We start from the raw sequence: 101,772 nt of genomic DNA, 5'->3' as shown, positions 1-101,772 counted from the left end.
GAGGACGACCCTCCGCCTTGCGATCGCACGCACCAGACACCGTCTGCCCCGCCCTCCGGGCGGACGACGGGACTTTGCGGACACGCCCTAGGGCGCGTGCCGAGCCGTGACCCATGGGTGGTCCGGGTGAGGTCTGCGATCCGGATCGTCGGGGCCGCGCCGGTGAGGACCGGCGAGGTGGCTGTCCGCGGTCCTCTCGTCCGAGGGGCGGTGCCTCGCCGCGTACGCGCCGGGTGTGCACGCGGCGCCTGGCGCGGGCGCTGCCGGATAAGGTCGGTGGGGCGGTCGGGCCGGCGGGCGGGGAGGCGGAGGCGGTGTCGGAGGCGGACGAGCGGCGGGTCCGGGAGCTGCGCGCCCGCGCGCAGGCGGTGGGCGGCGGGGTGCGCGAGGGCAGCCCGGCCGGCGTCGTACGGCGGGTGTTCGCCGTGCAGGCGCAGGACGCCGTGGCCGCCGCCCTGGGCATCCGCGTGCGCGGCCGCGGCATCACCGCGGAGGCGGTACGGGCCGCGTACGAGGACGAACGCAGCATCGTCCGGGGCTGGTTCCTGCGCGGGACCCTGCACACCGTGCCCGCCGCCGACGCCCGCTGGCTGCTGCGGCTGCTCGCCCCCGGCATCCTCGCCGCGACCGCCGGCCGCTACCGCCGGCTCGGCCTGGACGAAGCGCTGCTCGCCGCCTCCGACGACCTGCTGGGCCGGGAGGCCGCCGAGCACGGCCCGCGCACCCGGGCGGAACTGACGGCGGCACTCGCCCCCCTCGGTATCCCCGCGGACGGCCAGGAGTCCTTCCACCTCATCCGGCACGCCGCCCTCACCGGCGTGCTCTGCCACGGCCCGCAGCGTGACGGCGAGGCCGCGTACGTCCCCCTCGACGACTGGCTCCCGCCCGCCGCCGGACCCGAGGGCGACGCCGCCGTCGCCGAGCTCGCCCGCCGCTACCTCGCCGCCCACGCGCCCGCCGCCGCCGAGGACTTCGCCGCCTGGTCCGGCCTGCCCCTCACCCGCGCCCGCCGCGCCTGGCACACGCTGGCCGCGGAGGGCGCCACCGCCCCGTACGACGCGGCCCTCACCACGCTCGCCGCCGCACCCGCCGCCCCGCACCGCCCGGGCCCCCCGGACGTGCGCCTCCTGCCCGCCTACGACGGCTACTTCCTCGGCCACCGCACCCGGGACACCTCCGTCCCCGCCGCCCACCGGTCGCGCGTCCGGCCCGGCGGCGGTGTCATCCGCCCCACCGTCCTCGCCGACGGCCTGGCCCTCGCCACCTGGACCCGGGCCCCCTTCCGCCTTGCCCCCTTCGCCCCCCTCCCGCCCGGGGTCGTCGAGGGCCTCGACCGCGAGGCGGCGGCGGTGACGGCCTTCCTGCGGCCGTCCGGGTCCTGACGCGGCCGCCGCCCCCGGCAGGCGCGCGGCCGCCCCCGCGGGCGGGGCCGACTGGTGATTACCGGCCCAATTCACTACGGTGCACACCTCGTCCAGGGCTCGCAGGGGGAAGCGGTGGCCGTGCGGCAACAGCACAAGACCTTCCGGGCGATCGAGGTCGGCGACGGCGGCGACGGGCGGTGGGCCGCCTACTCCCGCCCCCTGTGGCGGGAGATGGAGGGCCTGCTGACCGCGGAGGGCCGGACCCCGCAGGGCGCGGAGCGCGTCCGGGCGCTGTTCCGTGCGCACATGCCGGAACTCGTCCCTGTCCTGGAGCGCCTGGCCGGCCGGCTCGACCGGCCCGGGGCGGAAGCCTTCCTCACCCACGCGGCACTGCGGCCGTTCTCCCAGGCCTGCACCCAGATCGGCCGGAACGGCACTCTGCTGCGCAATTACGACCTGCGGCCCGAGCAGTGCGAGGGGACCGTCGTCTCCTCGTGCTTCCTGCGGCCCGTGATCGGCATGCAGGACATGCTCTGGGGGCTGCTGGACGGGATGAACGACGCCGGTCTCGCGGTCTCGCTCACCTGGGGCGGCCGTACCGCCTACGGACGGGGTTTCTCCGTTCTCGTCGTGGTGCGCTACCTGCTGGAGACGTGCGGCACCGTCGACGAGGCGGTCGCCAGGCTGCGGTCCCTGCCCGTCGCCGTCCCCCAGAACCTCACCCTCGTCGATCCCGCGAAGGAGGTGACGGTGTTCGTGGGGCCGGACATACCGGTGACGGTGGCGCCGGACGCCTGCGCCGCCAACCACCAGCACCTTCCGGTGACCGGCGAGCAGGAGCGGGCGCTGGGGACGCAGGAGCGGCTGCGCGCCGTCCGCGCCGCGGGCACGGACGTGGCGGCGATGCTGAGGCCGCCGCTGTACCGGTCCGTCGACGAGCAGGGGTCGAGGACGCTCTACACGGCCCACTACCGGCCCGCCGAGGGCCGCGTGACGTACTACTGGCCCGGTGAGTCCTGGCAGCAGTCCTTCGGGGACTTCGCACCCGGATCCCGCACCGTGACCCTGGGCGGGGCGGGCTGAAGGGCCCGTCCGGGCGGGGCCGGGCCCGCGGCGCTCACGGTGCCTGCGCGGGGCCGGTCTGCTGGTGGGCTGCCGTGTCCAGGGAGAAGAGGGAGAGCAGCGCGGCGACGGTCTGGCCGGCGTCGGCGGGGTGGCGCAGCGACATGCCGGCGGCGACCTCGTAGGTGTTGGTGCGGCCCACGCGCGTGTGGCTGAGGTAGCCGTCCGACTCCAGGTCGGAGATGATCTTCTGGACGGCGCGCTGGGTCAGCATGCAGTTCGCGGCGATGTCGCGCACACGGATCTGCGGGTTGCGGGCGATCGTGGCCAGGACGCGCGCGTGGTTGGTCAGGAAGGTCCATCCGGTCCGGGGGCGGGCGGCGTCATCCATGCACGTCATCGTACGACACACAATTCAGGTCGGCTGAAACACGAATAGTGTTTCGCGCAAAACTTGACAGGCGTCGCCCGCGCCCAACAGGGTGGTGCATGACGCAGCATGCCCGCCCTCGCCGCCCGGAGCCCCGGTGGCCGCCCATCGCGGCGGGCCCGACGCAGGAATGACCAGTGGAGGTCGTAGCCGATGGCAGGTGCCGAGCAGCACCGGCGCGAAGGCGCGCAGCACGGCGATGACGGGCTCGCGCCGACGGCCCCGGCGGCTCCACGAGTGATCCGCCACCTGCGGTCCGGCCTGTCGATCCGGATGACCGACGTCCTCGGCCGCACCCGGATGACGGTCCGCGGGGAGATCGACCTCGACTGCGCCGAGACGCTCCACCAGGCGCTCACCAGCTGCCTCGCCGACACCCCCGCGGGCGTCGACGTCGACCTGGGCGCGGTGGACTTCTTCGACTGCGCCGGGCTGAACGTGCTGCTGCGGGCCCGCTCCGCGGCCCGGGCCGCGGGCGCGCAGCTGTGCCTGACGGCGATGTCGCCCGCGGTCGCCCGCCTGCTCGACCTCACCCGCTGCCGCGAGGCCTTCCCCCTCACCGCGCCGCAGCCCGCGGCCGCCGACGCGGCGGCCTGGCCCGAGGCCCGGCCGGCCTGACCGCCGCGTGAGCGGCGTCCGTCCCCCGGGAGCGGCGCCGCCACGACCCCGCGGGTGTGCGGCGGCGGCGCCGCGGAGGAGCTCCGCCGCGAAGGGCGGGCGGGGCACGCCGCCAGGCGGGCGAATCCGGTGAGCAGCGGGCGTGACCGGGCCGAGGAGGGGAACGCGCACAGCATGCCGACCGATGCCGCGCTGCCCGGCGCCGCCGAGTCCTACTGGATGAGCAGCACCGACGCGACGCGCTTCGCGCCCCTGACCGACGACGTCACCGTGGACGCCGTGGTGGTCGGCGGCGGCATCGCGGGTCTGAGCGCGGCCTGGGAACTGGCCGCGTCGGGACGCTCGGTCGCCGTCGTCGAGGCCGACCGGATCGCCGCCGGCGTCAGCGGCCACACCACGGCGAAGCTGACCGCCCAGCACGGCCTCGTCTACGGGCGGCTGCGCCGTACCCGCGGCGAGGACGGAGCGCGGCTGTACGCACGGTCGCAGCAGGACGCGGTCGAGCGGGTCGCCGAACTGGCGGGCACCCTGGGGATCGACTGCGCCTTCGAGCGGGCGTCCGCCTTCGCCTACACGCTGGACCCCGGCGCGCTCGCGGCCGTCAGGGACGAGGCGGCCGCGGCACGCGAGGCGGGCTTGGCCGCGGAGTACACCGGGCAGTGCGATCTTCCGTTCCCGGTGGCGGGCGCGGTACGGGTCGACGGGCAGGCGCAGTTCCACCCGCGTGCCTACCTGCTCGGCCTGGCGGCCGCCCTGACCGCCCGCGGCGGGACCGTCTACGAGCGCTCCAGGGTCACCGGCCTCACCGAGGGCGAACCCTGCCGGGTGACCACCGAGTCCGGCGCCACGGTGACGGCCCGGGACGTCGTCGTCGCCACCGGCTACCCCGTCTTCGACCGCGCCCTGCTCTTCACCAGGCTCTCCCCCCGCCGGGAACTCGTCGTGGCCGCGCCGCTCGACGCCGCTGCGGCCCCGCGGGGGATGTACATCACCGAGGACGGGGGCAAGCGCTCCGTGCGCACCGCGCCCCTGCCCGACGGGCGCCGCCTGCTCATCGTCACCGGGGAGGGCTTCACCCCCGGCGCCGGCCGGGTGGCGGAGCGCTTCCGGCGTCTGGACTCCTGGATGCACGAGCGCTTCCCTGTCGCGGGCACCGCCTACCGGTGGGCGGCGCAGGACAACGACCCGACCGACACCGTCGCCCTGGTCGGCCCCCTGCACCCCGGCGCGCGGCACACGTTCGTCGCCACCGGATTCGGCGGCTGGGGCATGAGCGGCGGCGTCATGGCCGGGCGGCTGCTGAGCGAGCTGATCGGCGGACGCCGCCCCGCGTGGGCCGGCCTCTACGACCCCGCCCGGATCGGCCCCGTCATCAGGGAGGCGCCGGCGCTGCTGCGCCAGCAGGCCGACGTGGCCCGGCACTTCCTCGGCGACCGCCTCCGCCCCGCCTCCGGCACCCTCGACGGCATCGCGCCCGGCGAGGGCGCGATCGTCCGCGTGGGCGGCCACCGGTGCGCCGTCCACCGCGCCGAGGACGGCACCCTGCACGCCGTGTCCGCGCGGTGCTCCCACCTCGGCTGCCTGGTGGCGTTCAACGCCGCGGAGTCCACCTGGGAGTGCCCCTGCCACGGCTCCCGTTTCGCCGTGGACGGCACCGTCCTGCAGGGCCCGGCCGTCCATCCCCTGGAGCCGCGCCCCGTCGACCCCGAACGGCCCTGACGGCCCGCCCGCGCGGCGAGGGCCCGTTCGCCCGCGCCGGACTGCGCATTGTGCGCACCGGGCGAATAATGGTGCGCAGTCCGGCAAAGCGGACCGCTCGTCCGTGATGCGTCCGCCGCTCGTGAGCGGAGGAGTTCTCCCGAACCACGGCAGCGCCCGGCCCGCCTGAGCGGAATCCGGTCGGTCGGTGAGGAGCTTTCTATGGCACAGGCGAACCGTGCGACGGAAACGCTGCGCAGTCAGGCCTGGTGGGACAACTCGGAGAACCCGGAGATGACCGCCCTGTACCTGGAGCGGTTCCTGAACTACGGTCTCACGGCGGGAGAACTCCAGTCGGGGCGGCCGATCATCGGCATCGCCCAGACGGGAAACGACCTCGTTCCCTGCAACCGGCACCATCTCGCCCTGGCCGACCGGGTCAGGGACGGCGTGCGCGACGGCGGCGGAATTCCCTTCGAATTCCCGGTCCACCCGCTGCAGGAGACGGGGAAGCGCCCCACCGCGGCGCTGGACCGCAACCTCGCCTACCTCGGGCTGGTCGAGGTGCTCTACGGATATCCGCTCGACGGCGTCGTCCTGACGACCGGCTGCGACAAGACGACGCCCGCGTGCCTGATGGCGGCGGCCACGGTGAACATTCCGGCGATCGTCCTGTCCGGAGGGCCGATGCTCAACGGCTACCACAAGGGCATGCGGACGGGCTCCGGACTGGTGATCTGGCAGTCGAAGCGGCTGCTCGCCCGCGGGCAGATCGACCACGAGGAGTACATGGCCCGCGTGGCCGCCTCCGCGCCCAGCACCGGGCACTGCAACACGATGGGCACCGCGCTGTCGATGAACAGCCTCGCCGAGGCCCTGGGCATGTCCCTGCCGGGCTGCGCGGCGATCCCGGCGCCGTACAACGAGCGGGCCCAGATGGCCTACGAGACGGGCCGCCGGGCGGTGGACCTCGTCCGGGAGGACCTGACCCCCCGCAAGGTCATGACCCGGCAGGCCTTCGAGAACGCGATCGTCGTGGCCTCCGCCGTCGCCGCGTCGACCAACGTGCCCATCCACGTCAACGCCATCGCGCGCCACGTGGGGGTGGACCTGTCCAACGAGGACTGGCACCGCGTCGGGGTGGACATCCCCGTCCTGGTGAACATGGCTCCGGCCGGGGAGTACCTCGGCGAGGACTTCTTCCGCGCCGGCGGCGTCCCGGCGGTCATGCGGTCGCTGCTGGACGCGGGGCACCTGCACGGCGACGTGCCCACCGTCTCGGGACGCACCGTGGCCGCGAACCTCGAAGCCGTCCCGCCCGCCGACCCCGAGGTCATCCGCCCCTTCGACGACCCCGTCACCCCGAGGGGCGGGCTCCTGGTGATGACGGGAAACCTGTTCGACTCCGCGATCATGAAGACGTCGGTGATCACCGACGGCTTCGGCGCCGGGCGCCGGGCGGGCGACGGCAGCGAGCCGGTCTTCGACCTCCGCGCCGTCGTCTTCGACGGACCCGAGGACTACCACGCGCGGATCGAGGACCCGGAACTGGGCATCGACGAGGACTGCATCCTCGTCATCCGCTACACCGGCCCGGTCGGATACCCGGGCTCGGCCGAAGTGGTCAACATGGAGCTCCCCGCCTCGCTGAGCCGCCGGGGCCTGGTCGCGCTGCCCACACTCGGTGACGGCCGCCAGAGCGGCACGTCCGACGCCCCCTCGATCCTCAACGCCAGCCCCGAGGCCGCCGTCGGCGGCAACCTCGCGATCCTGCGCACCGGCGACGGAATCCGGGTCGACCTGGGAAGGGCGCGGGTCGACGTCCTCCTGACGGACGAGGAGATCGCCGAGCGCTGGGCGCGGTACACGCCCCCGGCGCTGGAGCACCAGACGCCGTGGCAGGAGATCTACCGTTCCACGGTCGGCCAGCTGGACAGCGGGGGCTGCCTGGAACTCGCCGTGCCCTACCAGGACCTCGTCCACACGAAGGGGATTCCCCGTGACTCGCACTGACTCCGGCGACGTGATCCTGATCGCCGACTCCGACTTCGGCGACGTGGACATCGAACGCGCGATCATCGAGGGCGCCGGATTCCGGCTCTCCGCCGCGCAGTGCAAGAGCGAGGACGAGGTGATCGAGGCAGGCCGGGAGGCCGTCGGCGTCCTCACCCAGTACGCGCAGGTCGGCTCCCGCGCCGTCGACGCGCTGACCCGCTGCCGGGTGATCGCCCGCTACGGCACCGGCGTGGACATCGTCGACGTCGACGCCGCGACCCGGCGCGGCATCCAGGTCACGAACGCGCCGAACGAGTGGTGCGCCGAGGAGGTCGCCGACCACGCCGTGGCGCTCTGGCTCGCGGCGGCCCGCAAGATCTGCCGGTACGACCGGGCGACACGGGCGGGCGAATGGCACTGGAAGACGGGCCGGCCCGTGCGGAGGCTGCGGGGGCAGGTGCTGGGACTGCTGTCCTACGGCGCGATCGCCCGGCTCGTCGCCGAACGCGCGAAGGCCTTCGGCGTCGAGGTGTGGGCGCACGACCCCTTCGTCGACGCGTCCCGGATCCGGGCGGGCGGGGACCGGCCGGTCTCCTTCGACGAACTCGTGGAAGGCGCCGACCACCTGGTGATCCAGGCCCCGCTCACCCCGCAGACGCACCACACCTTCGACCGTGCGACACTCCGGCGGATGAAGCCGACCGCGGTCCTCGTCAACACCGCCCGCGGGCCCATCGTGCAGGACGCGGCGCTCCACGAGGCGCTGACCGAAGGGTGGATCGCCGGCGCGGCGCTGGACGACCTCGAGGAGGAGCCCGCGAAGCAGCGCGACTGGCGGCCGGCCAACCCCCTCTTCGACCTGCCCAACGTGATCGTCACCCCGCACGCGGCCTACTACTCCGAGGAAGCCGTCGCCACGGTACGGACCATCGCCGCCGAGGAGGCCGTGCGGGTCCTGACCGGGAAACCCGCCCGCCACCCCGTGAACGAGCCGGCGGGGTCCTGACGGGCTCCCGCCCGCACCCGCGGCGGTGACCGCGGGCGCGGCGCCCGTCAGGACCCCGCGGGTGCCGGGCCGCCGTCCGTCGCCTACCCGTCGCCGCGGATCACCACCACCGGGCACTCCGCACGCTGCACACAGTGCTGGGCGACCGAGCCGAGCAGCAGCCCCGAGACGCCTCCGAGCCCCCGGCTGCCGACGACCAGCAGTGACGCCCCCTCCGACGCGTCGAGCAGGACCCTGGCGGGGGTGCCGTAGCGGACCTCGGCCTCGATCTCCACCGGGCCCGGCGCCCCCTGGACCTCGGCGACCGCCTCCGTCAGCCTCCTGCGCGACCGCTCCTCCAGGGCGGCCGCGTCGCTGCTGCTCGGGGGCATCCACCGCGCGCCGTGCATCGCCGGGAAGTCCCAGGCGGTGACCGCCGTCACCACGCCACCGGTGAGCCCGGCGTAGTGCACACCCCAGCGAAGGGCCCGCTTCGCCACATCCGATCCGTCCACCCCGACCACGATGCGGCCGGTCTTCGGGGGCTGGTCCGCCATGCTGCTTCCTCCTCGTCGTGCGACGGGACGAGCTCGGCGGCGGGACTGCGTGCCCCGCCGTGCGCGCCACCGTCAGGTCTCCAGCGTCCCGCCCCCCGCCCGGGTCCGCAGGTGTGCCGCGGCCGGACGAGGGACGCGCGGTCCGCCTACGGGGTGTCCTCGGTGACCGGCGGAGCCGGGTCGTGGAGCAGGGCCTCCCGGCGCCGCCGGGTGTCGGCGGCGTCGATGCGGGCGGGCGGGCCGTCGGAGCCGGCCGGGTACTCCTCCAGCGGCACGAGGTCCTGCTCCCAGGCGGCGAGGACAGGCGCCACCACCCGCCAGGCCTCCTCGGCCTCGTCGCCGCGGAGGGAGAGGGCGGGGTCGCCGCGGAGGACGTCCAGCAGGAGCCGGCCGTAGGCGGGCAGCCCCGGCGGCTCCATCTGCGCGGTCAGCGACAGCGGCGCCAGCTCGTAGGCGTGGGCGCCGATGCCCGTCAGGTCCAGGGCCAGCCCCTCGGGTTCGAGGGTGAAGCGCAGCACGTTGGGCAGCTCCTCCCCGCCGTGCCCGAACGGCAGGTGCGGCACGGCGCGGAAGCGCACCGCGACCTCCTTGCGGTCCGCCCCCATCGCCTTGCCGCTGCGCAGCCGGAACCTCGTGCCCGCCCAGCGCCAGCTGTCCAGCTCCAGTTCCACCTCCGCGAAGGTCTCGGTACGGCGCCGCGGGTCGACCCCCTCCTCGTCGGCGTAGGCCGGGACGTCCCGGTCGCCGATCCGGCCGGCCAGGTACCGCGCGCGGCGCGTGCGCCGCACGACGCTGTCCTCGGTCAGCAGCCGCACCGACCGCAGGACGTCGACCTTCCGGTCGCGCAGGTCCCGCTCCCCGAGAGTGAGCGGCGGTTCCATCGCGACCAGGCAGAGCAGCTGCAGCAGGTGGTTCTGGAGCATGTCCTTCAGGGCCCCGACGTGGTCGTAGTACCCGGCCCGGCCCTCCAGCGCCAGGCTCTCGTCCCAGACGATGTCCACCTCGGCGATGTGCGTGCTGTTCCACAGCGGCTCCAGCACCCGGTTGGCCAGGCGGCTGCCCAGCACGTTCTGGACGGTCGTCATGGCCAGGAAGTGGTCGACCCGGAACACCGCCTCCTCCGGCACCACCTCGGCCAGCAGCCGGTTCAGCTGCCGGGCGCTGTCCAGGTCCTCACCGAAGGGCTTCTCCAGCACGATGCCGCTGCCCGCCGGAAGACCCGCCTCGTGCAGCGCCGTGACCGCGCGCGGGAAGAGCGCCGGCGGCAGGGCGAGGTACACGGCGACGGGGGTGTCCCCGGCGATGACGGCGGCGACGTCCGCCGGGTCCGCGGCGTCGGCCCGCACATACCGCGCCGACGCCGTGACCGCGTCCCTGACCCCCGCCGGGCACGACCCGGCGTGCCGGTCGAGCTGAGCCGCGATCCACTCCCGGAACTCCTCGCTGCTGAGCTCCTCCCGGCTCGCGCCGATCAGCTCGAAGTCGTCCCCGAGGTCGCCGGACTCGCGCAACGCGGCCAGTGCGGGCAGGAGGTACCGCGCGGTCAGGTCGCCCGTCGCGCCGAAGACGGCGAGCCGGCCGATCACCGTGCCCCTCCCGCCCTCGCGCGGGCGAGGTTCACGCCGCTGGCGATGACCCCGATGTGGCTGAACGCCTGGGGGAAGTTGCCCATGAACTCTCCTGTGGACGGATGGATCTGCTCCGACAGCAGCCCCAGCGGGCTCGCCCGGGCGCACAGCGACGCGTACAGCTCCTCGGCCTCCTCCAGGCGCCCCTGGGCGATCAGGTTGTCCACCAGCCAGAAACTGCACAGGAGGAACGCGCCCTCGTCGCCGGGCAGCCCGTCGGGCGCGTCGGTGTGCAGGTAGCGGTAGAGCAGCCCGCCGCCCGCGTCCAGGCGCTCGGCGACCGCCGTCGCCGTGGCCACCATCCGCGGGTGGCCGGCGGGGACGACCCGGCGCAGCGGCAGGGCGAGCAGGCTCGCGTCCAGGACGCCCCCGCCGTCCAGGTGCGCGCTGAGGGTCTTCGCGTCCTCGTCCCAGGACTGTTCGAGGATGAGCTCGCGCAGCCTGTCCGCCCCGGCACGCCAGCGCCCGATCGGGGCGGGCAGGCCGAGCCGCTCGCCGATGCCCGCCGCGCGGTCCAGCGCCACCTGGCACAGGCCGGCCGAGTAGGTGAAGACCCGGCCCTCGCTGCGGACCTCCCAGATGCCCTGGTCCGGCTGCTGCCAGGCACGCCCCGCGGTGTCGGCCAGCCGCGCCAGGTCCGCCCACAGGGCGGGCTGGATCTCGCCGCCGGAACGCAGCCACTGGTCGGCGCAGTCCAGGATCTCGCCGTACACGTCGTGCTGGCGCTGGTCCGTGGCGCCGTTGCCCCAGCGCACGGGGGCGGAGCGCCGGTAGCCCTCCAGCTCGCCGTCCTCGATCTCGTCCGGCACCGGACCGCCCGCGACGTCGTACATGATGCGCGGCCGCCCGCTGCTCTCGAAGGCGTCGAGCACCCACCCGAGGAAGGCGTCGGCCTCACCGCGGAACCCGATGCGCCGCAGCGCGAAGACGGCGAAGGCCGCGTCACGGACCCAGGCGTAGCGGTAGTCCCAGTTGCGGACCCCGCCGATCGGCGCCGGCAGCGACGAGGTGGGTGCCGCGACGAGCGAGCCGTTCGCCCAGTCGTCGCACATCTTCAGGGTGACCGCCGCCCGCCGGACCAGCGGCTCCTGCGGCCCCGCGTGGTCGAAGTGCTCCATCCAGCGCCGCCACGCCTGCGCGGTCGTCCGCAGCATCGCCTCCGTGTCGAACCGGTGGTGGCGGTGGAAGCGGCCCCAGGACAGCACGAGGTCCAGCTGCTCCCCCTGCCGCAGCTCGTGGGTGCCGTCCAGACCCGCCAGCGGGCGGTTGGACAGCAGGTGGAGCCGCACGTCCCGCCGCCGCGACGGCCGCACCTCCAGTCCGCTGAAGAGCGAGCGCACCTCCGCACCACCACGCGGCCGCAACTCCACCCGCAGGCGCACGGTCCCGTCCAGCACGACCGCGGAGCGCACGAGCTGCGCCCGCCCGGCCGGAGCGTCGTCGGTGAGGTCGGCACCGGAACGCAGCACCAGCGCGTCGGTGACACGCACCGTCCCGGTGCGGCCGCGCAGCTCCGTGACCAGCACCCCGGTGTCCGGAACGTAGTACTGCCGGGCTTCCACCGTGTCCTCGGGGGCCACGGAGAAGTGCCCGCCGCGCGCATGGTCCAGCAGGCCGACGAACAGCGGTTCGGAGTCGAACCGGGGCAGGCACAGCCACGAGATCGACCCGTCGAGACCGACCAGCGCGGCCGTCGCGCCGTCCCCGATCAGGCCGTGGTCCTCCAGCGGGAGACAGCCGTCCCGGCGCCGGACCGGCCGGAACGGTGGATCCGGGTCGTACATGCGTTTCCCCTTCCGAAGGCGCCCTTGTCGCGCTGTCCTGTTCCATGCGCCGGAAGCGGGATGTGCGCCGTGGAGGGCGACGCGTGGACGTCCGGCCGCGGCCCCGGCACGGTCACCCGCCCGGCGCCACGACCCCGGGCCCCTCGCGGGCCACCCGCGGCCGGTGCCGGGCCGCCCTGCCTGAAACCGTTACAGAGGTCGCACCGTGTCGCAATCCGGACGCGGCTCCCGTGGTACGCGCCGGACCCGGCCGGCCGTGGCCAGGACGTCGACGGGCTCGCCGCGAGCGGCGCCGTACGCCCCGCCGGCCGACCCCGGCGACGCCCAGGTGAAGCCTCGCCCCCTCCGGCGACCCGGGCAGCCCCCGCGCCATGGCCACCGGCCCCCTCCGGCCCCGCGCGGCGGCGAACCCAGCGAGCCGTCCGAGGATTCCGCGTCGGCCCCGACGGCGACCGGCACCCTGTGGGCCGCCGCCCGGTTCGTCACCGCACCGCCGCGGAACCGGAGCAGCCGTCTCCCTGGTGATCGAGTCGCCGCAGCAGCCGGCGGCCCCGCGCAGGGCACGGTGGCCTGACCGCGATGTGAGAATTGCGGCATGGACATGGGGCGCGAGTCGCGGTGGGAAAAGGACGCAATGACGGTGGAGATCGTTTTCGCCCTGGTGACCGCCGCCGTGCTGGCAGGGGTGATCTTCGCGGTCGCCTGGACACTCGCCCTGGCCCTCGGCCTCTCCGGCCCGGCCCGCCACAACGTGTCGGCGGGAGGCGCACTGCTCGGAGCGGCGGCCGGAGTGTGGCGACTGGTACGGGTGCTGCGCCGGTTCGACGCGCAGCGCCGGATGGGCCACTGACCACCCCTTCCCTGCGAGGCACTGGGAGAGGACGCGTTCAGGGCCGGGAGCACGTCGAGGTGTTCGGGCTGGCGGACGACGGGCGGGCGTTCCAGAGCGAGTACGGCAACGTCGTGGCGGCCTCCTCGTACTCGCGGATCTGGAAGCGGGCCCGGGAACTGGCCCTGTGCCGGGGCAGGTGACCTCGGTCATGGCTGCTCCGCCTTATGACCTGCGTCACGTCGGTGTCTCACAGTGGCTGAACTCCGGCGTGCCCGCGCCGGAAGTCGCCGCTCGCGCCGGCCATTCCGTGGATGTACTGCTGAGGATCTACGCGAAGTGCATCGACGGCCAGGAGGCGGAGATGAACGATCGCACCATGCGGGGGCTTGGCGAAGAGGAAGCGGACACCTGACGGGTTGGCCCATCATCTGGCGAACGACGAGGGCCCCTGGACGTGTCCGGGGCTCTCGTCGTGCCGTGAGAAATCGGTTCGTCGAACGACGTGCTGTGAGCATCATGGTCACCGGTGACGACGAATAGCCGGGAGGAGCGGTGTCCGTGAGCGGGGACTCGGCCTTGACCACGCTGTGGCAGCAGCAGTGGCCGTACTGCCTTCCGGTCGGGTACAAGCTTCGGGGCCCTTATCGGGACGTCTGGGTGCGCTTTCACAGCCTGCCCGAGTCGAAGAGGTATGCAGAGGACGAGGCCGAGTACGCCATCGTCCTGGACCGCTACAACACCGTTCTCGACGAACTGTTCGCAGGTGCGGACGTGTACGTGATCATCCCGGTGTGGACGGCCGGACCCGAGGTCCCGCCTTCCCGGCCGGGTGCCGACTACTGGTGCGGTCTGCTGGCGGAGGACGACCCCGACCCGGACTTCCGCACGTACTCCCACCTCTTCGTTGAACGTCGCCTCTGGCAGCGCGGCTGCATCGATGAGCTGCTGCGCGACGTGGCCGACGACAAGGTAGGGGGCGTCATGATCACCGACATCGGTATGCGGCGCATTTATCACCCCTACGACGGTGGCGCCGATGTCTTTGGCGCTACATCCCGAGAACGGGACAGTATCCGGGATCGTCATGTCGACTGGCTCTCCAGCCACCCGTCCGGACTCTGAACCACTCGATCTGTGTTCTCACCAGCCCCGTGAAGTGCGCGAACGAGCCCAAGATCCACGCTCTATTACAACGTGATCGCTGACATCGGGCTGCGTTCGGCCGCTCTCGGCTGCGCACGGGCCGAGAAAGCAAAAACCTCGCGGTCAGCGTTTCGGCTGGTCGCGAGGCGGATGTTCAACTGTCTGAATCGCCACCTGGGTGCCACCGGCAGGATTCGAACCTGCGCACACGGCTCCGGAGGCTGCGACGCCTGCCGCTGGGCCCGGGGTGCTGAGCTGGGCGCTCGGCGGTTCGGGTGACCCGGAACGGCTTGATCATTACGCCCCTATGACGTGAGGCCCGGTCACTGGAGAGTGACGCGGTCCGCGAGGCCGACGGTAGGGCGAGGGGCGGTCAGCGCACGGACGAGTGAGGTGCGGCTTGGGTCCAACGCCGTGCACCTGCTCGCTGACCGTCACGCGTTCACTTGCTACGGCTCTGGTGCCTCATAATCCGCCCGTGGACGTATCTGATGGTGGGCAGGAGCTGGATCCCCAGTGGAGCGATGTCGGCAACAACGTCTGCGGTGTTGTCGACGACTGCCGGGTCGCCTACGCCGCTGCCGGCGCCTTCGTCAGCGCTGGCTGGTCACGCCGCTCGTCGTCCTGGCACGGGTGGGAGGTGGAGATCAGTTGGGGACAGATCGAGCTTGACCCGATCGAGGGGCGGAAAGTCCTCCTGAACGGCGTCATCGACCCTCAGCGCGTGGATGACCTCGCCAGCCTGCTCAGCTCCTTCGGCCTGCGGTTCACCCTGGAGCTGTACAGCGACACCGACTTGGTGCGGGAGATACGAGTATGAGCCGCGAGGCGCGAACGAGGGCCCTGGATCCGTCCAGGGCCTCGACGTGGTGCGATTCGAAGCTGCGCACACGGTGCGGAAGGCGGGAAGGCCCACGTTCCGTTCGGGTGGCTGAGCTGGGTGCTTGGCCGTTCGGGTGGCCCGGAACGGCTTGATCATTACGCCCCTATGACGTGAAGCCGATCCCGGGGGAGAGGAGCGGCCCGTAGGGTCGATGGCATGGCGAGCGGCGGTGCGGGTGCGAACGTGACGGGCACGGACGGATCGGGCTTCACGGTCGAGGCGGCGAAGCTCGCGCTGGAAGCGGCGTGCGGGGAGGTGGGTCTCGACGCCGCCGGGGCGCGGTTGATCCGGCTGGGATCCAACACCGTGTACGCGCTCGCCGGCGGCCACGTCATCGTTCGCATCGCTGCGCCGGAGGTGGATCTGGCCGAGGTGGAACGGGCCGTCGCCGTAGCCAGGTGGCTCGCAGATGCCGACGTTCCGGCCAACCGCCTAGTGCCGGGCATCGCTCAGCCGCGCGTCGTCCAGGGGCACGCCGCGACGTACTGGGAGAGCGTCCAGGACGAGGAGGAGTACGCCACGCTCCCTGAGCTGGCGGACCTGCTCAAACAGCTGCACTGGCTGGAGGAACCGGAGTCGCTGTGGCTGCCGTACTTCGACCCGCTGCCGAAGGTGCGTTCCGGCCTGGCGGGGCTGGGCGCCGGCGTGCGGCCGGATGACGCGGACTTCCTCCGCGAGCGCGCGGACCAGCTGGAGGCGGAGTACGCCCGGCTCGACTTCGTCCTGCCCTTCGGCCTGATCCACGGAGACGCGAACATCGGCAATGTGCTCCGCGACCGCGCGGGCCGGGCCGTCCTCATCGACCTCGACGGCTTCGCGCTCGCCCCGCGCGAGTGGGACCTGATCCAGACGGCGCTCTTCTACGACCGCTTCGGCTGGCACACCGCCGACGAGTACGAGTCGTTCGTCGACCACTACGGCTTCGACGTCATGAACTGGCCCGGCTACGAGGTGCTGGCCGACCTGCGCGAGCTGATGATGACGCTCTGGCTGGGCGGCAAGGCCGGAGCGGAGCGCAAGGCGGCGGAGGAGTTCGCGCGCCGTGTCGAGTCCATCCGTACCGATGGCGACCGGCGGCTCTGGCAACCGTTCTGACCGTGCGTCCTTACACGTCGGGCGTGCTCTCGGCCGCTGTCCACAACCGGTGCTCGGCCGCTTGCTCGTGCAGGTCCCGTACGTGTGCGTTCGTCCGCACGGCTGCGAGCGCGGTGCGGAACTCCGCGAGGTAGCTGATGGCTCGGGCCGAGCGGAGCTGCCCGCCCAGGTCGAGAGCGTCCAGCGCGACGCGGCACGCCTCCTCGACGTCTCCGGCGCGAAGGTGCGCGTCTGCCAGGACCATTGTCGCGAAGAAGTCGCTGCGGACATGGCTCCCGCTCATGGCGTTCCCCGCGTGCTCCACGGACCGCTGAGCGCTGTTGATGTCGCGGAAGCAGTGGGCGGCCTCGGCGGACAGCTCGGCGTCGTCGAAGTAGGTGATCCACTCCGGCTCGTCGGCGTGGTTGCGACGGTCCAGGGACCGTTCGGATTCGCTGAGCGCCTGCTGAGCCCCGCGATGGTCGGAGGTACGCGCGAGGGCCCGCGCCTCCATCGCCCAGAACTGAGCCGTCAGCGTCGGCGTGGCCACTCCGGAAATGCCCATCCGGGCGGCTCGGGCAAGCGTCGCGGCATCGTTGAACCGGCCTACGAAGGTTGCCTGGTGGCTCATCGCTGAGAGGACGCTTCCCGCCAGCCGCCGGTCATTCGCGTCCTGTGCGAGCCGGAGGGCGGGGAGGTAGTAGTGCTGGGCCAGGGCATGGTGGCCGGCGTCGTACGACATCCAACCGGCGAAGCGCAGCGCTTCCGCGACCGTGGCGAAGAGGGCCCGGCCGACCGACTCCGTGTAGGTGCCGTGCAGCAGGGGCGCCACGTCGTGGCTGAGGTATTGGATCACCGCTCTGCGGGCGTGACCACCGCCAAAGCGGTCGTCGAGTGCGGCGAAGGTATCCGCCGTGGCCTTCACCACGGCGACGTCGGCCATCCCGACCCGCACCCCGCCTCGGTCGCCGGTCGCCGGGGCGTTCTGCTGCTCCGGGGTTACCAGCCACCGTAATGAAGCGTCGGCCCACGCTCGATCCGAGACCTGCCCAGAAGGCGGGGCGTCAGCGAGATCTGCACGCCACAGTTCCGTCACGGCGGTGAGGGCGGCCTCGGAGCTGTCCGGATACCGTGGCTCGGCGGGGGCGTTCGAGTCCGGCTGTCTCAGCCCGAGTTCGGCTGGTGGAATTCCCAATGCGTCTTCCAGGAGCGCACCGTAGAACTCATCGGGTTGGCTGTGCCCGTTCTCCCAACTCGCGATGCGGCGTTTCACGCTGGCGTCCGACGGAAGTACCTGCACACGCCGCGCTGCTGCGCGCCGCATTTCGCTGACAAGCCGAAGCTGTCCCCAGCCATGCGAAAGACGGGCGCTCCGGATCACGTCGGCGACTCGGATACTCAGGTCCTCCACCGCGTCCTTCCCGCTAGCCGCGCGAGTGGCTTGGGCCATCACTGTACGCGCGTGCACGGCTACATCTCCGCTGGTCAACCATGTCCCGCCCTTCGAGGGATGACGTGGGGACGTGTGTAGACCGGCACGTCATCCGGGCGTCACCCCTGACGTCACCCGTCGTCATCTGCCCTGCTCAGGGCAACCGCCTGACGCTGGATGGCAGCGGCGGAAGGACCGTCGCCGGGTGGCATGGGGTGATGGCGCGTGCAGATGGTGACGCGGCGGAGCATCGACTGGCTCTGCGAGGCTTCCGACGATCCGCAGCAGTTCCGCATGGTCTGGTCGGACGATCCGCGCCAGCCTCAAGTGGTAGCGACGGGAGCGCTGTTCGACGTCGTGGCGACGGACCAGCAGCTCGGCATCGAGGCGCTGGACCAGCTCCGGCGGCGGGGGATGCCGGTCAGCGCGGTGCTGATCGACCGCGCGGCCCGCCGCACCGGCTTCATGGTGCCGCCCGACACCCAGGGCGTCTTCGAGCGGACACTGGCCCGCGAAACGTCGGAACCCTTGCCCTACCGCTACCTCGGCGACGGCTCGTACGTCGTCCTGCCGGGCCCCGTCCCCCTGCCCGGCGACCGCTTCGAGTGGCTGAACCCGTTGAAGCGCCGCCAGCACTGCTCGCCACTCCAGACGGTCGCCCTCGCCGTGATGCTGGCGGCCTCCGCCGACTTGATCGCGCGGGCCGAGCAGTACGGGCTGGAGCCGGCCAGTGGGTAGAGGACGACTCGGCGGCGAGGGGCGAGAGCGTGACCGCCCCGGTGATCGACAGCGAGCAATGGAGGGAGGCCCGCAAGCTGCCACCACCTTGCGGGAATCTCTCAGGCTGGCTGGCTTGGAGAGGGATGTTCCGTACCTGCGCGCCGATCTGAACGCCTTCGGCCAGGGATACGTGGAGCTGGGCCGCGTGGCCCCGCACACCGCTGAACGCCTTGCGGAACTCCTGCGTCGTGGCCTCGCGTTCCTCGGTGCTGCCCCCGCCAAGGAGGGAGAGCCGACATGACCGACCCTCGCGGCGCCTGCGCCCCACCCGCGGGCACCCTCGCCCCCGGCGTCCCCGACGTTCGCGGCTGGGTGGAGGTACCGAGACCCTAGCCGAACAACTGGTCCTCGCCGACCTGGCGGACGGCATCGCATCCTTGCGTGCGGACGTCAACACCCTCGGCGACGGCGTGGTGAGCCTGGGCAGATCCTCCCGGAAACCGCCCTCCGCCTCTCGGTCCGGGCTCCTCGCTGAAAAGTTGGACGAGTGGTCCAAGGAGGACGCGGCGGCCGTGGCGGCCAGCCCCTGACTATCGCAAGCAAGTAGCGCTTCGGCCTCCCGGCCGGGACCGGCGCCCCAGCGCCGCAGCCCGGACGGGAGGCCGAACCCTGCCGCCATCTGGATGTATGCAATCCCTGGCTGAAGACAAAAGCGGGTTGATCACGCTACGCCGAATGGTCCTCTTAAAACAACCGGGCCTTTCGGGGTCCCTGGTCAACGCCTAGCCTTTCTTGGCACCATGCTTCGCAGCCACGAAGCCAGGACGTCCACGTGGTTGTAAAACATGGAAACGGTCCGAGTTGACTTCCCCTGGATCTGCAGGGAACTAGGAGCTGTTCGAAATTCACCGCAGGGAGCAGCAACGGGAAATCGTTTGCTGAAGGACGGTGGATATGCATTCCGCGACATCTTTGAGGAAAATTAGATAGCCTTCCACTTCGAACCTTGTTGGCTTCTCGGACCTATCGCCGTGCGCTATCTTGTTTCGCCTGTTTACGATTTCTTCGAGTTTTACTCCTACTTTGATTCGTGTTGCGTCATCCCCGCGGTCGGAAATTGCCTGGTTTACGTGAGTTTCCATCTTGTTCACAATGTCCTGAACATCAAGAAGAGAGAAAACGCTGTCCAGAACTTCGGGGCGAGCATTGGTGAATTGTCGAGTTAGCACTCGAGAAGAGAGAATCCGTGGGTTGATTGTCCGATCTGAATCCCAGAGAGGTGCGTAGGCGGAGAATAGTCTGCGGGTTTTGTGAATTCGGTCAGGTCCTGTTGTGCCAAAAATTTCTTGTATCCGCTCACGGGTGTGCAGCTCGAGCAAGCCCTCCGGGATACGGCGAGTCGGGGGTTGCGCTGCGCAAATTTCGTCAATCAATTCTGTAAGGGCCGATTTAACGAATCCCTCGAAATGTGAGACCAGCATCACCATGGCCGAGCGATTGACTGCGTTCACTAGATCGCGATGCTGCGATTGAACGGAGACGCCACCCCCAGCCAATGGTTGCGACGGTGCTGCGGCAAGTAGGGTTTCAACTTCGCCCAGACTGTCAAGGAACTCGGAAAGGGCCCCGAGAGGGATATCGGCCATGCCCGTCCGCCTAGTCCGGAAGCTTAGGAAGATTGCAGCGTACGCCGAGCTTTACCAATCCTCTGGCGAAGGCTGAGATGCGGCCGTGCATTCGGGTCCGGTCAGCCGTCGCACGACCGATGGCGGTCTGGAAACTTTCCCGATCCAGTAGCTCTGTTCGTAGCTCCATGACCTCATCAGCCTTACTTACAGCAGCACGTCTATCCGCGTACGCAAGAGGTAGCATGATGGAGTCAAACAGCGCTTTATTGAAGGCGCCGAGCTTTTCGTCCTTGACTAGCCTGAATCCTTCGGACCCGAAGATCTGGTAAACCGTCTCACATGTCTCGATGAAGACACGTACGGCGTCGCCGTCCGGAGTCCCCGTGCGATGCTTCCGCATGTACTTATTCAGCAGCTGGCGCAGTGGGGGGCGATATCCCTCCAGGTCCTCGTACAAAGAAAAAAAGCGCAGCGCGAGTTCTTCGTAGGCCATTCGGCTATTCTTGAGCCCGCCGAGGATTCGGAAGAATCGTGGGTTTTCTGCTAGCTCCTTGAGGAAGGTATTGAGCTCCCCGCGGTAGATGCAGTTTCTGAGTTCTTGGGCAGCCAGCATTGCTGACCCCGTGTTTAGGCGTTCAAAAACGTCAAATTTAATGTCTGGATGGGAGTCATCAGTGATGACGATGCAACGAACAGTCCTGTTGCTGAGTCTCCGCTGCTCTTTCAGCGGAAGCTCTTCGTAATGGAGGCCCTCGAATTCACTAACGACCGAGACGCCACGCAGTGGAAATTTTCCGGTAAGGAAATCTTTGATTGTCTGGATTCGCTGGAGTCCATCAATTACCTCATAGGTTCCGTCTTCATTTTCTGCGAAATAACAGACGGGGACGGGGATATTCAGGAGGAAACTCTCAATTAGCCTACTGGCTTTCGATCTGTCCCATACGTATTTCCTCTGATATTCGATGCTCAAGAGGAGCCGTTTCCTCTCGATGTCATCGACCAGAGTGGAGAGCGACAAGTCGTATGGTTGGGTCACGAGCCGCCGCTCCTCTAGCGGCACGGAAAGAGGCTCTGACTGCTCCGCAGTCACATCCTCTTCTTCTGCGTCCTCGAACAGGGGGGTCTGGTCAGGCTGCGTTGCCACTACGCGGGTTCACCTCATCGTCGGTTCTTTTCGGTGCTGACGAGAGAACTGTAGATCGCATCAGCGTGCTCGAGCACGGGTTCGTCCGAACTCGCAGTGTTAGGCCAGGACGTTTCCCTTCTCCGAGGACATGTAGCTGATCTCTGTGTGCGCGGCACGCGCGCTGGCTGGGCTGGAGCGGCGAGCGGAGCGAGCCGGCTTGATGGAGTAGTGAAAATTTGGACCGCGGGGCGGGTCAGAGGGGGTAGGAGAGTTCGAGGTCGTTGCCGGGGAGGCGGAGCTCTTCCAGGGCTAGGGGCTTGTCCGCCAGGGTGTAGGTGACGCGGAGGATGGTCAGGAGGGGGACGCCTTCGGGGAGGCGGAGGGCCTGGGCCTGGTCGGGGAGGGGCATTCGGGGGCGCAGGTACTGGGTGAAGCGGAGTTCGTGGCCTAGATCGCTCAAGGCGGCGTAGAGCTGGGGCGCCGGTGGGGGTGCTTCCGTCTCGTACTTGGTGTCGACCAGTACGGAGAACGGCACGTACGTGCGGTGGAGTTGGCGGAGGCCGGGGGCTGCCGTCGATCCACCTCGCCGGTGGGGCGTCGCTCGTCGACCTGGCGACCGGTGAAGAACTGCACACGTACGGGGGACGTTTGCTCGTCCGCTGCGGCAACCGGCGGGCTGCCGTCTGCCCGACCTGCGCGCGGACGTATCGGGCCGACATGTTCCAGCTCATCCGAGCCGGGCTCGTCGGCGGCAAGTCGGCTCCCGCCTCGGTCGGGGGTCACCCTCGGGTGTTCGTCACGTTGACGGCGCCCGGGTTCGGGGCCGTGCACGGACGCGGGGAACGCGACTGGCGGGCGCGCGTCTGCCGGCCTCGTCGTGCGGGGGAGTGCTGCCCGCATGGGGTGCCGCTCGGGTGCCGTGAGCGGCATGCGGTCGGTGACGCTCGGCTCGGTGAGCCGTTGTGCCTGCGCTGCTACGACTATGCCGGGGCGGTGGTCTGGCAGGCGTCGGCCGGTCGGCTCTGGCACCGCTTCGTGCTGGAGCTGCGGCGGGAGCTGGCCCGGCGGGCGGGCGTCCCTCGGGCGGCGCTGGGCGAGTCGGTACGGCTGTCGTACGCGAAAGTCGCGGAGTACCAGCGGCGCGGGCTCGTCCACTTCCACGCGGTGGTGCGGCTCGACGGTCCGGAGGGGCCGGGGTCGGCTCCGCCGGACTGGGCGTCGACTGGGCTGCTCTCCGATGCCGTGCGGGAGGCGGTGGCTCGGGTGCGGCTGACGGCTCCGGGGCGAGCGGTGATCGGGGCGCGGGTGTTGCGCTTCGGGTCGCAGATCGACGTTCGGCCGGTCATGGAGTTCGGTGAGGGTGCCGTGACGTCGGCGGCGGTGGCCGGCTACATCGCCAAGTACGCCACGAAGGGTGCGGAGGCGGCCGGGGCTGTCGACGGGCGTATCCGGCACGCCCGTGAGCTGGTGCTGTTGCCGGTGCGGCGGCACGTGCTGCGGATGGCCGGTACGTGCTGGTGGCTCGGCGGGCTGCCGCAGTTCGAGCCGCTGGGGCTGCGGCGGTGGGCGCACATGCTCGGGTACGGCGGGCACTTCTCGACGAAGTCCCGGCTGTACTCGACGACGTTGACGGCGTTACGCCAAGCCCGTATCGATCACCGGGCGGCGGAGCAGCGGGCCTACTTCGGTCTGGCCAATCGGCCCGCGGCCATGGTCGGGCGCTGGCGCTACGCCGGGCGCGGCTACTCGCCGGAGGCGGCTCTCCTCGCCGCCTCGGTAGGGCCGGGCGGTGGTTCCGATGGCGCGTGAGCGCGCGACGGGCCTACTCACCGTCCGCGAGGTGCTGGAAGAGCTAGGCGGAATCTCCCGGCGCACCTTTCACCGCTGGCGCGAGCTGGGGCCGGCCCCGGCCTGCATCCGGCTGCCGAATGGTGAGCTGCGGGTGCGGCGGTCAGTGCTGAACGCCTGGCTGGACGAGCGGGCGGAGGGCGCGGCATGAAGTCGTACAAGGTCTCCGTCTGGAAGATCAGCGTCAACCAGTCGGCGAAGAAGCCGACGTACCTCGTCCGCTGGTCGGTGGAGAAGGTGCCGTTCCATGAGGTCTTCAAGACCAAGGCGCTCGCGGACCGCTTCCGGGCGAAGCTGCTCGGTGCGGTGGAGAAGGGCGAGCCGTTCGACACCGTGGCCGGCCTGCCCGACTCGATGCGGGGCGGCAAGGCTGCGCTCTCGTTCTTCGACCTGGCCGTGAAGTACGTCGATCACCGGTGGGTGGACGCGTCGGCCAAGCACCGCGACAGCATGACGGACGCGTTGGCGTTGGTCGTGCCGGTGCTCGTCAAGCCACTGCGGGGCCGTCCCTCGAACGCAACGCTTCGGCGGGCGCTCCGGTCGTACGTGCTGCCCGTGCCGCGCAGAGAGCGGGAGCGTCCGGAGGACGTGGTGGCGGCCGTGCGGTGGATGGAGCGGGCGTCGCTGCCGGTCGGCGAGTTGAACGAGCTGGCTCGGGTTCACGAGCTTGTGGAAGCGCTCGGGCGCAAGCTCGACGGCACCCCGGCGGCGACGCAGACGTACCGGCGTCGCCGGGCGGTCGTCTTCAACGCCCTGGAGTACGCGGTGGAGCTGGAGTTGCTGTCGGCGAATCCGCTGACGCGGGTCCGGCGGAAGCGGGGCAAGCGGGCCTTGCAGGAGGTCGACCGCCGGGTGGTGGTCAACCCGCGGCAGGTGCGGGAGCTGCTGACGGCGGTCACGTACGTCGGTCGCTTCGACCGCGCCAGCGGGCGCCGGCTGCGGGCGTTCTTCGCCTGTCTCTACTACGCGGCGTTGCGGCCGGGGGAGGCGCTGGGCCTGCGGTTGACGGACTGCACGTTGCCGGAGGCCGGGTGGGGCCGGATCGAACTCGCCGAGACGCGTCCCTCGGCGGGGAGGACATGGACGGACTCGGGGGAGGCGCACGACCGGCGGGGCCTGAAGCAGCGGGAGAAGGGTGAGGTGCGGCTCGTGCCGATTCCGCCACCGCTCGTCCGGCTCCTCGTGGAGCACGTAGAGGAGTTCGGCACGGCGGACGATGGGCGGCTGTTCCAGAGTGAGTACGGGAACGTTGTGGCGGCCTCGTCCTACTCCCGGATCTGGAAGCAAGCACGGGAGTTGGGCCTCTTGCCCGCCCAAGCTGCGTCTGTCATGGCGGCTCGTCCCTATGACCTCCGTCACGCGGGAGTCTCCCAGTGGCTTAACTCCGGTGTTCCGGCTCCGGAAGTTGCTGCCCGTGCCGGCCACTCGGTGGACGTGCTACTCAGGATCTACGCAAAGTGCATCGACGGCCAGGAAGCGGAGATGAACGACCGGATCATGCAGGGGCTTGCTGAAGATGGCTAGGTGATCCGTGGATGAAGGATCCAGGACGGGTCCTGGGGCCTTCATCGTTGCGATCACGCGCCTCGCGTGAGATGAGGCATGATGTCGGGTCATCTAGTCTTATCAGTCCCGCGCTTCGCAGCGGCTCGTCACGTACCACTCCCCGCTGATGACGAGTTGGTGGTGCGCCCGGGGCAAGTGAGCCGCGCTTGGGATTGGAAGTGGAATGACGGGCAGCACGGCAAGGCATGATGAGGCTTACCACTGGCCGCCGGAGCTGCTGGAGTTGCTGATCCAGGTCGTGCCGCTCCTCTGCCGGAGCAAGATTGCTGTGGTCGACTTCTTTCGTAGCGCTGGGGTCAGCGAAGCGCTACTGATGGGCTTCCGGCGTCAACTGGATCAAGACCGCGATTCCATCACCAAGTACGCCATCGCCAGATCTGTCCTCCGGCAGGTGAACGAACAAGGGGACCGAGGTCTTCCGGTGCGCAGGAGTCTCCTCCGGAACGTCACCGAGTTCGAAGACTTCGCGCTCTGCTGGCCCGATGATCAACTCAAGGCGGAGGGTCTTGTCGCGAAGATCCGGAAGTTGGTGCATGTGAAGGACTCCTTCACGCGCCTTCAAGAACGACAGGAGGCCGAGCGAGAGCAGCGCCGAGCTGAGCAGGAGGAGCGGCGGCTGAAGATCGAATCCCGACGTAGGAAGCTTGCTGGGCTGCGAGCCGAGTTGTCGGCGCTCTTCTCTATGGCCGACGTGCGCAAGCGCGGGCTGGCTTTGGAGGGACTGCTGAACAGGGTGTTTGCGGTGGAGGGAATCTCTGTCAGAGAAGCATTTGCCCTGCGAAGCGAAGACGGCCAGGTTGCGGAGCAGATCGATGGAGCCATCGAGCTCGACGGCTCCGTCTATGTGGTGGAAGTGAAGTGGTGGAAAGAGCCTCTCGGGATTGACCCCGTGTCCCGGCATCTCGTTCGCGTGTACAACAGGGCTGAGGTCCGTGGTCTGATGATCTCAGCTTCCGGCTTCACGAAACCCGCCATCGCGGAGTGCGAGCTGGCACTTACGCAGCGGGTCATGGTCCTGGCCGAACTGCGAGAGCTGGTGATGCTGCTTGAGGGCGAGGGCGACCTGTCGGGATGGCTGCGCGAGAAGGTTCGTCGCGCAGCTTTGGAGCGAACGCCGCTCGCAGTGTTCGGCGTCGACTTCTAGTACGGCACTTGACCCGTCTGACCAGCACTAAGTCAGAGAAAGATCATTACGTCGTCATTACGTGATCACTGGCAAACGGCTGCCGTGAGCCGCATTTGGCTGCGTACATGCGAAGACCCCGCTGCCAGCGTTAGGGCTGGTGGCGGGGTCTGTTGGCACCTACTGCGAGGTGCCCCCGGCAGGATTCGAACCTGCGCACACGGCTCCGGAGGCCGTTGCTCTATCCCCTGAGCTACGGGGGCGACGGGAAGAACACTACCAGGGTGGAGGGGGTGGGTCGGACAGGGTTTGTGGGGTGGTGGGGGTGGGGTCGGGAGGGGTGGGGGAGGCCGGGAGGGGGAGAAATGGGCAAAACGCGGACGCATCAGGAGTCGTCCGCCTACGCTTCGGGGTGTGGCGGGAGCGACCGGCCGGGTGCTTGTTGTGGATGACAACAAGGTGATCCGGCAGCTGATCAGGGTCAACCTGGAGCTGGAGGGCTTCGAGGTCGTGACCGCGGCTGATGGTGCCGAGTGCCTGGAGATAGTGCACAGCGTGCGTCCGGACGTCGTGACGCTGGACGTCGTCATGCCGCGGCTGGACGGGGTGCGGACCGCCGCGCGATTGCGGGCGGATACCGATCCGTGGACGCGGGGGGTCGGGATCGTCATGGTCAGCGGCGGCACCGCGCCGGAGGGTGTGGGCGGGCCGGGCGGGGTGGACGCCTTCGTGGCCAAGCCCTTCGAGCCCGCCGAGCTCGTCGAGACGGTACGGCGGCTGGTGCGGCGCAGCCGGGGGGCTTCGGGCGGGGCCGGCGGCGGTGCGGGCGGTACGGGGGAGGCCGGGGAGCCGCGGGGGCAGGCCGCTGCCGCGCCCGGTGGCGGGTGAGCGGCACCGGGGGAGGTGCGCGCTGTTCCGCGGCGGGCGTGACGGCCGGGCTGCGCGGGCCGGTGGTGGATGCGGGTGTTCCTGTGGGGGTTGGTGCGTGAGTGGTGCGGGGCGGCCGGTCTTCCGGGGTGGAGCCGGGGCGGGGGAGGTGACCTGGGGGAAAAGGGCTCGGCGTACGCGGGGGGTTCTCGCCTACGCTGTCCTTCGTGACCCCCGCTGAGCTGTCCTGGACCGTGCTGACCACGGTCAGGCGTGCCGTCGCGGCGGACGAACTGCGGGTGGACGTTCCCGAGAAGGTCGTCGTGCAGCGGCCGCCGCGGCCGGGGTGCGGGGACTACGCCACCAACGTCGCCCTCCAGCTCGCCGGTGCCGCCGGTCGCAGCCCGTACGAGGTCGCCGCCATCCTCGCGCCGCGCCTCGCCCGCGAACCGGGCATCGCCCAGGTCGAGATCGCCGGTGCGGGCTTCCTCAACATCACGCTCAGCGCGCGGGCGTACGCCGACGTCGTGCGGCAGGTGCGCGAGCAGGGGGCGTCCTACGGGCGGGGGGACGGCCTGGCCGGGCAGCACGTCACCGTCGTCCCGGACGTGTCGTCGCAGGGCGCGCCTCCGCTGCGGGCCGGTGTCGTGGCGGAGGCCGTCAACGCCCTCCTGCGCGCCGCCGGCGCTGAGCCCGGCCCCCCGGAGCCCCTCCGCGTCACCGAGCCGCACGGCATCGACCCGGCCCTCGCCCCCGGCACCCCCGCCCCCCTCGGCACCGCGCCCCGCGAAACCGCGCCCGGCGGCGCCCCCGGCGGCACCGCCCCCGGCGGCGTCCCCGGCGCCCCCGCCCCCCGCGAAACCGCGCCCGGCGGAGGCACCCCCGCCCCCGGCGCCCCCGCCCCCCGCGACACCGCGCCCGGCGGAGGCACCCCAGCCCCCCGCACCCCCACCCCCCGGGGGAGCCGCCTCGGGCCCGACGAGGTGCGCTGGGCCCTGTTGCGGCCGCCCGGTGAGGACGTGCCGCGGCTCGACGCGGGGGCCCTGCTCGCCCAGCGCGAAGCCAATCCCCTCTTCCGTGTGCGCTACGCGCACGCCCGTACCCGCGCACTGCTGCGCAACGCCCAGGACCTGGGCGTACGCATCGAGGACCCGGCCGGCGGCGACCCGTACCGGCACCCCGCCGAGACGGAGCTGCTCGGGCTCGTCGCCGACTTCCCGCGGGTCGTCGAGACCGCCGCCCGCCGCCGTGCGCCCGATCGGCTCGCCCGGCATCTGGAGCGGCTGGCCGACGCCTTCCTGCGCTTCCAGGACGAGTGCCCCGTGCTGCCGAAGGGGGACGAGAAACCCTCGGCCGTCCACGCTGCCCGGACCCGCCTCGCCGACGCGACCGGCATCGTGCTCGCCGACGGCCTGCACCTGCTCGGCATCAGCGCACCCGACCACCTCTGAGATCCTCCGAGATCCTCCGAGTCACAGGAAACCGAGAGACCAGTGAGCCGTTCCGCACATCCCGCCGGGCCCCGCCACGCCGACGTGCTGCCCGAGGGGCACTACACCGCGCCGCCCGCGGATCTGAACCACCTCGAACCGCAGGTGTGGTCCCGCACCGTCACCCGCAACGGCGACGGGGCCGTCGAGGTCGGCGGCCTCGACGTGCGCGACCTCGCCGCCGAGTTCGGCACGCCCGCGTACATCCTCGACGAGGCGGACTTCCGGGCCCGCTGCCGCGCCTGGCGGGCCGCCTTCGGGACGGAGGCCGACGTCTTCTACGCGGGCAAGGCGTTCCTCTCCCGCGCCGTCGTGCGCTGGCTGCACGAGGAGGGGCTGAACCTCGACGTGTGCTCCGGCGGTGAGCTGGCCGTCGCCCTCGACGCCGGGATGCCCGCCGACCGCATCGCGATGCACGGCAACAACAAGAGCAGCGCCGAGATCGACCGCGCGGTCGCCGCCGGGGTCGGGCGGATCGTCGTGGACTCCTTCCAGGAGATCGTCCGGGTCGCCGCCGCCGCGGAGCGGCACGGGCGGCGGCAGCGCGTGCAGATCCGCGTCACGGTCGGCGTCGAGGCGCACACCCACGAGTTCATCGCGACCGCGCACGAGGACCAGAAGTTCGGGCTGCCGCTGGCCGGCGGGCAGGCCGCGGAGGCGGTGCGCCGGGTGCTGAAGCTGGAGAGCCTGGAGCTCGTCGGCCTGCACAGCCACATCGGCTCGCAGATCTTCGACATGTCCGGCTTCGAGGTGGCCGCGCGCCGCGTCGTCGGGCTGCTCGCCGAGATCCGCGACGAGCACGGCGTGCAGCTCCCGGAGATCGACCTCGGCGGCGGCCTGGGCATCGCGTACACCCCCGACGACGACCCCGCGGAGCCGCACCAGATCGCGAAGTCGCTGGCCGACATCGTCAGCCGCGAGTGCGAGGCGGCCGGCCTGGAGCGCCCGCGGCTGTCGGTCGAGCCGGGCCGCGCGATCGTCGGCCCGACGGCCTTCACGCTGTACGAGGTCGGCACCGTCAAGCCGCTGGAGGCGCTGCGCACGTACGTCAGCGTGGACGGCGGCATGTCGGACAACATCCGTACCGCGCTCTACGACGCCGAGTACAGCGTGGCGCTCGCCTCGCGGCGCAGTGACGCGGCGCCGATGCTCAGCCGGGTCGTCGGCAAGCACTGCGAGAGCGGCGACATCGTCGTCAAGGACGCCTTCCTGCCCGCCGACCTCACGCCCGGCGACCTCCTGGCGGTGCCCGCGACCGGGGCCTACTGCCGCTCGATGGCCAGCAACTACAACCACGCGCTGCGCCCGCCGGTCGTCGCGGTCGCCGACGGGCGGGCACGGGTGATCGTCCGCCGTGAGACGGAGGAGGACCTGCTGCGCCTCGACGTCGGCTGAGGAAACGCAGCGCGGCGCCGCGAAGAGGATCTGCGGTCCGGGCGCGGCACGCGGGGTGAAAAGCCGCCCGCGTGTCCGTCCGTACCGCAAATCTCACGGTCCGCCCGGACGGTCTCGCATTCCGGACAGGGCGTGGCTTCTCCCTGGCGGTGGGTGAGACTGGATGCCTCCACGCCGTCCCCGTCCGGGCCCGGACCGGGACGGGCGCGGGGACGACACGGGAAACCCCCCGGGAAACCGTACGAGAGACGAGGTCGGATGATGCGTACGCGTCCGCTGAAGGTGGCGCTGCTGGGCTGCGGTGTGGTCGGCTCCGAGGTGACGCGCATCATCACGACGCAGACGGCGGACCTCGCCGCGCGCATCGGCGCGCCCGTGGAACTGGCCGGCATCGCGGTGCGCCGCCCCAACCGGGTCCGCGCGGGCGTGCCCGCCGAGCTGCTCACCACGGACGCCACGGCGCTCGTCAAACGCGGCGACCTCGATGTCGTCGTCGAGGTCATCGGCGGCATCGAGCCGGTCCGCACCCTCATCACCACCGCCTTCGAGCACGGCGCCTCCGTCGTCTCGGCCAACAAGGCGCTGCTCGCCGCGGACGGCGCGAACCTGCACGCCAAGGCCGCCGAGCACGGTGTGGACCTGTACTACGAGGCCGCCGTCGCCGGTGCCATCCCGCTGGTCCGGCCGCTGCGCGAGTCGCTGGCCGGCGACAAGGTCAACCGGGTGCTCGGCATCGTCAACGGCACCACGAACTTCATCCTCGACAAGATGGACAGCACCGGCGCCGGCTACAGCGAGGCGCTGGACGAGGCCACCGCGCTGGGATACGCGGAGGCCGACCCCACCGCCGACGTCGAGGGCTTCGACGCGGCGGCGAAGGCGGCGATCCTGGCCGGGATCGCCTTCCACACCCGGGTCACCATCGACGACGTCCACCGCGAGGGCCTGACCGAGGTCACCGCGGCCGACATCGCCTCGGCGAAGAAGATGGGCTGCACCGTCAAGCTGCTGGCCATCTGCGAGCGCGCCGCCGACGGCCGCTCGGTCACCGCCCGGGTGCACCCGGCGATGATCCCCCTCAGCCACCCGCTGGCGTCCGTCCGCGGCGCCTACAACGCCGTCTTCGTCGAGGCGGAGGCAGCGGGTCAGCTGATGTTCTACGGTCCCGGCGCCGGCGGTGCACCCACCGCCTCCGCCGTACTCGGCGACCTGGTGGCCGCCTGCCGCAACAAACTGGCAGGGACCACGGGAGCCGGCGAGTCCGCGTACACGCAACTGCCGGTGAGCCCGATGGGCGATGTGGTCACCCGCTACCACATCAGCCTTGACGTGGCGGACAAACCGGGCGTCCTCGCGCAGGTCGCCACGGTGTTCGCCGAGCACGACGTGTCGATCGACACGGTGCGGCAGCAGGGCAGGAGCCAGAGCGGCGGCGACACCAACGACGGTGCCGCGGCCGAGCAGACCGGTGCCGTACGGCGCGCGGGCGGCGAGGCGTCGCTCGTCGTCGTCACCCACCGGGCACCGGACGCCGCGCTGTCGGCGACGGTCGCAAGCCTGCGGAAACTCGACACCGTACGCGGCGTCGCCAGCATCATGCGTGTGGAAGGGGAGTAGCCCGCTATGAACGCAACCATCGACCAGCCCCGAATGTCCGGCACCCACCAGTGGCGCGGCATCATCGAGGAGTACCGCGACCGGCTCCCGGTCACCGCGGACACCCCGGTGGTGACGCTGCTGGAGGGTGGCACCCCGCTGGTCCCGGCCCAGCTGCTGTCGGAGCGGACCGGGTGTGACGTGTACCTCAAGGTCGAGGGCGCGAACCCGACCGGGTCCTTCAAGGACCGCGGCATGACCATGGCCATCTCCAAGGCCAAGGAGGACGGCGCCCAGGCCGTCATCTGCGCCTCCACCGGCAACACCTCCGCCTCCGCCGCCGCCTACGCCGTACGCGCCGGCATGGTGTGCGCGGTGCTCGTGCCGCAGGGCAAGATCGCGCTCGGCAAGATGGGCCAGGCGCTCGTCCACGGCAGCCGCATCCTCCAGGTCGACGGCAACTTCGACGACTGCCTCGACCTCGCCCGGGGCCTGAGCGAGAAGTACCCGGTCGCGCTCGTCAACTCCGTCAACCCGGTGCGCATCGAGGGCCAGAAGACCGCGGCCTTCGAGGTCGTCGACGCGCTCGGCGACGCCCCCGACCTGCACCTGCTGCCGGTCGGCAACGCCGGCAACATCACCGCCTACTGGCGCGGCTACAAGGAGTACGCGGCCGACGGCATGGCGACCCGCACCCCGCGCATGTGGGGTTTCCAGGCGGCCGGCTCGGCCCCGATCGTCAACGGTGCGCCGGTGCGCTCGCCGCAGACCATCGCGACCGCGATCCGGATCGGCAACCCCGCCTCCTGGCAGTACGCGGAGGCCGCGCGCGACGAGTCCGGCGGCGTCATCGAGGCGGTGACGGACCGGCAGATCCTCTCCGCGTACCGCCTGCTGGCGGCGAAGGAGGGCGTCTTCGTCGAGCCCGCCTCCGCGGCGTCGGTCGCGGGGCTGCTCAAGGCGGCCGAGGAGGGCCGGGTCGACCCGGGCCAGCGCATCGTCTGCACGGTCACCGGCAACGGCCTGAAGGACCCCGACTGGGCCGTCGCCGGGGCCCCCGCCCCGCTGACCGTCCCCGTCGACGCGGACGCCGCCGCCCAGAGCCTCGGGCTCGCGTAGGGGCACGCCCTCTGCGCAGGGCGGTGAGCGTTCTCCGGGGGCGCGGGGAGCCGCGCGACCGGCGCGTCGCCACCGGCCCGAAGGGGCTGTTGCTGCCGTCGCCGGACCGCCGGCCGGCGGTGGGTCGCCCGGGTGGTTCCCCGCCCCCTGGAACGCCCGCCCCGCGGGGCAGAAGCCGGCTCCCCCCGCGGGGGGAGACCCGGCGGGGCGCAGGGGGCGCCCGGGAAGCCCCGCCGGTGGGGCGACACGCATCGCGCGCTGTGCGTGCGCCCTATGTCGCAGGAGAACCTTCCTTCGATAAGCTGGGACCCAGCGGCACCTCAGCGTGCCCCGTATCCGGCGGATGCCAACCCCGCATCGCCACTCCCGCCCCGCCGCCCGGCAATGACGCCGCGCCCGGAGGGCGAACCGCACAAGGAGATTCGTCGAACGATGGCCGGTCCCGCGTTCCGCGCTGCCGCAGTACGAGTGCGCGTCCCCGCGACCAGCGCGAACCTGGGGCCCGGTTTCGACGCCTTCGGGCTGGCTCTCGGGCTCTACGACGACGTCGTGGTGCGGGTCGCCGACGCCGGGCTGCACGTCGACATCGCCGGTGAGGGCGCCGACACGCTCGCCCGCGACGAGAAGCACCTGGTCGTGCGGTCGCTGCGGACGGCTTTCGACCTGCTCGGCGGCCAGCCGCGCGGCCTGGAGGTGGTGTGCGCGAACCGCATTCCGCACGGCCGCGGGCTCGGCTCCTCCTCCGCGGCGATCTGCGCGGGCATCATCGCCGCCCGGGCGGTGACGATAGGCGGCGCGTCCGCGCTGGACGACACCGCCCTGCTGGAGCTGGCGACCGAGATCGAGGGGCACCCGGACAACGTCGCGGCGTGCCTGCTCGGCGGTTTCACCGTGGCCTGGAACGAGGGAGGGGCGGCGCGGGCGATCCGGATGGACCCGGCGCAGTCGCTGGTCCCGGTGGTGTTCGTGCCCGCCGACCCGGTGCTGACGGAGACCGCGCGCGGCCTGCTGCCGCGTACCGTCCCGCACGTGGACGCGGCGGCCAACGCCGGGCGCGCCGCGCTGCTCGTCGAGGCGCTGACCAGGCGCCCCGAGCTGCTGCTGCCCGCCACCGAGGACCGGCTGCACCAGGACTACCGGACACCGGCGATGCCGGAGACGCTGGCGCTGGTGAACCGTCTGCGCGGTGAGGGCGTCCCTGCTGTCGTGTCGGGTGCGGGGCCGACGGTCCTGGCGCTCACCGACGAGGGGGCCGCCGACAAGGTCTCCCGGCACGCGGGCGGGGGATGGGCGGCGCACCGCCTGTCGCTCGACGCTGCCGGGGCGTGTGTACTGCCACTCGCCGGGGGGCAGTGACACGATTGCCGGTCGTGAGAGGGGGAATGTTTGTTGGATCCGGTAGTGTTAATCTCAAGCCTGCATTCGGAGCCCGATGGGCAGGATGCACCGTGTCCCTTCCGTGGGACCGCTTTTCTTCCGGGAGCCTCCCACATCGCATAGGGCACGGTCCGAGTCTTCGGATTCCTGACCCGCGCGATGCTGAGCACGCTCCGGATATTCGGTACGAGTTCAATCCGTGCCGAAGGCCCGTACGTATTTCTGCCGCCATCAGGCGGACCACCGCCCCGGTTCTGGACAGCGGGAACGCCCAGATCCGGACAGCACGACCGGTCGCCGAGCCAGACAGGCCGACGTCCGCTCCAGGGAAGGACCCTTCGTGAGCGACACCACCGATCTGATGGGCGTGCGCGCAGATGACACTGTCGCCTCGTCCGATGCCGCTGCGTCCGCGGGCGGTGCTGCCACGGCCAGCCCGTCGCGCCGCCGCCGGACCGGGACCGGCCTGGACGGCATGGTGCTGGCCGAACTGCAGCAGCTCGCCTCCGGGCTCGGCATCAAGGGCACCGCGCGCATGCGCAAGAGCCAGCTGATCGAGACGATCAAGGAGCGCCAGGCCGGCGGCGGAGCCGCGCAGGCGACCGCCCCCGCGGCCGGTGACGGCGCCGCGGAGAAGCCCAAGCGGCGCGCGACGTCCAAGGCGCGCCTGGAGCAGGCCGGCGACGACACCGCCGCGGCGGCCGCGGGCACCCGTGCCGCGACCGCGACGGCCACCGCCGCGCCGGAGAAGCGCGAGCAGCGGCAGGAGTCCCAGCAGATCGAGATCCCCGGTCAGCCGGCCGGGGAGCAGGCCAAGGCCACGAAGAGCGAGCAGAAGGCCGACCAGCGGGCGGAGAAGGCCGAGCAGGCCGCCGACACCGCCGAGGGCCGCGCCGACACCAAGGGCGAGGCCAGGCAGGGCGACGGCAAGCAGGGCGGCGACGACCGCCAGGAGCGCCGCCGCGGCGACCGCCGGGAGCGCCAGCGCGACCGCCAGCGCAACCGCGAGGACGGCGGCCAGGGCGGCGGCCGGCAGCAGGGCCAGGGCGGCGGCGGCCAGAGCCAGGGCCAGCAGGGCCAGGGCGGCGGCGGGCAGGGCGGCGGCGGCCCCCAGGACGACGACGACTTCGGTGACGGCCGCGGCCGCCGCCGGGGCCGCTACCGCGACCGCAGAGGGCGTGGCAACCGCCGGGACGAGTTCGGCGGCGGCGGCGAGCCGCAGGTCGCCGACGACGACGTGCTGATCCCGGTGGCGGGCATCCTCGACATCCTCGACAACTACGCCTTCATCCGCACCTCCGGCTACCTGCCGGGCCCGAACGACGTCTACGTGTCGCTCGCCCAGGTCCGCAAGAACGGGCTGCGCAAGGGCGACCACGTCACCGGCGCGGTGCGGCAGCCCAAGGACGGCGAGCGGCGCGAGAAGTTCAACGCGCTGGTGCGCCTGGACTCGGCGAACGGCATGGCGGCGGACTCCGGCCGCGGCCGTCCGGAGTTCAACAAGCTCACCCCGCTGTACCCGCAGGACCGGCTGCGGCTGGAGACCGACCCGGGCGTGCTGACGACCCGGATCATCGACCTGGTCTCGCCGATCGGCAAGGGCCAGCGCGGTCTGATCGTGGCCCCGCCGAAGACCGGCAAGACCATGATCATGCAGGCCATCGCGAACGCGATCACCACCAACAGCCCCGAGTGCCACCTCATGGTGGTCCTGGTGGACGAGCGTCCCGAAGAGGTCACCGACATGCAGCGGTCGGTCAAGGGCGAGGTCATCTCCTCGACCTTCGACCGCCCGGCCGAGGACCACACCACCGTCGCCGAGCTGGCGATCGAGCGCGCCAAGCGCCTGGTGGAGCTGGGCCACGACGTCGTCGTGCTGCTGGACTCGATCACCCGTCTGGGCCGCGCCTACAACCTGGCCGCGCCCGCCTCCGGCCGCATCCTGTCCGGTGGTGTCGACTCCACCGCGCTCTACCCGCCGAAGCGGTTCTTCGGCGCCGCCCGCAACATCGAGGACGGCGGCTCGCTGACCATCCTGGCCACCGCGCTGGTCGAGACCGGCTCGCGCATGGACGAGGTGATCTTCGAGGAGTTCAAGGGCACCGGCAACATGGAGCTCAAGCTCGACCGCAAGCTCTCCGACAAGCGGATCTTCCCCGCGGTGGACGTCGACGCGTCCAGCACCCGCAAGGAGGAGATCCTGCTCGGCGGCGAGGAGCTCGCCATCGTCTGGAAGCTGCGCCGGGTGCTGCACGCCCTGGACCAGCAGCAGGCGATCGAGCTGCTGCTGGACAAGATGAAGCAGACGAAGTCCAACGCGGAGTTCCTCATGCAGATCGCGAAGACCACCCCGGGCCAGAACAACGACTGACCCGCGGCCGTCGCACCCACGGCCCCGCCCGCCGGTTCTCCGGCGGGCGGGGCCGTCCGCGTTCCCGGGGCGGGCGGAAAGGCCCGCGGATTCCCCGGTCGCGGACGCCCCCCTGGCTTTCGGCGCGCATTCCACGGGTGGGCGGCGGAAAGCCGAAGTCCGTGCGGTGGGCTGAGGGGCGGTCATATGCTCGGCGGGCGGGGGCGGATGGGCCCGTGGCGGCCCGGCCTGCTCCGTGGGGGGCCGGCTCGCTGTGCCCGTCGCTCCCGACGACGCTTCCCGAGGACAGGAGTCGCGGATGTTCCCCGCCCGTACGAGCACCGGCCGCCGTCTGCGCCGCCGCGCCCTGCCCGCTGCCCTGGCCGCGTTCGGCGCGCTCGGTGCCGGTGTGCTCGCCTCCGCCCCGGCCCGGGCCGACGCCGCCCTTCCGGCCGCCCCGGCAGCCCCGGCCGCCGCCGTACCGGCCAAGGCCCGGGCCGACGCGCTGCTCAGGCGCGCGATACGGGCCCGCGCCGCGGCCGCCGCCCCCGCCGGCCGGGCCGAGAAGGACGCCACGCCCGGCGCCGTCGGCCCGCACGTCATCGGTGGCACGCCCGCCGGGGACGGGGAGGCGCCCTGGATGGTCCAGATCTGGTACGACGACGACAGCGGCACGCCCGGCACCATCGTGGACGACAAGGCGTTCCTGTGCGGCGGCAGCGTGGTCTCGTCGTGGAAGGTCCTGACGGCCGCGCACTGCGTGCAGGGCCGGGACCTGCCCTCCTACGCCGTGCTGATCACCGGTACCGACCAGCTGCCCACGATCGACGCGGACGGCGTCCTCGACCTGCACGGCGGCACCGAGAACTTCGTGGCCCGCGCCTGGTCGTACCCGGCCTCCACCGGTGCCGCCCCCCGGAACGACGTCGGCGTGCTGACCCTCGAACAGCCGACGAACGCCACCGCGCTGCCGATCGCGACCGCGAACGACACCGCGCTGTACGCCCCCGGGACCCCCGCGACGCTCTACGGCTGGGGCCGGACCTCCTCGGCCTCCACCGACCCCGCCCCGGTGCTCCAGAAGGCCGATCTGCCGGTCACCCCCGACAGCGCCTGCGCGGCCGCCAACGGGAGCACCTTCGACCCCTCCGTGATGCTCTGCGCGGGCACCGCCTCCACCGGCGGCGACGCGGGGACGACGGCGGCGTGCTTCGGCGACTCGGGCGGCCCGCTGGTCGCCGCCGGGCGCATCATCGGGGTGGCCTCCTGGGTCGTCGGCAACTGCGTCATCGAGGGCTTCTACAGCGTCTACAGCCGCGTCTCCGCGCTGGCCGGGGGGATCCTCCCGCACATGGACGACGCCAACCTCTCCGGCGACGACCGGGCGGACCTGCTGGCCGTGGACAGCAGCGGCAACGGCTGGCTGTACGCGGGCCGGGGCGGCTCCGTCGCGCCCCGCCAGGCCTGGGGCAGCTACCCGGACACCACCCTCGTGCGGCAGTCCGACCTCGACGTGGACGGCCGCGAGGACCTGCTGACCCGCAGCAGCGGCGGCCAGCTCTACGTCACGTCCCCCGGCGAGGCCCCGCTGCTCGTCGGCACCGGGTGGAAATCGATGGCCTCCCTCGTCCTGCCCGGCGACCTCGACGGTGACGGACGGCCCGACCTCGTCGGCACGGACCCGTCCGGCTACGCGTACCTGTACCCCGGCCTCGGGCAGGGGCACTTCGGCACCAAGATCCTCATCGGCAGCGGCTGGCAGATCTACGGCGGCTCCCTCTACGGCAAGGGCGACCTGACCGGGGACGGCCTCCCCGACATCGTCGCCCGTGACAGCTCGGGCACCCTGTGGCTCTACAAGGGCACCGGCAAGGCCCCCGCGGTGTGGGCGGCCCGCACCAAGATCGGCACCGGCTGGGGCGTCTACAACGCCTTCGCGGCCGTCGGGGACATCACCGCCGACGGCCACGCCGACCTGCTGGCCCGGGACACCTCGGGCACCCTGTGGATCTACGACGGCACCGGGTCGGCCGCCTCGCCCTACGCCGCCCGTACGAAGCTGGGCCCCGGCTGGTCCGGCTACACCCTGTTCGGCTGAGGCCACGGACCGGGTACGGCGCAGCCGGACGGTCACCGCCCGTCACGAAAAAGTCGTCCGCGTGCCCCCTGACCTGGGGGTACGCGGGCAGCGTCGGATACTTGCGGATGCCGACCCCGGCAGGTGCGGCGCACGATGGAGGAATGTCCGGTACAGGCGGCCCCAGGCCTCCGGCCGGCGCCTCGCCCCTGGGGACGAGAAGGCGCCGGCGGCGCGGGCTGCGGATCACCGCGTGGGCCGCGGCGGGCGTGGTGCTCGCGGGGGCCGGCGGCGCCGGGTACGTCTACACGCGGCTCGACGGCAACATCCACAGCATCGACATCGACGCCGCCCTCGGCCGCGACCGGCCGGTCAAGCTCGGCAACGGCGCGATGGACATCCTCGTGCTCGGCTCGGACTCCCGCTCCGGCGCCAACCGCGCGTACGGCCACGACGGCGGCTCGGCCCGCTCGGACACCGCGATGGTCGTGCACCTGGCCAGGGGCCACAAGCGGGCGACCGTCGTCAGCATCCCGCGCGACACCCTGGTCCACCGCCCCGCGTGCGCCAGGCCCAGGGGCGGCACCGCCCCGGCGGCCGCGCAGGCGATGTTCAACAGCGCCTACGCGGTCGGCGGCCCGGCCTGCGCCGTCAAGACCGTGGAGAAGCTCACCGGGCTGCGCATGGACCACTACGTCGAGGTCGACTTCACCGGCTTCAAGAACCTGGTGAACGCCCTCGGCGGGGTGCCGCTCACCACCACGCAGGCCATCCGCGACCCCAAGAGCCACCTCGACCTCGACGCCGGCGCCCACACCCTGAACGGCGACCAGGCGCTCGGCCTGGTGCGCACCCGGCACGGCATAGCCGACGGCAGCGACCTGGGCCGCATCCAGCTCCAGCAGGCCTTCCTGAAGGCCCTCATGGACCGTGTACGGGGCCTGGGGCTGCTCAGCAGCCCCACCAAGCTGTTCTCGGTCGCCGACACCGCCACGAGCGCCGTGACGACCGACACGGGCCTCGGCTCGGTCGGCAGGCTCATGAGCCTGGCGCAGAGCGTGCGCGGCCTGAAGTCCGGGCAGATCCACATGGTCACCCTGCCCGTACGCTTCGCGCCCGCCGACCACAACCGGGTGCAGCCCATCCCCGCCAAGGCCGCCGCCGTGTGGGCCGCGCTGCGGGCCGACAGGCCCGTGCCGCCCTCCGCGCTCACGGGCTCGGCGGCCGACAAGGCGGACGCCGGCAAGGTCGTCGGGCCGGACGGCGGCGGCCCCGCGCCGGAAAAGCGCTGACCTGCGGAAAGAGCCGGCCGCCAGGGCCGGGAATGATCCGGCGGCCGACCTGGTTTTGGGAGATGCGGCCAGTGCTGGCAGACTGGTCCGCTGGCCCCGGTTCACGCTGACGCAAACCCGCCAAGCGACCCGGCGCCCTCCCGACACCAAGGAGCATCCCAGTGAAGCGCGACATCCACCCCGAGTATGTCGAGACCCAGGTGACCTGCACCTGCGGCGCCTCGTTCACCACCCGGAGCACCGAGACCAGCGGCCAGATCCGTGCCGAGGTCTGCTCCGAGTGCCACCCGTTCTACACGGGCAAGCAGAAGATCCTCGACACCGGTGGCCGGGTGGCCCGCTTCGAGGCCCGCTTCGGCAAGGCCGCCGCCGCCGGCAAGAAGAAGTAGCGACCCGCAAGCGCCGGTTTCCGGTTGCCCGAGCCAGGGCGACCGGACCGGCGCTTTTGTCGTCCCACTGACTCTTTCCGGCTCCTGTCCGGACTCTTCCACGCAGGGATTGATGATGTTCGAGGCGGTCGAGGATCTGATCGGCGAGCACGCCGACCTCGAGAAGCAGCTTGCCGACCCCGGGGTGCACGCCGACCAGGCGAACGCCCGCCGGCTCAACAGGCGCTACGCGGAGCTGACACCCATCGTCAGCACCTACCGCGGATGGCGGCAGCTGGGCGACGACATCGAGACCGCGCGGGAGCTGGGCGCCGACGACCCGGAGTTCGCCGCCGAGGTCAAGGATCTGGAGAAGGAGCGCGAGGAGCTCACCGAGCGGCTGCGGCTGCTGCTGGTGCCGCGCGACCCGAGCGACGACAAGGACGTCATCCTGGAGGTCAAGGCGGGCGAGGGCGGCGAGGAGTCCGCGCTGTTCGCCGGCGACCTGCTGCGGATGTACCTGCGCTACGCCGAGCGCGTCGGCTGGAAGACCGAGATCCTCGACTCCAACCCCTCCGACCTCGGCGGCTACAAGGACGTCCAGGTCGCCGTCAAGGCCAAGGCCTCGCACGAACCGGGCCAGGGCGTGTGGGCCCGCCTGAAGTACGAGGGCGGCGTGCACCGCGTGCAGCGGGTGCCGGCCACCGAGTCGCAGGGCCGTATCCACACCTCCGCCGCGGGCGTGCTCGTCACCCCGGAGGCCGAGGAGGTCGAGGTCGAGATCAACCCGGGCGACCTGCGGATCGACGTCTACCGCTCCTCCGGCCCCGGCGGGCAGTCCGTCAACACCACCGACTCCGCCGTGCGCATCACCCACCTGCCCTCGGGCCTGGTCGTCTCCTGCCAGAACGAGAAGAGCCAGCTGCAGAACAAGGAGTCGGCGATGCGCATCCTGCGCTCCCGGCTGCTGGCCGCCGCGCAGGAGGAGGCCGAGCGCGAGGCGTCCGACGCCCGCCGCAGCCAGGTGCGCACCGTCGACCGCTCCGAGCGCATCCGCACGTACAACTACCCGGAGAACCGCATCTCCGACCACCGCGTCGGCTTCAAGGCCTACAACCTCGACCAGGTCCTCGACGGCGACCTCGACGCGATCCTGCAGGCCTGCGTCGACGCCGACTCCGCCGCCAAGCTGGCCGCGGCCGGCGATACGAACTGAGGGGGCGGCACGGTGAATCTGCTGCTCGCCGAGGTGGCGCAGGCGGCCCAGCGGCTCGCCGACGCCGGGGTGCCCTCACCGCGCTTCGACGCCGAGGAGCTGGCCGCGTACATCCACGGCGTCAAGCGCGGGGAGCTGCACCGCGTCGCCGACGGCGACTTCGACGCGCGCTACTGGGAGGCCGTCGCCCGCCGTGAGGCCCGCGAGCCGCTCCAGCACATCACCGGCCGCGCCTTCTTCCGCTACCTGGAACTCCAGGTCGGCCCGGGGGTGTTCGTACCGCGCCCGGAGACCGAGTCGGTCGTCGGCTGGGCCATAGACGCGGTACGCGCCATGGACGTCGCCGAACCCCTCATCGTCGACCTGTGCACCGGCTCCGGGGCCATCGCGCTCGCCCTCGCCCAGGAGGTGCCCCGCTCCCGCGTGCACGCCGTGGAGCTGTCCGAGCAGGCCCTGGAGTACGCCCGCAGGAACACCGCGGGCAGCAAGGTCGACCTGCGGCACGGCGACGCGCTGAGCGCCTTCCCCGACCTCAACGGCCAGGCCGACCTGGTCATCTCCAACCCCCCCTACATCCCGCTCACCGAATGGGAGCACGTCGCGCCCGAGGCCCGCGACCACGACCCGGAGCTGGCGCTCTTCTCCGGCGAGGACGGCCTCGACACCATCCGCGGCATCGAGCGCACCGCGCACCGGCTGCTGCGCCCCGGCGGGGTCGTCGTCGTCGAGCACGCCGACTCGCAGGGCGGCCAGGTGCCGTGGATCTTCAAGGAGGACGCGGGCTGGGCGGACGCGGCCGACCACCCCGATCTCAACAACCGCCCGCGCTTCACCTCGGCACGCAAGGCCCGGCCGTGACCGGCCGCCCCGCCCCGCGTGCCGGCACCGCGGCGCGGGCCCGTACGGCAGCACAGCAATCCTCGGAGGTCACCTCATGGCACGGCGATACGACTGCGCGGACGCAACCGACCGGGCGACCGGCATGCGCGAAGCCATCTCGGCGGTCAAGCGCGGCGAGCTCGTCGTGCTGCCGACCGACACCGTCTACGGCATCGGCGCGGACGCCTTCGACGCCGAAGCGGTCGGTGACCTGCTGGAGGCCAAGGGCCGCGGCCGCAACATGCCCTCGCCGGTGCTCGTCGGCTCGCCCAACACCCTGCACGGCATCGTCACCGACTTCTCCGAGCAGGCCTGGGAGCTCGTCGACGCCTTCTGGCCCGGCGCGCTGACGATCGTCACCAAGCACCAGCCGTCGCTCAGCTGGGACCTCGGCGACACCCGCGGCACGGTCGGGGTGCGCATGCCGCTGCACCCGGTCGCGATCGAACTGCTCACCGCCACCGGCCCGATGGCCGTCTCCAGCGCCAACCTCACCGGCATGCCCTCGCCGCAGGACTGCGACGCGGCCCAGGGCATGCTCGGCGACTCCGTCGCCGTCTACCTCGACGCCGGTCCCACGCCCGCCGCCGTCCCGTCGTCGATCGTCGACGTCACCGGGCGCGTGCCGGTGCTGCTGCGGGCCGGGGCGATCAGCGCGGAGGAGCTGCGCAAGGTCGTACCCGACCTGGAGGAGCGCCGTTGACCACGCCGCCCGACGCCCGCGGCATACGCGGGCACCCGGGGCACGCGCCGGCCGCCGTCCCGGGCGCCGGGGCGGACGTCTTCCGCATCCTGCACGTCTGCACCGGCAACGTCTGCCGCTCCCCGATGGCCGAGCGGCTGACCCGGCTCGGCCTGGTCCGCCGCCTCGGTGACGGCGCCGCCGGGATGATCGTGGAGTCCGCGGGCACCTGGGGCCACGAGGGCGCCCCGATGGAGGCGCACGCCGCCGCCGTACTCGCCGAGTACGGGGCCGACCCGTCCGGTTTCACCGGCCGGGAGCTGCTCGACGACCACGTCATCGACGCCGACCTGGTGCTCACCGCGACCCGCGACCACCGCTCCCAGGTGATCTCCATGGGCCACGCGGCGGGCCTGCGCACCTTCACGCTCAAGGAGTTCACCCGCCTGGTGCGGGCGATAGACACCGCCACGCTCCCCGAGGGCAGCGTCACCGAACGGGCCAGGGCGCTCGTGCGGGCCGCCGCCGCGCTGCGCGGCTGGCTGCTCGCCCCGAGCCCGGACGCCGACGAGGTCAGCGACCCGTACGGCGCTCCCATCTCGTACTTCCGCAGCATCGGCGCGGAGATCCACGACGCCCTGGAGCCGACCGTGACCGCCCTGACCGGTGTCGCCGCCGCGACCGTGCAGACGTGAACCGGCCGGCCGCAACCGTGCGCGCCGCCTGTGAGTCTCAGCAGGTGTTCGCCGACCCGGCCCGGCCACCACTAGGGTGTGACGCTGTGAGGTACCACCCCCGGACGTGTGCGCAGCACCGCTACGCCCCCGAAACCGTCGGAGGCGGCTCGTGCGCGAGTATCTGCTGACCCTCTTCACCGCCGCGGCCGTCACGTATCTGCTGACCGGCCCGGTACGGAAGTTCGCCATCGCCGCCGGTGCGATGCCGCCCATCCGGGCGCGTGACGTGCACCGCGAGCCCACCCCGCGGCTCGGCGGCATCGCGATGTTCGGCGGCCTGTGCGCGGGCCTGCTCATGGCCGCCCACCTCACCAACATCGGCGACGTCTTCTCGCTGTCGAACGAGCCGCGCGCGCTGCTGTCCGGTGCCGGGCTGATCTGGCTGCTCGGCGTGCTCGACGACAAGTGGGGCGTGGACGCGCTCATCAAGCTCGGCGTGCAGATGATCGCCGCGGGCGTCATGGTCCTCCAGGGCCTGACCATCCTGTGGCTGCCGGTGCCGGGCATCGGCCCGGTCGCGCTGACGCCCGTGCAGTCCACGCTGCTCACCGTCGCGCTCGTGGTCATCACCATCAACGCGGTCAACTTCGTCGACGGCCTCGACGGCCTCGCGGCGGGCATGGTGTGCATCGCCTCGGTGGCCTTCTTCATGTACGCCTACCGCCTCTGGTACGGCTACGGAGTCGAGGCCGCGGCCCCGGCGACGCTCTTCAGCGCGGTGCTCATCGGGATGTGCCTGGGCTTCCTGCCGCACAACATCCACCCCGCGCGGATCTTCATGGGCGACTCCGGCTCGATGCTCATCGGCCTGGTCTTCGCCTCCGCCGCGATCTCCGTCACCGGCCAGGTCGACCCCGACGCGATCACGTCCTTCACCGGGTCGACCCGGCAGACCGTGCACTTCATGGTGCCGGTCTACATGCCGCTGCTGCTGCCGCTGACGATGATCGCGATCCCCGCCGCCGACCTGGTGCTCGCCGTCGTCCGGCGCACCTGGCGCGGCCAGTCGCCCTTCGCCGCCGACCGCGGCCACCTGCACCACCGGCTGCTGGAGATCGGCCACTCGCACAGCCGCGCCGTGCTCATCATGTACTTCTGGTCCGCGCTGTTCGCCTTCGGCGCGGTGGCCTTCTCCGTCAACGACTCCAGCCTGGGCATCGTGCTGGTGATCGTCGCGCTCAGCGCGGTGGGCCTGGCCGTGCTGCTGCTGCCGCGCTTCAAGCCCGCCGCCCCGGACTGGGCGGAGAGCGTCGTGCCGCCGCGCTACCGGCGGCGCCGGCGCAGGCTCGCGGCGGGCGCTGCGGCGGCGGAGCGCGAGATGCGCTCGCCGGAGCACCCGGCGCTGCACGGCTCGACGGCGATCGGCGCCCGCGGCCGGCTGTCCGACCGGCGTGCGGGCCGCGGTTCCGACCGCCACTCCGGCGGCGGGCCGGACCGCCACCCGGTCGCGGAGACCCGGCGCTGAGACGCGGCGCCGGGACCTCGCGGGACGCGGAGTCGAGACGCGACCCGCCCAAAACGGACGGCGTGTCGTGTGCACACTCTTGTGACAGGCAGCACAGGTCCATGGTAAAGACCGCATCAAATACTTTGTGATACCGTTCACGAAAGCAGGGAAGGCGTCGTTGGACCGCACGAGCGGTCAACCGGCGTGAGGCGCCCCCTCACTCCCTGACTACGCTCGTCTCCGACGACATCCGCTTGCCCCAACTCCCGCCGGAGGAGCCGTCACCATGCAGCAGAACGACGCCCGAATCCTCAGGGGATCCGCGCTGGTCGCCGCCCCTGTCGGAGTTGCCGCCACCGTCCTGAGCGCCGTGTTCGCCGGCGAGAAGGGCCTGCTGGGCGGCCTCGTCGCCGTCGCGGTGGTGGCGATCTTCTTCGCCTTCGGCTCGTGGGCCCTGATGACCATGACCGCCGAGCGCCCCCAGGTCGCGATGGCCGCGGGCATGCTCGTCTACGCCGTGCAGATCCTGATGATCGGGATCTTCATCGTGGCCTTCAAGGACACCTCGCTCTTCAACGGCAAGGCCTTCGGCCTGAGTCTGCTGGCGACCGCGCTGTCGTGGGTGGGCGGACAGGTGAAGCAGAGCCTCACCTCCCGGATGCTGTACGTCGATCCCGTCCCGTCCGTCCCGTCCGCTCCGCCGGCCGAATGACGCACGTGGCCGGGGCCGCAGCCAAGGGCGTGGCCAAGGGCCGGGTAAAGAGGCTGCAATTCCATCTGCTATCGTCCGGAAACGCATCTGGACGTGGAGGCCCCTCACACTCGTGGAGGGTGCTGCCCCCACGCCCATCGGTGTACTCGGATCCGGTGCCGCGGACGCGGCGCGGAACACGGGTTCCCGGTCTTCGATGCGGGCTCCCAGCGGACAGTGGTGACTTCGCCACGCCTTGTCCGCAGTGCCGACCAGCGGCCTCACCAGCCGCGCTGACACACAAGGTTGCCGTTACTTATGCGTCACGACGAAGGAGTCACGGGTGAGTGCCCACACGCTGCTCGCTGAGGCAGGCTGTCACATCAAGCAGGACTGCGGATTTCCTGCCCCGGGCCTCCACTCGTTCGACTTCAAGCCGATCTTCAGCATCGGCAGCTTCGACTTCACCAAGCCGATGCTGCTCGCGATCATCTGCATGCTGCTGGTGGTGGGCTTCTTCTGGGCGGCCTTCAACAAGCCCAAGCTGGTCCCCGGCAAGCTCCAGCTGGTCGGCGAGATCGGCTACACGTTCGTGGCCCGCAGCATCGCCCGCGAGGTGATCGGCAAGAAGGGCGACAAGTTCGTCCCCTTCCTCACGTCGATCTTCTTCTTCGTGTGGTTCATGAACATCATGTCGATCATCCCGCTCGCGCAGTTCCCGCCGGCCTCGCGCTTCGCGTTCCCGGTCGCACTCGCGGCGCTGGTCTACATCACGTACATGTACCTGACGTTCAAGACGCACGGCTTCAAGGGCGGCGTCAAGAACCTCGTGTGGATCTCGGGCCTGCCCAAGCCGCTGGTCCCGCTGATCGTGCTCCTGGAGTTCATCCAGAACTGCATCACCCGCCCGTTCACCCTCGCGGTCCGGCTGTGGGCGAACATGTTCGCCGGCCACATGCTGATCGTCATGTTCAGCGTCGCGAGCTGGTACCTGCTGACGCCGACCTGGCTGACGGCGGTGTCGGGCGGATCCTTCGGACTGGCCGTCTTCATGACCGCCTTCGAGGTGCTGATCCAGTTCCTGCAGGCGTACATCTTCACGCTGCTCGCCTCGATCTACATCCAGGGAGCGCTCGAAGAGGGCCACTGACGCCCGCCTCCGGCCGCTCGCCGCACCACCCACCACAGACCTCCGCTGGGAAGCCCCCCATCGGACCGCATCAAAAAGGAAGACAGGGAAATGTCTGCCGAGCTCGTTAACCTCGCCGCTGCCACCACCGCCGGCCGCCTCGGCGCGGTCGCCTACGGCCTCGCCGCCATCGGCCCCGGCGTGGGCATCGGTCTGGTCTTCGGTCACTCCATCGAGGCCATGGCCCGCCAGCCCGAGGCCATGCCGATCATCCGCACCAACATGTTCCTCGGCTTCGCTCTCTGCGAGGTGCTCGCGCTCCTCGGTCTGGTCGTCCCCTTCATCTTCCAGAGCTGAATCCCGGAACCGGACCGTAAAGCCACTCGACGAAAGGTTCAGACATGATGACCTTCCTTGCGGAGGAGGGGGCGCAGAACCCGCTCATCCCCGACACCGCGGAACTGGTTATCGGCCTGCTCTGCTTCTTCATCGTCTTCGGCCTCCTTGGCAGGAAGCTGCTGCCGAACATCCAGAAGACCCTGGCGGAGCGGCATGACGCCATCGAGGGTGGCCTGGAGCGGGCGGAGAAGGCTCAGGCCGAGGCCAACCGCACGCTGGAGGAGTACAAGGCGCAGCTCGCCGAGGCCCGCCACGAGGCGGCCCGGATCACCGAGCAGGCCCGCGAGCAGGGCGCGCAGATCATCGCCGAGATGCGCGAGGAGGGTCAGCGGCAGCGGGACGCCATCGTCGCCGCGGGCCACGCCCAGATCGAGGCGGACCGCCGCCAGGTCACGGTGACCCTGCGCCAGGAGGTCGGCCGGATCGCGACCGACCTGGCCGGCAAGCTGGTCGGCGAGTCCCTGGAGGACTCCGCCCGGCAGAGCCGCACGATCGACCGTTTCCTCGACAGCCTCGACGGCTCCGCCGCAGAGGCTGAGGCGGCCCGGTGAACGGCGCGAGCCGTGAGGCGCTGGGCGCCGCCAGGGAGCGGCTGGACGCGCTGACCGACAACGCGTCGGTCGACGTGACCCGGCTCGCCGACGAGCTCGCCTCCGTGACCGCCCTGCTGCACCGCGAGTCCACGCTGCGCCGCGCCCTGACCGACCCGGCGCAGTCCGGCGAGGCCAAGGCCCAGCTGGCGACGCGGCTGCTCGGCAGCCGGCTCGGCGCCGACAGCACGGACCTGGTCGCCGGCATGGTGCGGTCCCGCTGGTCGCAGTCCCGCGACCTGGTGGACGCGCTGGAGGAGCTGGCCGACACCGCCGACCTCACGGCGGCGGAGAAGGACGGCACGCTCGACGACGTCGAGGACGAGCTGTTCCGCTTCGGCCGGATCGCCGCCGGCAGCACCGAGCTGCGGGCCGCCCTCAGCGGCCGGGCGGGTACGGACGCCGCCAAGGGCGAGCTGCTGCACCGGCTGCTCGGCGGACGTGCCAAGCCCGTCACGGAACGGCTGGTCACCAGGCTGGTCACCGCGCCGCGAGGACGTAGCCTGGAGGGCGGGATCGAATCCCTGTCCAAGCTGGCCGCGGCCCGCCGCGGCCGGACGGTCGCCGAGGTGGTCTCGGCGATCCCGCTGAGCGAGGCGCAGAAGCGCCGCCTCGGGGACGCCCTCGCCAGGATCTACGGCCGCCCCGTGCACCTGAACCTGGACGTGGACCCCGCGGTCCTCGGCGGGGTCCGGGTCCGGGTCGGTGACGAGGTCATCAACGGCTCGATCGCGGACCGCCTGGACGAGGCGTCCCGCAGGATGGCCGCAGGCTGACCACCGCCCGCGCAAGCGCAGACAAGCACCACAGACAAGCACTGACGGCCCGCGTTGGGCCGACGCCCCCAAGAAGACTTCGGGCCCAACAAGGAGAGCAGGGAACCCAGATGGCGGAGCTCACGATCCGGCCGGAGGAGATCCGGGACGCGCTGGAGACCTTTGTCCAGTCGTACCAGCCGGACGCGGCCTCGCGCGAGGAGGTCGGTACGGTCAGCGTTGCCGGAGACGGCATCGCGAAGGTCGAGGGCCTGCCCTCGGCGATGGCGAACGAACTGCTGCGGTTCGAGGACGGCACGCTCGGCCTCGCGCTGAACCTGGAGGAGCGCGAGATCGGCGCGATCGTCCTCGGCGAGTTCAACGGCATCGAGGAGGGCCAGTCGGTGCACCGCACCGGCGAGGTGCTCTCCGTCGCGGTCGGTGAGGGCTACCTCGGCCGCGTCGTCGACCCGCTCGGCAACCCGGTGGACGGTCTCGGCGAGATCGCGACCGACGGCCGCCGCGCGCTCGAACTGCAGGCCCCCACCGTCATGCAGCGCAAGTCGGTGCACGAGCCCATGCAGACCGGCCTGAAGGCCGTCGACTCGATGACCCCGATCGGCCGCGGCCAGCGCCAGCTGATCATCGGTGACCGCCAGACCGGCAAGTCCGCCCTGGCCATCGACACGATCATCAACCAGCGCGACAACTGGCGCAGCGGCGACCCGAAGAAGCAGGTCCGCTGCATCTACGTCGCCATCGGCCAGAAGGGCTCCACCATCGCGGGCGTGCGCGCCTCGCTGGAGGAGGCCGGCGCGCTGGAGTACACGACCATCGTGGCCGCCCCCGCGTCCGACCCGGCCGGCTTCAAGTACCTGGCGCCGTACACCGGCTCGGCCATCGGCCAGCACTGGATGTACGAGGGCAAGCACGTCCTCATCGTCTTCGACGACCTGAGCAAGCAGGCCGACGCCTACCGCGCCGTGTCGCTGCTGCTGCGCCGTCCGCCGGGCCGCGAGGCCTACCCGGGCGACGTCTTCTACCTGCACTCGCGCCTGCTGGAGCGCTGCGCGAAGCTCTCCGACGACCTGGGCGCCGGCTCGATGACGGGTCTGCCGATCGTCGAGACCAAGGCCAACGACGTCTCGGCGTTCATCCCGACCAACGTCATCTCCATCACCGACGGCCAGTGCTTCCTGGAGTCCGACCTGTTCAACGCCGGCCAGCGGCCCGCGCTGAACGTCGGTATCTCGGTCTCCCGCGTCGGTGGCTCCGCGCAGATCAAGGCCATGAAGTCGGTCGCCGGCCGGCTCCGCGTGGACCTCGCCCAGTTCCGTGAGCTGGAGGCCTTCGCGGCCTTCGGTTCCGACCTGGACGCGGCGTCCAAGGCGCAGCTGGAGCGTGGCCAGCGCATGGTCGAGCTGCTCAAGCAGGGCCAGTACAGCCCGTACGCCGTCGAGGACCAGGTCGTCTCGATCTGGGCCGGCACCACCGGCAAGCTGGACGACGTACCGGTCGTGGACATCCGCCGCTTCGAGCGCGAGCTGCTCGACTACCTGCACCGCGAGCACAAGTCGCTGCTCACGGGCATCGTCGAGACCGGCAAGCTGGAGGACGGCACCATCGACGCGCTCACCGAAGCGGTCGCCGCCTTCAAGAAGCAGTTCGAGACGTCCTCGGGCGCGCTGCTGGTCGAGGGCTGATCGCATGGGCGCACAGATTCGGGTCTACAAGCGCCGGATCAAGTCCGTCACCGCCACGAAGAAGATCACCAAGGCGATGGAGATGATCGCCGCCTCGCGCATCGTCAAGGCGCAGCGCCAGGTGGCCGCCTCTTCTCCGTACGCCGATGAACTGACCCGTGCGGTGACGGCCGTCGCGACCGGCTCCAACACCAAGCACCCGCTGACCACCGAGCCGGAGAACGCCCGGCGTGCCGCGGTGCTGGTCGTCACCAGCGACCGCGGCCTGGCCGGCGGCTACTCGTCCAACGCCATCAAGGCCGCGGACCGGCTGACCGAGCGGCTGCGCGCGGAGGGCAAGGAGGTCGACCACTACCTGGTCGGCCGCAAGTCCGTGGCGTACTTCAGCTTCCGCGACCGCAAGGTCACGCAGTCCTGGACCGGCTTCTCGGACAGCCCGCAGTACGCCGACGCCAAGGCGGTGGCCACGCCGCTGATCGAGGCGGTCCTGAAGGACTCGGCCGAGGGCGGGGTCGACGAGATCCACATCGTCTTCACCGAGTTCGTCTCGATGATGACGCAGACGCCGGTCGAGCGGCGGCTGATGCCGCTGTCGGTCTCCGAGGAGGCCGACAAGCTGGACAAGCAGCCGCAGGCGAGGGCGCAGTACGAGTTCGAGCCGTCCGCGGAGGGCGTGCTGGACGCGCTGCTGCCGCGGTACGTCGAGAGCCGCATCTACAACGCCATGCTGCAGGCCGCCGCTTCCGAGCACGCGGCCCGCCGCCGGGCGATGAAGTCGGCGACCGACAACGCGGAAGACCTCATCAAGTCGCTCACGCGGCTTGCGAACGCGGCCCGACAGGCCGACATCACCCAGGAAATCAGCGAGATCGTCGGTGGCGCGAGCGCCCTGGCCGACGCGAACGCGGGGAGTGACTGACCACATGACCACGACTGTTGAAACCACCGCCACCGGCCGGGTGGCGCGGGTCATCGGCCCGGTCGTCGACGTGGAGTTCCCCGTCGACGCCATGCCGGAGATCTACAACGCGCTGCACGTCGACGTCGCCGACCCGACGCGGGAGGGCGCGACCAAGACGCTGACCCTGGAGGTCGCGCAGCACCTGGGCGACGGCCTGGTCCGCGCCATCTCCATGCAGCCCACCGACGGCCTGGTCCGCCAGGCCCCGGTGACCAACACCGGCGAGGGCATCACCGTGCCGGTCGGCGACGTCACCAAGGGCCGGGTGTTCAACACCCTGGGCGCGATCCTCAACGAGCCCGAGGCCGAGTCCGAGGTCACCGAGCGCTGGCCGATCCACCGCAAGGCCCCGGCCTTCGACCAGCTCGAGTCCAAGACCGAGATGTTCGAGACCGGCCTGAAGGTTGTCGACCTGCTGACCCCGTACGTCAAGGGCGGCAAGATCGGCCTGTTCGGCGGCGCGGGCGTCGGCAAGACCGTGCTCATCCAGGAAATGATCATGCGTGTGGCGAAGCTGCACGAGGGCGTTTCCGTCTTCGCGGGTGTCGGCGAGCGCACCCGTGAGGGCAACGACCTGATCGCGGAGATGGCCGAGTCCGGCGTTCTCCCGCAGACCGCGCTGGTCTTCGGCCAGATGGACGAGCCGCCGGGCACCCGTCTGCGGGTCGCGCTGGCCGGTCTGACCATGGCGGAGTACTTCCGCGACGTGCAGAACCAGGACGTGCTGTTCTTCATCGACAACATCTTCCGGTTCACCCAGGCCGGTTCCGAGGTGTCCACGCTGCTCGGCCGCATGCCGTCCGCGGTGGGCTACCAGCCGAACCTGGCCGACGAGATGGGCCAGCTGCAGGAGCGGATCACCTCGACCCGCGGTCACTCGATCACCTCGATGCAGGCGATCTACGTCCCCGCGGACGACCTGACCGACCCGGCGCCGGCCACCACCTTCGCCCACCTCGACGCGACGACCGTGCTCTCGCGGCCGATCTCGGAGAAGGGCATCTACCCCGCGGTGGACCCGCTGGACTCCACGTCCCGCATCCTGGACCCGCGCTACATCGCGCAGGACCACTACGACTGCGCCATGCGCGTCAAGGGCATCCTGCAGAAGTACAAGGACCTCCAGGACATCATCTCGATCCTCGGTATCGACGAGCTGGGCGAAGAGGACAAGCTCACCGTCTCCCGTGCCCGCCGCATCGAGCGCTTCCTGTCGCAGAACACCCACGCGGCGAAGCAGTTCACCGGCGTGGACGGCTCGGACGTGTCGCTCGACGAGTCGGTGGCGGCGTTCAACGCCATCGCCGACGGTGAGTACGACCACTTCCCGGAGCAGGCGTTCTTCATGTGCGGTGGCCTGGACGACCTCAAGGCCAACGCCAAGAAGCTCGGCGTCAGCTGACCCGGGGCCGCTAGCGAGGGGGGCAGACCGTCTCTGCCCCCCTCGCGCAGCCCTTATTCTTTGTCTTACGCACCCCCGCCCGCCGGTGGGTGCCGACCCGAGGAGCCGTCTTGGCCGAAATTCACGTCGAGGTGGTGGCCGCGGACCGCAGCATCTGGTCCGGCGAGGCCGCCATGGTCATCGCCCGTACCCTGTCCGGCGACATCGGCATCATGCCGTCGCACGAGCCGGTGCTCGGGGTGCTGCACTCCGGCCCCGTGACGATCCGGACCACCGACGGTGGCACCGTGGTCGCCGCGGTGCACGGCGGTTTCCTCTCCTTCGCGGACAACAAGCTCTCCGTCCTCGCCGAGGTCGCCGAGCTGGCCGAGGAGATCGACGTCGCCCGCGCCGAAAGGGCGCTGGAGCGCTCCAAGGGGGAGAGCGACGCGTCCGCCCAGCGGCGGGCGGAGGTGCGGCTCGCCGCCGCGGCGGGCGCACACTAGGTGAACAGCCCGCGGTGCCTCCGGCTTGACCGGTGCCGCCGCGGGAGCAGGACGAGCAGGACCACGGTGCCGCGGGCCGCCCCCCAGGGGGCGGCCCGCGGCCCCCGTACAGCAAGGGCAGACGCAGGGCCGGACCCGTCCGGGCCCGGCGGCGACGTATCCAGCAGACCCAGGAGAGGAGGCCGGTGACATGATCCTCTCCGTGGAGGTGGTGGGCGCGGTCGTGGCCGCGCTGCTGCTCGGGCTCTTCGTCTTCGGGCTGCGCCGCCGGCTCATCCAGCGCTCCGGGGGCACCTTCGACTGCAGCCTGCGGCTCGCCCTGCCGGAGGGCGCCGAGCCCAGCGGCAAGGGCTGGCTCTACGGGGTGGCCCGCTACAACGGCGACCGCGTCGAGTGGTTCCGGGTCTTCTCCTACGCGCCGCGCCCGCGGCGGGTGCTGGAGCGGCACGCGATCGAGGTCGAGGGCCGCCGCGAGCCGCAGGGCACCGAGGAGCTGGCGCTGCTGTCGGACGCCGTGGTGCTGGCGTGCGAGCACCAGGGCACCCGGCTGGAGCTGGCGATGAGCGACGACGCCCTGACCGGCTTCCTGGCCTGGCTGGAGGCCGCCCCGCCCGGCCAGCGCGTCAACGTCGCCTGACCCCGCGCGCTAGCGGTTCGCGCCGGGCACCCACAGCACGTCGCCGCGCTCCTTGTTCGCCGTCCTCGCCAGGATGAACAGCAGGTCGGACAGCCGGTTGAGATACGTGGCCGTGAGCGCGTTCATGCTGTCGCCGTGCTCGGCCAGCGCCGCCCACGTCGAGCGCTCCGCACGCCGGACGACCGTGCAGGCCTGGTGCAGCAGGGCCGCGCCCGGGGTGCCGCCGGGCAGGATGAAGCTGCGCAGCTTCTCCAGGCCGGCGAGGAAGGCGTCGCAGTCTGCCTCCAGCCGGTCGACGTACCCCTGCTCGACGCGCAGCGGCGGGTACTCCGGGTCCGGGACGACGGGTGTGGCCAGGTCCGCGCCGACGTCGAACAGGTCGTTCTGCACCCGGACCAGGACGGCGGCCACGTCCTCCGGGAGGGCGCCGAGTGCCAGCGCGGTGCCGATGACGGCGTTCGCCTCGTTGGTGTCGGCGTAGGCGGAGATCCGGCTGTCGGTCTTGGCGGTACGGCTCATGTCGCCGAGCGCTGTCGTCCCGTCGTCGCCGGTGCGGGTGTAGATGCGGGTGAGGTTGACCATGACCCGAGCGTAGAGCGTGCCCGCGAAGGGGCGGCAGGGGGCGCAGGTCACGGCGTGTGCGACCAAGGACACACCGTGACGCGGCCGACATCCTGCTGCGCGCCGCCCGCGGGCGGCGCTAGGGTCCGACCCAATACCCCGAGGGGCCCCAGGGAAAGGTGTGTGTGCCGTGGCGAAGAAGCTCGCCGTCGTCGGAGCCGGACTGATGGGCGCGGGCATCGCGCAAGTGGCGGCACAGGCCGGCTACGAGGTGACGCTGCGGGACCTGACGGAGCAGGCGCTGACCCGCGGCACGGACGGCATCAAGGCGTCCTTCGACCGCTTCGTCGCCAAGGGCAGGCTGGACGCGGACGACGCCGGGGCGGCGCTCGCCCGTATCAGCACCACCACCGACCTGGAGGCCGCTGCGGACGCCGACCTGGCGGTCGAGGCGGTCTTCGAGAAGATCGAGGTCAAGCAGGAGATCTTCCGCGAGCTCGACCGCATCACCGGCCCGGAGACCGTGCTGGCGTCCAACACCTCCGCGATCCCGATCACCAAGATCGCCGCCGCCACCGCGCACCCGGAGCGGGTCGTCGGAACGCACTTCTTCTCTCCCGTGCCGATGATGCAGCTGTGCGAGCTGGTCCGCGGCTACAAGACCAGCGACGAGACGCTGGCCCGTGCCCGGGAGTTCGCCGAGGGCGTCGGGAAGACCTGCGTCGTCGTCAACCGGGACGTCGCCGGCTTCGTCACCACCCGGCTGATCTCCGCGCTCGTCGTCGAGGCCGTCAAGCTGTACGAGTCCGGGGTGGCGAGCGCCGAGGACATCGACACCGCCTGCAAGCTCGGCTTCGGCCACGCCATGGGCCCGCTCGCCACGACCGACCTGACCGGTGTGGACATCCTGCTGCACGCCACGGGCAACATCTACGCCGAGTCCCAGGACGAGAAGTTCGCGCCGCCGGAGATCATGCGCCGCATGGTGGACGCCGGCGACCTGGGCCGCAAGAGCGGTCAGGGCTTCTACCCCTACTGACCGTACGGACGGCGTCCGCCCGGATCACCCACAGGGGTGAATTCGGTATCGGTTCGCTCACGGAGGGCAACTTCTGTTTGCGACGGGCCGTCAGTTGTGTGAAGACATACGGACCAGCCCGTTTGCCGGTGCCGAACTCCCCGGGAGAGTGACCATGCACATCAGGGGCGACCACGCCAGGCTGGTCGTCGGGGGCCGCCTCGACGTCCGCAGTGCGGCGGACGCCCGTACGGCGCTGCACACCGCGGTCGATTCCGGCTGCGGCGACCTCGTGCTCGACCTGACCGAGCTGGACTCGTGGGACGCGACCGGACTCGGCGTCATCATGGGCGCCCACCGCAGGGCCGGCCGGGCCAACCGGCGGCTCGTGCTGTGCAACGTCCCGCCGCAGATGCAGCGGCTGCTGGTCGCCACCCGGCTGCACCGCATCCTCGCGATCGAGCCGGAAGGCGCCGCCGCGCCGGGCGAGCGCTTCTAGCCCGCGCACCGCGCGACGTGCCGTCAGGTGCGGTCGCACCGCCGGTCCGGCCCGGGGCGCCGCGGGTGGTCGCGCGAACTGCATCCGTCAGGGCTCCGTCCGCCTCCCCCCTCGCTCGCGGGCCGCCGGTCCGGTACCGGCCGAACTGCCCCTTTGTGCCGGTGGCGACGCGCGCCCCGGAGCGCTCACCGGGCGCCGGAGCCGCCCCCGCGCTTCAGCGAAACCGTTTCTGCCCCTAGAGTTTGGGTTCCGACGGCCCCGGCCCGGCGCGCCGCGCGCGCCCCGGCGGGGACGCGCCAAGGACCGCCAAGGACCCCTGAGGACCGCTGAGGACATGGACGAGCACAACGGCGAGCCCGGCCGCCCGGGGCAGGACGAGCCCTTCGACGCCTTCGGGGTCCGCAAGGGCGCCGGACGCGGCGAGCGCAGTGCGCTCGTGCCCTACCAGCAGCAGGCCCCCGCGCCGCGTGACCTCCCCGGGCCCGACCCGAGCGCGTACGAGGGGCTCCGCCCGGCGGAGCCCGCGCTGCCCGGCCCGGACGGCTTCCCCCCGGCCCCCGCCGGCGGCGACGCCCCCACCGAGCTGCTGCCCAGGGCCGCACGCGCGGCCCGCGAGCCGCTGGAGCTGATGGCCGCCACCCGCACCCCCAGCGGCGGCAGCGCCCGCGTCCGGCGCGTCACCACCCCCGACTTCCTGCTCACCGTCAACCCCATCGACGGCACCGAGATCGTCCGCTGCCCGCCCGCGGAGCGGCGCACCCCCGTGCCGCGCACCCGTGACGAGCGCGCCGCACACCTCACCGCCGCCCGCCCCGCGCCGCCGCCCGGGCCGCCCGCGCCCGAACTGCCCCTGCTCGACCGGGACGAGGAGCGCGAGCGGGTCATCCGGCTGCTGTCCCGCGGCCGCTCCGTGCGCGTCACCGGGCCCTCCGGCGCCGGGCGCACCGCGCTGCTCGAAGCCGTCGCCAAGGCCTGCGCCGGACTCGCCCCCGAGGGCGTGCTGTGGCTGTCCGGCTACCACCGCACCGTCGGCGACGTCCTGCAGAACCTCTACGACATCGTGTACACCGGCGGCGACCACCGTCCCGACCGCTCCGAACTGCCGCGCCTGCTCGGTGAGTTCGGGGCCGTCGTGGTCGTCGACGACATCGAGTTCGGCGGCACCGCGCTCGCCGAACTGCTCGCCGCCGCGCCCGAATGCGCCTTCCTGCTCTCCGCGACCCCCGACGCGCCCGCGCCGGCCGCCGAGTCCGCGGTCGAGGACGTCTACCTCTCCGGCCTGTCCCGCACCGCCTGCGTGGACCTGCTGGCGTTCGCCGCCGGCCGCGCCCTCGACGAGGACGAGACCGCCTGGGCCGCCGACCTGTGGTTCGAATCCGAAGGCCTGCCGCTGCGCTTCGTCCAGGCCGGCGCGCTGCTGCGGCAGCGGGACGCGCTGCGCCACCCCGCCGAGCCCGACCGGGACGACTCCGTCTGGGAGAACGGCACACCCGGTGCCGGCCCCTCCCTGCCCGACCTCACCGGCTTCGACGACGCCCCCCGCCCGTTCCCCGTCACGCCGCCCGCCCGCATACGCGCGGCCGACGTGCCGCTGCCCACCCTCGCCGAGAGCGCCACCCCCGCGGGCCTGCTCGCCTCCCGGCTCAGCGAGGCCGCGCGCGAGGCCCTCGCCTTCGCCGTCGCCCTCGACGGCGAGATACCGCACGCGTCCCACCTGCCCGCGCTCGTCGGCGACACCCACGGCGATGCCGCCCTCGGCGAGATGACCTCGGTCGGGCTCGCCGTCCCCGTCGCCTCGCACTACCGGCTCGCCGCCGGCGTCACCCGCCAGCTCGCCGCCGTCTTCACCGCCGAGGGCGAGCTGAGCGAGGTCCAGGCGCACACCGCCGCCCTCCACTACGCCTGGTGGAGCGGCCACCCCTCCGTCACCCCGGCCGGCGCCGCCGCCGAGGCCGAGGCGATCCTCGCGTCCATGACCGCCTGCCGCCACAACGGCAACCCCGGCGCTGCCGTCCTCCTCGCCCGCACCGTCGCCCCCGTCTTCGCCGCGGCCCTCCACTGGAGCGCCTGGGAGCGGGCCCTGCGGCTCGGCCAGGAGGCCGCCCGGCTCACCGGCGAACTGGCCGAAGAGGCGTACTTCCACCACGAGCTGGGCGTGCTCGCCCTCTGCAACGGCGAGTACGACCGCGCCCGCGCCGAGCTGGAGGCCTCCGTCGGCATGCGCGGTGTCCTCGCGGACCGTCAGGGGTCCCTCGTGGGCCGCCGCGCCCTCGCCCTCGTCGAGGACATCTCGCCCACCCCGCGGCCCCTCGAACTCCCGTCCGCCACCCTGCCCTTCGAGGACGAGCCAGCCGCTGCCGCCGCCGTGACGGCGCCGCTCGCCGTCATCGGGCCGCCGCCCTCGCCGGGCCCCAGGCGGCTCGCCGTCGTCGGCACCCGCCGCAACCTCGTCGCCGCCGGCACCGGTGTGCTCCTCGCGGCCGTCCTCGGCACGGTGGTCACGCTGGGCGCGACGTCCGGCGCGGACGGCTCCGACCAGAACCCCCAGGTGAAGCCCCTGGAAACCAGCCAGGGCGCCACGGACCCCGACACCACGCAGCCGGCGTCCCGCCGTCCTCCGCGCCGACCTCCCCGGCCACCCCGTCCACGTCCCCGCCCGCGACGACCCCGTCAACACCGATGACGTCGGGCCCGACCCGCGCGTCGACGAGCCCGACCCCGTCCCAGCCGTCGGGCCCGAAGCCCCCCAGCCCCACGACCCCGTCGAAGGGCTCGACGCACACGGCCTCGTCGACGCCGTCGCCGACCCACTCGGCGTCGCCGACCGCGACGCCGACCTCGGCGTCGCCTTCGCCGACCGACACGACCGCAACACCTGATCAGCCGGCGTCGCTCACCGCGTCGGCCTCCGGGTCGGCGGCGGAGGTGGCCGCCGGCTGACGCGCCGGGCAGCCCTCAGGGGCGCGGGGAACTGTGTGCTCGGCCCTCTGCGGGGCGCGGGTTGTCACCGGCCCGCGGGGGTGGTTCGGTCCGTTCCGGACCACCGGCCGGTGGGTGGTTGCTCGCGCAGTTCCCCGCGCCCCTGGTGTGCCCGGCGGGGTAGCCGCAGCCTCTGGTGCCGCGCCCCTGGTGTGCCCGGCGGGGTGGCCGCGGCCTCCGGGGCCGCGCCCTCGGTCTGCCCGGCGGGGTGGCCGCGGCCTCCGGGGCCGCGCCCTCGGTCTGCCCGGCGGGGTGGCCGCGGCCTCCGGGGCCGCGCCCCTGGGGGGCCCGGCGGGGCGCCGTGGCCCTCCCGCCCCGCGGGGCGGCGGAGGTCGCTCACCGCCGCCCGCAGGGGCTCGCTCAGAAGAGGCGGAGCTTGTCGTCCTCGATGCCGCGCATCGCGTCGTAGTCGAGGACGACGCACTCGAGGCCCCGGTCCGCCGCGAGGACCCGCGCCTGCGGCTTGATCTCCTGGGCCGCGAAAACGCCCTTCACCGGGGCGAGGTGGGGGTCCCGGTTGAGCAGTTCCAGGTAGCGGGTGAGCTGCTCGACGCCGTCGATGTCGCCGCGCCGCTTGAGCTCGACCGCGACCGTACCGCCGGAGGCGTCGCGGCAGAGGATGTCGACGGGGCCGATCGCGGTGGGGTACTCGCGGCGGATGAGGGTGTAGCCCTCGCCGAGGATCTCGATGCGGTCGGCGAGGAGTTCCTGGAGGTGCGCCTCGACGCCGTCCTTGATGAGGCCGGGGTCGACGCCGAGCTCGTGCGAGGAGTCGTGCAGCACCTCTTCTATGGTGATGACCAGTTGCTCACCCGCCTTGTTGACGACCGTCCAGATGCCGTCCTCGCCCTCCTTGAGCGTGCAGGGCGGGGACATCCAGTTGAGCGGCTTGTAGGCACGGTCGTCGGCGTGCACGGACAGGCTGCCGTCCGCCTTGACGAGGAGCAGCCGGGTGGCGGACGGGAGGTGGGCGGAGAGCCGTCCCGCGTAGTCGACGGAGCAGCGGGCGATCACGAGGCGCATGGTGGGCCACGCTACTAAAGACCGCCCCGCGTCCGCGATTCGGAGCCCCTCCGGCGGCCGGCCGCGGGCGGCCGCCGTCCCGGGCGGGGCCCGCCGCGGGCGTCTGGCACGTGTCAGCGGCGTACCGCACCGTACGAGTTCGGCCGACTACGCGCCGGGGCCGAAAAATGGCCGGTTGTGGGCGCTACCTCCTGGTGCGCGCAGCCCCCGGACCCTACGGTGGGACCCCCGGAGCCGAGGTGGGGGCAATGCCGTCGCCGGACCCTCCGGATCCCGTCCGTACGGCCCCGTGCGTTCACGGGGTCACGAGAGGAGTACCCATGTCGCTCGACGTCTCTCCGGCCCTCCTGGAACAGGCCGAGCGAGGCGAGGTCGACGAGCAGGAATTCGTCGACTGCGTCAGGACGTCCCTTCCCTACGCGTGGGAACTGGTCAGCTCGCTGGTGGCACAGCTCAAGGTGGACGGCGGGGAATTCGCCGACAACCTGGTGCCGCCGCCCAGCGAGAAGGAGCGCGGCCAGTTGCTGCGCGCGCTGGCCAGTGACGCGATACGCGGGGCGCTCCAGCGGCACTTCGGGGTGCGCCTGGCCTTCCAGAACTGCCACCGGGTGGCGGTCTTCCCGCTCGACGCGGTGGACGGCCCCGGTTACGCCGACTTCACGTCGGTGCGCTCGCAGGTGCTGAACCAGTCCCCGGAACTGCGCGACTGCTGATCCGCGCCCGGCGGCGGCGTGCTCCCGTAACGGGCCCGGGGCATGTGTGATCAGGCCAGTTCCGGGAGGACGTCGGCGCCGAGGCGGGCCACGTTGTGCAGCGTCGCACCGAGGTCCCCCGAGCCTTCGACGAGCAGGGCGAAGCGGGTGATGCCGGTGCGGGCGGCGGTCGCGGCCAGCCGGTCGGCGCACAGTCGCGGCGGGCCCACGGGGTGCAGGGCGCACAGCAGGTCGGTGTAGCCGAGCGGGTCGCGCATGGTGCGCGGGCCGCCGTCGACGGTGCGGTGCGCGGCGAGGCCCTGCTGGAGCCATCCGGGCATGGCCTTGCGCAGCGTCTCGGCGGCGTCCGCCCGGGTGTCGGCGATCTGTGCGACGCCCGCCGACACGTGCCCGGCGGCCGCGACGGCGTCCGGCGGGTGCCCCGCGTCCAGGGCGGTGCGCCGCCACAGGGCGACCATGGCGGCCTTGTCGTCGTCCCCGCAGTGCATGCCGAGCAGCATGGGCAGGCAGCGTTCGGCCGCCAGCCGCACCGTGCCCGGCGACGTGCACGCCACCACCACCTCCGGCCCGGGCCGCTCCTCCAGTTCGTCCGGCCGGGGCACCACGGCGACCTCGCGGAAGGCGTAGCGGGGGCCGGATCCGGCCACCGCGGGCTCGCGCAGCCAGCGCAGCAGCAGGTCGAGGGATTCCGGGAAGCCGCTCTCGTACGCGGCCCGGCCCGCGCCGAAGACCTCCAGGTCGATCCAGGGGCCGCCGCGCCCCACGCCGAGGGAGAAGCGCCCGCCGGAGGCGAGGTGCAGCAGCGCGGCCTGCTCGCCGAGCGCGACCGGGTGGGCGGTGGGCAGCACGCTGACCGCGGTGCCGACGGACAGCCGCCGGGTCCGGCCCAGCAGCAGCGCGGCGAGGGTCACGGCCGACGGGCACACGCCGTAGGGTACGAAGTGGTGCTCGGCCAGCCACACCGCGTCGAGCCCCGCGGCCTCGGCGGCCTCGGCCGTCGATATCGCCCGGTGCAGCGGCTCTGCCTGGCCCTGCCCGGGGAACTGGGCCGCGAGTACGAACGTCCCCAGTCGCATCGCCCGCTCCCTCCTCGCCTGCGGCGGCGGCACGGGCCTGCTGCGGCCCCTCGCGGCCCGCCGGATGGACGCCGGGACCGTCCTGTCCCGACTCCCTGACTAACGTCTGGCACGTGCCAAAGGCACGGCTTTCGGCGGCGATTTCATGATTTTCGCCGGGGGGACGGCGGATCCGGCCGTTCGGGCGGGCGCGCACCGGCGCGTACGCCGCCCACCCGCCGTGCACCTGCCGCGTTTCGGATCCGCGGGCACCCGGCGCGTACGCTGGATGCCGTCCGCGAAGCCAGCAGATGGCGAGGTGTCCCGTGTCGCCGCGACGCAACCGCCCGTACGGCGCCCAGCGCCCCGCGGAACGCAGCCAGGAGTCCGGGGTCGGCGGCGCCGGCACCGTGGAGTGGCAGGGGGAGGAGTGGGTGGTGCGCCCGGTCGCCGGCTCGGCGTCCGCCAAGCACTACCGCTGCCCCGGCTGCGACCAGGAGATCCCGCCCGGCGTCGGCCACGTGGTGGCCTGGCGGGAGTACGACGGGCTCGACGACCGGCGGCACTGGCACCGCGCGTGCTGGAACGCGCGGGACCGCCGCACCAGCAAGGTGCAGCGGTCCCGTAACGCGCCCCGGTACTGACGCCCCGGCCGGCGTGCGGCACGCCCTACGCGTCGCGCTGCCGCAGGACGACGTAGCCGCCGACGAGGGCCGCCACGACCCACAGCGCCATGATGCCGATACCGCCCCACGGGCCGTACGACAGCGTCTCGTCGGTGTTCGGCACGACGCGCACGATCTGCTGGCCGGCCTGGTCGGGGAAGTAGTGCGCGACCGACTTGACCTTCGGCACCGCCGACAGGATCGGCGAGACGAGGAAGAAGAACGGCATCAGGATGCCCAGGCCCAGCATCGGGCTGCGCAGCATCGCCGCCGCGCCCACGCACAGCAGTACCAGCAGCGTCGAGTAGAGCCCCGCGCCGAAGACCGCGCGCAGCACGCCCGGGTCGCTGATCTTCGCCTTGTGCGAGCCCAGCAGCGACTGGCCGAGGAAGAACACCACGAAGCTGGTGGCCATCGACGCCACGAGGGCCAGGCCGCCCGCGACGGCGACCTTGCTGGTGTAGAAGGCGCTGCGCTGCGGCACCGCGGCGAGCGAGGTGCGGATCATGCCGGTGCTGTACTCGCTGGCGATGACCAGCACGCCGAAGACGATCAGCGCGAGCTGGCCGAGCTGCATCCCGACGAAGCCGGTGGCGGTCGGGTCGAAGGTCGCCTTGTCGTGGTCCGACAGCGAGTCCCAGGTGTTGTTGAACACCAGGCAGATGATCGCGCCGAGGGCGACGGTCACGAGGAAGGAGAGGGCCAGCGTCCAGATCGTTGAGCGGACCGACCGGATCTTCGTCCACTCCGAGAGCAGGACGGCGGAAGGCGCAGCCATGTCAGCGCCCCTTTCCGGAACCGGAGTTGCGCCATTCGGAGCCCCACTCCTGCTCGCCCGGTTGCGGTGGCGGCGCGGCGGCCGGCTGGCCGGGCTGCGGCGGCGGCACGGGCGCGCCCGGCACCACGGCCCCGTGGGCGTGGTATTCGACCGACTCGGCGGTCAGCTGCATGAAAGCTTCCTCCAACGACGCCCGCTGCGGGCTCAGTTCGTGCAGCACCAGCTGGTGCTCGGCGGCGAGTTCGCCGAGCTGCGCGGCCTCCACACCGGTGACCTCGAAGGCGCCGTCCGCGGCGGTCACGGTGGCGTGCCCGGCCTGCGCCAGCAGGTCCTTCAGGCGCTCGGGCTGCGGGGTGCGCACCCGGACGTACGACCGCGAGTTGCGCTCGATGAACTCCGCCATCGAGGTGTCCGCGAGCAGCCGGCCGCGCCCGATGACGATGAGGTGCTCGGCGGTCAGCGCCATCTCGCTCATCAGGTGGCTGGAGACGAAGACCGTACGGCCCTGCGCCGCGAGCCCCTTCATCAGGTTGCGGATCCAGTGGATGCCCTCCGGGTCCAGTCCGTTGACCGGCTCGTCGAACATCAGGATCTCCGGGTCGCCGAGCAGCGCCGCCGCGATGCCGAGACGCTGCCCCATGCCGAGGGAGAACCCCTTGGACCGCTTGCGGGCCACCGCCGTCAGGCCCACCGTCTCCAGCACCTCGTTCACCCGCCGGGTGGGGATGCGGTTGGACTGCGCGATGCACAGCAGGTGGTTGTACGCGGTGCGCCCGCCGTGGATCGACTTGGCGTCCAGCAGCGCCCCGATGTGCTTGAGGGGCTCGCTGAGCTGTGCGTAGTGCTTGCCGTCGATCCGGACGTCGCCGCTGGTCGGCGAGTCCAGGCCCAGCATCATCCGCATCGTGGTGGACTTGCCCGCGCCGTTGGGGCCGAGAAAACCGGTCACCACGCCGGGCCGCACGGTGAAGGTCAGATGGTCGACTGCGGTCTTGTCCCCGTACCGCTTCGTGAGCCCCTGCAACTCAATCATGGGCCGAGGCTAGCAAGATACGCCGCAGCCCCCGCACCGTTTCGGGGGCGGGGGCCGCGGAATAGGGGTTGCCACCTCGGGCCCCGGCGTGCCGGGCGAACGGGGGAGTCGCCCGCCTGCCGGGGGTAACGGCCGGGTCAGCGGGACTGCTGCGCCGGGACGCTGCGGGAGATCGGCTCGTCCTCCGGCGTGGTCGCCGCGGCGACCGCCGCACCGGTCAGCGTCGCCAGCATCTCGCGGACGTTGGTCAGCTGCGCGTTGATGCTGTCGCGGCGGTTGGTGAGCGCCGCCAGCTCGCGCTCGGACTCGCTGCGGATCCGGTCGGCCTTCGCGTTGGCGTCGGCGACGATGTCCTCGGACTGCCGCTGCGCGGTCTCCACCGTCTGGCGGGCGCGGCGCTCGGCGTCGGTGCGCAGCTTCTCCGCCTCCAGGCGCAGCTGCTCGGCGCGGTGCTCGATCTCCGCGAGCCGCTTCTCCGCCTTCGCCTGACGCGAGGCCAGGTCGCGCTCGGACTGCTCACGGCGCTTGGCGAGGTTGGTCTCGAAGTCCGCGGCGGCCTGGGCGGCCTTGGCGCGCGTCTCCTCGAACAGCGCGTCGGCCTCCTCGCGCTTGGCCTGCGCGTCCTTCTGCGCCTCGCTGCGCAGGTTGGCGGCGTCGCCCTTGGCCTTCTCGACGATCCGCGCGCCCTCGTCCTCGGCCTTGGCCTTGCGGTCGGACGCGAACGCCTCGGCGTCGTTGCGCACCTGGGCGGCGGCCGACTCGGCCAGCTCGCGGTGCTGCTCGGCCGCCCGGCGCGCCTCCTCCCTGAGATCCTTGGCCTCCTCCTCGGCGAGCCGCAGGATCTTCTCGACCCGGGCACCGAGACCGGCGTAGGACGGCTCGGCGTCGTTCACCTGAGCCGCGGCGTTCTGGGTTTCGAGGTGGAGTTCCTCGATGCGCTTCTCCAGCGCGGTGATGCGGGTCAGCGCGCTGTCACGGTCGGCGACGAGTTTGGTGATGCGGTCGTCCACCTGTCCGCGGTCATATCCGCGACGCACGAGCTCGAAGCCGAAGGGAGAGGAAGTGTCGCTCATGGGGTTCCTGTCGATGATTCAGACCGGTGAGGTGATAGAGGGAATCCTAGGGGGCTTTGCGGCGTGTCACCGAGCCATTGCGCATTCGGCATGGAGAATGTGCGCTCAATCGAGTGGCTGATCGTCGCTGCGCTTGCCACCTGACCTGCTGGTACCGGTGGAGGCTCCAGCCGAGACCGTACTCTTCGGTGATTTGGCCGCGCCACCCGGGGACTCGAACTGCTCCAGAGCGGCGAGGACGTCCTGCACCCGGCCGATCTCCGCGTTGATGTCCTCGCGGCGGCGCGACAGCGTCTCCAGCTCGCGGCGGCCCTGCTCCACGATCTGCTCGGCCTCGGCGCGCGCCTCCCGCTTCACGCGTTCGGACTCGCGCTCGGCCTCGGCCTTCTTCTGCTCGGCCTCCTTCAGCAGGCCCTCGACCTTCTTCACCGCGGCGATACGGACCTTGCTGGCCTCGGACGTCGCGGTCGACTTGATCTCGGCGGCCTTCTGCTCGGCCTCGCGCAGCTGCTCGGTCGCGGCCGCCACCAGCTTGTCGACCCGCTCGCCGACCACCCGCATCGCCTCGGCCGCCTCCTTGCGGGAGCGGTCGTGCAGCGCCTCCACCTCGGACTCCACCCGCTGCCGCAGCTCGTCGGTGCGCTCGCGGATCGTCGTGGCGTCCCGGCGGGCCTCGCCGAGCAGCGTGTCCGCGTCCGTGCGGGCCCGCTCCACCAGGCCGTTGCCCTCCGCGGTCGCCTCGTTGACGAGCCGCTCCGCCTCCGCGCGGGCCGCCGCGACCAGCGTGTCCGCCTGCTCCTCCGCGGCCTCCGCGAGCCGCCGGGCCTCCGCCTGCGCCTTGCCGACCAGGGTGTCCGCCTGCTCCGCGGCCTCGCTGCGGCGCTTGTTCGCCGCCTCCCGGGCCTCGTCCAGGAGGCGCTGCGAGGCGGCCCGCGACTCCTCCGCGGTCTGCTCGGCCTCCGCCAGACCCGCGCGGGCCTTCGCACCCAGCCGCTCGGCCTCCTCGCGCGCCTTGCCGACCAGCGTGTCGGCCTGCGTGGCGGCGTCGGTACGCATCCGGTTCGCGTCCTCGCGGGCCTCGGCGCGCAGCCGGTCGGCCTCCTCGATCGCCTCCGAGACCGTACGGTCGGCGAGCGACCTGGCCGCCTCCGACTCCTCCTGCGCCTCCCGGCGCATCCGGGCCGCGTCCTCCCCGGCGCGCTCGCGCTCGGAGTTGGCGTCGGCGTGCAGCCGGTCCGCCTCGCCCTGCGCCTCGGTGCGCAGCCGCTCGGCCGCGTGCTCCGCCGCCGAGCGCAGCCCGGCGATCTCCTGCTCGGCCTCCTGGTGCAGGTTCGCGACCGAGTCCCGTACCTGCTGCGCGGTCTGCTCGGCCGCGGTGACCAGCTCGACGGCCCGCTGCTCGGCCTCCGCCACCAGCCGGTCGGCCTCCGCCGCCGCGTCCTCGACGCGCTTGCGGGCCGCCGCGAGCAGCTCCTCGCTCTCCTCGCGGGCCCGCGCCCGCTCCTGCTCGGCCTCGGCTCGCGCGGTCGACAGGTGCTCCTCGGCCGCCCGGCGCCGCCGGGCCGCCTCCTCCTGCGCCCCGGCCAGGGCCTCGGCGGCCTCCGTGGCCAGCCGCTCGGCCGCCGCGGCCGCCTCGGCGCGCAGCCGGTCGGCGGTCTCCTGCGCCTCGCTGCGGGCCCGCTCGGCCTCCGCCGCCGCGTCCGCCTGCACCCGCAGGGCGACGTTCTCGCCCTCGGCCCGGGTCTGCGCCGCGTCGGCCGCCGCCTCGTCCCGCACGCGTACGGCCTCGGCCTCGGCCTGCTCAAGGAGGGTACGGACCCGCTCGCCGGTCTCCTGGCGGAGCCGCTCGGCCTCCTCGGCGGCCTCCGCACGCAGCCGGTCCGCCTCGGCGCTGGCCTCCCGCAGGCGCTGCTCGGCCTCCGCGACCCGGGCCTCGGCCTCCGCGCGCAGCCGGACGAGATCGGCCTCGGCCTCCTCGCGCATCCGGGCCACGAGGCTCTCGCCCTCGGCCCGCTGCTCGGCGGCGGCCTGCTCGGCGGCCTCCCGGACCGCCGCGCCCTGCCGCTCGGCCTCGGCCCGCAGCTCGTCGGCCTCGGCGCGCGCGGTGCGCAGCGCCTCCTCGGCCTTGATGTTCAGCGCCGAGGCCCGCTCCAGGGACTCCGCGCGCATCCGCTCGGCCTCGCCGGCCGCCTTCTGCCGCTGCTCGTCGCCGTCTGCCTTGGCCTTGGCCAGCAGCTCCTCGGCCCTGCTCGCGGCCTCCTCGATCTGCCCGACGGCCTCCCGGCGGGCCTCGCCGCGGATCCGCTCGCCCTCGGCGACCGCCTCGGCGCGCAGCTGCTCGGCCTCGCCGCGCAGCCGCCGGGCCTCCTCCTGGAGCTCGACGGTGCGGGCGCGGTACTCCTTGGTGTCGTCCTGGGCGGCGCCGCGCAGCTCCTGCGCCGCCGACTCCGCCTCGCCGCGGACCCGGTCCGCCTCGGCCTGCGCCTCCTTGCGGATGCGCTCGGCCTCCTCGCCCGCGCCCTTGGTCGTGGACCGGGCGTCCTCCGACGCCTTGGTCAGGATCTCCTCGGCCGAGCGCGCCGCCTGTGCGAGCTGCGCGGCCGCGTCCTCGGCGGCCGCCGCCCGGGCGGTCTCCTGCGCCTCGGTACGGATCCGCTCGGCCTCCGCGCGCGCGTCGGCGACGGTCTGCTCGGCCTCCGCCTTGGCGGCCTCGGCCTCCTTGGTCGCCTCGCTCACCATGCGGGCGATCTCGGCCTTGGCCGTCCGGGTGCGCTGCTCCATCTCGGCTTCGGCGGCCGCCAGCCGCTTGGCGGCGCCCGCGGCGGCCTCCTCGCGCAGCTTCTCCGCCTCCGCGGTCGCCGCGCGCAGCCGCTCGTCGGCCTCCCGCAGCCGCTCCTCGGCGAGCCGGGACAGCTCGGTCGCGCGCTGCCGGGCCTCGTCGGACTCGCTGCGGCTGCTGGCGCGCAGCTGCTCGGCCTCGGTGGTGGCCTCCTGGGCCTGCGAGGACGCGGCGGTCAGCAGCCGCTCGGCGTCCGCGCGGGCCCGCCGCAGCACCTGCTCGGCCTCGGCGCGGGCGGCCTGGGCGTCGGCGGTGAGCCGGTCCCTGGTCTGCTCGGCGACCCGGGTGGCCTCGGCACGGGCGGCGGCGAGCGCCGCCTCGGACTCCGCGCGGGTCTCGTCCAGCAGCCGGCGGGCCTGTGCCTCGCTGCGGGCGCGCAGCTGCTCGGCCCACGCGACGTTCTCGTTGACGTGGCCCTCGACGTTGGCCCGCCGCTCGGCGAGCTCCTCGTCGAGCTGGCGGCGCCGGGCGATGGCCTCGGCGTGCCACTCCGCCTCGAAGCGGGCCTGGTGCTCGGCCTGCTCCTGGAGCAGGCGCTGCGTCTGCGCGCGGGCCTCGCGCAGCTCGCGCTCGGCGTCCGCGCGCAGCTGGTCGGCCTGGATCTGGGCGTTGCGCAGCAGCTGGTCGGCCTGGTGGCCGATGTTGTCGTAGGCGGGGCGGGAGGCCAGCATCCGGCGGGCCTCGTGCAGCTTGGCACGCAGCACCTCGACCTGGTAGCCGAGGTCGTCGGCGTGATCGACCGCCTTGCCCCGCTCGGTCCGAAGCCGCTCCATCTCGGCCTCGAGCTGAGAGAGGTGGTCGTCAGCCCGGTAGCTGTCGTTGCCCCGCACTCCGCGGTCCCATCGGTCTCCTGGCGTTCTCACCCGCCAACCGGGTGAGCTTCTCCGCGACCCCGGGTGAAAACAGGGTCCACAAAGAATGGTGTCAGATCAACGGCGCGGAGCGGGAGCGTACCCAGACCCCACCCCGGTCGGCCCGGCCACTCTACCGGGCAGCACGGGGATAAGGTCAGTGGTCCTCGACAGGTCAGTGGTCGCCGGAGGTCGCGTCACCGGCGGCGGGGGAGTGGCCGCCCGCGGCGGTCACCAGCTCGGTGAGGACGCCGTGGCAGTCCTTCGGGTGCAGGAAGGTGATCCTGGAGTCCATGGAACCGCGCCGCGGCTCGTCGTAGAGGACCCGCACGCCCTTGTCCCTGATGTCCGCGGCGTCCTTGTCCACGTCCGCGGTGCCGAAGGCGATGTGGTGGACGCCCTCGCCGTTCTTGGCCAGCCACTTGCCGACCGCACTGTCCTCCCGGATCGGCTCCAGCAGCTGGAGGTAGGAGGCGCCGCCGTCGGACGTCCCGTTGATCCTGAGCATGGCCTCGCGCACGCCCTGCTCTTCGTTGACCTCGGTGTGGAAGACCTCGAAGCCGTAGGTGGCGCGGTAGAACTCGACGGTCGCGTCGAGGTCGGAGCAGGCGATCCCGATGTGGTCGATACGAGTCAGCATGGAACCAGTGCACCGTACGGCCCGCGATTACACAACGTGCGCGCTGTCACACGTTCTGCCGGGTGACGCGCGGGCTACCGCTCAGTACATTGATGCTAACCCTCGTTAACTTCTCTTCTGTCGAAGGGACCCGCACCATGACTCCTCCCCCCAGCAGTACGCGCTCGGTGATCGTCGCAGGTGCCCGTACGCCCATGGGCCGGCTCCTCGGCAGCCTGCGCGGCTTCTCCGGCGCCGAGCTCGGCGGTGTCGCGATCAGGGCCGCGCTCGAGCGGGCCGGGATCCGCGGCGACCAGGTGCAGTACGTGATCATGGGGCAGGTGCTCCAGGCCGGCGCCGGCCAGATCCCCGCCCGGCAGGCCGCGGTCAAGGCCGGCATCCCCATGTCGGTGCCCGCGCTCAGCGTCAACAAGGTGTGCCTGTCCGGGCTGGACGCGATCGCGCTCGCCGACCAGCTGATCAGGGCCGGCGAGTTCGACATCGTGGTGGCCGGCGGCCAGGAGTCCATGACCAACGCCCCGCACTTGCTGCCCGGCTCCCGCGCCGGCTTCAAGTACGGCGCGATCGAGATGCTGGACGCGATGGCCCACGACGGCCTCACCGACGCCTTCGAGCACATCGCGATGGGCGAGTCCACCGAGAAGCACAACGCCCGGCTCGGCATCGCCCGCGCCGACCAGGACGCCTTCGGTGCGCTGTCCCACCAGCGGGCCGCCGCCGCCCAGAAGAACGGCCTGTTCGACGCCGAGATCACCCCCGTCGAGATCCCGCAGCGCAAGGGCGAGCCGGTCGTCTTCAGCAAGGACGAGGGCATCCGCCCGGAGACCACCGCCGAGTCGCTGTCCCGGCTGCGCCCGTCCTTCGCCGCCGACGGCACGATCACCGCGGGCACCGCCTCGCAGATCTCGGACGGCGCGGCGGCGGTCGTCGTCATGAGCCGCGCCAGGGCCGAGGAGCTGGGCCTGCCGTGGATCGCCGAGATCGGCGCCCACGGCAATGTCGCCGGCCCCGACAACTCGCTCCACTCCCAGCCCTCGAACGCCATCGCGCACGCCCTGCGCAAGGAGGGGCTGACGGTCGGCGACCTCGACCTCATCGAGATCAACGAGGCCTTCGCGGCCGTCGCCGTACAGTCCATGAAGGACCTCGGCGTGACACCTGAAAAGGTGAACGTGAACGGCGGCGCCATCGCGCTCGGCCACCCCATCGGCATGTCGGGTGCCCGTATCGTGCTGCACCTGGCACTGGAGCTCGGCCGCCGCGGCGGCGGCACCGGCGCCGCTGCCCTGTGCGGGGGCGGCGGCCAGGGCGACGCCCTGATCCTGCACGTGCCCGCGAACTGACGTGACGGAGGACGGCCGCGATGGTGGATGTCGGGGAGCTGGTCGAGCAGGCCCGGGCCGGGCGGCCGCGGGCCGTCGCACGGCTGATCTCGCTGGTGGAAGGGGCTTCCCCGCAGCTGCGTGAGGTGATGGCCGCGCTCGCGCCGCTCACCGGCGGGGCCTACGTGGTGGGCCTGACCGGCTCGCCCGGCGTCGGCAAGTCCACGACCACCTCGGCCCTGGTGACCGCCTACCGCAAGGCGGGCCGCCGGGTCGGGGTGCTCGCCGTCGACCCGTCCTCGCCGTTCTCCGGCGGCGCGCTGCTCGGCGACCGCGTGCGGATGTCGGAGCACGCCTCCGACCCGGGCGTCTACATCCGCTCGATGGCCACCCGCGGCCACCTCGGCGGCCTGGCCTGGGCGGCGCCGCAGGCGATCCGCGTGCTGGACGCCGCCGGCTGCGACGTGATCCTCGTCGAGACGGTCGGCGTCGGGCAGTCCGAGGTCGAGATCGCCGCGCAGGCCGACACCTCCGTGGTGCTGCTCGCCCCCGGCATGGGCGACGGCATCCAGGCCGCCAAGGCCGGCATCCTGGAGATCGGCGACGTCTACGTCGTCAACAAGGCCGACCGCGACGGCGCCGACGCCACCGCCCGCGAGCTCAACCACATGCTCGGCCTCGGCGAGTCCCGCGCCCCCGGCGACTGGCGGCCCCCCATCGTGAAGACCGTCGCGGCCCGCGGCGAGGGTGTCGACGAGGTCGTCGAGGCCCTCGACAAGCACCGCGCGTGGATGGAGGAGCGCGGCGTCCTGGCCACCCGGCGCGCCACCCGCGCCGCCCGCGAGATCGAGACCATCGCCCTCACCGCCCTGCGCGCCCGCATCACCGCCCCCGGCTCCTCCCACGACCTGCCGGCCCTCGCCCGGCACGTCACCGAGGGCACCCTCGACCCGTACACGGCGGCGGACACGCTGATCGAGGGCCTGACGGGCGAGTAGCCGGCCCGCGCGCTACGCGGTGCCGAGGCGGGCGCGCAGGACCGCGGCCGACTCCAGGCACCAGGTGCGGGTCTCGCGTTCCAGGGCCAGGCCGCGGCGGCAGGTGAGGTAGGGGCCGACCTTGGGGGAGTCGCGGAGGAAGTCGGCCTCGGGGGTGTCGCCGCGGATCAGGGCGAGGAGGTCCTCGTAGCCGCCGATGCGGGCGAGGGCGGATTCGGCGCGCTCGTCGAGCTGCGCGATGACGCGGGCGGTGTCGACGTGGTCCGCCGTCTGCACCATCACCAGCAGGTCGTCGCGGATGAAGGTGGGCCGGGAGTCGGCGGCGACGAAGCGCTCCAGCTCCGCGAGGCCCTCGGCGGTGACGGTGAAGACCCGCTTGTTGGGGCGGCTGGTCTGCACGACCTCGCGGCCCGCGACCAGCCCCTCCTTCTCCAGTTTGGACAGCTCGGAGTAGAGCTGCTGGGGCAGCGCGTGCCAGAAGTTGGCGACGCCGACGGCGAAGGCCTTCGCCAGCTGGTAGCCGCTGAACTCGTTGTCGAGCAGTGCCGCGAGCACGGCGTGCCGCAGTGCCATCGGGCTCCCTCCCGCTCGTCCCCGGCCGTTCCGGCCCCGGGGCCCGGACGACCCGCTCAGCTTACTCAACGATTGTAGTATTCGCCTTTGTGAGTAAGGGGGTTCACGACCTGCGCGGCAGCAGCGCCAGCCCCAGCGGCCGGGCCAGCACCAGCGCGGGTGCCAGCAGCGCCGCAGCGCCGAGCAGCAGGCCCGCCGTGTCGCCCGCCAGGCCCGTACCCAGCCGGACGGTGCACACGTGCGCGGCCCACAGCGACAGGTACGCGCCCGGCAGGAAGGCGCCCAGCAGCCGCAGGTGGTGGCCCAGCACCCCCGGGCGCCAGCCCAGCCGGCGGCGCAGCAGCGTGGACGTCGCCAGCAGCCCCGCCGTGCACGCCACCGCGTAGCCCGCCGCCATGCCCGTGACCGCCCAGCGGGCCGGCAGCAGCGCGTACGAGGCCGCCGCCAGCGAGGCGTTGACCGCGGCGATGAGGACGTTGAGGAAGAACGGGGTCCGTGTGTCGCCGAGCGCGTAGAAGCCGCGGGCCAGCAGGTACTGGCCGGCGAACGCGGGCAGGCCGAGCGCGAAGGCGGTGAGCATCCAGCCGATCGCCGCCGCGTCCGCGTCCGTCGTCGCGCCGTGCTGGAAGACCACACCGGTGATCTGCGGGGCGAGCGTCACGAAGGCGAGCGCCGCCGGGACGACGGCGGCGCCGGACGCGTTGAGGCCGCGCGTCAGGTCCGCGCCGATCGCCGCGTGGTCGCCGTCCGCGGCGGCCCGGCTCATCCGCGGCAGCAGCGCGGTCACCAGCGACACCGTCACGATGCCCTGCGGTACGACCCACAGGCTGTACGCGTTGCTGTACGCGGCGTAGCCCACGCCCGCGCCGTGCCCCGAGGCCAGCGCGTGCCCGCCCGCGGAGGTCGACAGCCGGGTCACCACCCAGTACGCGCCCTGGTTGACCAGCACCAGCAGCAGCGTCCACACCGCCGCCCGCATCGGCTGCGTCAGGCCGGCGCCGCGCCAGTCGAACCGGGGGTGCCAGCGGAAGCCCGACGCCCGCAGCGACGGCAGCAGACCCATCGCCTGCACGGCGATGCCCGCGGTGCTGCCCAGGCCCAGCACCAGCGCGTCCCGGTCGTCGACGCCGCCGCGCGCGGTGCCCAGGTAGAGGCCGAACACCGCGATGACGACGAGGTTGTTGAGCACCGGCGTCCACATCATCGCCGCGAAGCGGCCGCGGGCGCCCAGCACCTGGCCCAGCAGCGTGAAGACCCCGTAGCAGAGGATCTGCGGCAGGCAGTAGCGGGCGAGCGTCACCGTCAGATCGCGCTGCGGGCCGTCGAAGTCCGGCGCGTACGCGGACACCAGCAGCGGCGCCGCGAGCACCGCCAGCGCGGTCACGGCGACCAGGCCGACCGCGCAGAGCGTCAGCAGCCGGTCGGTGTACGCCTGCCCGCCGTCGGCGTGCTCCTTCGCCGCGCGCACCAGCTCCGGGATGAAGACGGACTGGAGGGCGCCGCCGATCACCAGGGCGTACACGATGTTCGGGACGGTGTTGGCGACGCTGAAGGCGTCGCCCGCCGCCGCGGTGCCGACGGCCGCGGTGATGACCGCGAGCCGCAGGAACCCGGTGGCCCGGGAGACCAGCGAGCCGGCCATCATCGCCCTGCCGCTGCGGGCGAGCGAGGGTTTGGCGTGCCGCGTGCGGAGGCGGGTTGCCGCTGGCGCCAACCCCTCCCCCTGTTCTCCGTGCCCGCGCGCGGGACGCGGGGTACGGTCCCGGACCGCCCGGGGCGCCGGGCGGTGGCTGCCTGCCGGGCGGTGCGCCGCCCGGCCCCCTGCTGATGAGTGCCGCCCGTAGTGACGTCTCCGGCCCGCGCGCAGTTCCTTGTGCTCCTCTCCGCTCCGGGCTGCCGCTTGCGGCCGTGCCCGCGACCTTGCCGCCGGTGGGGGCCGGCCGCGCGGTTCCCCGCGCCCCCGGTGGCTCGCCCTCTGCTCGCAGGGTCAGCGTTTCGGGGGGCGCGGGGAGCTGCGCGACAGGCCACGACGAAAGGTGCGCCACATCACCGGCACGCGGTGGCGGCCCGGTCCGGTGGGGCCACCGGCCGCACGCAGTGGCCCCGCGTGGGTGCGGGGGCCGACGTCAGTGTGGGGGCCGGGGCGCGGCGCGGGACAGAGGCGCGGGATGTCGGGAATCTCTCTGTCACAAACCCCCTGGGGCACGCGTGGGAAGTCGTGAGCGGACCGTTCCCGGGCCGCCGGACGGGGAGGACCGCGTCGTGACGATGACCACCCACCAGCAGTTGCCGATGGCCCCCGCGGGGGAAGGGACCGGAGTCCGGCTGGAGCCGATCGGCGCGGATCTGCACGCGGCCTTCCTGCGGCGGCCGGGCGGGCACACCGCGAGCTTCCTCCAGACGCCGGCCTGGGCGCGGGTCAAGGCGGGGTGGCGGGCGGAGAGCCTGGGCTGGTTCGACGGGGCCGGGCGGCTGCTCGGTACCGCGCTGGTGCTCTACCGGCAACTGCCGGGCCTTCGGCGGCTGTTCGCCTACCTGCCGGAGGGCCCGTGCGTGGACTGGGCCGATCCGCAGCTGGACCGGTGGCTGGAGCCGCTCGCGGACCACCTGCGGGAGGCGGGCGCCTTCGCCGTACGGATGGGGCCGCCGCTGGCCTACCGCCGGTGGTCGGCGCGGACGCTGAAGGACGCGGCAGGGCCCGGACGGCGGGTGGGGGACGTCCTGCCGGACCTCGTCGAGCCGCTGGGCGCCGCCGTCGCCGACCGGCTGCGCGAGGCGGGCTGGCGGCGCTGCGGGGAGGACGGCCAGGGCGGCGACGCGCAGCCGCGGCTGGTCTTCGAGGTGCCGCTCGCCGGGCGCTGCCTGGACGACCTGTGGACGGGGCTCAACCAGGAGTGGCGCCGCAACGTCAAGAAGGCCGGCAGGAGCGGGGTGCGCACCGCCGTGGAGGGCCCGGGGACGCTGCCGGCCTTCCACGAGCTGCTGCGCGTCACCGAGCGCCGCGACGGCTTCGACCTCGGCCGCGGCCTGGACTACTACCAGCGGCAGTACACCGAGCTGAACGCCGAGCAGCCGGGCCGTATGCGGCTCTACACCGCCCGCCACGAGGGCGAGCTGCTGGCCGCGCACACCCTGCTGACCTCACCGGACGGCGTGCGCGTCTGGTACCAGACGGGCGCCTCCGCCGACCACCGCCGCGAGGTGCGGCCGAGCAACGCGCTGCAGTGGCGGATGCTGTGCGACGCGCTGGCCGCGGGCGCCGCGGTCTACGACATGCGCGGGGTCCCGGACGACCTGGACCCCTCCTCCCGCGCCCACGGCCTGCTGCGGTGGAAGCTGGGCACGGGCGGCGAGGCCGTCGAGACGGTGGGGGAGTGGGAGCTGCCGCTCCAGGGAGCCGTCAACAAGGCCCTGCACCGCGCGATGCACGCCTATCTCACCCGCCGCTGACCCGCGGCCGCGGGCCCGGCGAAGGCGCAGGTCCGCGGCGGGCGACGCGCGTCACGCGGGCAGCATCACCGGTGCCCCGCGGGTGCGCCGCACCGCGCGCAGGACGAGCAGCACGCACACCGTGCCGCCCGCGCCCGAGCCGGCGATCACGGCGTAGGGGGGCGCCCATTCGGCGAGGGCGCCGCCGACGGTGATGCCGATGCCCTGGAGGGTCATCAGGCCCGCGCCGAGCAGCGTCATGGCCTGGCCGCGCGTGTGGTCGGGCACGTCGGTGACGAACCACTTGTCCATGCCGAGCGCGTAGGCCGCGCTGAGGCCGGTGAGCAGCAGCAGCACGAGCGCCAGCGGCAGCGACGGGTCGAACGCGAAGAAGACCAGCGGTACGAGGGAGACGCCGGCGAGCGGCAGGACGATGCGGTCGCGGGCCGCGGGCGACAGCATCGTGCCGGCCACGACCTCGCTGAGCGCGGTGCCGGCGGGCATCGCGGCGAGGAAGAGGCCGTAGCCGACGGAGCCGGCGCCCACGTCCTCGGCGAAGGGCGCCGCCAGGCCCTCCGCGACGATGAAGAACATCGGCGGTATCCACCACATCAGCAGCAGCGCCCGGATCCGCGGGTCGGCCATCAGGCGCCCGGCGGAGTACAGCGACTCGCGCAGCAGCCGCCCGCTGTTGGTGACGCGGGCGGGGCGGTCGCGGGTGCCCAGCCGCAGCAGCAGCGCGGAGCCGGCGAAGGTCGCGGCGGTCAGCAGCAGTGCCGAGCGCGGGCTGAGCCACACCAGCAGGAGGCCGCCGATGCCGAAGCCGAGGATCTGCGAGCCCTGGGCGACGATCCGCACGAGCGACCGGCCGAGCACGTAGCGCTCGCCCTGGAGGATGTCGGCGAGGCTCGCGGCCCGGGTGCCGGTGAACAGCGGGGCGATGAGGGACATGACCACCCGCAGCGCGAAGAGCACGGCGACGGGTGTGCCGGGTATCGCGGTGGCGGCGACGCAGGCGCAGGACAGCACGTCGCAGGTGACGAGGACCCGGCGCGCGGGGTAGCGGTCGGCGATGCCGGACAGCAGCAGCCCGCTGAGCGCGTAGGGCAGGTAGGTCAGGGCGAAGACGAGGGCGGACAGCACCGCCGAGCCGGTCTCGGCGTAGACCAGGACGGCGAGCGCGACCTCGGCGAGCACCCCGCCGAGCATGGACAGCACGTGCGCGGCGAAGATCGGGCGGAATTCGGCTACCTGGAAGACCGCTCCGTATCCGACGGCGGCCTCGGTCCGCCCGGTGTTCTCCTTCTCGCCGCCGGGGGTGTTGGCGGTGTCCTGCGGGTTCTCCACGCTCTCCGCGCGGGCTTGCGCGCGATCTTCTCCGGCCGGCGAAGCGGGGTCGACCCCGCGTGGCGGGTGCTCGCTGTCCGTTGTCATGCCATCACCCTGGAGCCACAGGGACCCCACGTGTAGTCTTTCGCGCACAGCCGAATCTTGGGGGTCATGATGTCGCTTCGCATGCGATTTGCGGCTGAGGACCTGCTCAAGTGCCGTTTCGCGATATCCCCGCTGCGTGAGACGCAGGGCGCGGTGCGCACGCTGTCGCGCCCCGACCGCCACGGCCACCACCTGCCGTGGCTGCGCCAGGTGCGGGCCGCGGCGGCCGGGCTCGACCTCGCCCCGCTGTGGCTGCTGGCGCCCGAGCAGGGGTACGGGCCGGACTTCCTCCAGCCCGTCCCGGAGCTGCCGCTCGCCTCGCTCGACGAGGAGCTGGACCGGGTGCGGGCCACCCCGCCGGCCGTCGCCCGGCGGCAGATCGCCGCCGCCCTCGCCCAGACACCCGGCGCGGCGGACACCCGCAGGGGCCGCGCGATGCTCAACGACCCGGCGGGCACCGTGCAGCAGCTCGCGGGGCTCTACGAACACGTGTGGGCGGCACTGCTGGCCCCGCACTGGCCGCGGCTGCGGGCGGTGCTGGAGGCCGATGTCGCCTACCACGCCCGGCGGCTCGCGGACGGGGGCATGCAGCGGCTGTTCACCGGGCTGCACCCCAAACTGCACTGGTCGGACGGCGCCCTGACGACCCCGGGCACGGCGGGCCCGCTGCCCGAGCCCGCCGGACGCGGCCTGCTGCTCGTGCCCAGCGTCTTCTTCTGGCCCGAGGCGGGCAGCGCCTTCGACCCGCCCTGGCAGCCGGTCGTCGTCTACCCCGCGCGCGGCATCGGCGGCCTGTGGGCGCCCGGCGGGCCGACCGCGTCCGACACCCTGGTGCGGCTGCTGGGGGCCAACCGCGCGGCGATACTCAGCGGTCTGGACGCCCCCAGCACCACCACCGCGCTGGCCCACCGGCACGTGATGGCCATGTCGTCGGTGTCCGCGCACCTGGCGGTGCTGCGCGACGCGGGACTGCTGACCTCGCGCCGCTACGGCCACCAGGTGCTCTACGAGCGCACTCCGCTCGGCATCGCGCTGGCCACCGGAGGGCTGCTCTGACCTGCCGGGGGAGCGGAACCGCCGGCGACGCCGGGCCGCGGCGCGGCCCGCGCACGTGTCGCGGAGGTGACCACGGGGCTACGGGAAGATGTCCGGATCCGGCCGTCAGTCGGCCAGATACCGCTCGACGGTGGCCACCTTCGCGTCGAGGCCCCCGGTCACCCCGGGCCGCAGATCGGCCTTGAGGACGAGCGAGACCCGCGGCGCCCGCGCCTCGACCGCGGCGACCGCACGGCGCACGACGTCCATGACCTCGTCCCATTCACCCTCGATCGAGGTGAACATCGCGTCCGTCCGGTTCGGCAGCCCGGACTCGCGCACCACCCGCACGGCGTCGGCCACGTACTCCCCGACCTCCTCGCCGACGCCCAGCGGGGTGACGGAGAAGGCGACGATCACGCGCCCACCGCCTCGGAGCGCCCGCGCGCGGCCACCACCGCGTCCACGACGGCCTCCGACTCGCGGGCCAGCGTGCGCTCGGCGAAGAAGCCGCCGGTGGGCAGCACGGACAGCAGGAGCAGCCAGCCCGCGCGCTTCCAGCCCCAGCGGGCCCGGCGCCACGCCAACGCCCAGAAGGCGACGTAGAGGACGAAGAGGACGCCGTGCACCATGCCCATGACCGGCACCGCGTTGAAGTCCGTGGTGCGCTTGAGCACCGAGCACACGAGCAGCAGCAGGAAGGAGACCGCCTCGGGGGCGGAGATCAGGCGCAGCCTGCGCAGCGCGCCGGCGGTCTTCAGGTCCACGGGGTACCTCACTGTCGTACGGGGCGGCCGGTCCGGCCGGTCGCGGCGGACGCGGGCCGATCTTGTGATCGCATTCACAAGACCTCCCCATTATCGCCCCCCGTATCGGTGACCTGCCCCTGGGGTAGGAAACCGGGCGGCGGGCGGTAGCGTCCCTGTCCACGACAGCGTTCGTGATGAGTGCACGACACCGAACACCCAACGGGGACCGAGGGACGATGAGCATCGACTGGGACCGCCGGCACTGCGCGCGCAAGGGCCACATCACCTACGCCCCCGACGAGCTGCGGCTCCGCGGACGCCTGCACGCCGCCACCGCGGTCGGCGAGGTGTGGCGCTGCCTGCGCTGCGGGGACTTCGTGCTGGGTGAGCCGCACGGCTCCGGTCCCGCCGAGCTGGCTCCGCTGGTACCGCGCGGCCGGGCGCTGCGCGACCTGTTCATCCTGCGCTTCCTCGCCGTCGAGCGGATCCTGCGCGGCCTGCTGATCGTCGTGGCCGCATGGGCGGTGTGGAAGTTCAGCAACTCCCAGGACGCGGTGCGCAAGCTCTTCGAGGACGACCTGACGGCCTTCAAGCCCGCCGCCGACCACTTCCACTACGACCTCGACCACTCGCCGGTCGTCGACTCCATCCGCAAGTTCTTCGACTACAAGAGGTCGACGCTGCGGATCGTCGCCGCCGCGCTGCTCGGCTACGCGCTCATCGAGATCGTCGAGGGCTTCGGCCTGTGGTGGGCCAAGCGCTGGGCGGAGTACCTGACGGTCGTCGCGACCGCCGCCTTCCTGCCGCTGGAGGTCTACGAGCTGACGGAGAAGGTCAGCTACTTCAAGATCGGCACCCTGGCGCTCAACGTCCTCGCCGTCCTCTACATCCTGCTCGGCAAGCGGCTGTTCGGCCTGCGCGGCGGCCACAAGGCCTTCGAGGCCGCGCGCCGCAGCGCCTCGCTGCTGGAGGTCAAGGAGGCGGCCGGCGCCGTCGGCGAGGAGCTCGAACCGCTGCCCGTACGCCCGCGTACGGCCACCGAGGCCGGCTGAGCCGCGGTGGCGGTCTTCCGGCTCCAGGGCACCCGCGTGCTGGCCGTCGACCTGGCCGGCGACGCGGTCAAGGCCAAGAAGGGCGCGATGGTCGCCTACGAGGGTGAGGTCACCTTCAAGAAGATGACCGGTGGCGGCGAGGGCCTGCGGGGCCTGGTCACCCGGCGCGTCACGGGTGAGGCGATGGCCGTCATGGAGGTCAGGGGCCAGGGCACGGTGTACTTCGCCGACCGGGCCACCGAGATCAACCTCGTCCGGCTCACCGGTGAGAAGCTGCACGTCGAGGCGAGCAACCTGCTGGTCACCGAGCCGTCGCTGCGCACCGGCACCACCTTCACCGGGCTGCGCGGCGCCTCGCAGGGCAACGGCCTGTTCACCACCACCGTCGAGGGCAGCGGGCAGGCCGCGATCATGTCCGACGGCCCGGCGATCGTGCTGCGCGTCACCCCCGGCACCCCGCTGGTCGTCGACCCCCAGGCGTACGTCGCCCACACCGGGAACCTGCGCCAGCAGCTGCGCAGTTACGTGGGCCTGCGCACCCTCGTCGGCGAGGGCTCGGGGGAGAGCTTCCGCATCCACTTCGAGGGCGACGGCCTGGTGTACGTCCAGCCCAGCGAGCGCGAGGCCTTCGGGGGACAGATCTGATGCCCTTCACCCGGATCAACTCCAAGCTGGTCGAGACGCGCATCGTGCCCGGCCGGCGCATGTTCAGCCAGCGCGGCGCGATGCTCGCCTACCGCGGCGCCGTCACCTTCACCCCCAGCATCACCGGCGGGCAGGGCGGGCTGACGGGCATGATCGGCCGCCGCCTCGCGAACGAGGCCACCCCGCTCATGACGGTGGAGGGCGACGGCACCGTGCTCTTCGGCCACGGCGGCCACCACGTCCACTGCGTCGACCTCACCGGCGAGACCCTCTACGTCGAGGCCGACCGGCTGCTCGCCTTCGACGGCTCCCTCGCCCAGGGCACCATGTTCATGGGGTCGCAGGGCAGCGTGATGGGCGTGGTACGGGGCCAGGCCACCGGCCAGGGGCTGTTCACGACCACGCTCCAGGGCAAGGGCTCGGTCGCCTTCATGGCGCACGGCGGCGTCTTCGAGCTGCACGTCACCCCCGGCCGCCCCGTCCACGTCGACCCGCAGGCGTACGTCGCGCACCGCGGCGAGCTGCGCAACAGGCTCGTCACCGCGATCGGCTGGCGCGAGATGGTGGGCCGCGGTTCGGGCGAGGCCTTCCAGCTCGAACTGAGCGGCCAGGGCACCGTCTACGTCCAGGCCTCGGAGGAGAAGCTGTGACCCACCCCGCCACCGGCCCCGCGGGCCCGGTGATCCACGACGCCTTCACGCTGCCGAGCAACGACAACGTCAACCCGTACGCCTTCAGCGTCGAGCTCGACGGCCAGTGGTTCCTGCAGAAGGGGAAGATGATCGCCTACTACGGGCAGATCGACTTCCACGCCATCGGCCACGGCCCCCTCGACCGGCTCGTCGCCGCCAGCTTCCACTCCCCGCTGCACGCCACGGCGTGGGTCGTCGCCCAGGGCCGCGGCAAGATGCTGCTCGCCGACCGGGCGTACGACATCAACTCCTACGACCTCGACAACGGCAACCTCACCATCCGCTCCGGCAACCTGCTCGCCTTCCAGCCCGGGCTGACGCTCAAGCAGTCGATCATCCCGGGCTTCCTGACGCTGCTGGGCACCGGCACCTTCGTCGCCGCGTCCAACGGCGCGGTGCACTTCGTCGAACCGCCCGTCCGCGTCGACCCGCAGGCCCTCGTCGGCTGGGCCGACTGCCCGAGTCCCTGCCACCACTACGACCACGCCTACATGCGCGGCGTCCTGGGCGGTGTCCGGGCGCTCACCGGTCTCGGCGGCGCCTCCGGCGAGGAGCACCAGTTCGAGTTCAGCGGCGCGGGCCAGGTGCTGCTCCAGTCCACGGAGGAGCTCCTGCCCGGCACGGACACCGGCGGCGTCCCCGCGAGCGCCGGCCCCGGAGTCCCCGGTGCCGCCCGCCCCCGGAGCTGACGGCAGCCGCTGCACACCGTGACGGACCCGCTACCCGGGTGAACGTACGAATTTCAACGGACGGTAGAATTCGCCCATGACGACGGAGACCGCGGACAGCGCCACGACCTGGCTCAGCGAGGAGGAGCAGCGCGCCTGGCGCATCCACCTCGATGTCAGCCGGCTGCTCATGTACCAGCTGGAGCGCGACCTGCAGCCCTTCGGCCTGACCAACAACGACTACGAGATCCTCGTCAACCTCTCCGAGGCCGAGGACCACCGCATGCGGATGAGCGACCTCGCGAAGTCCACGCTCCAGAGCAAGAGCAGGCTCTCGCACCAGATCACGCGCATGGAGGCCGCCGGATACGTCCGGCGGGAGAACTGCGAGTCGGACCGCCGGGGACTCTACGCCGTGCTCACGGAGCAAGGCTGGGACACGATGCGGCATGTCGCGCCGCGGCACGTCGCGTCCGTGCGCGAGCACTTCATCGGCCTCATCCCGCGGGGCGGTCTCGCGGCCTACCACGCCGCCCTCGCCCCCGTGGCCGCCCACCTCCGGGCGACGCGCCCGCGCTGAGCTTCGCGCCCCGCCGGGCGCCGTGCCCGCCGGGGCACCCGCGGCGCGCGGCCCGGCGGCGGAAAATCCCTGTGTCACCTCAAGGCGCCCTCGCGCGTGAAAGATGCGGGAGGGCCACGAAAGATGACCGCACAACCCGCGGAGCGCACCGCGGACTTCGATGACTTCTACGCCGCGACGGCGAAACGGATGGTCGCCGTCGTGTTCGCCGTGACCGGCGACCTCGGCGAGGCGGAGGACGCCGTCCAGGAGGCCTACGCGCGAGCGTGGACCCGCTGGGCCGCGCTGACCGCCGAGGGCGATCCGACCCCCTGGGTCAGGACCGTCGCGCTGCGCCTGGCGGTGAGCACCTGGCGCAAGGCGCGCAACCGCATGCGCGCCCACTTCCGGCACGGCCCGCCCGCGGACGCGCCCGCCCTGGCCCCCGACCGGGTGGCCCTGGTGGACGCCCTGCGCACGCTGGGCGACGACCAGCGCACCGCCGTCGTGATGCACCATCTGCTGGACCTGCCGGTCGACGAGATCGCGCGGGAGACGGGGGTGACCTCCGCCGCGGTGCGGACCCGGCTGAGCCGCGGCCGCAGGGCACTCGGCGCCCAGCTCAGGGAAGAACCCGAGCCCGCGGACCCCGACCGTGCCCGCCGCGACCGGCAACCCATCCGAGAGGTGCCCCTCCATGGCTGACGAATTCGACGCCCGCCTGCGCGACCTGGCGCACGACGCCGAGCAGCTGGTCGTGCTCGCCGGCCCCCAGGCCGCCCGCGTCCGCGGCGAGAAGCGCCGTGCCCGGCGCCGCGCGGCCGCCGCCGGCACCGCCGCGGCGCTCGCCCTCGGCTTCACCGGCTGGCAGCTCCTGCCACGGCTGGGGCAGGCGGACGGCACGCGCACCGCCCCGCCCGCCGCGTCCGGCACCGCGACCCCCGGCCCCGCCTCCGGCGAGGCGCTCACCGAGCGGCTGCTCCCGGCCAGTTCGCTGCCCTTCGCGCCGAAGTGGCGCTGGACGGTCATGGGCACCGCGCCGGACGACAAGCTGCCCTCCGCCTGCGGCTTCCCCCCGCCGGAAGGCGTCACCGCCCGGAGCGGCCGCACGTACGTGGCCGAAGCCGTCAAGGCCACCGCGTACGAGCAGCTCGCGGCCTACCCCGACGATTCCGCGGCCTCCGCGGCGGCGGAGGAGCTGCGGCAGCGGATCGGCGCCAAGTGCGGGATGGACGTCGCCGAGGTCGGGGACAGCGTCTGGGGGCGGCTCGTGGCGCACCGCGCCATGGGCTCGTCCAAGAAGCTCGCCGGTGTGACGGTGTGGATCCAGCACGAGGGGCAATACGTCGCCGTACTGGTGGTGGACAGCCCCCACAGCCCGCTGTGGTGGCAGCCCGGCGACGAGCCGGACGGGCCGCGTCCCTCCGGCTGCCTGGCGGACTCGCTCGACGACCTGGCGATGTCCACCTCCCCGCACGGCCGCTCCACGACGAGCCCCGGCGCCGGCGGGTCCACCGGCGGCGCCCACGCCTCCGGCAACGGCGGTTCCACCGCCGGCGCGGGCGCGTACTCCTCGACCGACGACTGCTGACCGACTGCTGACAAGGACCGATCACCGTGTTCCGCACCTTCGGCATACCCGGCTCCCGACGCTCCCGCGCCCTCGCCGCCCCCGCGCTGCTGCTCGCCCTGGTGCTCGGCGCCACCGCGTGCGACGGCGACGACACCACGTCCGGCAAGGCCGCCCCCGGCTCCGGCCCGTCCTCCTCCTCCGCCGCCGGGAAGGTCACCGTCTCCCCGGCCGCGGGCCGCAGCGTCGCCCCCGGCACCCGCGTCTCGGTCACCGCCGAGTCCGGCACCCTCGGCAAGGTCACCGTCACCCCCAAGGGCAGGTCCTCGGACGGGGTCGACCCCGTGGAGGTGACGGGCAGGCTCGCCGCGGACCGCCGCACCTGGACGTCCGACCGCACCATGACGCCCGGCACGGCGTACACCGTCACGGTCACCGCCACCGACACCTCGGGCAAGCAGGCCACCACCACGAGCGGCTTCCGCACCACCGCCGCCGGCAAGGTCAACGGCGTGACCGTGACCCCGCTGAACAACGCCGTGGTCGGTGTCGGCCTGCCGGTCTCGCTCGCCTTCGACAAGCCGGTGGCGGACAAGGCCGCCGTCGAGCGGTCGCTGAGCCTGACCACCACTCCCGCCGTCAAGGGCAGCTGGGGCTGGCTCACCGACCCGCTCACCGGCGTCCAGCGCGTCGACTGGCGGCCGGACGCGTACTGGCCCTCCGGCACCAAGGTCACCCTGACCGCCCTGCTCAGCGGCATCGACACCGGCGGCGGCCGCTTCCTGCGCCGCGACATCCACGACACCTTCAGCATCGGCACCGCCCGCGTCTCCTACGCCGACCTGGCCAGGCACACGATGCGCGTCACCGAGAACGGCCGCACGGTCAGGAACGTCAAGATCTCCGGCGGCAGCTCGGCCTTCCCCACCTGGAACGGCACCATGGTCGTGATGGCCAAGCAGTCCACCGTCCGCATGACCTCGTCCTCGGTCGACATCGCCACCAGCAAGGACTCCGCCGACTTCTACGACGAGGACGTGCACAACGCCGTCCGCATCACCACCTCCGGCACCTTCGTCCACGCCGCGCCCTGGAACGACCGCTACATGGGCAGGCAGAACAAGAGCCACGGCTGCATCGGGCTGAGCGACACCGACGCCAAGTGGTTCTTCGACAGGGCCGTCCGCGGCGACGTCGTCGTGTCCACCGGCTCCACCCGCGCCGTCGTCGACAAGGGCAACGGATACGGCGAGTGGAACCTCTCCGCGGACCAGTGGCACGCCCTCAGTGCGCTGGCCTGACACGGCCGGGCGACCGGCGGGCGCCCCCGCGGTGCCCGCTGGCCGAGACGGCCGTGACCACGATGTGACCGGCGGGTAGGCTCAGGCGCGTGTCAAAGCCCCTGAGCCTGCCCTTCGACCCCATCGCACGCGCCGACGAGCACTGGACCCAGCGCTGGGGCGGGGTCCCGTCGATGAGCGCGATCACCTCGATCATGCGCGCCCAGCAGATCCTGCTGGGCCAGGTCGACGCCGTCGTCAAGCCCTACGGACTGACCTTCGCGCGGTACGAGGCACTGGTGCTGCTCACCTTCTCCAAGGCGGGTGAGCTGCCGATGTCCAAGATCGGCGAGCGTCTGATGGTGCACCCCACATCGGTGACCAACACCGTCGACCGCCTGGTGGCCTCCGGCCTGGTCGACAAGCGCCCCAACCCCAACGACGGCCGCGGCACCCTGGCGTCGATCACCGACAAGGGCCGCGAGATCGTCGAACTGGCGAGCCGCGACCTGATGGCGATGGACTTCGGCCTCGGCGTCTACGACGCGGAGGAATGCGCCGAGATCTTCGCGCTGCTCAGGCCCCTGCGGATCCACGCGGGGGATTTCGAGGAGGGCTGACGCCCGGGCTTCCGCAGCGGCGGGGCGGGGCTTGTCGTGCGTGGTGGGTGGCCGCGGAGGAAGTGAGCAGGAGGCCCGACCGGTGCGGGGTGTGGGCTGACGCCCGGGCTTCCGCAGCGGCGGGGCGGGGCTTGCCCGGGCTTCCGCAGCGGCGGGGGTGAAATCGGGGGCCGGCGGTCCCCGGGTTACGCTCATGGGCATGAAACACAGCGTGCTGACCCGCTACCGGGTGATGGCCTACGTGACCGGCGTCCTGCTGATCGCCCTCACGCTCGCCGTCATCGGCAAGTACGGGCTCGACATCAGCGGCGCGGGCACCGCCACCACCGTGATCGGCTTCGCCCACGGCTGGCTCTACGTCGTTTATCTGATCTTCGCCTTCGACCTGTGCTCCAAGGCGAAGTGGCCGCTCGGCCGCATGGCCTGGGTGCTGCTGGCCGGGACCGTGCCGACGGCCGCGTTCTTCGTCGAGCGCCGCGTCTCGCGCGAGCTGGCCCCGCTCGTCACCGCCGCGCAGGCGGACGAGCCGGAGCCGGTCCGGGCCTGATGCGGACCCGGGGCACCGCGGCTCACCCGGTTGGTGAGCCGTGGGTCATCGACATTTACTAGGACGTCCTAGTAAATTCGGGGTATGGACGCTTCGGAGATCGAGACAGGCCGCAATCGCTGGCAGGCACGCTACGACTCCAGCCGGCGCCGCGACGCCGACTTCACGACGCTCTCCGGTGACCCGGTGGAGCCGGTGTACGGGCCGCCGCCCGGCGCCGACGTGCCGGGCTTCGAGCGCATCGGCTGGCCGGGGGAGTACCCCTTCACCCGCGGGCTGTACGCCACCGGATACCGCGGCCGGACGTGGACGATCCGGCAGTTCGCCGGGTTCGGCAACGCCGAGCAGACCAACCAGCGCTACCGCCAGATCCTGGCCAACGGCGGCGGCGGCCTCTCCGTCGCCTTCGACATGCCGACTCTCATGGGCCGCGACTCCGACGACGCGCGCTCGCTCGGCGAGGTGGGCCACTGCGGTGTCGCGATCGACTCGGCGGCGGACATGGAGGTGCTCTTCCGCGACATCCCCCTCGGCGACATCACCACCTCCATGACGATCTCCGGGCCCGCCGTCCCGGTCTTCTGCATGTACCTGGTCGCGGCCGAGCGGCAGGGCGTCGATCCGGGGGTGCTCAACGGCACGCTCCAGACCGACATCTTCAAGGAGTACATCGCGCAGAAGGAGTGGCTGTTCGCCCCCGAGCCGCATCTGCGCCTCATCGGCGACCTGATGGAGCACTGCGCGACGGCCATCCCGGCGTACAAGCCGCTGTCGGTGTCCGGCTACCACATCCGCGAGGCGGGCGCGACGGCCGCGCAGGAGCTGGCCTACACCCTCGCCGACGGCTTCGGCTACGTCGAACTGGGCCTCAGCCGCGGTCTGGACGTCGACACCTTCGCGCCGGGCCTGTCCTTCTTCTTCGACGCGCACCTCGACTTCTTCGAGGAGATCGCCAAATTCCGCGCCGCCCGCCGCATCTGGGCCCGCTGGATGCGGGACGTGTACGGGGCCCGGTCGGAGAAGGCGCAGTGGCTGCGCTTCCACACCCAGACCGCCGGGGTCTCGCTCACCGCCCAGCAGCCGTACAACAACGTCGTACGCACCGCCGTGGAGGCGCTCGCCGCGGTGCTCGGCGGCACCAACTCCCTGCACACCAACGCCCTGGACGAGACGCTCGCGCTGCCCAGCGAGCGCGCCGCCGAGATCGCCCTGCGCACCCAGCAGGTGCTGATGGAGGAGACGGGCGTGGCCAACGTCGCCGACCCGCTCGGCGGCTCCTGGTACGTCGAGGCGCTCACCGACCGCATCGAGCGGGACGCGGAGGCCGTCTTCGACCGCATCCGGGAGCTGGGCGAGCGGGCCGTGCCGAGCGGCGAGCACCCCATCGGGCCGATGACGTCCGGCATCCTGCGCGGCATCGAGGACGGCTACTTCACCGGCGAGATCGCCGAATCCGCCTTCCGCTACCAGAGCGCGCTGGAGAAGGGCGACAAGCGGGTCGTGGGCGTCAACTGCCACACCGGCTCCGTCACCGGTGACCTGGAGATCCTGCGGGTCGGCCACGAGGTCGAACGCGACCAGGTGCGGCTGCTCGCCGACCGCCGCGCGGCACGTGACGAGGCCGCGGTGCGCCGCGGGCTGGACGCGATGCTGGCCGCCGCGCGCTCCGGCGGCAACATGATCGCACCGATGCTGGAGGCGGTACGGGCCGAGGCGACGCTCGGCGAGATCTGCGACGTCCTGCGCGCGGAATGGGGCACATACGTGGAACCCGCCCGCTTCTGAGCGCCCCGTGCGTCCCTCTGTCCGCCCCCCAAGGCGCTGACCTGGACATTGGCGGCGGTCGGTAAATTCGTCAACGACCCGACCGCCCTCCAGGAAAGGACGTGTGTGGCCCTCGAAGCGACCGTCGGTGACGACGGGATGGTCTACATAAGGGAGACGGAACAGCCGGACGTGGTGGCGGTGACCACCACCGCGAAATGGGAGGCCTTCGTGAAAGGCGTCATGGCGGGGGAGTTCGACCACTTCGCCGCCGGCATGGCCGGGGGAGAGAACGCCCCGGCGCGCAGCCGCTCCTGAGCCGCGGGCTCGGAGCGGCCGGGGGCCCGGGGGAGGGCCCGGGGGGGCACCGTCGCACGGCGACGGGGGAGCACGGCACGGGCAGGGGCGCACGCCGTACGGGCGGCGCGGGACCTCTCAGTCGAGGTCCTGGGCCGTGTGCAGCCCCGCGAGCCCGACGACGAGGAGACCGGCGAGGCGACGCGCCCACTCCTCGTCGGCCGGTTCGGAGGAGACCATCACGCGGTGCACGACCGCGCCGGCGACGACGTCGAAGACCAGGTTGTCCCGCCAGGGCGCCGTGGCGCCGTTGTCCGCCGGGATCTCACCGCGCGCCTGGGCGCGCTTGCGGCCCAGCACCACCAGGTGCTTCTGCCGGTCCACGATCGCCGCGCGGATGCGCAGCCGCAGCGCGTCGTCGTAGGCCGCCTCGCCGATCACCGCCATCAGCGCCGTCCTGGTCTCCGGGCGGTCCAGCAGCTCGGCGAAGCGCAGCACCACCCCGCGGATGTCGGCCTCCAGGCTCCCGCAGTCGGGGAGGTCGAGCTGCTCCTCGAAGAGCGCCGCGACGGCGTCCACGGCCAGTTCGTTCTTGCCCGGCCAGCGCCGGTAGACGGTCGTCCTGGCCACCCCGGCGCGCGCCGCGACGTCCCCCAGCGTCAGCCGGCTCCAGCCGACCTCGGCCAGCGCGGCGCGGGTGGCCGCGAGGATCGCCCGGTCGAGCCCGGCACTCCGCGGCCGCCCGGTCCGTCTGGCCGGTGGCGGACCGGAGGCGGTGGGAGGCATACGCGGACCATACCCGCCGGTAGGTAGTGTGACGAGTGAGCTGATTCACAGGGCGCGCCGCCGCGCGGGGCGCGCGGGTGCAGTTACGCTACAGCTCGTAGCGAAACAAGGATCGAACAGCGGCGACAACCACGCCGGTACGGATGGGGATCCGTGCCACCTGTCCGTACCGCGGGGGCGGTGCGGCACCACACGACCGGGTGGTCGGGGCCCCGCGAACCAGCGGGAGGCCCGGCCTGATCCCGGGACTGTGCACACTGGGGTCCGCGAGGGGGGAGGATTGCCTCATGCAGCCACGGAACATGTCCATGAGCGGGGTGGTCGACCTCGCCGCGGTGAAGGCGGCCGGTGAGGCCAAGGCGAAGGCGGAGCAGGCCCGGGCGCAGCGGCAGGAGGCCGGCGCCGGCGGTGCGTCCGCCCCCGCTTCACCGCTCGTCATCGAGGTGAGCGAGGCGACCTTCGAGAGCGACGTCCTGCAGCGCTCCACCGAGGTCCCGATCGTCATCAGCTTCTGGGCCGAGCAGGCCGAGCAGAGCAAGCAGCTCAACGCGGTGCTGGAGCGGCTGGCCGCCGAGTACCGCGGCCGGTTCGTGCTGGCCACCGCCGAGGTCTACGCCAACCAGCTGCTCTTCCAGCAGTTCCAGGTCCAGGGTGTGCCCGCCGTCTTCGCGGTGATCGCCGGGCAGGCGATGCCGCTCTTCCAGGGCCTGGCGCCGGAGGACCAGATCACCGAGGTGCTCGACCAGCTCGTCGCGGTCGCCGAACAGCGCTTCGGCATCGTCGGCGAGGAGGTCGACCCCGGCGCCGCGCCGGAGCCCGCCGCCCAGCCGCCGCGGCCGGCCACCCCGCAGGAGCTGGCGCTGAGCGCCGCGCACGACGCGCTGGACGCCGGTGACCTGAGCGGCGCGGTGCAGGCGTACCGCAACGTGCTCGCCGACGAGCCCGCCAACGCCGAGGCCAAGCTCGGTCTCGCACAGGCCGAACTGCTCTCCCGGGTCCAGGGCGTGGACGCGGGTGCCGCGCGGCAGGCCGCCGCCGACGCCCCGGGGGACGTGCAGGCCCAGCTCACCGCGGCCGATCTGGACCTGGTGGGCGGCCATGTCGAGGACGCCTTCGGGCGGCTGGTCGACACCGTGCGCCGCACCGCCGGCGACGACCGCGACACCGTGCGGCTGCGGCTGCTGGAGCTCTTCGAGGTCGTCGGCCCCGACGACCCGCGGGTGGTGAGCGCGCGGACCGCGCTGGCCAGGGTGCTGTTCTGACCGACCGCCTCTCCGCGTACCGCGGCCTCCTGGCGGGGCCGCGGTACTCAGCGGACGAGTGATCCGGCGGCCGCTCTTTATCAAACCGTGACAGTATGCGGCCGCCGTCACCCGGGGTGACAATGCCATCCCGACTTGGTGGTTTATCTTCGTATTTGCCGGATTTTCACCCCCGGTTTTCGGTTACTCCATGTCAGCGCGGCCCGAACGGCTGCGCGGCTCACGGCACCTATCCGTTACTCGCTGGTAATGAGCCCCTTGTGCGGCGGCCGGGAATGGACAACGATCGGCCAAGCTCGGTCCGTAGCCAGCGCCCGGCAGCCAGCCGGTGCCCGGGTCCACGGGTCCCCGCCGAGCGGAAGAGCGCGGCGGCAGCCGCGCCTTTCAGGACAGGGGGGTCTTCGTCCGCCGTGATGGAACCGGACGGAGCCTGTCCAGCAGGTTGCGCGAGAGCGTGGCCAGTGGTTGTCGCTCGGGGGTGATCGCCGACGTACCGGACACCGCCGTCCGGACTCCCCGGGCAGTCCCGCAGGGGCACACCCGCAGGACTCGCCCCGGGAGACAGGACGGCCACGCCCGGCGCGGCGCTCTCCTTCCCGAGGACGTAGCACTTCTCCCATCCCAGGCACGGACCCCGGGTCCGGTCCGGAGATGTACGTCCGAGAAGGAGGAAACATGGAATCGCACGTTCGGGGCGGTACCAGATGGCGGCGGTTCGCCGTCGTCATGGTGCCGAGCGTGGCCGCCACGGCCGCGATAGGTGTGGCGATCGCGCAGGGCGCGCTCGCGGCGTCGTTCAGCGTGTCCGGCCAGCAGTTCAAGGTCACGGCGGACACGCTGCACGGTGAGGGCTTCGAGCAGTACGGCGCGCTCGACGTCAAGCAGGACGGCAAGGGAGTCAACGGCACCAAGTACGTGCCGGTGGCCGTGTCGGCGTTCACCGACGCCACCATCACCGGTCTGTGCCAGTCGGTCGTCATCCCGACGCCGATCGGGAACGTGACGCTCGTCCTGAAGGCCGGCAACGACGGCAAGAAGGTCAAGGCGCACAACCTCTACATCGACCTCGACCAGCTCGACGCCGACGCGGTCTTCCACAACATCAACATCGGTGTCGCGGCGGGTGCGTCGGACCAGCCCGGCCCCGGTATCAAGGCCGGTGACGGCGCCGACGGGAACTCGTTCGCGCAGACCGCCGAGTCCGCCGACCTGACCAACGTCAAGCAGACGGCGTGGGCGACCAGCGCGGGCACCTTCCGCCTCGCGGGCCTGAGCCTCCGGCTCCACATGGGCTCCGAGAGCCAGTGCTACTGAGCACGGTCTGACTCGCTCTGGGCGGGCCGTGCCCCGCACGGCTCGCCCACGGCACCCCCTTCTTCACGCAACGCCAGTTCCAGGGAGCTGTTTCCATGAGTGCCGAGTCGCAAGGGTTCCCCGACGTCTACACCCGCGGCCGCATCGCCTTCCGGCACTGGCGGTGGGAGCGGCCGTTCTGGGCGGGCCTGATCACCATCATCGGCGGCGTACCCATCGGGTACGTCCCGTACCACAACATGACCTTCGGCCAGCTGGGCGTCCGGGTCGGCACCACGGCGGGTGCCAGCGCGCTGATCATCGGCGTGCTGCTCGTCACGCTGGGCCTGACGATGTGGTTCCAGGCCGCGGTGCGGGTCTTCGCCGGTGTGGCGAGCATCCTGCTCGGCCTGGTGTCCATCCCGATGACCAACCTCGGCGCCCTCGTCGGCTTCCTGTTCGCCATCGTCGGCGGCGCGCTGTCCATCGCCTGGGCGCCCGGTACCGCGGTGCCCGACGACCCGGGACCGCAGGCGGAGCTGCCCGGCGACGGCCCGGAGCCGGTCGACGACGCGGCGGACCCCGCCGCCGGCCGCGGCTTCCCCGCCGACCCGTTCGCCAAGCCCGAGCCGGTGCACGCCGGAACGGCGGCGGACGAAGAGACCACCGAGCAGAACGGGAGGCACCGTGCTGGGTGACGAAGCTCAGCCGGCCGAGAGCGCGAGCCGTGAGCGGACCGCGTCAGGGCCGCGGCACGCGGCCCCGCGCAGGTCCCTGCTGACGAAGCTGCACATGCCCGCCGGCAAGGCCGTGGCGCTCGCCGCCATGCCGACCGCGGTGCTCATGGGTATGGGCCTGACCCCGCACCTGGCGCAGGCCGACGAGCCCAAGAGCCCGTTCAAGCCGGGCCCGTGCGTGACGCAGTCCGAGACCCCGGCGCCCTCGCCGTCCGGAACGGCGAAGACGGCGAAGAAGGACTCCTCGGACTCCTCGGACTCCTCGGACGCGGCGAAGACGGACGGCAAGGCGACGCCCGAGCCGGCGACGAGCCCGAGCGCCACGGCGGGCGGGAACGATTCCGCGCCCGACCCGCAGACCTCGCCGTCCGCCACACCCGCGAAGCCCGACACGTCCGCGCAGTCCGCGCCGGCCACCGAGCCCAGTGCGAGCCCGAGCCCGACCACGTCCGTCAACCCGCTGGATCCGCTGGGCCTGGGCGACCTGCTCGGCGGCCTGCTGGGCGTCGGCGACGGCACGAAGCCCACGGTGAACCCGACCACGACCCCGGCGCAGCCCTCGGCGAGCCCCACGGCGTCTGCGAAGGCGACGCAGGAGGCCCCCAAGGACACCTCCGGGGACACGGACGCCAAGTCGACCGTCCAGGACACCGTCAAGGGCGTCACGACGACCGCGGACGGCGCGCTCCAGAAGACCAAGGACACGGTCAAGGACACCGTGAAGGGCGCCACGGACGGGGCGTCGAAGACGGCCGGGTCGCTGACCGGCGACGGTTCCGCGGCCTCCGCAGGCGACCCGCAGCCCTTCCCGTGCCCCACCTACGACGCCAAGGCCCTCGCGGACGCCCAGACCGAGCAGGGCATACCCCTCCTCCCGGACGACCCCTGGACCCTCAAGAGTTCGCTGCTGACCCTCTACGGCCTGAAGTACGACGGCATCGTGCAGGTCAAGACCTACAGCGGCACGGTCAAGGACGTCCTGAAGTTCACCGCGACCGGCATCGACATCGGCGACCTGCACCAGATCGTCAACGGTCCCAGGGGCACGAAGACCCATGTGACGGCGTCCAAGGGCTCCACGTCGACCATCCGCAACGGCACGGTGACGATGTACACCGAATCCCTGAGCGGCAACCTCCTCGGCGTCGTCCCCATCACCTTCACCCCGAAGGCACCCCCGCCGCTGAGCCTCCCGGTCCTCTTCTTCACCGACGTCACGGTCGTCCAGGCCGGCCAGTTCGGCGGCGACCTCACGGTCCCGGGCATGCGCGTCCTCCCGGGCCAGGCCTCCTGACCCACCCCCTCCTTCCCGCCCGCCCTCCTCCCGGAGAGCGGGCGGGCTTTTTTTGCCGCCCGCTCCCCGGCCGCTCCCGCGGGGGAACGCCCGCGTATCGGAAGTTGTAGCCGTCGGCGGTGCCTTTCGATATCCACGGATCATCTTCGGTGCGATCTTCCGGGACAATGCGGGCAGAGTCGGGAATCGGCAATTGTCCGCCGGTGACGGCCCGTGCCACGGTACGTGCGCCGCGCCAATTCCCTGGTGATCGGCCGCCGGCTGCGGCGTACGGCAGTCATGTGATCCGGCATTTCCTGTGTGTGGAATCGGTGCGCCCTTTTCCGGCGCTTCGCCATGACGCCACGGGCCGGTCGGTCAGTCTCTTGTGGAGGAAAAGGTGCAACTTCGCCTGCGGAGGAGTCGCGTCACCCTGGCGGTGCTCGGAGCGGCACTGTGCGTCGGGGTCGGGCTGCCGGCGAGCGCGGGGGCCGCCGGGAGCGGGTCGGCGGCCGCGGCGGCGGGTGCGTACGGGAGCGCGGGGCAGGGGCCGGAGACCGCGGCGGGGGACGGCACGTCCGCGTCGGCGGCGGTGCTCGCACCCGCGATCACCAGGACCGAGGTCATCAAACGGGCGGCGAGCTGGGTCGGCCTGGGGCTGGACTACGACAATTACTCGTCCTACCAGGGCTACCGCAAGGACTGCTCGGGCTACGCCTCGATGGCCTGGAAGCTCAGCACATCGCTGGTGACCAACACCTTCGGTCCCGAGGGCGTCACGGAGGACATCGGCAAGAGCGAACTCAGGGCGGGCGACGCTCTCAACAACCCCGCGGCTGGTCTGGACGGCCACATCGCCCTGTTCGAGAAGTGGACCGATTCCTCCAAGTCGGAATACTGGGGCTACGAATTCAGCGGAAGCGGTGTCCACCACCGGAAGATTCCGTACCCGTACTTCTCGGGCCACGGCACCTTCCACCCGGTACGCAACAAATCCGTGGTCGACGACATCGACCCCGGCATGACGAACCTCGCCGCGGTGGGTGACCAGACCGGGGACGGGATCCCGGACATCATCGCCACCAAGGTCTCCGACGGGAAGCTGTACCGCTACGCGGGTCCCGGCTACAGCGGTGCGACCCGGGTGGAGATCGGCACCGGCTGGAACACCTTCGACTCGGTCACCGCCGTCGGTGACCTGAACGGTGACGGGGTCACGGACATCGTCGCGGCCAAGGGCGACGGGACCTTCTACCGCTACTACGGCCCCGACTACAGCGGTGCGGCCCGCACCCAGATCGGCACCGGCTGGGCGTCGATGACCGACCTCGCCGGCGTGGGCGACCTGACCGGGGACGGCGTCCCGGACCTCATCGCGGTCGAGAAGTCCAGCGGGGCCCTCTACCGCTACGCGGGTCCCGGCTACAGCGGTGCGACCCGGGTGCAGATCGGCACCGGCTGGAACACCTTCGACACCGTCACGGCGGTCGGTGACCTGAACGGCGACGGGGTCACCGACATCGTCGCCGCCAAGGGCGACGGAACCTTCTACCGCTACTACGGCCCCGCCTTCTCCGGCCCCAGCAGGGTCGAGATCGGCGACGGCTGGGACTCCATGAACAACCTGGTGGGCCCGGGCGACCTCAACAAGGACGGCATCCCCGACCTGCTCGCCGTCAAGCTCTCCACCTCCGAGCTCTACCGCTACTCGGGCCCGGACTTCAGCGGGGACACCCGCACCCAGATCGGCACGGGCTGGTAGAGCCCGGCCATCGACTCCGCCGCGCGGGGCAGCGGCCACCCCCGGGCCTGCCCGCCCCGCGCGGCGGGGCACCACCCCTCCGACTCCCCACTCCCCACCCGGAAGAGCCCCGTGACACACGTGCGCCGTTTTCGAACCGCCATACGCTCGTCGGCCGCCGCCGCGGTCCTCGCCCTGGGCGCGGCGGCCGCCGCCACTCCCGCGTCGGCCGCCTCGGTCAGCACCTGGGACAAGGTCGCCGCCTGCGAGAGCAGCGGCAACTGGAGCATCAACACCGGCACCCAGTACACCGGCGGCCTCCAGATCAGCAACGACAACTGGCAGCACTATGGCGGCACCGCCTACGCTCCGCACGCCTACCAGGCAACCAAGAAGCAGCAGATCCTCATCGCCGAGAAGATCCTCGCCGACCAGGGCGCGAGCGCGTGGACGTGCAGCCCGGGCACCGGCCTGTCCACGGACACCGCCGACCCGTACCCGCTGCCGCGGATGGCGAACCTGACGGGTGTGGGCGACCAGAACGGCGACAACAAGCCCGACCTGCTCGCCGTCAAACGCTCCACCGGCGTCCTCTACCGCTACTCGGGTCCGGACTTCAGCGGTGACACCCGGGTGCAGATCGGCACCGGCTGGGGCTCGATGACCGGCATCACCGCGGTCGGCGACCAGAACGGCGACGGCGTCACCGACATCGTCGCCACCAGGTCCGACGGGAAGCTGTTCCGCTACGCCGGGCCCGACTACCGCGGCGACACCCGCGTCGAGATCGGCACCGGCTGGACGTCGATGGCCGATGTCACCGGCGTGGGCGACCTGACCGGCGACGGCTTCCCTGACCTGCTCGCCGTCAAGGAATCGACGGGGGAGCTCTACCGCTACTCGGGTCCGGATTTCAGCGGTGACACCCGGGTGCAGATCGGCACCGGCTGGGACGCGATGACCGACATCGCCGCGGTCGGCGACCAGAACGGCGACGGCGTCACCGACATCCTCGCCGTGGACGGCCGCGGCAGGCTCTACCGCTACGAGGGGCCGGACTTCCAGGGCCCCGACAGGCAGCAGGTCGGCACCGGCTGGGACGTCATGGCCGAACTCGCCGGCCCGGGCAACGTCACCGGCACCACCACGCCCGACCTGCTGGCGGTGGACATGGTCAGCGGCGTCCTCTACCGCTACCCGGGCCCCGCCTTCAGCGGCGCGTCCCGCACCGCCGTCGGCACCGGCTGGTAGCCGCACCACCCGCCGCGCTACATACGCGGCCGCTCCGCGCACCTGCCGCGGAGCGCCCGCGCGGACCCCCGAGTATCGCCGCGGGGAACCCCGCGGACGGCCCGCGCCTGCCGCCGGCCGAGCCCGCGGCAGCACCGCGGCCCGCCCGCGTACCCCCCTCCCGCGACTCCCACATCCACAGGACAGGAGAACACCTTCGTGCGCCCGCACCCCCGCCCCACCTCCGCCGGAAGAGCCCGCGCCGGCTCGCGTACCGGCGTCACGGACCCCGCGCCCCCCGTGCGGGGCCGGATACGTCCGGGACGCCGGCTCGGCGCCGTCGCCGCCGGGGCCGCCGCCCTGCTGGCGGCGGTCGGCCTCGCGCCCGCCCACGCGGACTCCGCCGGCCCGGCGGCCACCCGGACGGTCGCCTACCAGGGCTACCGGTTCAAGGTCCCGGCCGGCTGGCAGGTCGTGGACCTCACCGAACAGCCCTCCGCCTGCGTGCGGTTCGACCGGCACGCGCTGTACCTGGGGACGCCCGGTGCCGCCCAGGACTGCCCGGCCCACCTCATCGGCAGGACGGACGCGGTGCTGGTCGAGCCTGCGCCGCTGTCCGTGCCCGCGGGCAGTGCGCAGTCCGCCGCCGACCACGAGCTCACGGTCGCCGCCCCCGGCGTGCGCGTCACGGCCGCCTACGCGACCGACCCGGCGCTGGTCCGCGGCGTCCTGGCCGACAGCGGGCTGCCGGCCACGGCCGCCCTCACCACGGCGCCGGCCGCCACGGCGGCGGTCGCCGCCCTGCCGCCGTCGGTCACCGACTTCACGGGCAAGGGCTTCGAGGCCTGCTCGGCGCCCAGCGGTTCGGCGATGCAGGCGTGGAAGGAGTCCTCCCCGTACGGCTCGGTCGGCATCTACATCGGCGGCCCGACGCTTCCGTGCAGGCAGCCGAACCTGACGGCCTCCTGGGTCCAGCAGCAGGCCGCCGCGGGCTGGCACTTCATGCCGCTCTACGACGGTCCGCAGGCGCACTCGCTCACCTCCCCGGCCGCGCAGGGCAAGGCGGCCGCCGCCGACGCGATCGCGGACGCGGAGGCGCTCGGCTTCAGCCCGGGCAGCGTCCTCTACGACGACATGGAGGAATACGCGGCCGGCTACCGGGACGAGGTGCTGGCGTTCGTGTCGGCGTGGGACGCCGAACTGCACGCCCGTGGCTGGAGTTCCGGCGTCTACGGCAGCGCGTCCTCCGTCGTCACCGACCTCGCGAGTGAGGCGGGCAGCGACTTCGTCCAGCCGGACGTGCTGTTCATCGGCCACTGGAACGGCGTGGCCGACACCGCCGAACCGGCCGTCCCGGCGGGCAACTGGACGGCGCACCAGCGCATCCACCAGTACGCGGGCCAGGTGACCGAGACGCACGGCGGCGTCACCATCGCCATCGACCGCGACGTCCTCGACGTCGGCGTGTCCTCGGCGATGTCCCGGGCCGCCGCGGTGGGCGACGTGACCGGCGACGGCAGGCCCGACCTGGTCGCGGTCGGCCGGCCGACGGGCAACCTCTACCGTTACTCCGGGCCGGACTTCAGCGGTGACACCCGGGTGCAGATCGGCACCGGCTGGAACGCGTTCCAGACCCTGACGGGCGTCGGGGACCTGAACGGCGACGGCCACGACGACCTCCTGGCGCAGACCCCCTCCGGCGACCTCTACCGCTACTGGGGCCCCGACTTCCGGGGCGGCACCCGGACGCAGGTCGGCACCGGCTGGAACTCGATGGGCAACGTCACCGCCGCGGGCGACCTGGACGGGGACGGAACCCCGGACCTGATCGCCGTCAAGAAGTCGACGGGCGCCCTCTACCGCTACTCCGGGCCGGACTTCAGCGGTGACACCCGGGTGCAGATCGGCACCGGCTGGAACGTCTACCACACGCTCGCCGCGGTCGGTGACCAGACCGGCGACGGCCGGCCGGACATCCTCGCGACCGGTACGGACGGCGCCCTCTACCGCTACGCGGGCCCGGACTTCAGCGGCCCGGCGAAGGTCCAGGTCGGCGACGGCTGGGACACCATGACGCGCCTGGTGAGCCCCGGTGACCTGACCGGCAGCGCCACCCCCGACCTGCTCGCCGTCAAGATCGGCACCGGGACGCTCTACCGCTACGCGGGTCCCGGGCTCGACGGCGGCAGCCGCACGGAGGCGGGGACGGGATGGTAGGCCCGACGCCCCCGGCGAGCGCCCGCCCCGCCCGCCGGCGGTCCGCACCCGGCCCGCTCCTGCTCCTGCTGCTGGTGCTCCTCCCGCTGCTGGCGCTGCCGGCGCCCGCGCGGGCGGACTCCCTGCCGGTCACCACCGAGCAGACCCTGCACGTGGCCACCTACAACATCTGCGGCAGCGCCTGTCCGAACAGCAATCCGGGCGACAGCCGGGCCAACCGGGAGAACGCGGTGGTGGCCCAGACGTCGGCGACCGGCTGGAACGCCGACGCGATCTTCCTGCAGGAGGTGTGCAGGAACCAGTACGACGCGATCGGCAGCCGCGTGGAGCCGCTCGGCTACCACGGGATGTTCACCGCGACGATCGCGGCCGGCAAGAGCGCCACCGCCTGCAAGGGTGCCTACGACTACGGGGTGGCGCTCTTCGTCAAGGGGCCGGTCCTGGCCTCGACGGTGCTGTCGCTGACCGCCGGCGCCGAGGTGGAGAAGATCCTCGTCCCGTGCGTGCGCACCACCCTGCAGCGCCGGGAGACCTGGGCGTGCTCGGTCCACCTGTACTGGAAGGACGAGGCCCTCAACCAGGCGGAGGCGGTGAAGCTCGCCGGCCAGGCCGCCGAGTGGGAGGACGGCGGCACCCCGGTCATCCTCGGCGGCGACTTCAACGCCGCGCCGCGCAGGACGTCGATGAGCGAGTTCTACGCCCGCAGCGTCGGCGACGGCGGGCACGGCCGCTTCGCCGAGGCCGACGAGACGGACAAGGACCACTTCGACCAGGGGGTGTGCGACCCGGCGGCGCGCACGTACTGCCGGTCGGGCGAGACGACCTACACCGGCACGGCGGCCTACAAGCTCGACTACCTGATGTTCGGGGAGCGCTACTTCAGGGCCGCGCGGGGCGACGTGCTGCCCCGCGACGCGTCGGTCTCCGACCACCAGCTCTACCGCGGCGCCGTCTCGTGGGCCGGGATGTCGGGCGCGGCGGCCGTCGGGGACCCGGGGAAGGGGACGGGCCGGGACGTCGTCGCGATCGCCCGCGCCACCGGCGACCTCTACCGCTACACCGGCCCCGGCTACAGCGGCGCCACGCGGGTGCGGGTCGGCACCGGCTGGAACGTCTACGACCGGATCGCCGGGACCGGCGACCTGACCGGGGACGGCGTGCCCGACCTGCTCGCCGTCGACGGCGACGGACGGCTGTTCCGCTACTCGGGCCCCGGTTTCGCGGGCGGCAGCAGGGTGCAGATCGGCACCGGATGGAACGGCATGGCCGGCGTCAGCGCCGTGGGCGACCCGGACGGGGACGGCTCGCAGGACGTCGTGGCGGTCTCGCTGTCGACCGGTGACGCCTACCGCTACACCGGGCCCGACTACAGCGGCCCGTCCCGGGTCCTGGTCGGCACCGGCTGGGACACCTACGGCCAGCTGGCCGGGACCGGTGACATGACCGGGGACGGCGTGCCCGACCTGCTCGCCGTCGACGCCGGCGGCGCCCTGCTGCGCCTGCCCGGCCCCGGCTTCCCCAGTGGCGGCGCGGTGCAGATCGGCAGCGGCTGGACCTCGATGGCGGACATCACGCCGGTGGGGGACCTGACCGGCGACGGCGTGCCCGACATCCTCGCCACCAAGGCGGCGACGGGCGAGCTGTTCCGCTACGCGGGCCCGGACTTCTCCGGCCCCGAACGGGTGCTCACCGGCACCGGCTGGTAGCGCCGGCCCGGCTCCGGGGCCGCCTGCCGCGGCGGCCCCGGAGCGGGCGGTCAGCCCCGGCCGGGCGTACGCCGCGCGCCGGCGGGCGTGATCAGCTCCGCGTCGACCGCCTTGTTCACCGCGTCGATCCGCGACACCGCACCGAGCTTGGCGAAGACGTTCCGCAGGTGCCGTTTGACCGTGGCCTCGGTGACGGCCAGCCGGTCGGCGACCTGGCTGTTGCTCAGCGCCAGGGCGACCAGCTCCAGCACCTCCAGCTCGCGGTCCGACAGCCCGGCGCCGGAGGTGCCGGAGTGCATCCGGACCAGCGTCTCGTGCGACACGGAGAGCACCATGCGCTCCGCGTCGCGGCCCACGCCGCGGACGGCGGAGACCAGTTCGTGCCGGTTGACGCTCTTGAGCAGGTAGCCGCGCACCCCGGCGGCGACCAGCTGCCGCACCAGCCGGGGCTCCTCGAACATGCTGAGGATGATGACGCGCGAGGCGGGCGAGACGTCCCGGATCGCGCGTACCGTCCCGGTCACCTCGCCGTCGCGCAGGTCCACGTCGAGCAGCACGATGTCCGGCAGGTGCCGCCCGGCCTGCGCCACCGCCTCGTCGCTGGTGGCGGCGCCGCCGACCACCACCAGGTCGTCGTAGGAGTCCAGGATCTCGCGCAGACCGTCGCGCACCAGCGTGTGGTCGTCGACCAGCAGGACCCGGATCCGGGGGTCAGGCGACATGCCCGAGACCGCGCCCGATCAGCGGAACGGTGAGACGGATCCTGGTGCCGACGCCGATCAGGCTCGTGCAGAGCAGGTGCCCGCCGAGCGTCTCGGTCCGCTCGGCCATGGAGGCCAGGCCGCAGCTCCCCCGGGACTGCCGGGTGGTGTCGAACCCGCGGCCGTTGTCGAGGACGGTGCCGCACAGCTCGTAGGGCGTGATGTCGACGCTGACGCGCAGGGAGCTGGACCGGGCGTGGGCCAGCGCGTTGCGGACGGCCTCCCGCAGCACCAGGAAGCTCTCGTCGAGGACTCTCGGCGGCGCCCAGGACTCGTCCCCGTGGACGTGCAGGGTGACCGGGACCCCGCCGGTGCCGGCGTCCCGGAGGAAGTCGCGCAGCGCCGCTTCGAGGCCCTGCGGGGGCTGCCGCTCGTACAGCGAGCAGGTCACCGCGCGTAGATGCCGCATCGAGTCCTGGAGGGCCCGTTGCGCGGTCTCCCAGGAGCCCTCCGCGGCGACCGGGTCCGCGACGCGCCGGATGTCGTAGAGCTCCAGCTGCCGCTGCGTCAGGCTCAGGCAGTAGCCCAGCCGGTCGTGCAGCTCGCGGGCGATCCGCCGGCGCTCGTCGGCCGCGGCCTGCGGTATCCGGCCCCGCTCGGCCGCGCCCTGCTCGTCGAGGGTGCGCCGGAGGGTCGTCTCGAGCCCGCGCCACGAGGGGGCG

96 protein-coding genes and 1 tRNA gene (1 of these 97 running past the window's edge) are annotated in these 101,772 nt (G+C 72.5%); 72 read left to right on the top strand and 25 right to left on the bottom strand.

Annotated elements, in window-relative coordinates; genetic code table 11:
* Window positions 1-314: 314 nt before the first annotated feature.
* Window positions 315-1,382 (top strand): winged helix DNA-binding domain-containing protein, encoded by a 1,068-nt coding sequence (locus ACH4SE_RS16615; protein WP_398544086.1) that lies wholly within the window; start codon window positions 315-317, stop codon window positions 1,380-1,382.
* Window positions 1,383-1,496: 114 nt separating this feature from the next.
* Window positions 1,497-2,447 carry a C45 family autoproteolytic acyltransferase/hydolase gene (locus ACH4SE_RS16610; protein ID WP_398544085.1) on the top strand — a complete coding sequence of 317 codons (951 nt, stop codon included), beginning with the start codon at window positions 1,497-1,499 and terminating at the stop codon, window positions 2,445-2,447.
* Window positions 2,448-2,481: 34 nt separating this feature from the next.
* Here ACH4SE_RS16610 and ACH4SE_RS16605 read toward each other — a convergent pair whose 3' ends face one another.
* Window positions 2,482-2,817 (bottom strand): helix-turn-helix transcriptional regulator, encoded by a 336-nt coding sequence (locus ACH4SE_RS16605; protein ID WP_398544084.1) that lies wholly within the window; start codon window positions 2,815-2,817, stop codon window positions 2,482-2,484.
* A 192-nt stretch (window positions 2,818-3,009) separates the two neighbouring features.
* Here ACH4SE_RS16605 and ACH4SE_RS16600 point away from each other — a divergent pair, with 192 nt between their 5' ends.
* The 4 genes from ACH4SE_RS16600 to ACH4SE_RS16585 all read left to right on the top strand — a co-directional run bounded on the left by ACH4SE_RS16600 (window position 3,010) and on the right by ACH4SE_RS16585 (window position 8,173).
* Entirely contained in the window at window positions 3,010-3,474 is a 465-nt protein-coding gene (locus ACH4SE_RS16600; RefSeq protein ID WP_398544083.1) for an STAS domain-containing protein, read from the top strand.
* A 174-nt stretch (window positions 3,475-3,648) separates the two neighbouring features.
* Window positions 3,649-5,193: an FAD-dependent oxidoreductase gene (locus ACH4SE_RS16595; RefSeq protein WP_398544082.1), complete on the top strand. Its 1,545-nt coding sequence runs from the start codon at window positions 3,649-3,651 to the stop codon at window positions 5,191-5,193.
* A 201-nt stretch (window positions 5,194-5,394) separates the two neighbouring features.
* Window positions 5,395-7,185, top strand: coding sequence for an IlvD/Edd family dehydratase (locus ACH4SE_RS16590; RefSeq protein WP_398544081.1), 1,791 nt, complete (start codon window positions 5,395-5,397; stop codon window positions 7,183-7,185).
* Complete coding sequence (locus tag ACH4SE_RS16585) at window positions 7,172-8,173, top strand: C-terminal binding protein (RefSeq protein WP_398544080.1); 1,002 nt, start codon at window positions 7,172-7,174, stop codon at window positions 8,171-8,173. Before ACH4SE_RS16590 ends, ACH4SE_RS16585 begins: the two co-directional genes overlap by 14 nt.
* Window positions 8,174-8,256: 83 nt before the next feature.
* Here the strand turns inward: ACH4SE_RS16585 and ACH4SE_RS16580 are convergent, their stop codons facing one another.
* The 3 genes from ACH4SE_RS16580 to ACH4SE_RS16570 form a co-directional block, all read right to left on the bottom strand.
* Window positions 8,257-8,709, bottom strand: coding sequence for a universal stress protein (locus ACH4SE_RS16580; protein ID WP_398544079.1), 453 nt, complete (start codon window positions 8,707-8,709; stop codon window positions 8,257-8,259).
* 146 nt (window positions 8,710-8,855) lie between these two features.
* A complete protein-coding gene (locus ACH4SE_RS16575) occupies window positions 8,856-10,295 on the bottom strand; it encodes a glucose-6-phosphate dehydrogenase (RefSeq protein ID WP_398544078.1) in 1,440 nt (479 codons plus the stop codon).
* Window positions 10,292-12,121, bottom strand: a complete 1,830-nt coding sequence (locus ACH4SE_RS16570; protein WP_398544077.1) for a glycoside hydrolase family 15 protein — start codon at window positions 12,119-12,121, stop codon at window positions 10,292-10,294. Before ACH4SE_RS16570 ends, ACH4SE_RS16575 begins: the two co-directional genes overlap by 4 nt.
* 595 nt (window positions 12,122-12,716) lie before the next feature.
* Between ACH4SE_RS16570 and ACH4SE_RS16565 the strand changes: the two genes are divergently transcribed.
* From ACH4SE_RS16565 to ACH4SE_RS16540, 6 genes are all read left to right on the top strand, one after another.
* A complete protein-coding gene (locus ACH4SE_RS16565) occupies window positions 12,717-12,971 on the top strand; it encodes a DUF6332 family protein (protein ID WP_398544076.1) in 255 nt (84 codons plus the stop codon).
* Between the two features lie 59 nt (window positions 12,972-13,030).
* Window positions 13,031-13,153: a hypothetical protein gene (locus tag ACH4SE_RS16560; RefSeq protein WP_398544075.1), complete on the top strand. Its 123-nt coding sequence runs from the start codon at window positions 13,031-13,033 to the stop codon at window positions 13,151-13,153.
* An 8-nt stretch (window positions 13,154-13,161) separates the two neighbouring features.
* Complete coding sequence (locus ACH4SE_RS16555) at window positions 13,162-13,365, top strand: hypothetical protein (protein ID WP_398544074.1); 204 nt, start codon at window positions 13,162-13,164, stop codon at window positions 13,363-13,365.
* A 146-nt stretch (window positions 13,366-13,511) separates the two neighbouring features.
* On the top strand, window positions 13,512-14,075 hold the full coding sequence (locus ACH4SE_RS16550) for a hypothetical protein (protein ID WP_398544073.1): 564 nt from the start codon (window positions 13,512-13,514) through the stop codon (window positions 14,073-14,075).
* 499 nt (window positions 14,076-14,574) lie between these two features.
* A complete protein-coding gene (locus tag ACH4SE_RS16545; protein ID WP_398544072.1) occupies window positions 14,575-14,916 on the top strand; it encodes a hypothetical protein in 342 nt (113 codons plus the stop codon).
* Between the two features lie 219 nt (window positions 14,917-15,135).
* Window positions 15,136-16,074 carry a phosphotransferase gene (locus tag ACH4SE_RS16540; protein ID WP_398544071.1) on the top strand — a complete coding sequence of 313 codons (939 nt, stop codon included), beginning with the start codon at window positions 15,136-15,138 and terminating at the stop codon, window positions 16,072-16,074.
* A gap of 10 nt (window positions 16,075-16,084) precedes the next feature.
* On the opposite strand, the gene ACH4SE_RS16535 is transcribed toward ACH4SE_RS16540, so the two are convergent.
* Entirely contained in the window at window positions 16,085-17,326 is a 1,242-nt protein-coding gene (locus ACH4SE_RS16535; RefSeq protein WP_398544112.1) for a hypothetical protein, read from the bottom strand.
* A gap of 390 nt (window positions 17,327-17,716) precedes the next feature.
* Between ACH4SE_RS16535 and ACH4SE_RS16530 the strand changes: the two genes are divergently transcribed.
* A complete protein-coding gene (locus ACH4SE_RS16530; RefSeq protein ID WP_398544111.1) occupies window positions 17,717-18,223 on the top strand; it encodes a bifunctional DNA primase/polymerase in 507 nt (168 codons plus the stop codon).
* A 115-nt stretch (window positions 18,224-18,338) separates the two neighbouring features.
* Window positions 18,339-18,506, top strand: a complete 168-nt coding sequence (locus tag ACH4SE_RS16525) for a hypothetical protein (RefSeq protein WP_398544070.1) — start codon at window positions 18,339-18,341, stop codon at window positions 18,504-18,506.
* A 604-nt stretch (window positions 18,507-19,110) separates the two neighbouring features.
* On the opposite strand, the gene ACH4SE_RS16520 is transcribed toward ACH4SE_RS16525, so the two are convergent.
* The 3 genes from ACH4SE_RS16520 to ACH4SE_RS16510 form a co-directional block, all read right to left on the bottom strand.
* A complete protein-coding gene (locus ACH4SE_RS16520; RefSeq protein WP_398544069.1) occupies window positions 19,111-19,851 on the bottom strand; it encodes an MAE_28990/MAE_18760 family HEPN-like nuclease in 741 nt (246 codons plus the stop codon).
* Window positions 19,852-19,861: 10 nt separating this feature from the next.
* Window positions 19,862-20,980, bottom strand: coding sequence for a DUF262 domain-containing protein (locus ACH4SE_RS16515; protein WP_398544068.1), 1,119 nt, complete (start codon window positions 20,978-20,980; stop codon window positions 19,862-19,864).
* Between the two features lie 235 nt (window positions 20,981-21,215).
* Window positions 21,216-21,497 carry a UTRA domain-containing protein gene (locus ACH4SE_RS16510; protein WP_398544067.1) on the bottom strand — a complete coding sequence of 94 codons (282 nt, stop codon included), beginning with the start codon at window positions 21,495-21,497 and terminating at the stop codon, window positions 21,216-21,218.
* On the opposite strand from ACH4SE_RS16510, the gene ACH4SE_RS16505 reads away from it, so the two are divergent.
* From ACH4SE_RS16505 to ACH4SE_RS16490, 4 genes are all read left to right on the top strand, one after another.
* Window positions 21,446-22,771, top strand: coding sequence for a replication initiator (locus ACH4SE_RS16505; protein WP_398544066.1), 1,326 nt, complete (start codon window positions 21,446-21,448; stop codon window positions 22,769-22,771). The two genes, ACH4SE_RS16510 and ACH4SE_RS16505, sit on opposite strands and share 52 nt — an antisense overlap.
* A complete protein-coding gene (locus ACH4SE_RS16500) occupies window positions 22,761-22,961 on the top strand; it encodes a helix-turn-helix transcriptional regulator (RefSeq protein ID WP_398544065.1) in 201 nt (66 codons plus the stop codon). Before ACH4SE_RS16505 ends, ACH4SE_RS16500 begins: the two co-directional genes overlap by 11 nt.
* Window positions 22,958-24,334 (top strand): tyrosine-type recombinase/integrase, encoded by a 1,377-nt coding sequence (locus tag ACH4SE_RS16495; RefSeq protein ID WP_398544064.1) that lies wholly within the window; start codon window positions 22,958-22,960, stop codon window positions 24,332-24,334. Before ACH4SE_RS16500 ends, ACH4SE_RS16495 begins: the two co-directional genes overlap by 4 nt.
* Before the next feature lie 205 nt (window positions 24,335-24,539).
* Window positions 24,540-25,520: a restriction endonuclease gene (locus ACH4SE_RS16490; protein WP_398544063.1), complete on the top strand. Its 981-nt coding sequence runs from the start codon at window positions 24,540-24,542 to the stop codon at window positions 25,518-25,520.
* A gap of 170 nt (window positions 25,521-25,690) precedes the next feature.
* Here the strand turns inward: ACH4SE_RS16490 and ACH4SE_RS16485 are convergent.
* Window positions 25,691-25,762 (bottom strand) — tRNA-Arg (locus tag ACH4SE_RS16485).
* Between the two features lie 181 nt (window positions 25,763-25,943).
* Between ACH4SE_RS16485 and ACH4SE_RS16480 the strand changes: the two genes are divergently transcribed.
* From ACH4SE_RS16480 to ACH4SE_RS16360, 25 genes are all read left to right on the top strand, one after another.
* On the top strand, window positions 25,944-26,387 hold the full coding sequence (locus ACH4SE_RS16480; protein WP_398544062.1) for a response regulator: 444 nt from the start codon (window positions 25,944-25,946) through the stop codon (window positions 26,385-26,387).
* Between the two features lie 206 nt (window positions 26,388-26,593).
* Window positions 26,594-27,817 carry an ArgS-related anticodon-binding protein NrtL gene (gene nrtL, locus ACH4SE_RS16475; protein ID WP_398544061.1) on the top strand — a complete coding sequence of 408 codons (1,224 nt, stop codon included), beginning with the start codon at window positions 26,594-26,596 and terminating at the stop codon, window positions 27,815-27,817.
* A gap of 42 nt (window positions 27,818-27,859) precedes the next feature.
* Complete coding sequence (lysA, locus tag ACH4SE_RS16470; protein ID WP_398544060.1) at window positions 27,860-29,251, top strand: diaminopimelate decarboxylase; 1,392 nt, start codon at window positions 27,860-27,862, stop codon at window positions 29,249-29,251.
* A 258-nt stretch (window positions 29,252-29,509) separates the two neighbouring features.
* Window positions 29,510-30,868 carry a homoserine dehydrogenase gene (locus ACH4SE_RS16465; RefSeq protein ID WP_398544059.1) on the top strand — a complete coding sequence of 453 codons (1,359 nt, stop codon included), beginning with the start codon at window positions 29,510-29,512 and terminating at the stop codon, window positions 30,866-30,868.
* Window positions 30,869-30,874: 6 nt separating this feature from the next.
* Entirely contained in the window at window positions 30,875-31,966 is a 1,092-nt protein-coding gene (gene thrC, locus ACH4SE_RS16460) for a threonine synthase (protein ID WP_398544058.1), read from the top strand.
* Between the two features lie 432 nt (window positions 31,967-32,398).
* The gene (thrB, locus tag ACH4SE_RS16455) at window positions 32,399-33,322 is read left to right on the top strand and encodes a homoserine kinase (protein ID WP_398544057.1); all 924 of its coding nucleotides are present in this window, start codon (window positions 32,399-32,401) and stop codon (window positions 33,320-33,322) included.
* A 361-nt stretch (window positions 33,323-33,683) separates the two neighbouring features.
* The gene (rho, locus tag ACH4SE_RS16450) at window positions 33,684-35,714 is read left to right on the top strand and encodes a transcription termination factor Rho (RefSeq protein WP_398544056.1); all 2,031 of its coding nucleotides are present in this window, start codon (window positions 33,684-33,686) and stop codon (window positions 35,712-35,714) included.
* Between the two features lie 298 nt (window positions 35,715-36,012).
* A complete protein-coding gene (locus tag ACH4SE_RS16445) occupies window positions 36,013-37,791 on the top strand; it encodes a trypsin-like serine protease (RefSeq protein WP_398544055.1) in 1,779 nt (592 codons plus the stop codon).
* Window positions 37,792-37,934: 143 nt separating this feature from the next.
* Window positions 37,935-39,062: an LCP family protein gene (locus ACH4SE_RS16440; RefSeq protein WP_398544054.1), complete on the top strand. Its 1,128-nt coding sequence runs from the start codon at window positions 37,935-37,937 to the stop codon at window positions 39,060-39,062.
* Window positions 39,063-39,223: 161 nt separating this feature from the next.
* Complete coding sequence (gene rpmE, locus ACH4SE_RS16435; protein ID WP_031518487.1) at window positions 39,224-39,451, top strand: 50S ribosomal protein L31; 228 nt, start codon at window positions 39,224-39,226, stop codon at window positions 39,449-39,451.
* A gap of 115 nt (window positions 39,452-39,566) precedes the next feature.
* Complete coding sequence (gene prfA, locus ACH4SE_RS16430) at window positions 39,567-40,646, top strand: peptide chain release factor 1 (protein WP_398544110.1); 1,080 nt, start codon at window positions 39,567-39,569, stop codon at window positions 40,644-40,646.
* 12 nt (window positions 40,647-40,658) lie between these two features.
* On the top strand, window positions 40,659-41,504 hold the full coding sequence (prmC, locus tag ACH4SE_RS16425; RefSeq protein ID WP_398544053.1) for a peptide chain release factor N(5)-glutamine methyltransferase: 846 nt from the start codon (window positions 40,659-40,661) through the stop codon (window positions 41,502-41,504).
* Window positions 41,505-41,580: 76 nt separating this feature from the next.
* Window positions 41,581-42,228, top strand: coding sequence for an L-threonylcarbamoyladenylate synthase (locus tag ACH4SE_RS16420; RefSeq protein WP_031518480.1), 648 nt, complete (start codon window positions 41,581-41,583; stop codon window positions 42,226-42,228).
* Window positions 42,225-42,902: a protein-tyrosine-phosphatase gene (locus ACH4SE_RS16415; RefSeq protein ID WP_398544052.1), complete on the top strand. Its 678-nt coding sequence runs from the start codon at window positions 42,225-42,227 to the stop codon at window positions 42,900-42,902. The genes ACH4SE_RS16420 and ACH4SE_RS16415 overlap by 4 nt, the downstream gene beginning before the upstream one ends.
* 151 nt (window positions 42,903-43,053) lie before the next feature.
* Window positions 43,054-44,409 carry an MraY family glycosyltransferase gene (locus tag ACH4SE_RS16410; protein ID WP_398544051.1) on the top strand — a complete coding sequence of 452 codons (1,356 nt, stop codon included), beginning with the start codon at window positions 43,054-43,056 and terminating at the stop codon, window positions 44,407-44,409.
* A 268-nt stretch (window positions 44,410-44,677) separates the two neighbouring features.
* Window positions 44,678-45,103 carry a hypothetical protein gene (locus ACH4SE_RS16405; RefSeq protein WP_398544050.1) on the top strand — a complete coding sequence of 142 codons (426 nt, stop codon included), beginning with the start codon at window positions 44,678-44,680 and terminating at the stop codon, window positions 45,101-45,103.
* A gap of 322 nt (window positions 45,104-45,425) precedes the next feature.
* Entirely contained in the window at window positions 45,426-46,232 is an 807-nt protein-coding gene (atpB, locus tag ACH4SE_RS16400; RefSeq protein WP_398544049.1) for a F0F1 ATP synthase subunit A, read from the top strand.
* 90 nt (window positions 46,233-46,322) lie between these two features.
* Window positions 46,323-46,568, top strand: coding sequence for an ATP synthase F0 subunit C (atpE, locus tag ACH4SE_RS16395; RefSeq protein ID WP_205043386.1), 246 nt, complete (start codon window positions 46,323-46,325; stop codon window positions 46,566-46,568).
* Between the two features lie 44 nt (window positions 46,569-46,612).
* Entirely contained in the window at window positions 46,613-47,161 is a 549-nt protein-coding gene (locus tag ACH4SE_RS16390) for a F0F1 ATP synthase subunit B (RefSeq protein ID WP_398544048.1), read from the top strand.
* Window positions 47,158-47,976: a F0F1 ATP synthase subunit delta gene (locus ACH4SE_RS16385; protein ID WP_398544047.1), complete on the top strand. Its 819-nt coding sequence runs from the start codon at window positions 47,158-47,160 to the stop codon at window positions 47,974-47,976. The genes ACH4SE_RS16390 and ACH4SE_RS16385 overlap by 4 nt, the downstream gene beginning before the upstream one ends.
* 110 nt (window positions 47,977-48,086) lie before the next feature.
* A complete protein-coding gene (gene atpA / locus ACH4SE_RS16380) occupies window positions 48,087-49,658 on the top strand; it encodes a F0F1 ATP synthase subunit alpha (RefSeq protein WP_398544046.1) in 1,572 nt (523 codons plus the stop codon).
* A 4-nt stretch (window positions 49,659-49,662) separates the two neighbouring features.
* Entirely contained in the window at window positions 49,663-50,577 is a 915-nt protein-coding gene (locus ACH4SE_RS16375; RefSeq protein WP_398544045.1) for a F0F1 ATP synthase subunit gamma, read from the top strand.
* A 4-nt stretch (window positions 50,578-50,581) separates the two neighbouring features.
* Complete coding sequence (gene atpD, locus ACH4SE_RS16370; protein ID WP_398544044.1) at window positions 50,582-52,021, top strand: F0F1 ATP synthase subunit beta; 1,440 nt, start codon at window positions 50,582-50,584, stop codon at window positions 52,019-52,021.
* 110 nt (window positions 52,022-52,131) lie between these two features.
* Window positions 52,132-52,506: a F0F1 ATP synthase subunit epsilon gene (locus ACH4SE_RS16365; RefSeq protein WP_398544043.1), complete on the top strand. Its 375-nt coding sequence runs from the start codon at window positions 52,132-52,134 to the stop codon at window positions 52,504-52,506.
* 190 nt (window positions 52,507-52,696) lie between these two features.
* Window positions 52,697-53,143 carry a DUF2550 domain-containing protein gene (locus tag ACH4SE_RS16360; RefSeq protein ID WP_398544042.1) on the top strand — a complete coding sequence of 149 codons (447 nt, stop codon included), beginning with the start codon at window positions 52,697-52,699 and terminating at the stop codon, window positions 53,141-53,143.
* A gap of 9 nt (window positions 53,144-53,152) precedes the next feature.
* On the opposite strand, the gene ACH4SE_RS16355 is transcribed toward ACH4SE_RS16360, so the two are convergent.
* Window positions 53,153-53,725 carry a cob(I)yrinic acid a,c-diamide adenosyltransferase gene (locus ACH4SE_RS16355; RefSeq protein WP_398544041.1) on the bottom strand — a complete coding sequence of 191 codons (573 nt, stop codon included), beginning with the start codon at window positions 53,723-53,725 and terminating at the stop codon, window positions 53,153-53,155.
* Between the two features lie 169 nt (window positions 53,726-53,894).
* Here ACH4SE_RS16355 and ACH4SE_RS16350 point away from each other — a divergent pair, with 169 nt between their 5' ends.
* From ACH4SE_RS16350 to ACH4SE_RS16340, 3 genes are all read left to right on the top strand, one after another.
* Entirely contained in the window at window positions 53,895-54,743 is an 849-nt protein-coding gene (locus tag ACH4SE_RS16350) for a 3-hydroxyacyl-CoA dehydrogenase family protein (RefSeq protein ID WP_398544040.1), read from the top strand.
* Between the two features lie 154 nt (window positions 54,744-54,897).
* Window positions 54,898-55,221: an STAS domain-containing protein gene (locus ACH4SE_RS16345; protein ID WP_398544039.1), complete on the top strand. Its 324-nt coding sequence runs from the start codon at window positions 54,898-54,900 to the stop codon at window positions 55,219-55,221.
* A gap of 334 nt (window positions 55,222-55,555) precedes the next feature.
* Window positions 55,556-57,904 carry an ATP-binding protein gene (locus ACH4SE_RS16340; RefSeq protein WP_398544038.1) on the top strand — a complete coding sequence of 783 codons (2,349 nt, stop codon included), beginning with the start codon at window positions 55,556-55,558 and terminating at the stop codon, window positions 57,902-57,904.
* A gap of 656 nt (window positions 57,905-58,560) precedes the next feature.
* Here ACH4SE_RS16340 and nucS read toward each other — a convergent pair.
* The gene (gene nucS, locus ACH4SE_RS16335) at window positions 58,561-59,223 is read right to left on the bottom strand and encodes an endonuclease NucS (protein WP_398544037.1); all 663 of its coding nucleotides are present in this window, start codon (window positions 59,221-59,223) and stop codon (window positions 58,561-58,563) included.
* Between the two features lie 320 nt (window positions 59,224-59,543).
* Between nucS and ACH4SE_RS16330 the strand changes: the two genes are divergently transcribed.
* Complete coding sequence (locus tag ACH4SE_RS16330) at window positions 59,544-59,936, top strand: SCO5389 family protein (protein WP_398544036.1); 393 nt, start codon at window positions 59,544-59,546, stop codon at window positions 59,934-59,936.
* 50 nt (window positions 59,937-59,986) lie between these two features.
* Here the strand turns inward: ACH4SE_RS16330 and ACH4SE_RS16325 are convergent, their stop codons facing one another.
* Window positions 59,987-61,012, bottom strand: coding sequence for an LLM class flavin-dependent oxidoreductase (locus tag ACH4SE_RS16325; protein WP_398544035.1), 1,026 nt, complete (start codon window positions 61,010-61,012; stop codon window positions 59,987-59,989).
* Between the two features lie 305 nt (window positions 61,013-61,317).
* Here ACH4SE_RS16325 and ACH4SE_RS16320 point away from each other — a divergent pair, with 305 nt between their 5' ends.
* Entirely contained in the window at window positions 61,318-61,635 is a 318-nt protein-coding gene (locus ACH4SE_RS16320; protein ID WP_398544034.1) for an ATP/GTP-binding protein, read from the top strand.
* 25 nt (window positions 61,636-61,660) lie between these two features.
* Here ACH4SE_RS16320 and ACH4SE_RS16315 read toward each other — a convergent pair whose 3' ends face one another.
* The 5 genes from ACH4SE_RS16315 to mce all read right to left on the bottom strand — a co-directional run bounded on the left by ACH4SE_RS16315 (window position 61,661) and on the right by mce (window position 68,870).
* A complete protein-coding gene (locus ACH4SE_RS16315) occupies window positions 61,661-62,434 on the bottom strand; it encodes an ABC transporter permease (RefSeq protein WP_398544033.1) in 774 nt (257 codons plus the stop codon).
* 1 nt (window position 62,435) lies between these two features.
* Window positions 62,436-63,467 carry an ABC transporter ATP-binding protein gene (locus tag ACH4SE_RS16310; protein WP_398544032.1) on the bottom strand — a complete coding sequence of 344 codons (1,032 nt, stop codon included), beginning with the start codon at window positions 63,465-63,467 and terminating at the stop codon, window positions 62,436-62,438.
* Window positions 63,468-63,604: 137 nt separating this feature from the next.
* Window positions 63,605-64,540 (bottom strand): cellulose-binding protein, encoded by a 936-nt coding sequence (locus ACH4SE_RS16305; protein WP_398544031.1) that lies wholly within the window; start codon window positions 64,538-64,540, stop codon window positions 63,605-63,607.
* Between the two features lie 105 nt (window positions 64,541-64,645).
* On the bottom strand, window positions 64,646-68,209 hold the full coding sequence (gene scy, locus ACH4SE_RS16300) for a polarized growth protein Scy (RefSeq protein ID WP_398544030.1): 3,564 nt from the start codon (window positions 68,207-68,209) through the stop codon (window positions 64,646-64,648).
* A gap of 196 nt (window positions 68,210-68,405) precedes the next feature.
* A complete protein-coding gene (gene mce / locus ACH4SE_RS16295) occupies window positions 68,406-68,870 on the bottom strand; it encodes a methylmalonyl-CoA epimerase (RefSeq protein ID WP_398544029.1) in 465 nt (154 codons plus the stop codon).
* Between the two features lie 167 nt (window positions 68,871-69,037).
* On the opposite strand from mce, the gene ACH4SE_RS16290 reads away from it, so the two are divergent.
* Both ACH4SE_RS16290 and meaB read left to right on the top strand, forming a co-directional pair.
* Window positions 69,038-70,213, top strand: a complete 1,176-nt coding sequence (locus ACH4SE_RS16290; protein ID WP_398544109.1) for an acetyl-CoA C-acetyltransferase — start codon at window positions 69,038-69,040, stop codon at window positions 70,211-70,213.
* 20 nt (window positions 70,214-70,233) lie between these two features.
* Window positions 70,234-71,190: a methylmalonyl Co-A mutase-associated GTPase MeaB gene (gene meaB / locus ACH4SE_RS16285; protein WP_398544028.1), complete on the top strand. Its 957-nt coding sequence runs from the start codon at window positions 70,234-70,236 to the stop codon at window positions 71,188-71,190.
* A gap of 12 nt (window positions 71,191-71,202) precedes the next feature.
* Here the strand turns inward: meaB and ACH4SE_RS16280 are convergent, their stop codons facing one another.
* Window positions 71,203-71,763, bottom strand: coding sequence for a PadR family transcriptional regulator (locus ACH4SE_RS16280; RefSeq protein WP_398544027.1), 561 nt, complete (start codon window positions 71,761-71,763; stop codon window positions 71,203-71,205).
* Between the two features lie 103 nt (window positions 71,764-71,866).
* Entirely contained in the window at window positions 71,867-73,408 is a 1,542-nt protein-coding gene (murJ, locus tag ACH4SE_RS16275; protein WP_398544108.1) for a murein biosynthesis integral membrane protein MurJ, read from the bottom strand.
* 623 nt (window positions 73,409-74,031) lie between these two features.
* On the opposite strand from murJ, the gene ACH4SE_RS16270 reads away from it, so the two are divergent.
* Window positions 74,032-75,213 (top strand): lipid II:glycine glycyltransferase FemX, encoded by a 1,182-nt coding sequence (locus tag ACH4SE_RS16270; RefSeq protein WP_398544107.1) that lies wholly within the window; start codon window positions 74,032-74,034, stop codon window positions 75,211-75,213.
* Between the two features lie 51 nt (window positions 75,214-75,264).
* On the opposite strand, the gene ACH4SE_RS16265 is transcribed toward ACH4SE_RS16270, so the two are convergent.
* Window positions 75,265-76,626: an MFS transporter gene (locus tag ACH4SE_RS16265; protein WP_398544026.1), complete on the bottom strand. Its 1,362-nt coding sequence runs from the start codon at window positions 76,624-76,626 to the stop codon at window positions 75,265-75,267.
* A 69-nt stretch (window positions 76,627-76,695) separates the two neighbouring features.
* On the opposite strand from ACH4SE_RS16265, the gene ACH4SE_RS16260 reads away from it, so the two are divergent.
* Window positions 76,696-77,682: a DUF5937 family protein gene (locus ACH4SE_RS16260; protein ID WP_398544106.1), complete on the top strand. Its 987-nt coding sequence runs from the start codon at window positions 76,696-76,698 to the stop codon at window positions 77,680-77,682.
* A gap of 105 nt (window positions 77,683-77,787) precedes the next feature.
* Here the strand turns inward: ACH4SE_RS16260 and ACH4SE_RS16255 are convergent, their stop codons facing one another.
* The gene (locus ACH4SE_RS16255; protein ID WP_398544025.1) at window positions 77,788-78,081 is read right to left on the bottom strand and encodes an MTH1187 family thiamine-binding protein; all 294 of its coding nucleotides are present in this window, start codon (window positions 78,079-78,081) and stop codon (window positions 77,788-77,790) included.
* Entirely contained in the window at window positions 78,078-78,428 is a 351-nt protein-coding gene (locus tag ACH4SE_RS16250) for a DUF3817 domain-containing protein (RefSeq protein WP_398544024.1), read from the bottom strand. The genes ACH4SE_RS16255 and ACH4SE_RS16250 overlap by 4 nt, the downstream gene beginning before the upstream one ends.
* Window positions 78,429-78,646: 218 nt before the next feature.
* Between ACH4SE_RS16250 and ACH4SE_RS16245 the strand changes: the two genes are divergently transcribed.
* The 12 genes from ACH4SE_RS16245 (at window position 78,647) to ACH4SE_RS16190 (ending at window position 88,125) form a co-directional block, all read left to right on the top strand.
* Window positions 78,647-79,462: a DUF2127 domain-containing protein gene (locus ACH4SE_RS16245; protein WP_398544023.1), complete on the top strand. Its 816-nt coding sequence runs from the start codon at window positions 78,647-78,649 to the stop codon at window positions 79,460-79,462.
* A gap of 6 nt (window positions 79,463-79,468) precedes the next feature.
* A complete protein-coding gene (locus ACH4SE_RS16240; protein WP_398544022.1) occupies window positions 79,469-80,107 on the top strand; it encodes an AIM24 family protein in 639 nt (212 codons plus the stop codon).
* On the top strand, window positions 80,107-80,757 hold the full coding sequence (locus ACH4SE_RS16235) for an AIM24 family protein (protein ID WP_398544021.1): 651 nt from the start codon (window positions 80,107-80,109) through the stop codon (window positions 80,755-80,757). The genes ACH4SE_RS16240 and ACH4SE_RS16235 overlap by 1 nt, the downstream gene beginning before the upstream one ends.
* Window positions 80,754-81,488 (top strand): AIM24 family protein, encoded by a 735-nt coding sequence (locus ACH4SE_RS16230; RefSeq protein WP_398544020.1) that lies wholly within the window; start codon window positions 80,754-80,756, stop codon window positions 81,486-81,488. The genes ACH4SE_RS16235 and ACH4SE_RS16230 overlap by 4 nt, the downstream gene beginning before the upstream one ends.
* 76 nt (window positions 81,489-81,564) lie before the next feature.
* Window positions 81,565-82,047, top strand: a complete 483-nt coding sequence (locus ACH4SE_RS16225; protein ID WP_398544019.1) for a MarR family winged helix-turn-helix transcriptional regulator — start codon at window positions 81,565-81,567, stop codon at window positions 82,045-82,047.
* 123 nt (window positions 82,048-82,170) lie between these two features.
* Window positions 82,171-82,731 carry a SigE family RNA polymerase sigma factor gene (locus ACH4SE_RS16220; RefSeq protein WP_398544018.1) on the top strand — a complete coding sequence of 187 codons (561 nt, stop codon included), beginning with the start codon at window positions 82,171-82,173 and terminating at the stop codon, window positions 82,729-82,731.
* Window positions 82,724-83,617, top strand: a complete 894-nt coding sequence (locus tag ACH4SE_RS16215; protein WP_398544017.1) for a hypothetical protein — start codon at window positions 82,724-82,726, stop codon at window positions 83,615-83,617. Before ACH4SE_RS16220 ends, ACH4SE_RS16215 begins: the two co-directional genes overlap by 8 nt.
* Window positions 83,618-83,643: 26 nt before the next feature.
* A complete protein-coding gene (locus tag ACH4SE_RS16210; protein ID WP_398544016.1) occupies window positions 83,644-84,897 on the top strand; it encodes an Ig-like domain-containing protein in 1,254 nt (417 codons plus the stop codon).
* 89 nt (window positions 84,898-84,986) lie between these two features.
* Window positions 84,987-85,496: a MarR family winged helix-turn-helix transcriptional regulator gene (locus ACH4SE_RS16205; protein WP_398544015.1), complete on the top strand. Its 510-nt coding sequence runs from the start codon at window positions 84,987-84,989 to the stop codon at window positions 85,494-85,496.
* A 199-nt stretch (window positions 85,497-85,695) separates the two neighbouring features.
* Window positions 85,696-86,043 carry a DUF3817 domain-containing protein gene (locus ACH4SE_RS16200; protein WP_398544014.1) on the top strand — a complete coding sequence of 116 codons (348 nt, stop codon included), beginning with the start codon at window positions 85,696-85,698 and terminating at the stop codon, window positions 86,041-86,043.
* Window positions 86,044-86,127: 84 nt separating this feature from the next.
* Window positions 86,128-87,828, top strand: a complete 1,701-nt coding sequence (locus tag ACH4SE_RS16195; RefSeq protein WP_398544013.1) for a methylmalonyl-CoA mutase — start codon at window positions 86,128-86,130, stop codon at window positions 87,826-87,828.
* 105 nt (window positions 87,829-87,933) lie between these two features.
* Window positions 87,934-88,125, top strand: a complete 192-nt coding sequence (locus ACH4SE_RS16190) for a hypothetical protein (protein WP_398544012.1) — start codon at window positions 87,934-87,936, stop codon at window positions 88,123-88,125.
* A 117-nt stretch (window positions 88,126-88,242) separates the two neighbouring features.
* On the opposite strand, the gene ACH4SE_RS16185 is transcribed toward ACH4SE_RS16190, so the two are convergent.
* A complete protein-coding gene (locus ACH4SE_RS16185; protein ID WP_398544011.1) occupies window positions 88,243-88,890 on the bottom strand; it encodes a TetR/AcrR family transcriptional regulator in 648 nt (215 codons plus the stop codon).
* A gap of 287 nt (window positions 88,891-89,177) precedes the next feature.
* On the opposite strand from ACH4SE_RS16185, the gene ACH4SE_RS16180 reads away from it, so the two are divergent.
* From ACH4SE_RS16180 to ACH4SE_RS16145, 8 genes are all read left to right on the top strand, one after another.
* A complete protein-coding gene (locus ACH4SE_RS16180; protein WP_398544010.1) occupies window positions 89,178-90,152 on the top strand; it encodes a tetratricopeptide repeat protein in 975 nt (324 codons plus the stop codon).
* A gap of 675 nt (window positions 90,153-90,827) precedes the next feature.
* Window positions 90,828-91,466 carry a DUF6230 family protein gene (locus tag ACH4SE_RS16175; protein ID WP_398544009.1) on the top strand — a complete coding sequence of 213 codons (639 nt, stop codon included), beginning with the start codon at window positions 90,828-90,830 and terminating at the stop codon, window positions 91,464-91,466.
* 95 nt (window positions 91,467-91,561) lie between these two features.
* A complete protein-coding gene (locus ACH4SE_RS16170; RefSeq protein WP_398544008.1) occupies window positions 91,562-92,143 on the top strand; it encodes a DUF6114 domain-containing protein in 582 nt (193 codons plus the stop codon).
* Window positions 92,133-93,476: a hypothetical protein gene (locus ACH4SE_RS16165; RefSeq protein ID WP_398544007.1), complete on the top strand. Its 1,344-nt coding sequence runs from the start codon at window positions 92,133-92,135 to the stop codon at window positions 93,474-93,476. The genes ACH4SE_RS16170 and ACH4SE_RS16165 overlap by 11 nt, the downstream gene beginning before the upstream one ends.
* Window positions 93,477-93,855: 379 nt before the next feature.
* Entirely contained in the window at window positions 93,856-95,217 is a 1,362-nt protein-coding gene (locus ACH4SE_RS16160) for an FG-GAP repeat domain-containing protein (protein WP_398544006.1), read from the top strand.
* Window positions 95,218-95,337: 120 nt separating this feature from the next.
* Window positions 95,338-96,447, top strand: a complete 1,110-nt coding sequence (locus ACH4SE_RS16155; RefSeq protein WP_398544005.1) for a transglycosylase family protein — start codon at window positions 95,338-95,340, stop codon at window positions 96,445-96,447.
* Between the two features lie 198 nt (window positions 96,448-96,645).
* Complete coding sequence (locus tag ACH4SE_RS16150; RefSeq protein WP_398544004.1) at window positions 96,646-98,643, top strand: glycoside hydrolase domain-containing protein; 1,998 nt, start codon at window positions 96,646-96,648, stop codon at window positions 98,641-98,643.
* Window positions 98,637-100,349: an FG-GAP-like repeat-containing protein gene (locus ACH4SE_RS16145; RefSeq protein WP_398544003.1), complete on the top strand. Its 1,713-nt coding sequence runs from the start codon at window positions 98,637-98,639 to the stop codon at window positions 100,347-100,349. Before ACH4SE_RS16150 ends, ACH4SE_RS16145 begins: the two co-directional genes overlap by 7 nt.
* Window positions 100,350-100,399: 50 nt before the next feature.
* Here the strand turns inward: ACH4SE_RS16145 and ACH4SE_RS16140 are convergent, their stop codons facing one another.
* The gene (locus ACH4SE_RS16140; RefSeq protein WP_398544002.1) at window positions 100,400-101,071 is read right to left on the bottom strand and encodes a response regulator; all 672 of its coding nucleotides are present in this window, start codon (window positions 101,069-101,071) and stop codon (window positions 100,400-100,402) included.
* On the bottom strand, window positions 101,061-101,772 hold the 3' portion of the coding sequence (locus tag ACH4SE_RS16135) for a sensor histidine kinase (RefSeq protein ID WP_398544001.1). The gene runs 146 nt beyond the window's last position; only the last 712 of its 858 coding nucleotides appear in the window; its start codon lies beyond the right edge, outside the window; the stop codon is at window positions 101,061-101,063. Before ACH4SE_RS16135 ends, ACH4SE_RS16140 begins: the two co-directional genes overlap by 11 nt.

Origin of the sequence: Streptomyces sp. NPDC020983 (assembly GCF_044333485.1) — a bacterium.
GTDB lineage: Bacteria > Actinomycetota > Actinomycetes > Streptomycetales > Streptomycetaceae > Actinacidiphila.
This window is presented reverse-complemented; position numbering and strand designations above follow the sequence as displayed.

What these genes read in the sequence shown, in the direction of transcription:
- ACH4SE_RS16605 (WP_398544084.1), bottom strand. Translation starts at nt 2,817, where the DNA reads ATGGATGACGCCGCCCGCCCCCGGACCGGATGGACCTTCCTGACCAAC.
- ACH4SE_RS16600 (WP_398544083.1), top strand. Translation starts at nt 3,010, where the DNA reads ATGGCAGGTGCCGAGCAGCACCGGCGCGAAGGCGCGCAGCACGGCGAT.
- ACH4SE_RS16595 (WP_398544082.1), top strand. Translation starts at nt 3,649, where the DNA reads ATGCCGACCGATGCCGCGCTGCCCGGCGCCGCCGAGTCCTACTGGATG.
- ACH4SE_RS16590 (WP_398544081.1), top strand. Translation starts at nt 5,395, where the DNA reads ATGGCACAGGCGAACCGTGCGACGGAAACGCTGCGCAGTCAGGCCTGG.
- ACH4SE_RS16580 (WP_398544079.1), bottom strand. Translation starts at nt 8,709, where the DNA reads ATGGCGGACCAGCCCCCGAAGACCGGCCGCATCGTGGTCGGGGTGGAC.
- ACH4SE_RS16570 (WP_398544077.1), bottom strand. Translation starts at nt 12,121, where the DNA reads ATGTACGACCCGGATCCACCGTTCCGGCCGGTCCGGCGCCGGGACGGC.
- ACH4SE_RS16565 (WP_398544076.1), top strand. Translation starts at nt 12,717, where the DNA reads ATGGACATGGGGCGCGAGTCGCGGTGGGAAAAGGACGCAATGACGGTG.
- ACH4SE_RS16555 (WP_398544074.1), top strand. Translation starts at nt 13,162, where the DNA reads ATGGCTGCTCCGCCTTATGACCTGCGTCACGTCGGTGTCTCACAGTGG.
- ACH4SE_RS16540 (WP_398544071.1), top strand. Translation starts at nt 15,136, where the DNA reads ATGGCGAGCGGCGGTGCGGGTGCGAACGTGACGGGCACGGACGGATCG.
- ACH4SE_RS16530 (WP_398544111.1), top strand. Translation starts at nt 17,717, where the DNA reads ATGGTGACGCGGCGGAGCATCGACTGGCTCTGCGAGGCTTCCGACGAT.
- ACH4SE_RS16520 (WP_398544069.1), bottom strand. Translation starts at nt 19,851, where the DNA reads ATGGCCGATATCCCTCTCGGGGCCCTTTCCGAGTTCCTTGACAGTCTG.
- ACH4SE_RS16500 (WP_398544065.1), top strand. Translation starts at nt 22,761, where the DNA reads ATGGCGCGTGAGCGCGCGACGGGCCTACTCACCGTCCGCGAGGTGCTG.
- ACH4SE_RS16495 (WP_398544064.1), top strand. Translation starts at nt 22,958, where the DNA reads ATGAAGTCGTACAAGGTCTCCGTCTGGAAGATCAGCGTCAACCAGTCG.
- ACH4SE_RS16490 (WP_398544063.1), top strand. Translation starts at nt 24,540, where the DNA reads ATGACGGGCAGCACGGCAAGGCATGATGAGGCTTACCACTGGCCGCCG.
- ACH4SE_RS16465 (WP_398544059.1), top strand. Translation starts at nt 29,510, where the DNA reads ATGATGCGTACGCGTCCGCTGAAGGTGGCGCTGCTGGGCTGCGGTGTG.
- thrC (WP_398544058.1), top strand. Translation starts at nt 30,875, where the DNA reads ATGAACGCAACCATCGACCAGCCCCGAATGTCCGGCACCCACCAGTGG.
- thrB (WP_398544057.1), top strand. Translation starts at nt 32,399, where the DNA reads ATGGCCGGTCCCGCGTTCCGCGCTGCCGCAGTACGAGTGCGCGTCCCC.
- ACH4SE_RS16445 (WP_398544055.1), top strand. Translation starts at nt 36,013, where the DNA reads ATGTTCCCCGCCCGTACGAGCACCGGCCGCCGTCTGCGCCGCCGCGCC.
- ACH4SE_RS16440 (WP_398544054.1), top strand. Translation starts at nt 37,935, where the DNA reads ATGTCCGGTACAGGCGGCCCCAGGCCTCCGGCCGGCGCCTCGCCCCTG.
- prfA (WP_398544110.1), top strand. Translation starts at nt 39,567, where the DNA reads ATGTTCGAGGCGGTCGAGGATCTGATCGGCGAGCACGCCGACCTCGAG.
- ACH4SE_RS16420 (WP_031518480.1), top strand. Translation starts at nt 41,581, where the DNA reads ATGGCACGGCGATACGACTGCGCGGACGCAACCGACCGGGCGACCGGC.
- ACH4SE_RS16405 (WP_398544050.1), top strand. Translation starts at nt 44,678, where the DNA reads ATGCAGCAGAACGACGCCCGAATCCTCAGGGGATCCGCGCTGGTCGCC.
- atpE (WP_205043386.1), top strand. Translation starts at nt 46,323, where the DNA reads ATGTCTGCCGAGCTCGTTAACCTCGCCGCTGCCACCACCGCCGGCCGC.
- ACH4SE_RS16390 (WP_398544048.1), top strand. Translation starts at nt 46,613, where the DNA reads ATGATGACCTTCCTTGCGGAGGAGGGGGCGCAGAACCCGCTCATCCCC.
- atpA (WP_398544046.1), top strand. Translation starts at nt 48,087, where the DNA reads ATGGCGGAGCTCACGATCCGGCCGGAGGAGATCCGGGACGCGCTGGAG.
- ACH4SE_RS16375 (WP_398544045.1), top strand. Translation starts at nt 49,663, where the DNA reads ATGGGCGCACAGATTCGGGTCTACAAGCGCCGGATCAAGTCCGTCACC.
- atpD (WP_398544044.1), top strand. Translation starts at nt 50,582, where the DNA reads ATGACCACGACTGTTGAAACCACCGCCACCGGCCGGGTGGCGCGGGTC.
- ACH4SE_RS16360 (WP_398544042.1), top strand. Translation starts at nt 52,697, where the DNA reads ATGATCCTCTCCGTGGAGGTGGTGGGCGCGGTCGTGGCCGCGCTGCTG.
- ACH4SE_RS16355 (WP_398544041.1), bottom strand. Translation starts at nt 53,725, where the DNA reads ATGGTCAACCTCACCCGCATCTACACCCGCACCGGCGACGACGGGACG.
- ACH4SE_RS16345 (WP_398544039.1), top strand. Translation starts at nt 54,898, where the DNA reads ATGCACATCAGGGGCGACCACGCCAGGCTGGTCGTCGGGGGCCGCCTC.
- ACH4SE_RS16340 (WP_398544038.1), top strand. Translation starts at nt 55,556, where the DNA reads ATGGACGAGCACAACGGCGAGCCCGGCCGCCCGGGGCAGGACGAGCCC.
- nucS (WP_398544037.1), bottom strand. Translation starts at nt 59,223, where the DNA reads ATGCGCCTCGTGATCGCCCGCTGCTCCGTCGACTACGCGGGACGGCTC.
- ACH4SE_RS16330 (WP_398544036.1), top strand. Translation starts at nt 59,544, where the DNA reads ATGTCGCTCGACGTCTCTCCGGCCCTCCTGGAACAGGCCGAGCGAGGC.
- ACH4SE_RS16325 (WP_398544035.1), bottom strand. Translation starts at nt 61,012, where the DNA reads ATGCGACTGGGGACGTTCGTACTCGCGGCCCAGTTCCCCGGGCAGGGC.
- ACH4SE_RS16315 (WP_398544033.1), bottom strand. Translation starts at nt 62,434, where the DNA reads ATGGCTGCGCCTTCCGCCGTCCTGCTCTCGGAGTGGACGAAGATCCGG.
- ACH4SE_RS16310 (WP_398544032.1), bottom strand. Translation starts at nt 63,467, where the DNA reads ATGATTGAGTTGCAGGGGCTCACGAAGCGGTACGGGGACAAGACCGCA.
- ACH4SE_RS16305 (WP_398544031.1), bottom strand. Translation starts at nt 64,540, where the DNA reads ATGAGCGACACTTCCTCTCCCTTCGGCTTCGAGCTCGTGCGTCGCGGA.
- mce (WP_398544029.1), bottom strand. Translation starts at nt 68,870, where the DNA reads ATGCTGACTCGTATCGACCACATCGGGATCGCCTGCTCCGACCTCGAC.
- meaB (WP_398544028.1), top strand. Translation starts at nt 70,234, where the DNA reads ATGGTGGATGTCGGGGAGCTGGTCGAGCAGGCCCGGGCCGGGCGGCCG.
- ACH4SE_RS16280 (WP_398544027.1), bottom strand. Translation starts at nt 71,763, where the DNA reads ATGGCACTGCGGCACGCCGTGCTCGCGGCACTGCTCGACAACGAGTTC.
- murJ (WP_398544108.1), bottom strand. Translation starts at nt 73,408, where the DNA reads ATGATGGCCGGCTCGCTGGTCTCCCGGGCCACCGGGTTCCTGCGGCTC.
- ACH4SE_RS16270 (WP_398544107.1), top strand. Translation starts at nt 74,032, where the DNA reads ATGACCACCCACCAGCAGTTGCCGATGGCCCCCGCGGGGGAAGGGACC.
- ACH4SE_RS16265 (WP_398544026.1), bottom strand. Translation starts at nt 76,626, where the DNA reads ATGACAACGGACAGCGAGCACCCGCCACGCGGGGTCGACCCCGCTTCG.
- ACH4SE_RS16260 (WP_398544106.1), top strand. Translation starts at nt 76,696, where the DNA reads ATGTCGCTTCGCATGCGATTTGCGGCTGAGGACCTGCTCAAGTGCCGT.
- ACH4SE_RS16245 (WP_398544023.1), top strand. Translation starts at nt 78,647, where the DNA reads ATGAGCATCGACTGGGACCGCCGGCACTGCGCGCGCAAGGGCCACATC.
- ACH4SE_RS16235 (WP_398544021.1), top strand. Translation starts at nt 80,107, where the DNA reads ATGCCCTTCACCCGGATCAACTCCAAGCTGGTCGAGACGCGCATCGTG.
- ACH4SE_RS16225 (WP_398544019.1), top strand. Translation starts at nt 81,565, where the DNA reads ATGACGACGGAGACCGCGGACAGCGCCACGACCTGGCTCAGCGAGGAG.
- ACH4SE_RS16220 (WP_398544018.1), top strand. Translation starts at nt 82,171, where the DNA reads ATGACCGCACAACCCGCGGAGCGCACCGCGGACTTCGATGACTTCTAC.
- ACH4SE_RS16215 (WP_398544017.1), top strand. Translation starts at nt 82,724, where the DNA reads ATGGCTGACGAATTCGACGCCCGCCTGCGCGACCTGGCGCACGACGCC.
- ACH4SE_RS16200 (WP_398544014.1), top strand. Translation starts at nt 85,696, where the DNA reads ATGAAACACAGCGTGCTGACCCGCTACCGGGTGATGGCCTACGTGACC.
- ACH4SE_RS16195 (WP_398544013.1), top strand. Translation starts at nt 86,128, where the DNA reads ATGGACGCTTCGGAGATCGAGACAGGCCGCAATCGCTGGCAGGCACGC.
- ACH4SE_RS16185 (WP_398544011.1), bottom strand. Translation starts at nt 88,890, where the DNA reads ATGCCTCCCACCGCCTCCGGTCCGCCACCGGCCAGACGGACCGGGCGG.
- ACH4SE_RS16180 (WP_398544010.1), top strand. Translation starts at nt 89,178, where the DNA reads ATGCAGCCACGGAACATGTCCATGAGCGGGGTGGTCGACCTCGCCGCG.
- ACH4SE_RS16175 (WP_398544009.1), top strand. Translation starts at nt 90,828, where the DNA reads ATGGAATCGCACGTTCGGGGCGGTACCAGATGGCGGCGGTTCGCCGTC.
- ACH4SE_RS16170 (WP_398544008.1), top strand. Translation starts at nt 91,562, where the DNA reads ATGAGTGCCGAGTCGCAAGGGTTCCCCGACGTCTACACCCGCGGCCGC.
- ACH4SE_RS16145 (WP_398544003.1), top strand. Translation starts at nt 98,637, where the DNA reads ATGGTAGGCCCGACGCCCCCGGCGAGCGCCCGCCCCGCCCGCCGGCGG.
- ACH4SE_RS16140 (WP_398544002.1), bottom strand. Translation starts at nt 101,071, where the DNA reads ATGTCGCCTGACCCCCGGATCCGGGTCCTGCTGGTCGACGACCACACG.